General features: G+C 62.8%; 104 protein-coding genes, 2 tRNA genes, 2 rRNA genes and 1 pseudogene (2 of these 109 running past the window's edge). 49 read left to right on the top strand and 60 right to left on the bottom strand.

Features of this window, described 5'->3' with window-relative positions; all coding sequences use genetic code 11:
• The 3 genes from cml to AC1Z3V_RS17980 all read left to right on the top strand — a co-directional run.
• Positions 1-900, top strand: partial view of a CmlA/FloR family chloramphenicol efflux MFS transporter gene (gene cml, locus AC1Z3V_RS17990; RefSeq protein ID WP_483500804.1) — the 3' portion only. Its footprint begins 297 nt before the window's first position; 900 of the gene's 1,197 nt are visible here — the last part of the coding sequence; the start codon falls outside the window, past its left edge; it ends in the stop codon at positions 898-900.
• Between the two features lie 125 nt (positions 901-1,025).
• Entirely contained in the window at positions 1,026-1,832 is an 807-nt protein-coding gene (locus AC1Z3V_RS17985; RefSeq protein WP_483500802.1) for a MerR family transcriptional regulator, read from the top strand.
• Between the two features lie 46 nt (positions 1,833-1,878).
• Positions 1,879-2,808 carry a hypothetical protein gene (locus AC1Z3V_RS17980; RefSeq protein WP_483500800.1) on the top strand — a complete coding sequence of 310 codons (930 nt, stop codon included), beginning with the start codon at positions 1,879-1,881 and terminating at the stop codon, positions 2,806-2,808.
• A gap of 283 nt (positions 2,809-3,091) precedes the next feature.
• On the opposite strand, the gene AC1Z3V_RS17975 is transcribed toward AC1Z3V_RS17980, so the two are convergent.
• From AC1Z3V_RS17975 to AC1Z3V_RS17965, 3 genes are read right to left on the bottom strand one after another with little or no spacing between them, the layout of a single operon-like run.
• Positions 3,092-3,715 carry a dihydrofolate reductase family protein gene (locus AC1Z3V_RS17975; protein WP_483500798.1) on the bottom strand — a complete coding sequence of 208 codons (624 nt, stop codon included), beginning with the start codon at positions 3,713-3,715 and terminating at the stop codon, positions 3,092-3,094.
• Positions 3,716-3,727: 12 nt separating this feature from the next.
• Complete coding sequence (locus AC1Z3V_RS17970) at positions 3,728-4,204, bottom strand: SRPBCC family protein (protein ID WP_483500796.1); 477 nt, start codon at positions 4,202-4,204, stop codon at positions 3,728-3,730.
• Between the two features lies 1 nt (position 4,205).
• Entirely contained in the window at positions 4,206-4,538 is a 333-nt protein-coding gene (locus AC1Z3V_RS17965; RefSeq protein ID WP_483500794.1) for an ArsR/SmtB family transcription factor, read from the bottom strand.
• Between the two features lie 204 nt (positions 4,539-4,742).
• Here AC1Z3V_RS17965 and AC1Z3V_RS17960 point away from each other — a divergent pair, with 204 nt between their 5' ends.
• On the top strand, positions 4,743-5,165 hold the full coding sequence (locus AC1Z3V_RS17960) for a DUF6636 domain-containing protein (RefSeq protein WP_483500792.1): 423 nt from the start codon (positions 4,743-4,745) through the stop codon (positions 5,163-5,165).
• 147 nt (positions 5,166-5,312) lie between these two features.
• On the opposite strand, the gene AC1Z3V_RS17955 is transcribed toward AC1Z3V_RS17960, so the two are convergent.
• Entirely contained in the window at positions 5,313-5,666 is a 354-nt protein-coding gene (locus AC1Z3V_RS17955) for a MerR family transcriptional regulator (RefSeq protein ID WP_483500790.1), read from the bottom strand.
• A 91-nt stretch (positions 5,667-5,757) separates the two neighbouring features.
• Here AC1Z3V_RS17955 and AC1Z3V_RS17950 point away from each other — a divergent pair, with 91 nt between their 5' ends.
• Positions 5,758-6,576 (top strand): aminotransferase class IV family protein, encoded by an 819-nt coding sequence (locus AC1Z3V_RS17950; protein ID WP_483500789.1) that lies wholly within the window; start codon positions 5,758-5,760, stop codon positions 6,574-6,576.
• Positions 6,577-6,599: 23 nt separating this feature from the next.
• Here AC1Z3V_RS17950 and AC1Z3V_RS17945 read toward each other — a convergent pair whose 3' ends face one another.
• The 6 genes from AC1Z3V_RS17945 to AC1Z3V_RS17920 all read right to left on the bottom strand — a co-directional run bounded on the left by AC1Z3V_RS17945 (position 6,600) and on the right by AC1Z3V_RS17920 (position 10,314).
• Positions 6,600-6,809, bottom strand: coding sequence for a hypothetical protein (locus tag AC1Z3V_RS17945; protein ID WP_483500788.1), 210 nt, complete (start codon positions 6,807-6,809; stop codon positions 6,600-6,602).
• Between the two features lie 15 nt (positions 6,810-6,824).
• Positions 6,825-7,688: a glyoxalase III HchA gene (gene hchA, locus AC1Z3V_RS17940; RefSeq protein WP_483500786.1), complete on the bottom strand. Its 864-nt coding sequence runs from the start codon at positions 7,686-7,688 to the stop codon at positions 6,825-6,827.
• 142 nt (positions 7,689-7,830) lie between these two features.
• Positions 7,831-8,469, bottom strand: a complete 639-nt coding sequence (locus tag AC1Z3V_RS17935; RefSeq protein ID WP_483500784.1) for a class I SAM-dependent methyltransferase — start codon at positions 8,467-8,469, stop codon at positions 7,831-7,833.
• Between the two features lie 178 nt (positions 8,470-8,647).
• The gene (locus AC1Z3V_RS17930) at positions 8,648-9,499 is read right to left on the bottom strand and encodes a sigma-70 family RNA polymerase sigma factor (protein ID WP_483500782.1); all 852 of its coding nucleotides are present in this window, start codon (positions 9,497-9,499) and stop codon (positions 8,648-8,650) included.
• A gap of 125 nt (positions 9,500-9,624) precedes the next feature.
• The gene (locus AC1Z3V_RS17925; RefSeq protein WP_429810706.1) at positions 9,625-9,930 is read right to left on the bottom strand and encodes a putative quinol monooxygenase; all 306 of its coding nucleotides are present in this window, start codon (positions 9,928-9,930) and stop codon (positions 9,625-9,627) included.
• Between the two features lie 294 nt (positions 9,931-10,224).
• Positions 10,225-10,314 (bottom strand) — tRNA-Ser (locus AC1Z3V_RS17920).
• Between the two features lie 383 nt (positions 10,315-10,697).
• On the opposite strand from AC1Z3V_RS17920, the gene AC1Z3V_RS17915 reads away from it, so the two are divergent.
• From AC1Z3V_RS17915 to AC1Z3V_RS17905, 3 genes and pseudogenes are all read left to right on the top strand, one after another.
• Complete coding sequence (locus AC1Z3V_RS17915; RefSeq protein ID WP_483500780.1) at positions 10,698-11,015, top strand: hypothetical protein; 318 nt, start codon at positions 10,698-10,700, stop codon at positions 11,013-11,015.
• Between the two features lie 43 nt (positions 11,016-11,058).
• The gene (msrA, locus tag AC1Z3V_RS17910) at positions 11,059-11,712 is read left to right on the top strand and encodes a peptide-methionine (S)-S-oxide reductase MsrA (RefSeq protein ID WP_483500778.1); all 654 of its coding nucleotides are present in this window, start codon (positions 11,059-11,061) and stop codon (positions 11,710-11,712) included.
• 388 nt (positions 11,713-12,100) lie between these two features.
• A pseudogene (locus AC1Z3V_RS17905) lies at positions 12,101-13,094 on the top strand (BMP family lipoprotein).
• Positions 13,095-13,176: 82 nt separating this feature from the next.
• Here the strand turns inward: AC1Z3V_RS17905 and AC1Z3V_RS17900 are convergent.
• Positions 13,177-13,386, bottom strand: coding sequence for a SlyX family protein (locus AC1Z3V_RS17900; protein ID WP_173515137.1), 210 nt, complete (start codon positions 13,384-13,386; stop codon positions 13,177-13,179).
• A 99-nt stretch (positions 13,387-13,485) separates the two neighbouring features.
• The gene (locus tag AC1Z3V_RS17895; RefSeq protein ID WP_429810698.1) at positions 13,486-14,223 is read right to left on the bottom strand and encodes a sulfate transporter family protein; all 738 of its coding nucleotides are present in this window, start codon (positions 14,221-14,223) and stop codon (positions 13,486-13,488) included.
• Between the two features lie 209 nt (positions 14,224-14,432).
• On the opposite strand from AC1Z3V_RS17895, the gene AC1Z3V_RS17890 reads away from it, so the two are divergent.
• The 3 genes from AC1Z3V_RS17890 to AC1Z3V_RS17880 are packed head-to-tail and all read left to right on the top strand — an operon-like array spanning position 14,433 to position 17,424.
• On the top strand, positions 14,433-15,794 hold the full coding sequence (locus tag AC1Z3V_RS17890; protein WP_483500776.1) for an amidase: 1,362 nt from the start codon (positions 14,433-14,435) through the stop codon (positions 15,792-15,794).
• Positions 15,791-16,702: an ROK family protein gene (locus AC1Z3V_RS17885; protein WP_483500774.1), complete on the top strand. Its 912-nt coding sequence runs from the start codon at positions 15,791-15,793 to the stop codon at positions 16,700-16,702. The genes AC1Z3V_RS17890 and AC1Z3V_RS17885 overlap by 4 nt, the downstream gene beginning before the upstream one ends.
• Positions 16,699-17,424, top strand: coding sequence for a copper homeostasis protein CutC (locus AC1Z3V_RS17880; RefSeq protein ID WP_483500772.1), 726 nt, complete (start codon positions 16,699-16,701; stop codon positions 17,422-17,424). Before AC1Z3V_RS17885 ends, AC1Z3V_RS17880 begins: the two co-directional genes overlap by 4 nt.
• Before the next feature lie 74 nt (positions 17,425-17,498).
• On the opposite strand, the gene nagA is transcribed toward AC1Z3V_RS17880, so the two are convergent.
• Genes nagA through AC1Z3V_RS17860 form a run of 4 tightly spaced genes read right to left on the bottom strand, consistent with a single transcriptional unit; the run spans position 17,499 to position 21,352 of the window.
• A complete protein-coding gene (gene nagA, locus AC1Z3V_RS17875) occupies positions 17,499-18,659 on the bottom strand; it encodes an N-acetylglucosamine-6-phosphate deacetylase (RefSeq protein WP_483500770.1) in 1,161 nt (386 codons plus the stop codon).
• A complete protein-coding gene (locus AC1Z3V_RS17870; protein ID WP_483500769.1) occupies positions 18,656-19,678 on the bottom strand; it encodes an SIS domain-containing protein in 1,023 nt (340 codons plus the stop codon). The genes nagA and AC1Z3V_RS17870 overlap by 4 nt, the downstream gene beginning before the upstream one ends.
• A 28-nt stretch (positions 19,679-19,706) precedes the next feature.
• Entirely contained in the window at positions 19,707-20,471 is a 765-nt protein-coding gene (locus tag AC1Z3V_RS17865; RefSeq protein WP_429810686.1) for a GntR family transcriptional regulator, read from the bottom strand.
• On the bottom strand, positions 20,468-21,352 hold the full coding sequence (locus AC1Z3V_RS17860; protein ID WP_483500767.1) for a glucosamine kinase nucleotide-binding domain-containing protein: 885 nt from the start codon (positions 21,350-21,352) through the stop codon (positions 20,468-20,470). The genes AC1Z3V_RS17865 and AC1Z3V_RS17860 overlap by 4 nt, the downstream gene beginning before the upstream one ends.
• Before the next feature lie 199 nt (positions 21,353-21,551).
• Between AC1Z3V_RS17860 and AC1Z3V_RS17855 the strand changes: the two genes are divergently transcribed.
• The 9 genes from AC1Z3V_RS17855 to AC1Z3V_RS17815 all read left to right on the top strand — a co-directional run bounded on the left by AC1Z3V_RS17855 (position 21,552) and on the right by AC1Z3V_RS17815 (position 33,444).
• Entirely contained in the window at positions 21,552-22,448 is an 897-nt protein-coding gene (locus AC1Z3V_RS17855) for an N-acetylmuramic acid 6-phosphate etherase (RefSeq protein ID WP_483500765.1), read from the top strand.
• A 57-nt stretch (positions 22,449-22,505) separates the two neighbouring features.
• Positions 22,506-23,765: an ABC transporter substrate-binding protein gene (locus tag AC1Z3V_RS17850; protein ID WP_483500763.1), complete on the top strand. Its 1,260-nt coding sequence runs from the start codon at positions 22,506-22,508 to the stop codon at positions 23,763-23,765.
• A 361-nt stretch (positions 23,766-24,126) separates the two neighbouring features.
• The gene (locus tag AC1Z3V_RS17845) at positions 24,127-25,077 is read left to right on the top strand and encodes a carbohydrate ABC transporter permease (protein WP_429810678.1); all 951 of its coding nucleotides are present in this window, start codon (positions 24,127-24,129) and stop codon (positions 25,075-25,077) included.
• 11 nt (positions 25,078-25,088) lie between these two features.
• On the top strand, positions 25,089-25,928 hold the full coding sequence (locus tag AC1Z3V_RS17840; protein ID WP_429810676.1) for a carbohydrate ABC transporter permease: 840 nt from the start codon (positions 25,089-25,091) through the stop codon (positions 25,926-25,928).
• Positions 25,925-26,989 carry a Gfo/Idh/MocA family protein gene (locus AC1Z3V_RS17835; RefSeq protein ID WP_483500761.1) on the top strand — a complete coding sequence of 355 codons (1,065 nt, stop codon included), beginning with the start codon at positions 25,925-25,927 and terminating at the stop codon, positions 26,987-26,989. The genes AC1Z3V_RS17840 and AC1Z3V_RS17835 overlap by 4 nt, the downstream gene beginning before the upstream one ends.
• Before the next feature lie 12 nt (positions 26,990-27,001).
• Complete coding sequence (locus AC1Z3V_RS17830) at positions 27,002-28,003, top strand: ABC transporter ATP-binding protein (protein ID WP_429810672.1); 1,002 nt, start codon at positions 27,002-27,004, stop codon at positions 28,001-28,003.
• Positions 28,004-28,273: 270 nt separating this feature from the next.
• Positions 28,274-29,485: an efflux RND transporter periplasmic adaptor subunit gene (locus AC1Z3V_RS17825; RefSeq protein ID WP_483500759.1), complete on the top strand. Its 1,212-nt coding sequence runs from the start codon at positions 28,274-28,276 to the stop codon at positions 29,483-29,485.
• Positions 29,486-29,494: 9 nt separating this feature from the next.
• A complete protein-coding gene (locus AC1Z3V_RS17820) occupies positions 29,495-32,635 on the top strand; it encodes a multidrug efflux RND transporter permease subunit (protein WP_483500757.1) in 3,141 nt (1,046 codons plus the stop codon).
• A gap of 164 nt (positions 32,636-32,799) precedes the next feature.
• Positions 32,800-33,444 carry a TetR family transcriptional regulator gene (locus AC1Z3V_RS17815; protein ID WP_429810666.1) on the top strand — a complete coding sequence of 215 codons (645 nt, stop codon included), beginning with the start codon at positions 32,800-32,802 and terminating at the stop codon, positions 33,442-33,444.
• 57 nt (positions 33,445-33,501) lie between these two features.
• Here the strand turns inward: AC1Z3V_RS17815 and purU are convergent, their stop codons facing one another.
• Positions 33,502-34,356: a formyltetrahydrofolate deformylase gene (purU, locus tag AC1Z3V_RS17810; protein WP_483504108.1), complete on the bottom strand. Its 855-nt coding sequence runs from the start codon at positions 34,354-34,356 to the stop codon at positions 33,502-33,504.
• 487 nt (positions 34,357-34,843) lie between these two features.
• Positions 34,844-37,849, bottom strand: coding sequence for a DNA polymerase I (gene polA / locus AC1Z3V_RS17805; RefSeq protein WP_483500755.1), 3,006 nt, complete (start codon positions 37,847-37,849; stop codon positions 34,844-34,846).
• A gap of 623 nt (positions 37,850-38,472) precedes the next feature.
• Between polA and AC1Z3V_RS17800 the strand changes: the two genes are divergently transcribed.
• From AC1Z3V_RS17800 to AC1Z3V_RS17790, 3 genes are all read left to right on the top strand, one after another.
• Complete coding sequence (locus AC1Z3V_RS17800; RefSeq protein WP_483500753.1) at positions 38,473-38,916, top strand: MarR family winged helix-turn-helix transcriptional regulator; 444 nt, start codon at positions 38,473-38,475, stop codon at positions 38,914-38,916.
• Positions 38,917-39,252: 336 nt separating this feature from the next.
• Positions 39,253-40,644: a M20/M25/M40 family metallo-hydrolase gene (locus AC1Z3V_RS17795; RefSeq protein ID WP_483500751.1), complete on the top strand. Its 1,392-nt coding sequence runs from the start codon at positions 39,253-39,255 to the stop codon at positions 40,642-40,644.
• Between the two features lie 482 nt (positions 40,645-41,126).
• Positions 41,127-42,086, top strand: a complete 960-nt coding sequence (locus tag AC1Z3V_RS17790; RefSeq protein ID WP_429810658.1) for a lysylphosphatidylglycerol synthase transmembrane domain-containing protein — start codon at positions 41,127-41,129, stop codon at positions 42,084-42,086.
• 89 nt (positions 42,087-42,175) lie between these two features.
• On the opposite strand, the gene AC1Z3V_RS17785 is transcribed toward AC1Z3V_RS17790, so the two are convergent.
• On the bottom strand, positions 42,176-42,664 hold the full coding sequence (locus tag AC1Z3V_RS17785; protein WP_483500749.1) for a hypothetical protein: 489 nt from the start codon (positions 42,662-42,664) through the stop codon (positions 42,176-42,178).
• Positions 42,665-43,242: 578 nt separating this feature from the next.
• Here AC1Z3V_RS17785 and AC1Z3V_RS17780 point away from each other — a divergent pair.
• The 4 genes from AC1Z3V_RS17780 to dnaJ all read left to right on the top strand — a co-directional run bounded on the left by AC1Z3V_RS17780 (position 43,243) and on the right by dnaJ (position 49,683).
• Positions 43,243-43,593, top strand: coding sequence for a hypothetical protein (locus tag AC1Z3V_RS17780; RefSeq protein ID WP_483500748.1), 351 nt, complete (start codon positions 43,243-43,245; stop codon positions 43,591-43,593).
• Between the two features lie 259 nt (positions 43,594-43,852).
• Positions 43,853-46,117, top strand: coding sequence for a transglycosylase domain-containing protein (locus tag AC1Z3V_RS17775; protein ID WP_483500746.1), 2,265 nt, complete (start codon positions 43,853-43,855; stop codon positions 46,115-46,117).
• Between the two features lie 262 nt (positions 46,118-46,379).
• On the top strand, positions 46,380-48,302 hold the full coding sequence (dnaK, locus tag AC1Z3V_RS17770; protein ID WP_483500744.1) for a molecular chaperone DnaK: 1,923 nt from the start codon (positions 46,380-46,382) through the stop codon (positions 48,300-48,302).
• A 250-nt stretch (positions 48,303-48,552) separates the two neighbouring features.
• Positions 48,553-49,683, top strand: a complete 1,131-nt coding sequence (gene dnaJ, locus AC1Z3V_RS17765) for a molecular chaperone DnaJ (protein ID WP_429810648.1) — start codon at positions 48,553-48,555, stop codon at positions 49,681-49,683.
• A 36-nt stretch (positions 49,684-49,719) separates the two neighbouring features.
• Here dnaJ and AC1Z3V_RS17760 read toward each other — a convergent pair whose 3' ends face one another.
• From AC1Z3V_RS17760 to AC1Z3V_RS17750, 3 genes are all read right to left on the bottom strand, one after another.
• Positions 49,720-50,607 carry a DUF2182 domain-containing protein gene (locus tag AC1Z3V_RS17760; RefSeq protein WP_483500742.1) on the bottom strand — a complete coding sequence of 296 codons (888 nt, stop codon included), beginning with the start codon at positions 50,605-50,607 and terminating at the stop codon, positions 49,720-49,722.
• Between the two features lie 5 nt (positions 50,608-50,612).
• Positions 50,613-51,248: a DUF1326 domain-containing protein gene (locus AC1Z3V_RS17755; protein WP_483500740.1), complete on the bottom strand. Its 636-nt coding sequence runs from the start codon at positions 51,246-51,248 to the stop codon at positions 50,613-50,615.
• A gap of 194 nt (positions 51,249-51,442) precedes the next feature.
• A complete protein-coding gene (locus tag AC1Z3V_RS17750; protein WP_429810643.1) occupies positions 51,443-52,192 on the bottom strand; it encodes an SDR family oxidoreductase in 750 nt (249 codons plus the stop codon).
• A 143-nt stretch (positions 52,193-52,335) separates the two neighbouring features.
• Here AC1Z3V_RS17750 and AC1Z3V_RS17745 point away from each other — a divergent pair, with 143 nt between their 5' ends.
• Positions 52,336-53,235: a LysR family transcriptional regulator gene (locus AC1Z3V_RS17745; protein ID WP_483500738.1), complete on the top strand. Its 900-nt coding sequence runs from the start codon at positions 52,336-52,338 to the stop codon at positions 53,233-53,235.
• Positions 53,236-53,356: 121 nt separating this feature from the next.
• A complete protein-coding gene (locus AC1Z3V_RS17740) occupies positions 53,357-54,766 on the top strand; it encodes a serine hydrolase (protein WP_483500736.1) in 1,410 nt (469 codons plus the stop codon).
• Between the two features lie 45 nt (positions 54,767-54,811).
• Here AC1Z3V_RS17740 and AC1Z3V_RS17735 read toward each other — a convergent pair whose 3' ends face one another.
• Positions 54,812-55,816, bottom strand: a complete 1,005-nt coding sequence (locus AC1Z3V_RS17735) for an inorganic phosphate transporter (RefSeq protein ID WP_429810637.1) — start codon at positions 55,814-55,816, stop codon at positions 54,812-54,814.
• On the bottom strand, positions 55,816-56,460 hold the full coding sequence (locus AC1Z3V_RS17730; protein ID WP_429810635.1) for a DUF47 domain-containing protein: 645 nt from the start codon (positions 56,458-56,460) through the stop codon (positions 55,816-55,818). The genes AC1Z3V_RS17735 and AC1Z3V_RS17730 overlap by 1 nt, the downstream gene beginning before the upstream one ends.
• 204 nt (positions 56,461-56,664) lie before the next feature.
• Between AC1Z3V_RS17730 and recF the strand changes: the two genes are divergently transcribed.
• From recF to AC1Z3V_RS17715, 3 genes are all read left to right on the top strand, one after another.
• The gene (gene recF / locus AC1Z3V_RS17725) at positions 56,665-57,789 is read left to right on the top strand and encodes a DNA replication/repair protein RecF (protein WP_483500734.1); all 1,125 of its coding nucleotides are present in this window, start codon (positions 56,665-56,667) and stop codon (positions 57,787-57,789) included.
• 135 nt (positions 57,790-57,924) lie between these two features.
• Positions 57,925-58,686 (top strand): molybdopterin-synthase adenylyltransferase MoeB, encoded by a 762-nt coding sequence (locus AC1Z3V_RS17720; RefSeq protein ID WP_483500732.1) that lies wholly within the window; start codon positions 57,925-57,927, stop codon positions 58,684-58,686.
• 7 nt (positions 58,687-58,693) lie between these two features.
• Complete coding sequence (locus tag AC1Z3V_RS17715) at positions 58,694-59,164, top strand: GNAT family N-acetyltransferase (protein WP_483500730.1); 471 nt, start codon at positions 58,694-58,696, stop codon at positions 59,162-59,164.
• Positions 59,165-59,215: 51 nt separating this feature from the next.
• Here AC1Z3V_RS17715 and AC1Z3V_RS17710 read toward each other — a convergent pair whose 3' ends face one another.
• A complete protein-coding gene (locus AC1Z3V_RS17710) occupies positions 59,216-60,220 on the bottom strand; it encodes a 2-hydroxyacid dehydrogenase (RefSeq protein WP_077962855.1) in 1,005 nt (334 codons plus the stop codon).
• A 182-nt stretch (positions 60,221-60,402) separates the two neighbouring features.
• On the opposite strand from AC1Z3V_RS17710, the gene AC1Z3V_RS17705 reads away from it, so the two are divergent.
• Positions 60,403-60,954 (top strand): SH3 domain-containing protein, encoded by a 552-nt coding sequence (locus AC1Z3V_RS17705; RefSeq protein ID WP_483500728.1) that lies wholly within the window; start codon positions 60,403-60,405, stop codon positions 60,952-60,954.
• Positions 60,955-60,993: 39 nt separating this feature from the next.
• On the opposite strand, the gene AC1Z3V_RS17700 is transcribed toward AC1Z3V_RS17705, so the two are convergent.
• Positions 60,994-61,986 (bottom strand): adenosine kinase, encoded by a 993-nt coding sequence (locus AC1Z3V_RS17700; protein ID WP_483500726.1) that lies wholly within the window; start codon positions 61,984-61,986, stop codon positions 60,994-60,996.
• A gap of 86 nt (positions 61,987-62,072) precedes the next feature.
• Positions 62,073-62,501 (bottom strand): VOC family protein, encoded by a 429-nt coding sequence (locus AC1Z3V_RS17695; RefSeq protein ID WP_429810625.1) that lies wholly within the window; start codon positions 62,499-62,501, stop codon positions 62,073-62,075.
• 66 nt (positions 62,502-62,567) lie between these two features.
• On the opposite strand from AC1Z3V_RS17695, the gene AC1Z3V_RS17690 reads away from it, so the two are divergent.
• Positions 62,568-63,161, top strand: coding sequence for a TetR/AcrR family transcriptional regulator (locus AC1Z3V_RS17690; protein ID WP_483500724.1), 594 nt, complete (start codon positions 62,568-62,570; stop codon positions 63,159-63,161).
• A gap of 25 nt (positions 63,162-63,186) precedes the next feature.
• Here AC1Z3V_RS17690 and nth read toward each other — a convergent pair whose 3' ends face one another.
• Positions 63,187-63,963: an endonuclease III gene (nth, locus tag AC1Z3V_RS17685; RefSeq protein ID WP_483500722.1), complete on the bottom strand. Its 777-nt coding sequence runs from the start codon at positions 63,961-63,963 to the stop codon at positions 63,187-63,189.
• A 22-nt stretch (positions 63,964-63,985) separates the two neighbouring features.
• Between nth and AC1Z3V_RS17680 the strand changes: the two genes are divergently transcribed.
• Both AC1Z3V_RS17680 and AC1Z3V_RS17675 read left to right on the top strand, forming a co-directional pair.
• On the top strand, positions 63,986-64,483 hold the full coding sequence (locus AC1Z3V_RS17680) for a DUF2244 domain-containing protein (RefSeq protein ID WP_483500720.1): 498 nt from the start codon (positions 63,986-63,988) through the stop codon (positions 64,481-64,483).
• 105 nt (positions 64,484-64,588) lie between these two features.
• Complete coding sequence (locus tag AC1Z3V_RS17675) at positions 64,589-65,476, top strand: methylated-DNA--[protein]-cysteine S-methyltransferase (RefSeq protein ID WP_483500718.1); 888 nt, start codon at positions 64,589-64,591, stop codon at positions 65,474-65,476.
• A 118-nt stretch (positions 65,477-65,594) separates the two neighbouring features.
• Here AC1Z3V_RS17675 and AC1Z3V_RS17670 read toward each other — a convergent pair whose 3' ends face one another.
• From AC1Z3V_RS17670 to mepA, 6 genes are all read right to left on the bottom strand, one after another.
• Positions 65,595-66,230, bottom strand: coding sequence for a 2,3-bisphosphoglycerate-dependent phosphoglycerate mutase (locus AC1Z3V_RS17670; protein WP_429810615.1), 636 nt, complete (start codon positions 66,228-66,230; stop codon positions 65,595-65,597).
• A 34-nt stretch (positions 66,231-66,264) separates the two neighbouring features.
• The gene (dapB, locus tag AC1Z3V_RS17665; RefSeq protein ID WP_483500717.1) at positions 66,265-67,083 is read right to left on the bottom strand and encodes a 4-hydroxy-tetrahydrodipicolinate reductase; all 819 of its coding nucleotides are present in this window, start codon (positions 67,081-67,083) and stop codon (positions 66,265-66,267) included.
• A gap of 24 nt (positions 67,084-67,107) precedes the next feature.
• Positions 67,108-68,925, bottom strand: coding sequence for an ABC transporter ATP-binding protein (locus tag AC1Z3V_RS17660; protein WP_483500715.1), 1,818 nt, complete (start codon positions 68,923-68,925; stop codon positions 67,108-67,110).
• A 112-nt stretch (positions 68,926-69,037) separates the two neighbouring features.
• Positions 69,038-70,057: a glucokinase gene (locus tag AC1Z3V_RS17655; protein ID WP_483500713.1), complete on the bottom strand. Its 1,020-nt coding sequence runs from the start codon at positions 70,055-70,057 to the stop codon at positions 69,038-69,040.
• A 121-nt stretch (positions 70,058-70,178) separates the two neighbouring features.
• Positions 70,179-70,562: a methylglyoxal synthase gene (locus AC1Z3V_RS17650; RefSeq protein ID WP_429810607.1), complete on the bottom strand. Its 384-nt coding sequence runs from the start codon at positions 70,560-70,562 to the stop codon at positions 70,179-70,181.
• Between the two features lie 104 nt (positions 70,563-70,666).
• On the bottom strand, positions 70,667-71,722 hold the full coding sequence (gene mepA, locus AC1Z3V_RS17645) for a penicillin-insensitive murein endopeptidase (RefSeq protein WP_429810605.1): 1,056 nt from the start codon (positions 71,720-71,722) through the stop codon (positions 70,667-70,669).
• 234 nt (positions 71,723-71,956) lie between these two features.
• Between mepA and AC1Z3V_RS17640 the strand changes: the two genes are divergently transcribed.
• From AC1Z3V_RS17640 to AC1Z3V_RS17620, 5 genes are all read left to right on the top strand, one after another.
• The gene (locus AC1Z3V_RS17640; RefSeq protein WP_483500711.1) at positions 71,957-73,810 is read left to right on the top strand and encodes an extracellular solute-binding protein; all 1,854 of its coding nucleotides are present in this window, start codon (positions 71,957-71,959) and stop codon (positions 73,808-73,810) included.
• Between the two features lie 183 nt (positions 73,811-73,993).
• Positions 73,994-75,076: a microcin C ABC transporter permease YejB gene (locus AC1Z3V_RS17635; RefSeq protein WP_173515089.1), complete on the top strand. Its 1,083-nt coding sequence runs from the start codon at positions 73,994-73,996 to the stop codon at positions 75,074-75,076.
• On the top strand, positions 75,076-76,221 hold the full coding sequence (locus tag AC1Z3V_RS17630) for an ABC transporter permease (RefSeq protein WP_483500709.1): 1,146 nt from the start codon (positions 75,076-75,078) through the stop codon (positions 76,219-76,221). The genes AC1Z3V_RS17635 and AC1Z3V_RS17630 overlap by 1 nt, the downstream gene beginning before the upstream one ends.
• An 8-nt stretch (positions 76,222-76,229) precedes the next feature.
• A complete protein-coding gene (locus AC1Z3V_RS17625; protein WP_483500707.1) occupies positions 76,230-77,858 on the top strand; it encodes an ABC transporter ATP-binding protein in 1,629 nt (542 codons plus the stop codon).
• A 10-nt stretch (positions 77,859-77,868) separates the two neighbouring features.
• Positions 77,869-78,828 (top strand): 2-hydroxyacid dehydrogenase, encoded by a 960-nt coding sequence (locus AC1Z3V_RS17620; RefSeq protein ID WP_483500705.1) that lies wholly within the window; start codon positions 77,869-77,871, stop codon positions 78,826-78,828.
• Between the two features lie 152 nt (positions 78,829-78,980).
• On the opposite strand, the gene AC1Z3V_RS17615 is transcribed toward AC1Z3V_RS17620, so the two are convergent.
• From AC1Z3V_RS17615 to AC1Z3V_RS17605, 3 genes are all read right to left on the bottom strand, one after another.
• Positions 78,981-79,835, bottom strand: a complete 855-nt coding sequence (locus AC1Z3V_RS17615; protein WP_483500703.1) for a C40 family peptidase — start codon at positions 79,833-79,835, stop codon at positions 78,981-78,983.
• Between the two features lie 6 nt (positions 79,836-79,841).
• Positions 79,842-80,192, bottom strand: coding sequence for a MarR family transcriptional regulator (locus tag AC1Z3V_RS17610; protein ID WP_173515084.1), 351 nt, complete (start codon positions 80,190-80,192; stop codon positions 79,842-79,844).
• Between the two features lie 88 nt (positions 80,193-80,280).
• Positions 80,281-81,672, bottom strand: coding sequence for a leucyl aminopeptidase family protein (locus tag AC1Z3V_RS17605; RefSeq protein ID WP_483500701.1), 1,392 nt, complete (start codon positions 81,670-81,672; stop codon positions 80,281-80,283).
• A 131-nt stretch (positions 81,673-81,803) separates the two neighbouring features.
• Here AC1Z3V_RS17605 and AC1Z3V_RS17600 point away from each other — a divergent pair, with 131 nt between their 5' ends.
• Positions 81,804-82,628 (top strand): tetratricopeptide repeat protein, encoded by an 825-nt coding sequence (locus AC1Z3V_RS17600; protein ID WP_483500699.1) that lies wholly within the window; start codon positions 81,804-81,806, stop codon positions 82,626-82,628.
• 109 nt (positions 82,629-82,737) lie between these two features.
• On the opposite strand, the gene AC1Z3V_RS17595 is transcribed toward AC1Z3V_RS17600, so the two are convergent.
• The 10 genes from AC1Z3V_RS17595 to AC1Z3V_RS17550 form a co-directional block, all read right to left on the bottom strand.
• The gene (locus AC1Z3V_RS17595) at positions 82,738-83,670 is read right to left on the bottom strand and encodes a ribose-phosphate pyrophosphokinase (protein WP_483500698.1); all 933 of its coding nucleotides are present in this window, start codon (positions 83,668-83,670) and stop codon (positions 82,738-82,740) included.
• Positions 83,671-83,873: 203 nt separating this feature from the next.
• Entirely contained in the window at positions 83,874-84,857 is a 984-nt protein-coding gene (locus AC1Z3V_RS17590) for a type II secretion system F family protein (protein WP_429810583.1), read from the bottom strand.
• A gap of 9 nt (positions 84,858-84,866) precedes the next feature.
• Complete coding sequence (locus AC1Z3V_RS17585) at positions 84,867-85,877, bottom strand: type II secretion system F family protein (RefSeq protein WP_429810581.1); 1,011 nt, start codon at positions 85,875-85,877, stop codon at positions 84,867-84,869.
• A gap of 8 nt (positions 85,878-85,885) precedes the next feature.
• Positions 85,886-87,355: a TadA family conjugal transfer-associated ATPase gene (locus AC1Z3V_RS17580; RefSeq protein ID WP_483500696.1), complete on the bottom strand. Its 1,470-nt coding sequence runs from the start codon at positions 87,353-87,355 to the stop codon at positions 85,886-85,888.
• A 21-nt stretch (positions 87,356-87,376) separates the two neighbouring features.
• Positions 87,377-88,666 (bottom strand): CpaE/TadZ family protein, encoded by a 1,290-nt coding sequence (locus AC1Z3V_RS17575; protein ID WP_483500694.1) that lies wholly within the window; start codon positions 88,664-88,666, stop codon positions 87,377-87,379.
• An 18-nt stretch (positions 88,667-88,684) separates the two neighbouring features.
• Positions 88,685-89,380, bottom strand: coding sequence for a CpaD family pilus assembly protein (locus AC1Z3V_RS17570; RefSeq protein WP_483500693.1), 696 nt, complete (start codon positions 89,378-89,380; stop codon positions 88,685-88,687).
• A 56-nt stretch (positions 89,381-89,436) separates the two neighbouring features.
• The gene (locus AC1Z3V_RS17565; protein WP_483500691.1) at positions 89,437-90,972 is read right to left on the bottom strand and encodes a type II and III secretion system protein family protein; all 1,536 of its coding nucleotides are present in this window, start codon (positions 90,970-90,972) and stop codon (positions 89,437-89,439) included.
• A 22-nt stretch (positions 90,973-90,994) separates the two neighbouring features.
• Positions 90,995-91,804, bottom strand: coding sequence for a Flp pilus assembly protein CpaB (gene cpaB, locus AC1Z3V_RS17560; protein ID WP_483500689.1), 810 nt, complete (start codon positions 91,802-91,804; stop codon positions 90,995-90,997).
• Between the two features lie 123 nt (positions 91,805-91,927).
• A complete protein-coding gene (locus AC1Z3V_RS17555; protein ID WP_483500687.1) occupies positions 91,928-92,440 on the bottom strand; it encodes an A24 family peptidase in 513 nt (170 codons plus the stop codon).
• Between the two features lie 157 nt (positions 92,441-92,597).
• Positions 92,598-92,780: a Flp family type IVb pilin gene (locus AC1Z3V_RS17550; protein ID WP_065371977.1), complete on the bottom strand. Its 183-nt coding sequence runs from the start codon at positions 92,778-92,780 to the stop codon at positions 92,598-92,600.
• A 257-nt stretch (positions 92,781-93,037) separates the two neighbouring features.
• Between AC1Z3V_RS17550 and AC1Z3V_RS17545 the strand changes: the two genes are divergently transcribed.
• The 7 genes from AC1Z3V_RS17545 (at position 93,038) to AC1Z3V_RS17515 (ending at position 98,658) form a co-directional block, all read left to right on the top strand.
• The gene (locus AC1Z3V_RS17545) at positions 93,038-93,451 is read left to right on the top strand and encodes a pilus assembly protein N-terminal domain-containing protein (protein WP_483500685.1); all 414 of its coding nucleotides are present in this window, start codon (positions 93,038-93,040) and stop codon (positions 93,449-93,451) included.
• Positions 93,452-93,566: 115 nt separating this feature from the next.
• Positions 93,567-94,190, top strand: coding sequence for a TadE/TadG family type IV pilus assembly protein (locus tag AC1Z3V_RS17540; RefSeq protein ID WP_483500683.1), 624 nt, complete (start codon positions 93,567-93,569; stop codon positions 94,188-94,190).
• An 8-nt stretch (positions 94,191-94,198) separates the two neighbouring features.
• Complete coding sequence (locus AC1Z3V_RS17535) at positions 94,199-94,789, top strand: TadE/TadG family type IV pilus assembly protein (RefSeq protein ID WP_429810565.1); 591 nt, start codon at positions 94,199-94,201, stop codon at positions 94,787-94,789.
• Positions 94,790-94,930: 141 nt separating this feature from the next.
• Entirely contained in the window at positions 94,931-96,151 is a 1,221-nt protein-coding gene (locus AC1Z3V_RS17530) for a phosphopentomutase (RefSeq protein ID WP_483500681.1), read from the top strand.
• Positions 96,148-97,116 carry an adenosine deaminase gene (locus tag AC1Z3V_RS17525; protein WP_483500680.1) on the top strand — a complete coding sequence of 323 codons (969 nt, stop codon included), beginning with the start codon at positions 96,148-96,150 and terminating at the stop codon, positions 97,114-97,116. The genes AC1Z3V_RS17530 and AC1Z3V_RS17525 overlap by 4 nt, the downstream gene beginning before the upstream one ends.
• A 215-nt stretch (positions 97,117-97,331) precedes the next feature.
• The gene (upp, locus tag AC1Z3V_RS17520) at positions 97,332-97,961 is read left to right on the top strand and encodes a uracil phosphoribosyltransferase (protein WP_483500678.1); all 630 of its coding nucleotides are present in this window, start codon (positions 97,332-97,334) and stop codon (positions 97,959-97,961) included.
• A 175-nt stretch (positions 97,962-98,136) separates the two neighbouring features.
• Positions 98,137-98,658: a TIGR02281 family clan AA aspartic protease gene (locus AC1Z3V_RS17515; protein WP_429810557.1), complete on the top strand. Its 522-nt coding sequence runs from the start codon at positions 98,137-98,139 to the stop codon at positions 98,656-98,658.
• Here AC1Z3V_RS17515 and deoA read toward each other — a convergent pair.
• The 13 genes from deoA to AC1Z3V_RS17450 form a co-directional block, all read right to left on the bottom strand.
• Entirely contained in the window at positions 98,651-99,967 is a 1,317-nt protein-coding gene (gene deoA / locus AC1Z3V_RS17510) for a thymidine phosphorylase (RefSeq protein ID WP_483500676.1), read from the bottom strand. The genes AC1Z3V_RS17515 and deoA overlap by 8 nt on opposite strands.
• Positions 99,964-100,770, bottom strand: a complete 807-nt coding sequence (locus AC1Z3V_RS17505; protein ID WP_429810553.1) for a purine-nucleoside phosphorylase — start codon at positions 100,768-100,770, stop codon at positions 99,964-99,966. Before AC1Z3V_RS17505 ends, deoA begins: the two co-directional genes overlap by 4 nt.
• On the bottom strand, positions 100,767-101,159 hold the full coding sequence (locus AC1Z3V_RS17500; RefSeq protein WP_429810551.1) for a cytidine deaminase: 393 nt from the start codon (positions 101,157-101,159) through the stop codon (positions 100,767-100,769). The genes AC1Z3V_RS17505 and AC1Z3V_RS17500 overlap by 4 nt, the downstream gene beginning before the upstream one ends.
• A gap of 4 nt (positions 101,160-101,163) precedes the next feature.
• Entirely contained in the window at positions 101,164-102,135 is a 972-nt protein-coding gene (locus AC1Z3V_RS17495) for an ABC transporter permease (RefSeq protein ID WP_057247715.1), read from the bottom strand.
• 4 nt (positions 102,136-102,139) lie between these two features.
• The gene (locus tag AC1Z3V_RS17490) at positions 102,140-103,273 is read right to left on the bottom strand and encodes an ABC transporter permease (RefSeq protein ID WP_429810549.1); all 1,134 of its coding nucleotides are present in this window, start codon (positions 103,271-103,273) and stop codon (positions 102,140-102,142) included.
• Complete coding sequence (locus AC1Z3V_RS17485; protein WP_483500673.1) at positions 103,270-104,805, bottom strand: ABC transporter ATP-binding protein; 1,536 nt, start codon at positions 104,803-104,805, stop codon at positions 103,270-103,272. Before AC1Z3V_RS17485 ends, AC1Z3V_RS17490 begins: the two co-directional genes overlap by 4 nt.
• Positions 104,806-105,106: 301 nt before the next feature.
• Positions 105,107-107,407, bottom strand: coding sequence for a heavy metal translocating P-type ATPase (locus AC1Z3V_RS17480; protein ID WP_483500671.1), 2,301 nt, complete (start codon positions 107,405-107,407; stop codon positions 105,107-105,109).
• Between the two features lie 94 nt (positions 107,408-107,501).
• Complete coding sequence (locus tag AC1Z3V_RS17475) at positions 107,502-108,908, bottom strand: coniferyl aldehyde dehydrogenase (RefSeq protein WP_483504107.1); 1,407 nt, start codon at positions 108,906-108,908, stop codon at positions 107,502-107,504.
• A 2-nt stretch (positions 108,909-108,910) separates the two neighbouring features.
• Positions 108,911-109,612, bottom strand: coding sequence for a lysoplasmalogenase (locus AC1Z3V_RS17470; RefSeq protein ID WP_483500669.1), 702 nt, complete (start codon positions 109,610-109,612; stop codon positions 108,911-108,913).
• 274 nt (positions 109,613-109,886) lie between these two features.
• Complete coding sequence (locus AC1Z3V_RS17465) at positions 109,887-111,212, bottom strand: MFS transporter (RefSeq protein WP_483500667.1); 1,326 nt, start codon at positions 111,210-111,212, stop codon at positions 109,887-109,889.
• A gap of 325 nt (positions 111,213-111,537) precedes the next feature.
• A tRNA-Met gene (locus AC1Z3V_RS17460) sits at positions 111,538-111,614 on the bottom strand.
• Positions 111,615-111,919: 305 nt separating this feature from the next.
• Positions 111,920-112,034: ribosomal RNA gene (gene rrf / locus AC1Z3V_RS17455) — 5S ribosomal RNA — on the bottom strand.
• 230 nt (positions 112,035-112,264) lie between these two features.
• A 23S ribosomal RNA gene (locus tag AC1Z3V_RS17450) occupies positions 112,265-113,221 on the bottom strand (it continues 1,840 nt past the right edge of the window).

Here is a 113,221-nt window from a genome sequence, read left to right as displayed (position 1 = left end):
ACCACCTCGGCGCCGGTCTTCGTGACACTCCGGCTCGTCCAAGCGGCGGGCGCCTCGGCGGCGCTGGTCGCGACTTTCGCGACGGTGCGGGACGTCTACGGCGGCCGTCCGGAAGGCGTCACCATCTACGGCCTCTTCAGCGCCATGCTCTCCTTCGTTCCGGCGCTCGGACCGATTGCCGGCGCGCTGATATCAGGCGCCTTCGGCTGGCAGGCGATCTTCCTGACGCTCGGCGTGCTCGGCCTTGCGGCGCTCGGCCAGGCGCTGCCGCGCTGGTCGGAAACCCGGCCTGTTCCCTCCGGCAACGGGAGGCCCAGCTTCGCGCCTGTTCTCGGGAGCGGCGCATTCTGGACCTATACGCTCGGCTTCAGCACGGCGATGGGCGCGTTCTTCGTGTTCTTCTCGACCGCGCCGCGCCTGCTCATCGATCGCGCCGGCTATTCGCAGTTCGGCTTCAGCCTGGCCTTTGCGAGTGCGGCCGTGGTGATGATCCTGACCACGCGCTTCGCCAAGGGCTTCGTCGCCCGTTACGGGATCGCGGGCTGCCTCATGCGCGGCATGGCCGTGATTATGCTCGGAGCGCTGTTGCTGGCCGCCGGCGAAGCTCTCACCACCCCCTCGTTCGCAAGCTTCGTGCTGCCCATGTGGGTGATCGCCATAGGCATTGTCATGACCGCCTCGGTAACCGCGAACGGTGCGCTGAAGGCCTTCGACGCGATTGCCGGAACGGCGGTGGCGCTCTACTTCTGCGTCCAAAGCCTGATCGTCGCCCTCGTCGGCACCGGCGCCGTGCTGCTTCTCAGGGGCGATACCGCCTGGCCGCTCGTCGGCTATTGCCTGGTCATGCCCACAGTCACGCTGCTGGCGCTGGCGCTCCTGAACCGGCGTGAAAGGCAATAGCTCAACGTGCCTCCCGGAGCGGTTGCCCGCTCCGGGAGGCATTCAGCCGACCGGCCCGGCGGCTGCCGGAGAGACGAGAAGATGCCCCTTGACCTCGCCCCTGGGGCAGGCCCCAGACTTGTCCCATGACCGAATCTTATTTCCTCGCAGGCCGCTTCGGCGCCGCCACAAGACTGTCGCCGAAGGCGCTCCGGCTCTATGCCGAGCAGGGCCTGCTCGTGCCCGCCCATGTCGATCCCTCGACCGGCTATCGCTACTACGCCGCCGAGCAAGCGGGCCGCGCCCGGCTGATCGCAAGACTGCGGCAATTGGGTCTGCCGATCGCCCGGATCGCGCGCCTGATCGAGCTTCAGCCCGAGGTGCGCCTCATTGAACTGCGCGCCTGGCTGGCGGTGCAGGCCAAACGGATCGAGGAACAGAGCGAACTGGTAGAGGCGATCGCCAGGCAACCGAACGGCGGCGACGATCCGCTGTTGAGAGACGTTCGTATCCGCGACGTCGCGCCTTCGAAGGTTGTCTATCGTCAGGGCCACGTGACGGTCGATGTGCTCGAAGCCTTCACGGAAAGTGCCGAAGCGGAGATCCGGAGCTACCTTGCACAATGCGGCATGGACGACGGCGGACCGATGACGCTGCATTTCCACGAACCCGTCAATCATGACGGTAGAGGCCTCGTCGAGGTCGCGATGGGCTATACCGGCAGCCTGGAACCTTCAGGCGATCTGCGCATCCGCCTTCAACCGGCAGCGCGCGAGGCGTACCTTCCCGTATCCGAGCCGTTCGAGACCTTTCCGGCAGTGCTTCGCATCTATGACGCGATCGAGGCCTGGTTCGACCAGAGCGACGATCTGAGCTGCTTCGGCAGCCCTTACGAAATTTATCCGGGCAGTGGCGGCGCCCGTTTCGATGTCGCCTATCCCCTCGTGCCCTAAGACAAACCGCTTCACCCGCTCCTGTATCGATCAAGGGTTCCATCCCATGCAGCACGTTCCCTATGTGGGCTCCGGCCCCTATTGCTACGCCAATTCCTTCGCCATGATGTTCGGCACGGAAGCACCCTCAACCGCGGCCATCGAGTTCGCCACCGGCAGCCCCTTCGGCATGCAGCTCATCGGCGGCGCGCTGCCGTTCTTCGACCCCTATGGCTGGGACCCGGAAGCCGGGTTCGACGGCGCGCTGGCCGCACTCGGCTGGACCTCGCAGGTCAGCAAGGGGGACGATGCCGAGGACGCGCTTTCTCGCCTCCGCTCGGCGTTGAAGGATGGCCCGGTCTGGGTCGGTCCGGTGGAAATGGGACATCTCCGCCATCAGCCCGGCATGACCGGGCCGATCGAGGCCGACCACTATGTCGTGGTTCTCGCGCTCGATGAGAAGCGGGTGCTCATGCACGACCCGCAGGGTTATCCCTATGCCTCGCTGCCGATCGCTGACTTCATGGCGGCCTGGAGCGCGAAGACGCTCAGCTATGGCTGCTCTTTTACGTTGCGGTCAGGCTTCTCTCGCGTGGCGGAGGTTTCGGAAGCAGACGCGATCCGGGCCTCGGTACCGGCCGCGATCCATTGGCTATCGATGGTGACGGACCGGCCGGTGCCGCCTGAAAGCCTCGGCAACGCCGAAGCGGCCGAAGCGCTGGCAGCGCGGATCGAGGACGGCTGCGACCGGGGCCTGCGGGCCCATCTGATCCACTTCGCCGTTCGCGTCGGCGCCCGCCGTGCGGCCGATGCAGCGACCTGCCTCGGGCGGATCGGCTTTGCCCAGTCTGCCGCCATTTTGGGCGAACAGGCGCAACTCATCGGCGCGCTGCAATACCCGCTGGTCTTGCGCAGGGACGCGGAAGCCGCGGAAATCCTGCGCCGGCTGGCGCCGACCTACGATCGGCTGCTCGACGCCCTGCAAGGCGGAGACTGACCCCTCGGACGGCGGCCGGAGACGGAGAACCGCTTCGCACTTTTCCTGGAATTGCATTTGAAGCTACGCAATTCCGGACGGAAAACCGCATCGCACTTTTCCTGGAATTGCTCCATTTGAAGCGACGCAATTCCGGACGGAAAACCGCTTCGCACTTTTCCTGGAATTGCATTTGAAGCGACGCAATTCCGGACGGAAAACCGCTTCGCACTTTTCCTGGAATTGCATTTGAAGCGACGCAATTCCGGACGGAAAACCGCTTCGCACTTTTCCTGGAATTGCTCTAGGCGATAAGCTCGGAGAAGCTCTTCGGCCGCTCGGCCTTGGTACCGCGCACGGCCGCGTAGTGAAGGCCGACGACACCGTTGTCGTAGTGTTCGCTGCCGACGAGCTGCAGTTCGTTCTTTTCCCTGAGCCGGGCGAACCACAGTTCACCCGGCGAAACGACGGGATAGACGAAGAAGTGATAGCGATCGACCAGCCCGAGGCCGATCACCGTCTGTGCCAGGCTGGCGCCGCCGGAGAGATGGATATCGGCGCCAGGCGCAGCCTTCAGGTCCGTCAGGTAGCGGACGAGCGCCGCGTCGTCGGCAGCCACGACCTGCTCGGCATTGTGCCAGGGGCTGATCGCATGCTCGCCGGTGCGGGAGAACACGAGCTTGCGGTAGTCGTGCATGCGTCTGGCCATGGTGCGATTGGTCTCTCCGCTTGCCTCATCCTCAAGCGCGCCCGGCCAATAACCGACCATCTCCTCATAGGTGGTGCGGCCGACGAGCACCGTGTCGTAGCCGGCATAGAGCCGGTCGATCGCCCGGTATTGCGCGTCGACCACCGTGCCCATCCAGGCGAGCGGATCGTCCAGGCGGCCATTAAGCGTCGTCATCATCTGCAGGACGATGTTGCGCATGTCATCGCCTCCTCAATGGGTTTGTTCGACGAGGCGGGCCAGCTGCTCCGCCACCGTTCCCCAGCCGTCGTGGAAGCCCATCTCCTCGTGCATGTCGCGATCGGCCTTGCTCCGGTGCATCACGTGGGCGGTATATTGTGTTCCGGCCGGATGATCGCTGAGCGTGATGATGGCCGTCATGAAGGCATTTTCCGCCGGCCGCCAGCCGGCGACCAACGTGTCCGTGAAGACGATGCGTGAGAGTTCGTCCACGGCGAGGAAGCACGCATTGATATGCGGCACGAAGTCGCCGCCGCCTTCGCTGATCCGGGTCACGAAGCTGCCGCCGGGCTTGAGATCCATGTCGATCACCTTGCATAGTGCCGGTGCCGGGACCCACCATTGCTCAAGCCGGGTCCGATCGGTCCAGGCGCGCCAGACGGTCGCGCGCGGCGCCTTGATGATACGCGCCATCGTCAGGTCGAGTTCGGGGTCTGGGGAGCGGGTCATGTCATTTCTCCTCGTGTTCAGTGACGAATTTTTCCAGCCGATCGGCACGGCCTTCCCACAGTGCGCGCTGCGCCGAGAGCCAGGTCTCGACCACGGCGAACTGCGCCTTCTCGATGGCGCAGGTGCGCACCCGGCCTTGCTTGTGCGTGCGGATCAGGCCGCTGTCTTCCAGGTAATGGATGTGCTTCATGAAGGATGGCAGCGCCATGTCGAAGGGGCGGGCGAGATCACTGATGCTCGCCGGGCCGCCACCAAGCCGCGCCAGCACGGCGCGCCGGGTCGGGTCGGCGAGCGCCTGAAAGATCACGTCCAATCGCTCTGAATACTGTTCCATAAGGCTAAGTATCACGAGCAAACACTTAGCGCAATGGCTAACCATTGAAGTTCGACCCGACAGGCTCCGGGCCAATTTATCACACGCGCCGTACCGTCGACCGCAGGTCGAGAGCCGAGAGCCGAGACCGTTTCCCCATTGCCGCAGATATGTTTTACTTGCTGCACTTTGCGAGATCGACACGGGTCAGGGGCCAAAGCTCGAATGATGCGTTTTCTTATATTCGCGGTCGCCGCGCTCATCGCATTCGACGGGAATGCGGCAGAGCAGAACTTCCCCGCCGATGGCGGTCTGATCTATTTCAACATGCCGACCGGCAACATCGGTTGCCAATACACGCCAGCCGGCGGCTCCGATGTCTATACCCCCGAGGACGGCGGCCCGGAACTTGGCTGCGACCGCATCGAACCGACCTATCAGAGGTTCATTCTGGGAAAGGCGGGCAAGGCCCGACGCTTCCAGAACGCCGGCGATACAGCATGCTGCGACGGCTCACATATCCTGAGCTACGGCAACAGCTGGAAGAAGGGGCCGTTTAGCTGTCGGTCCAGCAAAACGGGGCTTAGCTGCGTGCGCAGTGACGGCCACGGTTTTTATATCAGTCGATCGAAGACCGACGTCTATTAGAGCGACGACGGGAAAGGCACATACGGTTTGCCGCGCGCCGCTGACTTCTGAAGGACGGCCAGGGCGAGGTTTGGTCGCAAGGCGCTCAAGCGTTAATGAGGTCCGCAACGGCCCGCCGCAGCACGCGGGCTCGATCCCGGCAGAAGATCAGCGTTCTCCGATCTCCTGCAGAAAACTCTCCAGCACGCTACGGCTCTGTGCCAGCTTTTCCGCCTTCTCTTCCACGAGGCGAATCTGTTGGCGCAGGGTAACGCGCAGTTCGTCGCAGGGCTCAAAGATCGGACCTTCGCCGCGCACGCAGGGCAGGAACTGCAGTATCGTCGCAAGGGTCATGCCACCGGCACCCAGGAGCTTGATGCGCTCGACGGTTCTCACCTCCGCCAGATCATAGTCGCGATAGCCGCTTTCGGTGCGCTCTGGCTTCAAAAGCCCCTCGGCCTCGTAGTAACGCAGCATCCTTATGCTGACGCCGGTCCGTTTCGACAGCTCGCCTATTTTCATTCCGTTCCCTTCGCTGCGCCTTGACTCTGACAGCGCTGTCAGACCTTAGACCTTTTGGCTCCCTCATGTGAACACACCCAGGAGCAAGAATATGCCCAACGAAACAAGCCTCTATCCCGCAGCGCTCAACGGGCGACCGGCCAGCGCAGCCGACCTGATGCCCCTGGCCTTTGCCGGCTTCGCACACTTCACTGCGATCCAGGTCCGGGACCGAAAGATCAGAGGCCTGGACCTGCATCTGAAGCGCCTTGACAAGGCCTCGTTCGCCTTCTTCGGCCGCGCATTGCCCGACGAGGATCTGCGCGCCCATATCAGGCAGGCGATCGACGCCGGTCCCGCGGACCAGTCGCTGACGGTCACGGTCTTTTCGCCGCACGGCGAATTCACAACCGGCAGCATGGATGTGGAGCCCGCGGTTCTGGTGCGGACCGCAGCCCCTTCGAATGGCCCGACCGGGCCGCTGCGGCTCGCGGTGGTGGAACATGAGCGGCCGCTTGCCAATTTCAAGCATGTCGGCGAATCCGGAAAAACCTACTATCTGCATCAGGCCGTGCGCGACGGCTTCGACGACGCCGCCTTCATCGACCGGCACGGGCGCCTCAGCGAAGCAACGATCTGGAATCTCGTCTTCTGGGACGGCGAAGCGGTCATCTGGCCCAAGGCCGAGATGTTGACCGGCACGATGATGGGTACGGTTCAGCGGCGGCTCGAGCGCCTCGGTGTGCCGCAGCACCACGAGGAGATCACCCTTAGCCGGCTCAAGGGATTTTCCGGTGCGGCGGTCATGAATTCGTGGACACCGGGTATCGCGGTCAGCGCCATTGGTTCTACGGCAATGCCGGAGGCAAAGGCGTTTCTGGATCTGTTGCATCAGGCGCACGCGGCGGAACCGGCGGAATCCGTTTCGTAACCATGCCATAGCCTTGCTACGGGTCAGGCCTCGATATCGCCGTTGCGAATGGCGACTTTGACGGCTTGGGCGGTGGTTGCGGCGATCCAGCCAGCATCGACAGCCTCGCCGTCACCGAACCGATCACCTTCGATCCAGTGGATCCGCTCGACCACGTCGCCGCGCGCCGAGGAGGCGAAGAACAGGACGAAGCGCGCGGCCCTCGATGGCGAAGGCAGCGCGGAATGCGGCATCGACCGAGACCATGCTCACCCTGCCGCCACCTCCTTCAGGAGTGCTGCGGCTGCGAGCTTCCCGAGCGCGTTGCCGGCAAGCGGACTGTCGCCGGTCAGCATCTTGCGATCCTGGTACGTCGCGCCAGAAATGTCCTTGTTCACGATCTCGAAGCCAATCCCCTTCAGCTTCTCGCCGAACTTCCAGGTCAAGTGACCGGGCATATAGCCGATGTCGGGGGTCTTGGCGTCGAGATCGTCGGGGAAAGCGCAGATCTTGTAACCGGCAAAGATCGGACTGTCGCCGACTGCGAGAAGGGCCGCCGGCCCATGACAGAGCGAGATCATGAATTTGTCCCTGGCCACGGCCCATTCGAGCACGGCCTTGACGTCCCTGCTTTCCGGCAGACCGATCAGCGCTCCATGGCCGCCGGGAACGAACACGCCGATATAGTCGGAGTCATCCCCCAGCGCCGTCTCGATCACATCGGAAAGCTTGAGCGGCTTCTTGAATTGATCGCGATACTTCGCAAAGAAACCCTTCACCTCCTTGTCCTCGGACGGCATCGCCCAGAACTCGAACTTGACCGGGTTGCCCGACAGCGTTGCGACGTCGAAGGAAAAGCCGGCCTTGTCGAGGTGGTACATCGGCAGAAGCGTTTCCAGCGGGTGGTTCCCGGTCGAGAACATCGTACCGTTATCGGTCAACAGATACCGCTCATCCGCCCCGATCATCAGAATCTTCCAGCGTCCGCCTTTGTAGGGGTTCGGATAGTCCGCACCGCTCAAGTCGGACTTCGGCGATGTGAACTGGCTCAGCGAATAGGGAGAGGGAAAGTACGCATTGTCCTCGGCGGGGTCCGGGGTCGGGCGCTTGTCGTCGGATTGCGGGTTGGCCATGACATCCTCCGTCGTTCGCACTTGATCACGGTCCAAATTAAGGGACCGGTTTCCGAAAACAATGAGGGATTTCCCGCAATGAAAGAAGTACGCCCGCGGCCGAGGGTCGATCCGGCCGGATGGCAGTGGCGAGGCGTTCTTCTCACCGCTTGCGGGCGACGATATAGGGACGGTTGTCGTTACCCTTCGTCGCGTGGCTTTCAATCTTCAGAATCTCGAAACCAGCGGCCGTCATCTCTTGGCTCAGTTCGATCTGCCTGAAAATTCCGGCATAGGGCGCTTTTCCGAGTGCCCGCATCGCCGGCAACAACGCCAAACGGATCAGCGGGTTCATCTCTCCGACACAGGGTGTCTTGGAGATGAACAGTCCCCTCGAGGCAAGCAGGGCGTGGATGTTGCCAAGCGTGCCCGAGAGGTCGCGCACGAGATGGAGATAGTTGAAGCCCAGAACCGCATCGTATTGCACGCGCTCGGCGGCAAGCGCTTCGGCCGTCGCGATGCGGAAGGCGACGTTCGGCACCAGGTCGACGCCGTACCTCTCGCTCGCAATTGCGATCATCGCGGCGGAAAAATCGGTCGCAAGATAGTCCCGCACATCGCCGGCGAGGCGAAACGCCGTCGTCCCCGTGCCGCAACCGAGCTCCAGCACACGGTCATCGGGCAGAAGCAGGGCGCGGGTGCGGTCGAGCGTGCGCTCATATCCGGCCGGGTCCGCGATCGCGCCCTTGGCGTATCGCCGCGACGTCCGGTCCCAGAAACGTGCGTCGCTCGCGGTGCTCATGTTGCCTGCTCCCCAGATCGCGAACACATCTCCTCGACACCGTGGTCAAAGCCGGGGCCATGCCGGACAAGCAAATCCCGCCGAGCTCCAACGGCCATCCATACCAAAGAAAATGCGCGGTACCGCGCAGTCGTCAACAAATGGCGGAGAATGGATCGTCGATCGGCGGAGAAGCCTCTCAAGCCAGACGAACCCAGTCGACGGTTTCAAGCACATAGGGCGCGAAGAGAAAGTCGCGGATCGCGGCGATCTCGTCTTCTCGCCAGTCGAGAAGGACGAAATGCGCCGGCTTCTCCATGGCGCCGTCGAAAACCAGCATCACCGGGCGGCCCTCGATCGCTCCGAGGGCGAAACGCCACCTCGTCTCCTCGGCATAACGGGTGAAATAGCGGCCAATGCCCTCGCGGCCCTCCAGCCTCAGCCTGTTGACCAGCTCGAGCTTGACGTCTTCGGCCAGCATGGCGCGGATCGTGTCGAAGTCGCCGCCCTGGAACAGGCGCACATAGGTCGCCATCTTCTGCCGGTTGGCATCGGACATCAGCGGCAGCCGCATGTCGTCCGGGCGCTCCGCCAGTTGCCGGAGCGCCGCCCGCCCGCGCTGAAGCGCCGATTTGGCCGCCGCCGGCGTGCAGTCGGCAATATCGGCGATTTCTTCGACAGAGTGCCCGAGCACGTCCTTGAGGATCACCGCGCAGCGCTGAAGTTCGGGCAGTTGCAGAAAGGTTTGAAAACCGACCGCAACGATGTCCGCTTCAGGCACGGGTGCGTCTTCCATGTCATCGAGCAGCGGAACGACCTTGTGCCGGGATCGACGGCGCCGGAAATCAAGGCTGGTATTGTGGGCGATGCGAAGCAGCCAGCCTTCGAGATTGTCCACGACCGCACCGTCCGCCCGCGCCTGCAGGGCCTTGATGAGCGTATCCTGCAGCACATCTTCGCCGTCCACGGCCGAGCCGGTCATACGCGCGCAATAGCGATGCAGCCGCGGCCTGAACTCCCGCAGGCGGTCCTCGAAGTCATCCACGTTCATGTATCGGGCTCCATTGGCGCATCTCCAAGCGTCAGCCCATCGGCGACGGCGGCACGATAGCGCGGGTTCGAGGGAATGTCCGCCGCCTTCCGGCCGCGCCAGCGAGCGCCGGCGGCGGATCGATATCACCTGTTGTCGCTGAACACGGCCTCGCCCAGGATCGACTCGAGGCTTGCCAGCTCGAGGATCTGCGGAAAATACGCCTTCATCCGGGCATCGGCCCGCATCGCCTCGACGGCCGCAGGCGTCTCCCATTCCGAGTAGATGATGACGCTAGTCCCGTCCCTGGCGGCGATCAGCCTGCTCGTCCGCCAGCCGCCAAGCGTGCTGATAACGGTTTCGATGTTGCGCTTCAGAAGCGCGATCAGTTGCGCCTGCTTGCCGGGTTCGACCTTCAGCAGATTGACGAGGGTAACAGGTTCGGTGGCCATCAGCGTATCTCCTTTGCTACGGACACAGCAAAGACGAACTGGAGAAGCCAAACGGATCGCGCGAACGTAATTTTTTCGGGAGCCAAAGCGGGTCGATATTCTCGCAAGACAACTCGTCTTCACACCACCGTTTCCGGTGTACTCCCTTGGCAGGGGAGCGCCTTCGACCACTTGTCCGGCCAGCGATGATCGGTGGAGAAACAGGCGCCGGCGACGTTTGCCGATGTACGCGACGGTGGGACACAAATCGCCGTTGGATCGTGTTGGGTGACATCCGAAAATAATGGGGAGAAATGGCGGACAGAGAGGGATTCGAACCCTCGATACGCTTTCACGTATACACGCGTTCCAGGCGTGCGCCTTCAACCACTCGGCCACCTGTCCATCCGTCAGCAGCCGATGGTCAATCCGGCTGGATGGGAAGGGCGAGGCCCTTCGGTGCCAGCCAGCGTGAACCGGCGGACGCGCGTCTATATACCGATGATTTGCCTGGGATCAACTGCTTTCTGACAGATTGTTGACATCTTATGAAACGAGCGACCCGTCGTCCCCATTGTGCGTGCCGGCCGGCACGCCTATCTCTTGCGCCGGGACGAGCGTCACACTCCCGGGCAGGTCCAGATGCCGCATCGGCCAGTGTTCAGATCACCGCACAATTTTGCCGCCGGGTCTTGTCCGAGACCCATGCGATCGAGGAAGATGCCCGACGGACAGCGCGCCTGACCATAACAACGCGCCGGCCGATGGGACGAAGGGAATTTAGATCGATGCGGTTTCTACTGAGACTGGCGAGCGCCGTCGTGTTGTTTGCCGCCGTGCTTGCAGGCGTTGTCGATGCGATCCAGTCGGTCGCCGCATCGGAACTGGTCATGACCTCGCTCGGCGACGATCTGGAGGCGCTTGGCGCCGATACGGCGAGCTGGATCCAGCTTGCTGAGCGTTCCGATACGGCGCCGACGATCTGGCATTTGATCCTGCATTGGGTGCTGATGCAGCCGGCCTTTGCGGTGCTGGCATTGCTCGCGCTCGTTCTGTGGATGGCCGGATACAAGAAGCGACCAGCGGCTGGCCGCTTCGCCGCCTGATTTTCGCGGGGCTCGCCGCCGCACCGACGAAAGGAGTAGGTTGATGTTCCTGATCGACATGTTCAACAAGAAGACGATCATGCCCGATGCGCAGACGGCGCTGCCGGGTCGCGACGAGGCGATCCCGACGGCCGAGACGCATTTCGTTTCCGGCCGGCCGCTGAAAGGCCCCTACCCCGACGGCACGAAGAAGATCCTGCTCGGCATGGGCTGCTTCTGGGGCGCCGAACGGCTGCTCTGGAACATTCCCGGCGTCTATGTCACGGCTGTCGGTTACGCCGGCGGGCTGACGCGGAACCCGACCTATCAGGAGACGACCACAGGGCTCACCGGCCATGCCGAGGTGGTGCTGGTCGTCTACGATCCCGCGAAGGTCCCGCTTGCGACCCTGCTCAAGACCTTCTTCGAGGAGCACGACCCGACCCAGGGCATGCGCCAGGGCAACGATATCGGCACCACCTACCGCTCGGCGATCTATACCTATGACGACGAGCAGTTGGCGGAGGCCGAAGCTGCGCGCACGGCCTTCCAGTCGGCGCTGAAGCACGCCAACCACGGCGGCAGGATCACCACGGAGATCGGCAAGGCCGGCCCGTTCTACTTCGCCGAAGACTATCATCAGCAATATCTGGCGAAGAACCCGAACGGCTATTGCGGCCTGCGCGGCACCGGGGTGAGCTGCCCCATTGGCCACTAGACGGCAAACATGAGATCGCTTCGTTTCGGCCAGAGTGGGATGCCGGCAAATAGACAAGCACACATTTCCTGATCCCGTTCTGACGCCTCGGTAGCGCTCAGGGCAGCGCAAACGCAAGAGGAACACGCACAACCCTGAGGCCGCGCCGGATGGGCGCGCACACTTGCCCGCGTCCTCAAAAGCGCAACAGAACCGGTGCCTTAAGGGCAGCGGCATCTGTGGCTTCAATTTTTACCATCTGAAAAATTTTGAGTGTTTTTTTGCCGTGACCGTGCAAGGATGCGCCACCCTAGCCCCAAGGAGAAGGGGGTGGGTTCCGCAGACAGGCTTCCGTCAGGCAGCCGGCGGGAGGACCCAATAAGATCAATAGCGACAACAGGGCTGCACGATGAAAAAAACAATTCTCGGTCTCTTTGCCTTTTCGATGATGTCCGCCACGGCACTGGCCGCCGACATCAAGCCGGCGATCATCTACGATCTCGGCGGCAAGTTCGACAAATCCTTCAACGAGGCTGCCTATAACGGCGCCGAGAAGTTCAAGACGGAATCGGGTGTCGAATACCGCGAGTTCGAAATCGCCAACGACGCCCAGCGCGAGCAGGCGCTGCGCCGCTTTGCCAGCGACGGCAACAGCCCGATCGTCATGGCCGGCTTCAACTGGGCAGCTTCGCTCGAAGAAGATCGCCCCTGAATATCCGAACACCAAGTTCGCGATCATCGACATGGTCGTCGAAAAGCCGAACGTCAAATCGGTCGTCTTCAAGGAACAGGAAGGCTCCTACCTCGTCGGCGTTCTCGCCGGCCTCGCTTCCAAGTCGAAGACCGTCAGCTTCGTCGGCGGCATGGACGTTCCGCTGATCCACAAGTTCGCCTGTGGTTACGTCGGCGGCGCCAAGTCGACCGGTGCTGACGTCAAGGTTCTGGAAGCCTACACCGGCACGACGCCGGACGCCTGGAACGACCCGGTCAAGGGTGGCGAAATCGCCAAGTCGCAGATCGACCAGGGTTCGGATGTCGTCTACCACGCTGCCGGCGGCACCGGCGTCGGCGTTCTGCAGGCAGCAGCGGATGCAGGCAAGCTCGGCATCGGCGTCGACTCCAACCAGAACGGCCTGCAGCCGGGCAAGGTTCTGACCTCGATGCTGAAGCGCGTCGACGTCGCCGTCTATGAAGCCTTCAAGGCGGCCAAGGACGACAAGTTCGAATTCGGCATTTCCAACCTCGGCCTCAAGGAAGACGGCGTCGGCTATGCGCTCGACGACAACAACAAGGCGCTGATCACGCCCGAGATGCTCGACGCGGTGGAAAAGGTGAAAGCCGAAATCATCGCCGGCAAGGTCGAAGTTCACGACTACATGAGCGACGAGTCCTGCCCCTACTAAGAACAGCGCTTAGGGAACGAAAAAGGCCGCCGGTTCGTTGCACCGGCGGCCTTTTTGTTTGCTCCGGCTTTTGCGGCTACGCTCAATAGTGCGGCGGCCGGGTGATCGCCGGCGCGTCGAGCGATTGCTCCTCCAGCGTCAGGAAGCGCTCGGTCAGCCGGTCGAGCTTGGCGCGCGTCTGCTCCACCACCTTCCATTGCTCGGCGAGCTGATCGGAAAGTTCCTCGATGGTCTTGGCCTGATGGGCGACCGTTTCTTCGAGGTGGGTGATCCGTTCGTCCGTCTTGTTCATCTGCATCACTCCGTCCTGCCATGCGCCGGCCTGCGCGCAGCACAATGGGATTTTGCCGGCAGATTGGCCACAGCCGGCATGATGTCAAGCAAGAGCATCTCAGGCCTTCGCCGCAGCACTGCCCGACAGCGAAAATCCGGGGTCCTTTGCCGAAAGCCGCTTATGCAGATGCACCATCAGACCGGCAGCAAAGAGCGGCGTCAGCAGGTTGACCACGGGCACCGCCAGAAAGGCCGCAAGCAGAAGGCCGGCGAGGAACACGGTGGAGCGGTGCTTCTCGCGGAAGAGCCGCGCCTGCGCCGGCGCACGATAGCGCATGGCCGCGAACTCGAAGAATTCGCGTCCGAGCAGGTAGCCGTTGACCAGAAAGAAGGCGACCAGATTGACGCCCGGAACGAGCAGCAGGAAGAGTGCCACCAGGTTGCCGAGGATGACGACGCCGAGGAACTTCACCGAGCCGGCGATCGCCTCGCCGAGCGGTAAAGGCCGACCCTTGGGCTCGTTCGGATAGTCCCGCTTCTCGATCACCTCGGCAACGTCGTCGAGGAAGAAGCCGGCAATCAGCGCGGTGACGGGCGCGAGCAGCAGAGCAAGCGCAAGCGCCAACCCGAGGCTTGCAAAGATGCCGAGAACGAATGTCAGCCAGCCGGCCCAGACGGGCGTGCCCGGCATCAGCGTATCGATCCACGGCAGCGCCAGCCAGACGAACAGTTCGCGCAGGGCAAACCAGAGCGCCACGAGCGCCAGGATCGTCAGGCCCAGCACCTTCCAGAAAACCGACCTCGTCTCGGGCGCAAGCAGATTGGCGAGCGCAAGCCGTGCCGCATCCAATATCATCATCGCTCTCCAGTGTCGGCCAACGTTCGATGAGGCATGTAGGCAGAGGCGTTGCGGCCGGCAAGGCGTGCCCGGCCTGCGCATGGTCTTTATGCAAGATTCATGGGTCTCGCCTATGTGGAGCATGGAAAACGCCAAGGGCGACGATATGCTAGGGGATAGGCGCAGTTGCCCGTGGCAGACAATAACGGCGGTACGCGGAGGATGACGTGACAGAACAGAAGACACTTGCCAGCCTTTCCGTGCTCGTTCAGAGCGGCAGGCTGGACCCCGTCGACCTCGCCAAGGAAACCTATGCGGCCATAGACGCGCATGGCGACTATGCCATCTTCGTCGAACTGACGACTGAGCGCGCGACGCACGATGCGGACGCCGCCTCGAAACGCCTCAGGGCGGGACGTTCGCTCGGGCTGCTCGACGGCCTGCCGGTTGCGTGGAAGGACTTGTTCGACATGGCCGGCAGCGTCACGACCGCCGGCTCGACGGTGTTGCAGACAAGCGCGCCGGCAGGGAGCGACGCTCCGGTCGTCGCCGCCATTGCCGCCGCCGGCATGGTCAGTGTCGGCCGCACCAATATGAGCGAGTTCGCCTTTTCGGGCCTTGGTATCAACCCGCATTACGGCACGCCGAGGAACCCAGCGGCCACGGACGTCGAACGCATTCCCGGCGGCTCGTCGTCAGGCTCTGCGGTCGCGGTCGCGGCCGGGCTGGTACCGGTGGCCATCGGCACCGACACCGGTGGCTCCGTCCGTATTCCCGCGGCGATGACCGGCATCGTCGGCTACAAGGCGACACGCGGCCGCTACGCGATGAAGGGCGTCTATCCGCTGGCCGAAAGCCTGGATTCGCTTGGGCCGCTTTGCCATACGGTTCAGGATGCGATCTGGGTCGACGCCGCCATGCATGGGCTGACGGCGCCAACGGTGCGCCGCGCCGACCTCTCGGGTGTCTCGCTGGTGATCCCGGAAACGGTGGTCTTCGACGATGCAGAGACAGAAGTCGTAGAAGCCTTCGAGGATGCCATCCGGCGGCTCGAACGAGCCGGTGTTGCCATCACACGCCGCGCCTTCCCGGCCTTTTCGGCGATCTTCGGGCTGATGGCGCGTCATGGCGCCCTGGTGACGGCGGAGGCCTATGCCCTTCACCGCGAACGACTTGCCGGTCCCGAAGCCAATGCCATGGACCCGCGCGTCGTTGCCCGCACGCGACTCGGCGAGAAGATCACCATGCCCGACTACATTGCCTTGCTCGACGCGCGCGACCAGCTGATCCACGAGACGGTCGACAGCCTGAAGCCGAACGAGCTTATCGCCCATCCGACGCTGCCGCATGTGGCGCCGCCGATCGCGCCGCTGATCGAGGACGACGAGCTGTTCTTCAAGACCAACGCCAAGACGCTCCGCAACACGTCGATCGGCAACTTCCTGGATTTCTGCGGCATCTCCATTCCCTGCGGTACCGGTGCGGCGGAAATGCCCGTCGGCTTCCAGCTTGCAGCCCCGCATCACCAGGACGACAGGCTGCTTTCGGTGGCGCTTTCGGCCGAAGCGATCATCCGGGGTGAGGCATGATCGTCTGCTTCGATATCGGCGGCTCGGCGATCAAGGGCGCGATCGTCCATTCGCGCGATCGGATCTTCCCATTGCCGCGACGGACGACGCCGCTCACCAATTTCCGCCAATTCGTGCAGGTGCTCGAATCGGTGCTCGACGAGGCGGGCGGGCACCCGGACTGCGTCGCGATCTCGATCACCGGCGTCATCGATCCCGAGACGCGGCAGATCAAATGCGCCAATATCCCCTGCATCGACGGGCGTGAATTGGTCGCCGAACTGGAAGCGGCGCTGCATCTGCCGGTGAAGATCGCCAATGACGCCGACTGTTTCGCACTCGCCGAAGCCGGCGCCGGCGCCGGCCGTGGCCATCGTATCGTCTTTGGCGCCATCCTTGGTACCGGGGTCGGCGGCGGCCTGGTGATCGACGGCCGGCTGATCAATGCGGATGGCGGCTTTGCCGGCGAATGGGGACACGGCCCGGCGATCGCGGCGCAGGCCGGTCATCCGCCGATCGCCATTCCCGCCTATGACTGCGGCTGCGGCCAGAAGCGCTGCGTCGATACTGTCGGCGGGGCGCGCGGGTTGGAGCGGCTGCACCAGACCGCGCATGGCAAGACGCTTTCGAGCCATGAGATCATTGAGGCCTGGCGGGCGGGCGACGCCGAGGCGAAGTGCACGGTTGAGCTTCTCGTCGATCTCGTCAGCTCGCCGCTGGCGCTCGTCATCAACATCACCGGCGCGACGATCGTGCCGGTCGGCGGCGGCCTTTCCAATTCCGAGGAATTGCTTGCTGAAATCGACGGAGCGGTCCGTAGCCGGATTCTGAGGCAATTCGATCGGCCGCTGGTGGTGCGGGGCGAGTGTCGGGTCGAGCCCGGCCTGATCGGCGCGGCACTGCTCGGACTGGGAGAGGAAACGGCATGAACGGCATCAAGCTCGAAGTCTGCGTCGATGATGCCGAGGGGTTGAAGGCGGCCATCGAGGGCGGAGCCGACCGCATCGAGCTCTGCGCAGCGCTTTCCGTCGGCGGCCTGACACCCAATCCCGGACTGATGGCGTTGGCCGGTCCGCCGCCAGTGCCCGTTTACGCGATGATCCGCCCCCGCCCCGGCGATTTCGTCTTCTCCGCCGCAGACCTCGACGTCATGCGTCGCGACATCGACGCGGCGCGCGCCGCCGGTCTGGCGGGCGTCGTGCTCGGCGCCTCGCTTGCCGACGGCCGCCTCGATGCCTCAATGCTCATCAAGCTCACCGGCCACGCAGCCGGCCTCGGCATGACGCTGCACCGCGCCTTCGATCTCGTGCCGGATTTTGCCGAGGCGATGGAGGTGGCGGCGGAACTCGGCTTCGAACGCATCCTGACCTCGGGCGGCGCCAAGAGCGCGCCGCAGGCAATCGATCGATTGTCCGAAATCGTCGGTCTCGCCGAGGGTAGGCTGTCGATCATGCCGGGGTCCGGCGTCATGCTCGATACGGTCGATGGCCTTCTCGACCGGCTGACCGTCGGCGAGGTGCATTCCTCCTGCTCCGTTCGTGATCCGGCTCAGGATCGGCGGCTGGTCGAGATGGGTTTCGTCTCGGCCGATCGGCGGCGCACCGATCTAGAAACGGTCCGGGCGATGAAGGCAAGGCTTTCGGCGCGCTGAAATAACATCACCGAAGTGAAAAAACCCCGGACAGGCTTTGCGCTGTCCGGGGCTTTTGTCTGACGGCGTGACGATCAGGCGGCGTAGACCTGAACGCCGCCAATCCAGGTGGAGCCCATGCCGAGCTCCGGCGTCAGCAGCACGAAATCCGCGTCGGCGCCGGCCTTCAGCCGTCCTTTGTGAGTGGCAAGCCCCATGGCATCGGCCGGATAGGCGGAAGCCATGCGCAAGGCTTCTTCCACCGGCAGGCCGAGCTTCTCGTGCACGAAGCGGACGGAGGAGAGCATGTCGATGTCGGCGCCGGCGAGCGTGCCGTTCGCAAGCGTCAGCCGGCCGCCCTCGCGCAGGATCTCGCGGCCGTTCAACTGGAAGCTGGTCATGTCGGTGCCGATCGGCGACATCGCGTCGGTGACAAGGAAGATCTGGCCCGGACCGGTCTTGGCGCGAAGCGCCACGCCCATCGAGGCCGGCTCGACATGGTAACCGTCGGCGATGAGGCCCGCATGCAGCGTGCCGGTGGCAAGCGCCGCGCCGACGACGCCGGGTTCGCGATGACCGAGACCGCTCATGGCGTTGAACAGGTGGGTCACCGTCCTGGCGCCTGCTCTCGCATAGGCAACGGCGGTCTCGTAGCCGACATCGGTGTGGCCGAGGCTGACGACGACGCCGGCATCGGCCAGCGCCCGCACCTGCTCCCTGGTGGCGTTTTCCGGCGCCACCGTCACCATCAAGACGCCGAGCGCTTTCGCGCAATCGAGCATTTCCGCGAGATCGGCATCGTCCATCGGACGGATCAGTTTCGGATCATGGGCGCCCTTGCGCGCGACCGAGAGATGCGGGCCCTCGAGATGCAGCCCGAGGAAACCGGGCACGCGTGCGGCCTTGGCATCAAGGCCCGCCTTGATGGTGGCGCTTCTGACTTCGCGCGTATCGGTGATCAGCGTCGGCAGCAGTGCGGTGGTGCCGAACTTGGCATGCGCCGAACAGATCTGCCGGATGCCCTCGACGCTGGGCTCCTCATTGAGAAGCGCGCCGCCGCCGCCATTGACCTGCAGGTCGATGAAGCCCGGCACGAGCAGCATGCCATGCGCATCGATCCGTTCGGCATCGGCAGGAACATCGGCCGATGCCACGATCGCCTTGACGCGGCCGGCCTCGATCACGAGGGCACAGCCATCGTGCCATTCAACACCGTCGAACAGGCGAGCGCCGGTGATTGCCTTCCTCTCGCTCATCTCGTCTCCGTTACCTTCTTGAGGCTTGCCGGCGCATCGGGGTTGAGACCGCGCGAGCGCGACCAGGCTTCGACGAAGCCGTAGAACGGCAGGATCAAGGTCAGCGCGTCCGTGATCGGATGGCCCGTCTCGACGAACGGCAGACGCCTGGCCTTGGCCGCACGGCTCGACGTAACATGAACCACTGCGCCTTTTTCCGCCATACCGTCGGCGATGCCGGCGACCGAGGTTTCCGCCGCATCGCGAGCTGCGAGCGTCAAGACCGGGAACTTGGCGCCGACGAGCGCCACCGGTCCGTGCAGCACTTCCGCCGCGGAATAGGCTTCCGCGTGCATGCCGGAGGTTTCCTTGAACTTCAGCGCCGCCTCGCTGGCAATCGCCAGCGCCGGGCCGCGGCCGAGCACGTAGAGCGATTCCGCCTCGCCGAGATCGTCGGCAAAGGCCTGCCAGTCGAGCTTCACCGCCTTGGCAAACTGGTTCGGCAGGTCGGCAACCGCCCGCTTAAGCGCGGCGTCACCGGTCCATTCGCCGAGCACGGCAAGGCCGGCAACAATCGAATTGACGTAGGACTTGGTGGCCGCGACCGCGATCTCGGGGCCAGCCAGAATGTCGAGCGGGTGGGTGCAGGCCTCGGAAATTGGCGAGGGCAGCGTGTTGGTGAGCGCAATCGAGACGGCCCCGGCGTCGGTCGCGGCCTTAGCCATGGCGACGATGTCAGGGCTCTTGCCCGATTGCGAAATTGCGATCGCCGCCGCACCGCCGAGCTTCAGCTTGGCGCCGTAGATCGAGGCGAGCGACGGGCCGAGCGAGGCGACCGGCCGGCCGGCCTGCAGTTCGATCGCATATTTCAGGAAGAGCGCCGCGTGGTCGGATGAGCCGCGGGCGATCGTCACCAGGAAGGCCGGATCCTTGGCGCGTAAAGCAGCGCCGGCGGCCTTCAACTGATCGGCGGAACGCTCGAGCAAGCGCTGGGCGGCTTCGGGTATTTCGTCGATTTCTCGGCGCATGTTGGTCTGCATGGTCAATTCCTTTCTGCGGGCGGTCGCTTTAGGATTCCGACAGCGTCAGTTCCGCGACAAAATCATAGGCATCGCCCCGGTAGAGCGAGCGGGTGAATTCGACGACACGTCCCGATGCGAGATAGGAGACGCGTTCGATGGAAAGGCCGGCCGAGCCGACGGCAACGCCGAGCATCGAGGCATCCGGGTCCTTGATGTTGCAGGCGGAGATGCGCTGAACGGCCCGAACCGGACGCGAGCGCGTCTTGTCGAGCGCGGAATAGAGCGACGAGGTGACGGCCTGCGGATCCGGCAGGAACTCGGCCGAGATGCTGGCACGCTCGATTGCGAGCGGCATGTCGTCGGCAATGCGCAGGCGCCCGAGGCGGGCGACCAAGGCATCGGCCGGCAAGCCCAGCGCCATCATCTCGTCCGGCGAAGGATGGAACAGGCCGCGCTCCAGCCAGCGCGCATGGGTATTGAGCCCGCGGCGCGCCATGTCCTCGGTGAACGAGGTCAGCCGTGACAGCGACTGCTGCACCTTGGATACCGGCTTGACGACGAAGGTGCCGGAACCATGGCGGCGCACGAGCAATCCGTCGCGCACCAGATCATCCACCGCCTTGCGCACGGTCACACGGCTGATGTTGGCGTAGTCGGCGAGATCACGCTCCGGCGGCAGGGCATCGCCGTGATTGAGCTTGCCCGATTGGATCGCCTCTTCGAGCGACTGCCGAAGCTTGAGATAGAGCGGCCCCGCGCCTCCGGACTGCAGACCTTCGAGCGGCAGAATGGATGCGAGCTGATGCGTCATGCGCCTGCCCTCGCCTGGGAGCCGAAGCGCTGGGCGGCAAGTGCGACCGCGCCGGTCAATGCGTCCGCTTCCGCCTCGACGAGCAGCGCCTGGTGCCGCTCGGCGAGCCACGGACGATAGAGCGGAGCCAGTCCGCCAAGCAGGCACAGCCGCTCGCATCCCCTGGCGACGACCACGTCGAGCGCCTGATCCACGGTGACCGCCGCGGCCTTCAGCAGTCGCACGGCAACGGGGTCGCCGGCGGCAGCGCCTTCGAAGACGCGCGGCGCATAGCGGCCGAATTCGCCCGGCTTGGCAAGGCGGGCGAAATCGACGACATCACGCGGGTCGTTGTTGAATTCAGCCATGACGCTGTCCGTGACGGCGGAGGCCTCGTGGATATTGTCGAAGGCGAGCAGGCTTTCCTGCAGAAGGGCATGTCCGATGCGCGCGCCGCTGCCGTGATCGCCGATGGTGAAGCCCCAGCCGCCGACATAGCTGACGGTTTCGCCCTGGCGCAGGATATAGATGGTGCCGGTGCCGAGGATGGCGACCGCGCCGTCCTGGTTGCCGAGTGCGCCCTGCAGTGCGATCAAACCGTCCGATTCGATATCCGCGGCAGCGAAGGGCAGACGACGCTTCACATAGTGCACGGCGTCGCCGACATTGTGTCCGGCCACCCCGACGATCGCCTTCGCGGCAGCAATGCCCTCAGGATCGAGGCCGGCCTCTTCGAATGCAGCGCGCGCAGCTTCGCCAATATTGGCGAGCGCGGTCTCCGGGTCGGTCAGGATGTTGGCGGCGCCGGCCTTGCCGCGCCCGAGAATGCGGCCATCTGCCGTTGCGACGGCCGCCCGGCAGCTCGTCCCGCCACCATCGATTCCAATCAGGTAATTTGTCATGAGCACCTCCGCCCACTGAGGATACCAAAAAAATACCAATAACCAAGTGCGAATCGGTCAGCACTTTCGTTTTCGCCGCAATACATTGAAATTTAAGCGCTAATTTAGACAATCAGTTTTTTCAGGCGCCAAAAGTTAAATTCTGCTGGACAATTGGTATTTTTTTGGCATTAATTTCAACCGAGAGGAGACACGACCCATGCCGTCAGCAAAGACCGAAGAGCGTCACGACAACGCCAAAGGCCTGGATCTCATGCATCCCGCGCTGGCGCTGCGGCTGCTCGCATCCGGCCAACAGGCGGCCGCCAAGAGCGTCGATGCGGCAATTGAGTCGATCTCTGCAGCCGCCTCCATCGCCGCCGAAGCACTTTCTTCAGGCCACCGCCTCGCCTATGCCGGCGCCGGCAGTTCCGGCCTGATGGCGATGGCCGATGCGCTCGAACTGCCCGGCACCTACGGTATTGCCCAGGAGCAGATCGTTATCCTGCTTGCCGGGGGCGCTGCGAGCCTCAGTGATCTTGCCGGCGGCTATGAAGACGATATGGACCTTGCCCGCGAGGACGTGCGCAAGGCCGGCATCGGTGCAGGCGACTGTCTCGTTTCCGTTTCCGCCAGCGGCTCCACCCCTTATGCGCTTGCCGCCGCCGACGAGGCCCGCAAGCTCGGCGCGAAGGTGATCGCCGTCGCGAACAATCCGGGTGCCGCGCTCTTTAGAGATGCCGACGTCTCGATCCTCCTGCAAACGCCGCCGGAAGTGGTCTCAGGCTCGACCCGCATGGGCGCCGGCACGGCACAGAAGATCGCCTTCAACATGTTCTCGACGCTGGTCGGCATCCATCTCGGCCACGTGCTCGACGGCCATATGGTCAACCTGCGCGCCGACAATATCAAGCTGCACGGCCGCGCCATCCGCATCGTCACCGATATCACCGGCGTCAGCGCCGCCGAAGCCGGCCGGTTGATCAACATGGCCTCAGGCTCGGTCAAGGTCGCGATCCTTCTCGCCTCGGGCGCGAAGGACGTGGCGGCTGCCGACGCCGCGCTGAAAGAGGCCAAACAGAACCTGCGCCGGGCGATCGATATCGTCTCGGCCTAAATGAACTTTGGGATCTGAACCGCGCCAAAGCGGCGCCTATAAAAAGGGAGAACCTGCATGACCCGTACAACAATCAAAGGCCTGCTGCTCGCTTCGAGCATTCTCGGCACGGCCGGTCTGGCGCACGCCGAGGACGTGACGCTGACGATCGAAAGCTGGCGCAACGACGACCTGGCGATCTGGCAGGAAAAGCTGATCCCGGCCTTCGAAGCGAAGAACCCGGGCATCAAGATCAAGTTCGCCCCGACGGCGCCGACCGAATACAACGCGGCGCTGAACGCCAAGCTCGACGCCGGATCTGCAGGCGACCTCATCACCTGCCGCCCGTTCGACGCCTCGCTCGAGCTCTTCAACAAGAAGCATCTCACCGACCTGACCGCGCTGCCGGGCATGGAGAACTTCTCGCCGGTCGCCAAGTCCGCCTGGACCACCGACGATGGCAAGACGACCTTCTGCGTGCCGATGGCTTCGGTCATCCACGGCTTCATCTACAACAAGGACGCCTTCGACCAGCTCGGCATTCAGGTCCCGACGACCGAAGCCGAATTCTTCGCCGCGCTCGACAAGATCAAGGCCGACGGCAACTACATCCCGATGGCGATGGGCACCAAGGACCTCTGGGAAGCCGCAACTATGGGCTACCAGAACATCGGCCCGACCTATTGGAAGGGTGAAGAGGGCCGCGCTGCCCTGATCAAGGGCGAACAGAAGCTGACCGACGAGCCGTGGGTCGAGCCCTATCGCGTCCTTGCCAAGTGGAAGGACTACCTCGGCGACGGCTTCGAAGCCCAGACCTATCCGGACAGCCAGAACCTCTTCACGCTCGGCCGTGCCGCGATCTATCCGGCCGGCTCCTGGGAGATCGGCCTGTTCAACACCCAGGCACAGTTCAAGATGGGCGCCTTCCCGCCGCCGGTCAAAAACGCCGGCGACACCTGCTACATCTCGGACCACAACGACATCGGCATCGGCCTCAATGCCAAGAGCGCACACGCCGAACAGGCCAAGACCTTCCTGACCTGGGTCGCTTCGCCCGAGTTTGCCGAAATCTACGCCAACGCGCTGCCGGGCTTCTTCAGCCTGAATTCGCAGCCGGTAAAGATGGCCGATCCGCTCGCTCAGGAATTCGTCTCCTGGCGTGAAAAGTGCAAGCCGACGATCCGTTCGACCTACCAGATCCTGTCGCGCGGCACGCCGAACCTGGAAAATGAAACCTGGGTCGAATCGGCCAATGTGATCAACGGCACGGATACGCCGGAGGTTGCTGCCGAGAAGCTGCAGAAGGGCCTCGACGGCTGGTACAAGCCGGCGAAGTAAGACGTAAGCGCAACAGGTTCCCTCCCCTTCGGGGGAGGGTCGGCCCTACGGCATGCCCCTCCGTGTCCTTCCGGACGCAGAATGGTCGCCGTAGCATTTTGAAGGCTGCATGTTTGTCCTTGTGACATTTGCAGCAAGGCCGGGCGGGGCGGCATGCCGCATGAGGCACTCCCCCAGCCGAAGCGTCACAGGCCTCCCTTCTTGGGAGGCCACCGACGCAGTCGTTTGCAAAAGAACGCGATAGACTTAACCTTCGTCATGAAGCCCAAAACGGGCAGATGGCACACGGCGAGACCGGCCGTGTGGCGTCGGTGCGCATCGTGATTGTCTGGGGACCGGTCTTCTAGAAACGGATGGACCAATGAGTGACGCTCTTTCAGTGCAAGACGGACAGCCGACCGCAAGGCGGCCGAAGCGCTGGCACATCCTCGTTTTCCTGCTACCGGCCTTCCTGATCTACTCGGCGGTCATGATCCTGCCGCTGATCGAAACACTCCGGCTGTCGCTGTTCAACACGGTGGACGGCCAGCCGGCCTTCGTCGGGCTCGCCAACTTCCAGACATTGTTCGGCGACGAGCGCTGGGCCCACGACTTCTGGAACGCGCTGAAGAACAACGTCATCTTCTTCATCATCCACATGTGCGTCCAGAACCCGATCGGTGTCGCGCTCGCCGCGATGCTGTCGATCCCGAAACTGCGCTTCGTCACCTTCTACCGCACGGCAATCTTCCTGCCGACGCTCCTGTCCTTCGTGATCGTCGGCTTCATCTGGAAGCTGATCCTGTCGCCGATCTGGGGCGTGTCGCCCTGGATGCTCGATCTCGTCGGCCTGAAGTCGCTGTTTGCGCCCTGGCTCGGCAAACCCGGTTCGGCGCTCATCGCCGTGTCGCTGATCTCGGTCTGGCAGTATGTCGGTATTCCGATGATGCTGATCTACGCGGCCCTGCTCAACATTCCGGATGAGGTGATCGAGGCCGCCGAATGCGACGGCGTCACCGGCTGGAGCCAGTTCTGGAAGATCAAGCTGCCGCTGATCCTGCCGGCCATCGGCATCATCTCGATCCTGACCTTCGTCGGCAACTTCAACGCCTTCGACCTGGTCTACACGGTCCAGGGGGCGCTTGCCGGCCCCGATGGATCGACCGACATCCTCGGCACGCTCCTCTACCGCACCTTCTTCGGTTTCCAGCTCCAGCTCGGTGACCGCTCCATGGGCGCGACGATCGCCACGGTGATGTTCCTGATCATCCTCGCCGGCGTCTCGCTCTACCTCTTCGTCATCCAGCGCCGCATGCGCCGCTACCAGTTCTGAGGAGATCGGAGATGTCGAAAGCACGCAATTCCATCTTCCGCACCGGCTTCGTGCATGTGGCGCTGATCGCCTACACGCTTGTGTCGCTGTTTCCGGTGTTCCTGACGATCATCAACTCGTTCAAGGATCGCAACGCGATCTTCCGGGCGCCGCTGACGATCCCGACGCCGCAGACCTTCAGCCTGATCGGATATGAAACCGTTCTCGGCCAAGGGGATTTCGCCACCTATTTCCAGAACAGCTTCATCGTCACGGTCGTCTCGATCGCGCTGGTGCTGCTCTTCGGCGCGATGGCCGCCTTCGCACTGTCGGAATATCGCTTCCGCGGCAACACGGTGATGGGTCTCTATCTCGCGATCGGCATCATGATCCCGATCCGGCTCGGCACCGTCGCCATTCTCCAGGGCATGGTCGCCGCCAACCTGGTCAACACGCTGACAGCGCTGATCCTGGTCTATACGGCGCAAGGCTTGCCGCTCGCGATCTTCATTCTCTCGGAGTTCATGCGAACGGTTTCGGATGATCTCAAGAACGCCGGGCGCATCGACGGACTGTCGGAGTACTCGATCTTCTTCCGCCTGGTGCTGCCGCTGGTGCGACCGGCCATGGCGACGGTTGCAGTCTTCACGATGATCCCGATCTGGAACGACCTCTGGTTCCCGCTGATCCTGGCGCCGGCGGAAGCGACCAAGACGGTGACGCTCGGCTCGCAGATCTTCATCGGCCAGTTCGTCACCAACTGGAACGCAGTGCTGGCAGCGCTCTCGCTCGCCATCCTTCCGGTCCTCGTTCTCTACGTCATCTTCTCGCGGCAACTGATCCGCGGCATCACGGCAGGAGCAGTCAAGTGAGCGCCAGCAGCAAACCGGTCCGGGTCCTCGTCGCAGGACTCGGCAACATGGGGCGCAGCCATGCGCTCGCCTATCACAACAATCCCGGCTTCGAGATCGTCGGCCTCGTCAACCGCTCGAAGGTGCCGCTGCCGGAGGAGCTCCGCGGCTATGAGATTCATCCGGATTTCAAGACGGCGCTTGCCGAGCTGAAACCGGATCTCTGCTCGATCTGCACCTATTCGGACAGCCATGCCGATTTTGCGGTCATGGCCTTCGAAGCCGGTGCCGACGTTTTCGTCGAGAAGCCGCTTGCAACTACGGTTGCCGATGCCGAGCGCGTCGTCGCGGCTGCGAAGAAACACGGCCGCAAGCTGGTGATTGGCTACATCCTGCGCCATCACCCCTCGTGGATCCGGCTGATTGCCGAAGCGCGCAAGCTCGGCGGTCCGTACGTCTTCCGCATGAACCTGAATCAGCAGTCGAGCGGCCCGACCTGGGAGACGCACAAGGCGCTGATGAAGACGACGTCGCCGATCGTCGATTGCGGCGTGCACTATGTCGACATCATGTGCCAGATCACCGACGCCAAGCCGGTGGAAGTGCGCGGCATGGGGCTTCGCCTCTCCGACGAGATCGCGCCCGACATGTACAATTACGGCCATCTGCAGGTGATCTTCGAGGACGGTTCGGCCGGCTGGTACGAGGCCGCCTGGGGCCCGATGATCTCGGAAACGGCCTTCTTCGTGAAGGACGTGATGTCGCCGAACGGATCGGTGTCGATCGTCATGGACCAGAATGCGAAGTCCGACGACATCGACATGCACACCAAGACCGCGGTGATCCGCCTGCACAGCGCCGAAACCGGCCCGGACGGGCGGTTCCTCAAGACTGACGAGGATCTGAAGATGGACGGCGAGCCCGGCCACCAGGAACTCTGCGACCGCGAGCAGGCCTATGTGCTGAAGGCCATTCGCGAAGACATCAACCTCGACCGTCACATGAACGATGCCGTCCAGTCGCTGCGCATCTGCCTCGCCGCAGATGAAAGCGTACGCACCGGCAGACCAGTCAAACTCTAAGGGGGCAACCAGGTGGGATCGCTTCAACTCAAATCCATCCGCAAGGCCTATGGTAGCCATGAGGTGCTGAAGGGCATCGACCTCGAGGTGAAGGACGGCGAGTTCGTCATCTTCGTCGGCCCGTCCGGCTGTGGCAAGTCGACCTTGCTGCGCACCATTGCCGGTCTCGAAGACGCGACCTCCGGCAGCGTCCAGATCGACGGCACCGAAGTCGGACACGTGGCACCGGCCAAACGCGGCATCGCCATGGTGTTCCAGTCCTATGCGCTCTATCCGCACCTGACGGTGAAGGACAATATGGGGCTCGGCCTGAAGCAGGCCGGCGCTCCGAAGGCCGAGATCGACAACAAGGTCGGCAAAGCGGCGAGCATGCTGTCTCTGGACCCCTATCTTGCCCGGCGCCCGGCCGAGCTTTCAGGCGGCCAGCGCCAGCGCGTCGCGATCGGCCGCGCGATCGTGCGCGAACCGAAGCTCTTCCTGTTCGACGAGCCGCTTTCCAACCTCGATGCGGCACTGCGCGTCAACACCCGGCTCGAGATCGCAAGGCTGCATCGCAGCCTCAAGGCAACGATGATCTACGTGACCCACGACCAGGTGGAGGCGATGACGCTCGCCGACAAGATCGTCGTGCTGAACGCCGGCAAGATCGAGCAGATCGGCTCGCCGATGGATCTCTACAACCGCCCCGCCAACGTCTTCGTCGCCGGCTTCATCGGCTCGCCGCAGATGAACTTCATCGAGGGCGCGCGGCTCGGCGACGCCGGCGCCAAGACGATCGGCATCCGGCCCGAGCACATGGCGCTTTCGCGCGAGAGCGGCGACTGGAAGGGCAAGGTGATCCACGTCGAGCACCTCGGCGCCGACACGATCGTCTACATCGATTCCGAACAGGCCGGCACCATCACCGTCCGCCTCTTCGGCGAGCATCGCTACGCACCTGACGACATCGTCTATGCGACGCCGATGGTCGGCAGCATGCATCGTTTCGGCGACGACGACCGCGTTCTCGCCTGATCCATTTTGGGGCCGGCGCCCCATCACAGCTACGTGAAAATCAGCCGCCACAGGAGCTAAATCCCTGTGGCGGCTGAATTATTTTTTTGACTCCATGCCCCGCCTCGCGCTGTTGCACTGCATCGCGAATTAACATACATTTGTGTTTGTATATTAGCTTTCCGGTATTTGCCGAACCTGATACCGGTTCCGCTCCCCTTCACTTCCGGACCGCACGGGCACCTTGCGAGATGCACCTGTTGCCTGCGGTCACCGAATATGGACATCGCTATGCGCATGAACCGACCGACACTGGCCGCCGCCTTGGCAACTGTGATTCTTCTTTCCGGCTGCCAGAAAGAGGAAGCACAACAGGGCGCTGCCGCATTCCCACCGTCCGCCGTCGCGGTCTTCACGACCAAGGCCGAAACACTGCCGATCACCAACGAGCTGCCCGGCCGCATCGCCGCGACCCGGGTCGCCGAGGTCCGCCCGCGCGTCTCCGGCATCGTCGTCGAGCGCGTCTTCCAGCAGGGCTCCAAGGTCAATGCAGGCGACGTGCTCTACCGCATCGATCCGGCTCCCTTCCGCGTGCAGGTCGAAAAGGCAGAGGCAACGCTGCGGCGCGCCCAATCCATCCGCGTCCAGGCTCAGCAGAAGGCCGACCGCCAGGAGCAGCTGAAGAAGGCGAATGTCGTCGCCGCGCAGCAGTTCGACGATGCGGCCGCCCTGCTCGCCACCGCCGACGCCGATGTTGCGATCGCCGAAGCTGGCCTCGCCGCAGCCAAGCTCGACCTGCAATATGCCGACGTGACGGCACCGATCAGCGGCCGCATCGGCCGTGCGCTGATCACCGAAGGCGCCCTCGTCAGCACCAACAGCTCGGAAAATCTCGCGACGATCCAGCAGCTCGATCCGCTCTATGCCGACTTCACCCAGTCGGCGACCGACCTCATTCGCCTGCGCAAGGCGCTCGAGGACGGCAAGATGATGAGCGGCGACGACGAGGAAGCCGAAGTGCAGCTCGTGCTCGACGACGGCACGGCCTACGAGCACAAGGGCAAGCTCCTGTTCTCCGAAGCGGCCGTCGATGCGACGACCGGCCAGGTGACGCTGCGCGGTGAGTTCCCGAACCCCGACAACGACCTGCTTCCAGGCATGTATGTCCGCGTGCTCGTGCAGCAGGGCGTCGAGAAGGACGCGATCACCGTTCCGCAGCAGGCCGTCCAGCGCAACAATGCCGGCCAGTCGCAGGTCTATGTCGTAGGCGCCGACAACAAGGTCGAGTTCCGCAACGTGACGCTCGGCCGCACGATCGGCACCCGCTGGCAGGTGACCGCCGGCCTCAAGGCCGGCGAGAAGGTCATCGTCGAAGGCTTCCAGAAAATCGGCCCCGGCGCACCGGTCGAGCCGACGGACTGGAACCCGGAGGCCAAGCCGACCGCCGAAGCGGCGCAGACGACGGCATCTGCCGACGAGAAGCCTGCCGAAGTTACAAAGTGAGTTTGATTGATGCCTAGCTTTTTCATCGACAGGCCTATTTTTGCCTGGGTGGTGGCGATCTTCATCATGGTCGCCGGCGTCATTGCGATCCCGCTTCTGCCGGTATCGCAATATCCCGACGTCGCGCCGCCGCAGATCTCCATCAACACGAGTTACCCTGGCGCCTCGTCGCAGGACACCTATCAGAGCGTCACCCGACTGATCGAAGACGAGCTCAACGGCGTCGAAGGCCTGCTCTACTTCGAATCGACCTCGAGCGCCTCCGGCTCCGTCGAAATCAGCGCCACCTTCGCGCCCGGCACCGATCCGGGACAGGCGGCGGTCGACATCCAGAACCGCGTTCGCCGCGTCGAGCCGCGCCTGCCCGATTCGGTCAAGCGCCAGGGCGTCCAGGTCGATGAGGCCGGCTCCGGCTTCCTGATGATCGTGGCCCTGACCTCGACCGACGGCTCGATGGACGCCATCGGCCTCGGCGATTACCTGAGCCGCAACGTTCTGAGCGAAATCCAGCGTGTGCCCGGCGTCGGCCGTGCGCAGCTTTTCGCCACCGAGCGCTCGATGCGAGTCTGGCTCGATCCGGACAAGATGCTGGGTCTCAACCTGACGGCTGCCGATGTGACGGCTGCGATCACGGCGCAGAACGCCCAGATCGCCTCCGGCTCGATCGGCGCACAGCCGAATCCGATCACCCAGCAGATCAGCGCGCCCGTCGTCGTCAAGGGCCAGCTGGAAAGCGCGGAAGAGTTCGGCGCGATCGTGCTTCGCGCCAATCCGGACGGTTCGTCCGTCCGCCTGCGCGACGTCGCCCGCATCGAGATCGGCGGCGAAAGCTACGCCTTCTCGACGCGGCTGAACGGCAAGCCCTCTGCGGCGATCGCCGTCCAGCTCTCGCCGAGCGGCAACGCCATGTCGACCTCGGCGGCCATCAAGGCACGCATGGACGAACTGGCGAGGTTCTTCCCGCAGGGCCTCGAATATTCGGTTCCCTATGACACCTCGCCCTTCGTCGCCGTTTCGATCGAGAAGGTGCTTTCAACGCTCGTCGAAGCGGTCGCGCTGGTGTTCATCGTGATGTTCCTGTTCCTGCAGAACATCCGCTACACCATCATCCCGACGCTCGTCGTGCCGGTCGCCCTGCTCGGCACCTGCGCCGTGATGCTGGCGATGGGCTTCTCGATCAACGTTCTGACCATGTTCGGCATGGTGCTGGCGATCGGCATCCTCGTCGACGATGCGATCATCGTCGTCGAAAACGTCGAGCGCATCATGTCCGAGGAAGGGCTGACGCCGAAGGAAGCGACCCGCAAGGCGATGAGGCAGATCACCGGCGCCGTCATCGGCATCACGCTGGTGCTGGCCTCGGTGTTCATTCCGATGGCCTTCTTCCCGGGCGCCGTCGGCGTGATCTATCGCCAGTTCTCGCTGACGATGGTCGTCTCGATCCTGTTCTCGGCGCTTCTCGCGCTATCGCTGACGCCGGCGCTCTGCGCTAGCTTCCTGAAGCAGGTGCCGAAGGGCCATCACCACGCCAAGCGCGGCTTCTTCGGCTGGTTCAACCGCAGCTTCGACAAGACCTCGCACGGCTATAGCGGCATCGTGAAGCGCCTGGTGCACCGGACCGGCCGCTACATGATCGTCTATGTCGCGGTGCTCGCCGGCCTCGGCTGGCTGTTCATGAAGCTGCCGTCGTCGTTCCTGCCGGACGAAGACCAGGGCTTCGTGATCGTCATGATGCAGCTGCCGTCGGAAGCGACCGGCAACCGCACGACCGAGGTGGTGGAGCAGGCGGAGAAGATCTTCGGCCAGGAACCGTCTGTCGAACGCATCATCGCGATCAACGGCTTCTCCTTCTTCGGCACCGGCCAGAACGCGGCGCTCGCCTTCGTAACGCTCAAGGACTGGAAGGAACGTGACGCCAACAACGCCGCGCAGTCGATCGCCATGCGGGCGACGATGGCGATGAGCCAGATCAAGGACGCGATCAGCTTCGCGCTATCGCCGCCGGCGATCCAGGGCCTCGGCACCACGGGCGGCTTCTCGTTCCGCCTGCAGGACCGCGGCGGTCTCGGCCAGACGGCGCTGTCGCAGGCGCGCGACCAGCTGCTCGGCATGGCAGCCGAAAGCAAGGTGCTCGCGGGCGTCCGCTTCGAGGGCATGCCGGATGCAGCTCAGGTCAGCGTCACCATCGACCGCGAGAAGGCCAACACCTTCGGCGTGACCTTCGCCGACATCAACTCGACGATCTCAACCAACCTCGGCTCGTCCTACGTCAACGACTTCCCCAATGCCGGGCGCATGCAGCGGGTGACGGTGCAGGCGGACGAAGGTCAGCGCATGCAGACCGCCGACCTCCTGAACCTCAACGTCCGCAATGCCAATGGCGGCATGGTGCCGCTATCGGCCTTCGCGACGGTGGAATGGGTCAAGGCGTCGACGCAGACGATCGGCTATAACGGCTATCCCTCGGTCCGCATCAGCGGCGAGGCGGCACCCGGCTATTCGTCCGGTGACGCGATCGCCGAGATGCAGCGTCTCGCAGGACAGCTTCCGGCCGGCTTCGGCTACGAATGGACGGGGCAGTCGCTGCAGGAAATCCAGTCCGGCACCCAGGCGCCTCTCTTGATCGCGCTCTCGTGCCTCCTGGTGTTCCTGTGCCTCGCGGCGCTCTACGAGAGCTGGTCGATCCCGGTTGCTGTGATCATGGTCGTTCCGCTTGGCGTCATCGGCGCCGTGCTGGCGGTCACCATGCGCGACATGCCGAACGACGTGTACTTCAAGGTGGGTCTGATCGCGATCATCGGCCTTTCGGCGAAGAACGCGATCCTGATCATCGAGTTCGCGAAGGAACTGCGCGAGCAGGGCAAGTCGCTGATCGACGCGACGCTGGAGGCGGCACATCTTCGCTTCCGGCCGATCCTGATGACGTCGCTGGCCTTCACGCTCGGCGTTCTGCCGCTCGCGATCGCCACGGGCGCCAGCTCCGGCAGCCAGCGCGCCATCGGCACGGGCGTCATGGGCGGGATGATCTCGGCAACGGTGCTCGCCATCTTCTTCGTTCCGGTCTTCTTCGTGTTCGTCACGAAGATCTTCGGACGAAAGAAGGTGGAAAACACACCGACAGCCGCAGAAAACCCGACGCCCGCCGAGTAAGATGACACTACAGCGCCGCGCGTCTTACTCAGACGCGCAAAGGTCGCTGTAGCACTTGGAAATGCTGCATGTTTTTGTCCTTAAATCGGAGACGATTAAGGAAACATGCAGTAGACGGCCCGCCGAACATCACTGTCGGCGGGCCGTCTGATGAGGAGGAATGAATGCGCCGAACAAAAGCCGACGCAGAAGTAACCCGGCAGAAGATCCTCTGCGCCGCCGAGCGCGTCTTCTACGAAAAGGGCGTCTCGAACACGACGCTCGAAGAAATCGCCAGGGCTGCGGGCGTGACGCGGGGTGCCATCTACTGGCACTTTGCCAACAAGACGGACCTGTTCCTCGCGCTGCACGATGCCGTGCCCCTGCCGCAGGAAGACATGATCGCCCGCGAAATCGAAGCGGAGGCGGCCGATACGCTTTCCATCCTCGAAGGCGCCATGGGCGACTGGCTGGATGCTCTCGCCGCCGACGAACAGCGTCAGCGCATTCTCACGATCATGCTGCGCACCAATTACGATGGCGACATGAGCGAGGTCCTGACCCGCCAGAAAGAGCTCGACGAGCGCCACAATGTCCTCTTGGAACTCGCTTTCTCCCGCGCGCTCGCCAAGGGGCAGATGCACGAGACCTGGACGCCGGCCTCGGCGACCAGAACGCTGCACTGGATGATGCTCGGGCTCTGTACCGAGTGGCTGCTTTTCGGCCGCCGCTTCGATCTGACCGCCGAGGGACGCGAAGGCTTGAGCCGGCTCTTTGCCAGCTTCCGCGCGCCGGCCGTCACCGCCACCGCGGTTGCCGCGCGCCCATAACAGACTTGACCGGCACCCATGCGGGTACCGGTCAATCGGGTGCCTTTCGAAGCCCCTCTAGCTGAACACCACGGTCTTGTGACCGTTGAGCATGACGCGCCGCTCCAGGTGCAGTTTGACGGCACGTGCGAGTACGCGGCTTTCGATATCGCGGCCGGTGGCGACGAAGTCCTCGGCCGTCAGCGCATGACTGACACGTTCGGTTTCCTGCTCGATGATCGGACCTTCGTCGAGGTCGGGCGTGACGTAATGCGCCGTCGCACCGATCAGCTTCACCCCGCGCTCATGCGCCTGATGATAGGGCTTGGCGCCCTTGAAGCTCGGCAGGAAGGAATGGTGGATGTTGATCGCCTTGCCGTAGAGGCGCTTCGACAGATTGTCGGAGAAGACCTGCATGTAGCGGGCGAGGATGACGAGATCGGCGCCAGTCTCCTGCACGAGGCGCAAGAGCCTCTCCTCCTGCTCGGCCTTGTTGTCTTTCGATACCGGCCAATAGTGATAGGGCAAACCTTCGGCCTCCGCCGTGCGCCGGCTGTCCTCATGATTGGAGACGATGGCGACGACTTCCGCGTTCAGCCAGCCGACACGGATCTGGTAGAGCAGGTGCAGGAGCGCATGGTCGAACCTGGAGACGAGCATGAGGATCTTCGGCTTTACCGTGGCGTCCGCCAGGACCGTCCGCATCTGGAAACGCTCGACGGCCGGGGCCAACACCCGCTCGACATCGCTTGCCTGAACGCTCGCCGCAACCTGAAAAGCGATGCGCATGAAGAAGCTGTTGGTCCTGGTATCCCAGAACTGGTTGCTCTCGGCGATATTGGCGCCAAGGCCGGCGAGCTCGGTGGTGACGGCCGCGACAATGCCGGGTTTGTCGTCGCAGGACAGGACAAGAATGAAGGTCTTCGGCGCCATGATCTCCTCCGATTGCAGCCGTTCCGGATGGGGCTTCAAGCCCCTTCCCAACCGCTGCCTATGAGGAGTTGAACGCGCCGGCAATCGTTCCGGCTGCGACAGCCGGCGCTTTCTATCATCCTGATGGAAAGGCGCCCGAAAGCATTAAATGCCCTCGGGCGCTGCAAGAATCATCGCAGGCGATTTTGAGGCTTCCCGAGGGAATTCCCTCAGGAAATGCACTGGAATGGCGAATGGAGAGCCGCTTCAGCATTTCCTGGAGTTGGTTTTCCTTCTCGCAACTCCGGACGGAAAACCGCTGCGCACTTTTCCTGGAGTTGGTTTTCCTTCTCGCAACTCCGGACGGAAAACCGCTGCGCACTTTTCCTGGAGTTGCTTTTCCTTATCGCAACTCCGGACGGAAAACCGCTGCGCACTTTTCCTGGAGTTGCTTTTCCTTCTCACAACTCCGGACGGAAAACCGCTGCGCACTTTTCCTGGAGTTGCTTTAGTGCGCCTCGTCCCAGTTAGTCGCGGCCCGTGCGTCGACCTTGAGCGGCACCCTCATGTCGAGCGCCGGCATGGCGGCATTTTCCATTACCGAGACGACGATCGGAATGGTCTTTTCGACCTCGGCGTCCTCGACCTCGAAGATCAGTTCGTCGTGCACCTGCAGCAGCATGCGGGCCGAGAGCTTTGCCTCGGTCAGCGCCGGCTCCATCTTCACCATGGCGCGGCGGATGATGTCGGCGGCCGAGCCCTGGATCGGCGCGTTGATCGCGGCGCGTTCGTTGAAGGCACGATGCGACGGGATCGACGAGCGGATGTCCGGATAATGCGCGCGGCGGCCGAAGATGGTCTCGACGTAACCGTGTTCGCGAGCAAAGGCCTTGGTGCCCTCCATGTAGTCGCGAATGCCGGGGAAACGCTCGAAGTAGCGCTTGATGTAATCGCTCGCCTCTGAGCGTTCGATCGACAGCTGGTTGGCGAGGCCGAAGGCCGAGATGCCGTAGATGATGCCGAAGTTGATCGCCTTGGCGCGCCGGCGGATTTCGCCCGGCATGCCCTCGACCGGCACGCCGAACATTTCCGAGGCCGTCATCGCGTGGATGTCGACGCCGTCGGCGAAGGCCTGGCGGAGCTGCGGAATGTCGGCGACATGGGCGAGCACGCGCAGTTCGATCTGGCTATAGTCGGCGGAGACGAGCTTATGGCCCGGCGTCGCGATAAAAGCCGTGCGGATCTTGCGGCCTTCGGTGGTGCGCACCGGAATGTTCTGCAGGTTCGGATCCGAAGACGACAGGCGCCCGGTCGTCGTGGCGGCAAGCGCATAGGACGTGTGCACGCGCTTCGTCTCGGGATGAACAAAGCCCGGCAGCGCGTCGGTGTAGGTGGACTTGAGCTTGGTCAGCTGCCGCCAGTCGACGATCTTTCGCGGCAATTCATGCCCTTCGGCGGCCAAGTCTTCCAGCACCTGGGCCGAGGTCGACCATTGGCCGGTCTTCGTCTTCGACCCGCCGGCAAAGCCCATCTTGCCGAACAGGATATCGCCCAACTGCTTCGGCGAACCGATGGTGAAGGTTTCGCCGGCGAGCTTGTAGATCTCGTCCTCCAGCGCTGCCGCCCCTTGCGCCAGTTCGCCCGAAAGCCGTGACAGGATCTGGCGATCGATCGTGATGCCGCGATCTTCCATGCGCGCGAGCACCGCGACCAGCGGTCGCTCCAGGCGCTCATAGACGCGCGTCAGCCCCTTGGCGGCCAGCCGCGCCTTCAAGACGTGCCAGAGCCTCAGCGTGACGTCCGCATCCTCGGCCGCGTAGGCCGTTGCCTTGTCGATATCGACGAAGTCGAAGGTCAGCGACGACTTGCCGGTACCGGTAATGTCCTTGTAGGCGATCGGCTTATGGTTCAGCCAGCGCTCTGAGAGCGAGTCCATGCCATGGGTGCCGTTGCCGGCATCGGCGACATAGGACATCAGCATCGTGTCGTCGAAGCTCTCGACGGTGATGCCGTGCCGCTTCATCACCAGATAATCGTATTTCAGGTTCTGCGCGACCTTAAGGACGGACGGATCCTCGAGCAGGCGCTTCAAGCGGCTCAGCGCCTCCCCAACCGGGATCTGATTTTCGGCAAGCCCGCCGTCCAGGAGGTCGCCGATACCGGTCTTGTGGATCAGCGGGACATAGGCCGCCCGGATGGCGGTGCCCGTCGGGTTCGCCCGATGGTCGGCGATCGCCAGCGAGAAGCCGACGAGATCCGCCTGCATGGCATCAAGGGAGTTCGTTTCCGTGTCAAAACCGACGACGCCCGCTTCCCGCGCGGCTGATATCCACTGGTCGAGTACCGCGACATCGCGGATCGTCACATAGGCACTGTGATCGAACGGCGCCTTGGCAAAGATTTCCGCCCGTGCCGCGGCCAGCGCCTGCGGTGTCGCATCGGTCGCGATCGGTTCGCCGGCGCGCGACAGCACAGCCGCCGCTTCGGCCGCCTCGCCCCGCGCTGCTGCCTTGGCGGCGGACGCCTCGCTGCCGGCCACCGCTTCGCCCTTGTCAAGGTCGGGCCCCCGTGCCTCGGCACCCCATTCGACCGGGACGTCGGCGGCTTCGACGGCGTCCGCATCCGTGCCCGTCGCCGCGGCGACGCGGCGCGTCAGCGTGTTGAATTCCATCGCCTTGAGGAAGGCGATCAATTTCGGCCCGTTTTGCGGCTCCAGGCTCAGCTCTTCCAGCGGAACATCGAGCGGCGTGTCGGTCTTGAGCTCCACGAGCTGGCGCGACAGGCGTGCGAGATCGGCATTGGCGATGATGTTTTCGCGGCGCTTGGCCTGCTTGATTTCGCCGGCGCGGGCAAGCAGCGTATCGAGGTCGCCGAATTCTTCCAGCAGCTGCGCCGCCGTCTTTGGACCGATCCCGGGTATGCCGGGAACGTTGTCGGTGGAATCACCGGTCATCGCCTGGAGATCGATCATCTTCTCCGGCGGTACGCCCCACTTTTCGATGACCTCGGGGATCGAGATCTGCTTGTCCTTCATGCTGTCGTACATCGACACGTTCGGGGTCACGAGCTGCATCAGATCCTTGTCGGAGGAGACGATGGTGACACCGGCACCGGCCTGCTCGGCGAGCCTTGCATAGGTGGCGATCAGGTCGTCCGCCTCATAACCTTCCTTTTCGATGCAAGGCAGGTTGAAGGCGCGGGTCGCATGACGGATCAAACCGAACTGCGGAATGAGATCTTCCGGCGGCGCAGTCCGATTGGCCTTGTACTGATCGTAAAGCGCGTTGCGGAACGTCTTCGAGGAATAGTCGAAGATGACGGCGAAATGGGTTGGCGTGACGCCGACGGACGTATCGCGCGCGTCGGTGAGCAGCTTCCACAACATGTTGCAGAAACCCGATACCGCGTTGACCGGGAGGCCATCGGATTTGCGGTTGAGCGGCGGGATGGCGTGGAACGCCCGGAAGATGAATCCGGAGCCGTCGACGAGGAAGAGATGATCACCGTTTTTCATGGGCAAATGGATAGCGCGGGGTGAGGCAAAGGTCCATTGCGGTTTTCCCGCCGAACACTACATTCTCGTCTCGGAGACAAGGCGTCGAACCGCTACCGCCAATTGTACCGGCGAAGCGGATTTCGCCATTCGCAAGGGGTGGCGAGAGAGCGTCGCACTTTCACGGAAACGTTACGTATTTGTAATGTCCGATTCGTGCCGCCTATCCTTGAAAAGCCACATTTGACTCCTCAAATCTTACCCAACGGCACCGAGTGATGCCGTCTTCTGGTGATTGGCCTGTCCCCCGCCCGCACCAGATGAGGACAAAGGCCTTATCCCCCTCTCCGGGCCTTTGTCCCGTTTTCAGGAAACCGTCACGGCGCCGCCTCCGCGCCGTGACGGTTTTTTGCTTTCCGGCCACAGCCTGCGTCTTTCCTGCGATCAAGTCCGCTCAATTCAAGGTGAGTGCCGGCTTTCCCTACAGCGGCAGGCGCCGTACCAGACGCGCAAAGGTCGCTGTAGCACTTTGATTTGCTGCATGTCTTTGTCCTTAAATCGAAGTCGATTAACGGAGACATGCGGTGGGGTTCATCGCCTGCATTGTAACTTGTCTTCATGGCGCTTCGAGCGTACCGATAGGCATGGCCTTCAATCGGATGGAATCTGCGACCTATCTGGCCAGCCTGCTGGCGAAGAGCTTTTCGCGCGCCCTGCACGAGCGCGGCCAGAAGCTCGGGTTCGCGCCGGGACAGTTTCCCATTCTGCTGGAGCTTTGGGCCGAAGAAGGCCTGACGCAGAAGCAACTGCTTGATCGCCTCGACATCGAACAGGCGACGATGGCCAACACGCTCTCCCGCATGGAGCGCGACGGGCTCATCGTCCGCCGCAAGCATCCGCAGGACAAGCGCTCGCAGCAGATCTTCCTGACCGAGCGGGCGAAGGAGATGGAGGCCGCAGCCAAGGAAGCAGCCCTTGCCGCCGACCAGTCGCTGCTCTCCGGCCTCAGGAATTTCGAGCGCGAGCTGATGCTCGAATATATGCGCATGGCGCTTGCCAACGTGGCGCGTGGCGATGGCCGCGCCTAACGCCTCGCGCCGTTCCCTGATCGATCCATCAAAATATTTGGCTTAAAGAGGATGGCCTTAGGCTCTAAACCAGAGCGCGTACCTCCGGTGGCTTTGCGCGCCTGAAGGCGCAGCGTCGAATGCCCGCCGGTCGCTGCGGCTCTACAGCGCCGCACATCTTATCAGACGCGCAAAGGTCGCTGTAGAACTTTGATTTGCTGCATGTCTTTGTCCTTAAATCGAAGTCGATTAATGGAGACCATGCAGGAGAATGTCGCTCGCGTGATTTCGTGCGCAAATCGATTTCGATTTGGCGATTCATGCAGTAGGTTCCGGCCAAACGAAGCAAGGATATGCATGATGGCAGATATCACCCCCGTTCTCGAACGCGCAGACGCCAACCTGCCGAAGAGCCTCGACCGGCTTTTCGATCTCGTTCGGATCAAGTCGATCTCGACCGACCCGGCCTTCAAGGCGGAATGCCGCAAGGCGGCCGAATGGCTGGTGGCGGAACTCAACAGCCTCGGCTTCACCGCCTCGGTGCGCGACACCCCCGGCCATCCCATGGTCGTCGCCCATCACGACGGCGCAAAGCCGGATGCGCCGCACGTGCTGTTCTACGGCCACTACGACGTCCAGCCGGTCGACCCGCTCAATCTCTGGGACACGGATCCTTTCGAGCCAGGCATCAAGGAAATCGAACCCGGCCGCAAGGTGATCACCGGCCGGGGCACGGCTGACGACAAGGGCCAGCTCTTGACCTTCGTCGAGGCGGTGCGCGCCTATAAGGACGTGCATGGCGGCCTGCCCTGCCGCGTCACCATTCTGTTCGAGGGCGAAGAGGAGTCCGGCTCGCCGTCGCTGAAGCCCTTCCTCGAGGCCAATGCCGCCGAACTCAAGGCCGACTATGCGCTCGTCTGCGACACCAGCATGTGGGATCGTGATACGCCGGCCATTTCCGCGGGCCTGCGCGGCCTCGTCGGCGAAGAGGTCATCGTCAAGGCGGCCGACCGTGACCTGCATTCCGGTTACTTCGGCGGTGCCGCCGCCAACCCGATCCGCATCCTCACGACCATTCTCGCCGGCCTACACGACGAGAACAGCCGCGTGACACTCCCCGGCTTCTACGAAGGCGTCGAAGAGACCCCGGCCCAAATCAAGGCTGCCTGGGAAACACTCGGCCAGACGGCGGAGAAATTCCTCGGCGAAATCGGCCTCTCGATCCCGTCGGGCGAAAAGAACCGCTCGGTGTTGGAACTGACCTGGGCCCGCCCGACGGCGGAAGTCAACGGCATCACCGGCGGCTATACCGGCGAAGGCTTCAAGACGGTGATTGCGGCAGAGGCTTCGGCGAAGGTTTCCTTCCGCCTCGTCGGCAACCAGAACCCGGAAAAGATCCGCGAAGCGTTCCGCGCCTATGTCCGCTCCAAGGTTCCGGCCGATTGCTCGGTCGAGTTCCACGCCCACGGCGGTTCGCCGGCCATCCACCTGCCTTATGAATCGCCGCTGCTCAACACGGCGAAGGTGGCACTTTCCGACGAATGGCCGAAGCCGGCCGTCATTATCGGCATGGGTGGCTCGATCCCGATCGTCGGCGACTTCCAGAAGATGCTCGGCATGGAATCGCTGCTGGTCGGCTTCGGCCTTTCCGACGACCGCATCCATTCGCCGAACGAGAAGTACGAGCTGCAGTCCTACCACAAGGGCATTCGTTCCTGGATCCGCATCCTGGATGCGCTGGCAGCCTGAGACGGTCAGGGCGGGATCGCTAAATGTGCGCGGATTTCCGTCCGCATCCCCGCTCAACCGACTTGATCCAGAGCCGCGGCGGAACGATCCGCCGCGGCCTCATCGATAGGGTTGCGCACTCGCGATGATGCAGCCCCAACGGGCAATCCGCCTGCCGACGCGCACGCGCTGCTGTTCGTTCGCCGTCCCGCCGGCGTTTTACCGTTTCCCCTCTACCGTTTCCCGGCGGTTTCTCCGTTTTCGGCAGGCCCTCAATCCTTGACCTCCGGGGTCTCAGGTGCTTCCTTTTTGTGAAACAAATCACAAAGGGAAATCGGATCGTTGGCAAGGGTAAGGACCGAAGCGTCGCGCTGCGGGCGTGACGCTATGACAAAGCGGCTCATAAAACAGAACGTCTCCGCTTGGAGAACCACTCCGGCAGCCGCAACAGAAATGTCCTCAGAGCGCCTTGCCCACATCCCCACACCAATCGCGGCAGCGGTATGAAGAGGCTGCAAACCTATTTCTGGCCCGTTGTCGGCCTTCTGGCGATCCTCTTTTCGGTGAATGCGCTTTATCACGAGCTTCGCGGCCTTTCGCTCGACGAGTTCATCGCGAGCTTCAATGCCATTTCGTTCAGGAGCTGGCTGTTGGCGATCGGCTCGACGCTGGTCGCCTATGCGGCGCTTGCGGCCTACGACCGACTGGCGCTCGACCATCTCGGTCACCGTATTTCGATCTGGTTCATCACGCTCTGCTCGTTCACGACCTACGCGCTGTCGCACAATCTCGGTGCATCGGTCTTTTCCGGCGCCGTCGTGCGCTACCGGGCCTATCGCTCCAAGGGGCTTTCTCCGGGTGAAGTCGGCGTGCTCGTCGCCTTCTGCTCCTTCACCTTCACGCTCGGCACGTTGGTGCTTTCCGCCATCGTCCTCCTGGTGCGGCCCGACATCATCGAACGCTTCGCCGAATTCCTGCCGGTGGAAATGTCGCTGACGACCGGCGTGCTCATTCTCGTCGTCATCGGCCTCTATGTCATCGGCAGCCTCGTCGGGCTTCCGTCGTTCCGGACGCGCTGGTTCCAGCTTCACTACCCCAAGCCGAAGATCGTCTTCCGGCAATTGGTGATCGCGCCGGTGGAACTGATCGGCGCTGCCGGGATCATCTATTTCGCGCTGCCGGAAACCGGAAACCCGGGCTATGTCGTCATCCTCGGCATCTTCCTCGCCTCGTTCTCGGCGGCACTGCTCTCGCATGCGCCGGGCGGGATCGGCGTGCTCGAGCTGATCTTCATCGCCGCGCTGCCGGAGATGGATCCGGCCGACGTCCTCGCCGCCCTTGCGATCTTCCGCCTGCTCTACCTGGTCATCCCCTTCGTCCTGGCGTTGGTGGTGATCCTCGTCTTCGAGCGGGCACGCTTCGTGGCACAACGCCATCCCCCTGGAGGGACCGACCTTCCGTAAAGCATGTCGCGCAAGGAGACATGCGGTAAGCTTCAGATTGCAGGAATTGCAGCGAAATGCGGAAGGCGGACGCCTTTGCGCGGCTTGGCTCAGGGCGCGTTGCAGACGGCCGGCAGCGCCTGCTCGAGCGGCCCCTTCACTTCCTCAAGCCGCGCCGCCTCGATCTGGTAGGGCGTGAAGGGCGGCACCTGCAGCGAGGGGTTGATGATGCGCGTAACGTAGCAGCCGGCGAAGAACCGGACCCGTGCGCGCCTCTCGATGGATTTCACCGCAACCGGGACCGCGGAATAGATGCTGCCGGCACCGGCTTCCGTCTTCACCTTGCCGATCCTTACCTCGACCGACACCGTCCGATCATAGCCGCGGGTGAAGGACTTGAAGCCGCCGACGGGGTTCGGTTCGCCGAAATAGCCGTAGGCGCGGGCATATTCCTTGCGGTTGATGGCGTTGTAGAGAGAGCGGACGAGGGTTGCCCCATCGGAGCGATCGTCGACATAGGCGACGCCTTCTTGCGCCAGGGTCTCGCCGTTCAAGGCTGCGAATGCGCCGAGAGCGAGGACGGTGGATCGAAACTGCATGGCAACCCTCCTTTGTCGTGCGATAGCCAAGCACAACAATAAGGCGAAGCCGTAGCAGGGTTCGCCGCCTGCCGGTTTCCTTAAATCGTCTCCATGCCGACACTTGCGAGAACCCACCGCGGCGCCAATGGCGCACGACAGATGCAACATGCAGGGAAACACGACTGCCTTCGAGACATGAAAAGAGCCCCGTGTGGGAGGAGGTACACGGGGCTCTCGAACTTGATCGGCGACTGGGAGGAGGAGTGCCACCGATCCGCATCGGGCGCCGCGGGAGGAGGTGCAGCGCTTCGATAAGTCATATAATAATCATGCAACGCAGCAAATTCAAGTCATTATTTTTGCATTGCACAAAATCGTGAAGGCGAGCGCGCTTGGCGCGATCTTGAGCTTCTCACCCGCGCCCGGGTCGCGGATTCCCTCGCTAGAAACCGACGCTCGAAAGCCAAGCATGGCGCGGTAACCGGCCGGAAATCATCAACCTTTGATGGCATTTTACTTTCCTTCAGCTTTTCGGATATATACGACTACCAATAAGCAAAAGATATATTTTACTCTCTTTAATTGCAGGATTTCAGATGAAATTGTTGCTCCAGATCCCCACCGCAATCATCGTCGTCCTGATCCTCGCGACCTGGGTTGCCAGCCTGCGCCTCGTGGTGCTGCCGCCTGGTTCCCTCAAGCTGAGGGCGATGACGGCGCTGGTTCATCAGGGGCACGGCTACCGCCTGGTCGATAGCCCACGCGCCATGTGCGGCCGGCAGGCCTATCCCGCGAAGGATTGCGAGGACGTGACGACAAACCATCTGGGCAAACGGGTCCTGCTTCGGCTTCCCTATAGCCAATGGCTCTACGACTTTACCGCGTCCGATGCTGCGGGATCGAGCGTGGCGGTCGAAGATACGCCGCTGCGTACCTCGATCCAGTAACCGCGACCTTACTTGGCTCGTCAACACAATGGGGCGCGCGTCACCACTACGACCCGACACCGCCTGAACGCAAGCTGTTGAAGACCATGCGTCTTTCACGATCGGCTTCTTAACTCCCCCTTAAATTGCCGTATTTAAAGTTCACCCGGTCGCCGGGGCGGATGGGCGCAGAGTGCCGGTACCGCCGTCGAGATCGAAGTCGCCGTCGCGGTTGAGCCAAGCAGCCCCCGCAGACGGCAGAGGGACAAATCCAAACGGCATGGCAACAAACGGCAGGTCAGGACAGCGGATCGAGCCATCGTTCGGCGGAGACGAGGACGACGATGACGATTTTCGCGTCGAGGCCAGCGATCGTGTGACCAGCAGCCGCAAGGCGTCCCGCGGCAAATCTTCGAGCAGCAGCAAGAAGGGCAACGGCAAAAAGAAGGCAGCCGGCAAGCGCGGCAGCGCACGGCGCAGTTCCGGCGGCGGCGGCTTCATCGGCCTTGTCCGCACGCTCTTCTACTGGTGCATCGTGCTCGGCATCTGGGGCGCCATGGGCGTCGGCGGCCTCGTGCTCTACTACGGCGCGCGCATGCCGAGTGCCGATAGCTGGTCGATCCCCGAACGGCCACCGAACGTCAAGATCCTTGCGGTCGGTGGCGACGTCATCGCCAATCGCGGCACCACCGGTGGCGAAGCGCTGTCACTCGAAAACATGTCGCCTTACATTCCTCAGGCGGTGATCGCCATCGAGGACCGCCGCTTCTATTCGCATTTCGGCATCGACCCGCTGGGTCTCGCCCGCGCCATGCTGACGAACCTCACCACCGGGCGCATGGTGCAGGGCGGCTCGACCCTGACGCAGCAGCTGGCCAAGAACCTGTTTCTTTCGCCGGAGCGCACGCTTGAGCGCAAGGTGCAGGAGGTGCTGCTCGCCTTCTGGCTCGAGCAGAAATATTCCAAGGACCAGATCCTGGCGATGTATCTCAACCGGGTGTTCTTCGGCTCAAACGCCTATGGCGTGGAGGCGGCATCGCGGCGCTATTTCAACAAGTCGGCGCGCGACGTGAACCTCGGCGAGGCCGCATTGCTGGCCGGCCTGCTCAAGGCTCCCTCCCGCCTGTCGCCGGCCCGCGACCCGCAGGCGGCGGAAGAGCGCGCCCAGGTCGTTCTCGGCGCCATGCGCGAGGAAGGCTACGTCACCGACAGCGAGATCAAGACGGCGATGTCGCAGACACCGACCAAGGCGAAGAGCTACTGGTCGGGCGCCGAACACTATGTCGCCGACATGGTGATGGACCAGCTTCCCGGCATGATCGGTGAGATCAAGGAAGATCTCGTCATCGACACGACGATCGACCTCGATCTCGAAAGGAAGGCCGAGGAGGTGATCGGCGCCACGCTTGATGCCGACGGCAAGAAGCTCGACGCTTCGCAGGCGGCGCTCGTCTCGATCGACGGCACCGGCGCCATCCGGGCGCTCGTCGGCGGCAAGGACTATGCCGAGAGCCAGTTCGACCGCGCCTCCAGGGCGAAGCGGCAGCCGGGCTCGGCCTTCAAGCCGTTCGTCTATGCCGCCGCGATGGAAATCGGCCGCACGCCGATGTCGATCCGCAACGACGGTCCGGTCCGTATCGGCAACTGGACGCCTGAGAATTACGACCAGAAATATCGCGGCGAGGTGACCCTCGCCGATGCGCTCGCCAACTCGCTGAACACCATCGCCGCACAATTGGTGATGGAGGTCGGGCCGCAGAACGTCGTCAAGGTCGCCCACCGCCTCGGCATCGATTCCGAGATGCAGGCCAATGCCTCGATCGCGCTCGGCACATCCGAAGTCAGCCTCGTCGAGCTGACCTCGGCCTATGCGCCCTTCATGAATGGCGGCTTCAAGGCGACGCCGCATGTCATCCGCCGCATCTCCAAAGCGGACGGCACGGTGCTTTACGAGAACACCTACGACAACCCGCCGCGCGTGCTCGACCCGGCAATTGTCAGCGAAATGAACCAGATGATGGTCAGGGTACTGACCAAGGGCACCGGCAAGAAGGCGCAGCTCAAGGGTTGGGAGGCGGCCGGCAAGACCGGCACGACGCAATCCTTCCGTGACGCGCTGTTCGTCGGCTACACCTCGAACCTGACCACGGGCGTCTGGTTCGGCAACGACGACGGCAAGTCGATGAAGAAGGTCACCGGCGGCGGCCTGCCGGCCAAGGCCTGGCACGATTTCATGATGGCGGCCCACGAGGGCCTCTCGCCCTCACCGCTCTTCGGCACGACCGGCGTGCAGCCGGTCTTCGATGAAGGCGTGGGCGCACCGGCCGGCGACTTGGTCTCGGGCGATCCGGAAGCGTTCCCGGACGCACCTGTCGGGGTCGATGGCGCCGTCGCGGTCGGCCAGCGTCCTGTGGACCAGGGCGGCGCATGGGGCGGCCAGAGCGCGGACGAGAGCAATGGCGGCCTCGTCCCACCGGCCGATGTCGGCCAGGCGACGGGTGCCACGCGCCGCACGACCCTCTTCGACATTTTGACCGGCGGTTGAGCCGGCGCGCGACCGGCGCCACAAGCGTGCGACTGGCAGCTTTCTCACCGGCGGCGGATGGCCCATTTCCAGCTAGGCAAATCCCGCACTTGCATTTGCCCACAAACGCCCCGCAGAATGCCTTGCAGTCCGAAACGCCGGTCCTTATATACGCCGCATCGGCGCAGTCTCGGCTGCGAAGAAATCCTGAGACCATCCCGTTAGGGGCTGTCTTACGAATGCCTGACCGGGTTCCGACAGTCCGCTGCAAGGAGAGAACGACATGGCTAAAGTTATTGGTATTGACCTGGGAACGACCAACTCCTGCGTCGCCGTCATGGACGGAAAAGATGCGAAGGTGATCGAAAATGCCGAGGGTGCGCGCACGACCCCCTCGATGGTGGCATTCAGCGACGACGGCGAACGTCTCGTCGGCCAGCCGGCCAAGCGCCAGGCCGTCACCAATCCGGAAAACACGCTTTTTGCGATCAAGCGCCTGATCGGCCGGACCTTCCAGGACCCGACCACGCAAAAAGACAAGGGCATGGTTCCTTACAAGATCATCAAGGCTGACAATGGCGATGCCTGGGTCGAAGCGCACGGCAAGGATTATTCGCCGTCGCAGATCTCCGCCATGATCCTCCAGAAGATGAAGGAAACGGCCGAATCCTATCTCGGTGAAAAGGTCGAAAAGGCCGTCATCACCGTTCCGGCCTACTTCAACGACGCTCAGCGCCAGGCAACCAAGGATGCCGGCAAGATCGCCGGTCTCGAAGTTCTGCGCATCATCAATGAGCCGACCGCGGCAGCGCTGGCCTATGGCCTCGACAAGAAGGACGGCAAGACGATCGCCGTTTACGACCTTGGCGGTGGTACTTTCGATATCTCGGTCCTGGAAATCGGCGACGGCGTCTTCGAAGTGAAGTCGACGAACGGCGACACCTTCCTCGGCGGTGAAGACTTCGACATGCGTCTTGTCGAGTATCTTGCCGGCGAGTTCAAGAAGGAACAGGGCATCGACCTGAAGAACGACAAGCTCGCCCTTCAGCGCCTCAAGGAAGCCGCCGAAAAGGCCAAGATCGAACTGTCCTCGTCGCAGCAGACCGAAATCAACCTGCCGTTCATCACGGCTGACGCTTCCGGTCCGAAGCACCTGACGATGAAGCTGTCGCGCGCCAAGTTCGAAAGCCTCGTCGACGACCTGATCCAGCGCACCGTCGCGCCGTGCAAGGCAGCCCTCAAGGATGCCGGCGTCTCGGCTGCCGAGATCGACGAAGTCGTTCTCGTCGGCGGCATGAGCCGCATGCCGAAGGTTCAGGAAACCGTGAAGCAGCTGTTCGGCAAGGAGCCGCACAAGGGCGTGAACCCGGATGAAGTGGTCGCCATGGGTGCTGCCATCCAGGCCGGCGTTCTGCAGGGTGACGTCAAGGACGTCCTGCTGCTCGACGTCACCCCGCTGTCGCTCGGCATCGAAACGCTCGGTGGCGTCTTTACCCGCCTGATCGAGCGCAACACGACGATCCCGACCAAGAAGTCGCAGACCTTCTCGACCGCCGACGACAACCAGTCGGCCGTGACGATCCGCGTCTCCCAGGGTGAACGCGAAATGGCCGCCGACAACAAGCTGCTCGGCCAGTTCGACCTCGTCGGCATTCCGCCGGCACCGCGCGGCATGCCGCAGATCGAAGTCACCTTCGACATCGACGCCAACGGCATCGTGCAGGTTTCGGCCAAGGACAAGGGTACCGGCAAGGAACACCAGATCCGCATCCAGGCATCCGGCGGTCTTTCCGACGCCGACATCGAGAAGATGGTCAAGGACGCCGAGGCCAATGCCGAGTCCGACAAGAAGCGCCGCGAAGGTGTCGAAGCCAAGAACCAGGCCGAAAGCCTGATCCACTCCAGCGAGAAGTCGCTGAAGGACTACGGCGACAAGGTTTCGGAAGCCGACCGCAAGGCGATCTCCGACGCGATTGCTGCGCTGAAGACCGCCGTCGAAGCCTCCGAGCCGGACGCCGAAGACATCAAGGCCAAGACCAATACGCTCATGGAAGTTTCCATGAAGCTCGGCCAGGCGATCTACGAAGCACAGCAGGCTGAAGCGGCTCACGCGGATGCCGCAGCAGACGCCGCCCGCGATGGCGACGTCGTCGATGCCGACTACGAAGAAGTCAACGACGAGGACGACCGGAAGCGTTCGGCCTAAGTCTTCAAACAGACGAAAAGCCCGGGTTCGCCCGGGTTTTTTGTTGCCTGCACAGCCCGGTGCGATGGACAAACATGGCGACAGGCGCCGCCACCTACTGCAAACGTTACTTTTCCGACAAAAAACCGCGTCTACCGCCGTTCGGGCTATGGTATCGCGCTTCAAGGTTTACTAAATCGGTGGCAAGGTAAACGGGCAGCCGCCGAGCCTTCGCGCTGGTACGCCTTGTCAATAGGACAGTCTTCGACGAATGAAACGTGATCTGTACGAAACGCTTGGGGTTGCCAAGAATGCCGATGAGAAGGAGCTGAAGAGCGCCTTCCGCAAACTCGCGATGAAGTATCACCCGGACAAGAACCCCGGCGACGCGGCAGCAGAGAAGACCTTCAAGGAAATCAACGAAGCCTACGAGACGCTCAAGGACCCGCAGAAGCGCGCGGCGTACGACCGTTACGGTCACGCGGCCTTCGAGCAGGGCGGCATGGGCAACGGCTTCGGCGGCGGCGGTGCCGGCGGCTTCTCCGACATCTTCGAGGACATTTTCGGCGAGATGATGGGCGGCGGACGCCAGCGGCGCTCATCGGGCGGCCGCGAGCGCGGCGCGGATCTTCGCTACAACATGGAGATCTCGCTCGAAGAAGCCTTTAGCGGCAAGACCGCGCAGATCCGCGTCCCGACATCGATCACCTGCGACGTCTGCAGCGGCTCCGGCGCCAAGCCCGGCACGAGCCCGAAGACCTGCGGCACCTGTCACGGTTCCGGCCGTGTGCGCGCCGCCCAGGGCTTCTTCTCGATCGAGCGCACCTGCCCCACCTGCGGCGGACGCGGCCAGACGATCACCGATCCCTGCGGCAAGTGCCATGGCCAGGGCCGCGTCACCGAAGAGCGCACGCTCTCGGTCAACATTCCAGCCGGCATCGAGGACGGAACACGCATCCGTCTCTCCGGCGAGGGCGAGGCGGGGCTTCGCGGCGGACCGGCGGGCGACCTCTACATCTTCCTCTCGGTCAGACCGCACGAATTCTACCAGCGTGATGGCGCCGATCTCTATTGCAGCGTACCGATCTCGATGACGACGGCCGCCCTTGGCGGCAAGTTCGACGTGACGACGCTCGACGGCACCAAGTCGCGCGTGACGGTTCCCGAGGGCACCCAGGCCGGCAAGCAGTTCCGCCTCAAGGGCAAGGGCATGCCGGTGCTGCGCTCGGCCCAGTCCGGCGACCTCTACATCCAGATCCAGATCGAGACGCCGCAGAAGCTGACCAAGCGCCAGCGCGAACTGCTGCAGGAATTCGAGCAGATCTCGTCCAAGGACAACAATCCGGAATCGACGGGCTTCTTCGCCCGGATGAAGGATTTCTTCGACACGCTGAGCGAATAAGGCGCTCCGAGCGTTCCCAAAGCGACGTTGTGCGCTTTACGTCATGGCCGCAAGCTGCCACAGCCCGGCCATGACGAGCGCCACCCCAGCGACACGGGACAACAGCCGGCCGCCGGGAACGACCTTTTCGGCGAGCACGAAAATGGCGATCGCCGCGATCCACAACACGTTCATCACCCCGCCGACGAACAGGAGCGCCATCAGCGCCCAGCAGCAGCCAACGCAATAGAGGCCATGCTGCAGCCCGAGGCCGAAGGCAGCGCCTGCCTCGCGGCGGAAACCGCCGTGGCTCTGAATGAAAAGCAGCGGCGCCTGGCATTGCCGGAGGCACCGCTCCTTGAGCGGCGTCCATTGGAGCAGGCCGACGGCAATCAGAACAACGCCGCTCATCGCCTGGCTGGCGCTCGAAAGCATCGGGGTGAGCAGCAGAGCGTGGTCTAGCAGCCATTGCCCGAGAACGGCAATCAGCGCGAACAGGGCCCAGGCCAGCAGATAGCCGCCAGCGAAGTAGCTGGTCGCGGCGAAGGGCTTTCCCTGCTCGGCCGCCTGGCGGCCGACGCGGGCATAGAGCAGGATCATCGGCGTTGCCGACGGCACCATCATGCCCACCATCATCACGGCCCACATGACAAAGGCGTAAGCGAAGGTCGCCGTGGTCCAGGGACCGGCGGCCACTGTCGCCATTGACGTCATGGATTTATCTTGCGCCTCCGGGGGCATATTCATCGGCATGTCCATGGGCATATCCATGTCCATGCCAGACCCCATATCCATGCTGCCGGAAGACGCGGGTGCCGTGGCCGTGTCCATGGCCGACGCCAGCCACAGGATGTAGAGCCAACTGACTGCCGTCAACGTGACCAGGGCCACCACGACGATGGCGCGATCGCGTCTCAGCAGAGTTTCGAGCGTCGTATCCCTCATGGGCGTCAGTGGATCACGCCACTTTCAGTCAGGTGTGTTCTGGCGAAATGGGCGTGCGAGTCCGCAAGCGCCAAAGTCAGCGGGCCCTTCGTGTCGGCCCATCCGCGTCCGACTTCGCAGAGATCATATTCAAAACCCTGCGGGAGATTGATTCGAGCCTGGTGGGCGATACCGGTCACCGGGTTGAGGATCGGCTCGCCGCGCGCGGTGATCCAGCCGGGCACATTCAGCCGTGCCGTGCGCCCGCTCACATCGATGTCGAAGTCGATCTCGGCAAAGACCGGATCGTACATGGTCTCGAAGGTGGTCGCGAAGACCTGGAAGAAGGTCGCGCCTGGCTCGGTATCCTCACCGCTCATGATGCGCAGCAGCGCGTTGCGCTGCGGCTCCGAGGCGCGGATGTCGATGATCGGCACCACCTGTCCCCGGCCCTCATGGATCGCGCCCGGCCAGGCGGCGATCAGGCCGCAGCGAAGCCCGTCGAGCCGCGTCTCGCCGTGATAGCCTTCCTCGATCTCGAAGGCGCCGATGGCACTGCAATGACCTTGCGTCGGTCGCGCGTTGAACTGGCAGGGGCAGCCATAGGCACAGTTGCAATGAATGAACTCGCGCCCCTTCATCATCCATCTGACACTCGTCATCGTCTCCTCCCGGGATCTGATCGGTGTTCGTCTCGCGGCTCCCCCGCGAACGGATGCATTTTATTAGATCGCAGAAATATACTCTCCTCCCATCCCATTGCCAACGGAGGCAGGCACGACAGCGCCGCGGATCCGGGGACACGCGGCGCTTGAAGAGAGTGCTCAGGCCGTTCAGATCGCTGGCACCAGCATGATCACAGCGTCGCCATGCCGCCGTCGACGATCAACTCGGCGCCGACGGTGAAGGTGGCTTCGTCGGAGGCGAGGAAGACGACCGCCTTGGCGATCTCGCTCGGGTCGCCAAAGCGGCCAAGCGGGATCTGCGCGGCGATGGCATCGACAACCTGCCTGTTTTCCTCGGGCGTCGGGGCGTGACCGTCATGGAGCGGCGTGCGGATCGGACCGGGGCTGACGGCATTCACCCGGATGCCGCGGCCGATGAGCTCGCCGGACAGCGTGCGCGCCAGCGAGAGAAGTCCCGCCTTGGTCAGCGCATAGACGCTCGACGTCGGCATGCCGATATGGGCGTTGATCGAAGTGTTGAGCACGACCGAAGCCCGCTTCGAGAAAACAGGCAGCAGCGCCTGGATCAGGAAGTACGGTCCCTTGAGGTTGATGGCGAGCGAACGGTCAAAACTTTCTTCGTCCCACTGTTCGATCGGCTGCAGCTTGGCGATGCCGGCATTGACGAAAAGGATATCGAGCGTGCCGAAGGCGGCGCGGATCTTTTCGGCGACTGCCGCTTGACCGGCGACATTGCCGGCATCCGCCTCGATGATGAGGGCCGCCTCGCCAAGGATCGCACGAGCTTCGGCGATGTTCTTCGGATTGGTGCCGGTCACCGCAACCCTTGCGCCTTCGGCGATGAACTGGCGCGCGGTTTCGAGGCCGATGCCGCTGGTGCCGCCGGTGATCAGTGCCGTCTTGTTCTCTAAACGTGACATGATGAAAGTCCTCTTGCTGGGTTGAAGAAGAGGTCGGTTCGATTGGCTGGAACCGTCGTCCTCGGATGCTGAGAAATATGGCGGAATACGATCGTTCGGATTAGTCTTCCAATTCTGGAACTCGAATTCGGAAAAGCCGAACGATGATGAAAATCGAAGGAATAGCGGCCTTTGTCGCGGTCGCCGAAGCCGGCTCGATCAGCGAAGCGGCGCGGCGCCTGCGTCTGTCGAAATCCGTCGTCAGCGAAAGGGTTGCAGAGCTGGAGCGGACGCTCAACGCCACGCTGCTCCATCGCACGACGCGTAAGCTGACGCTCACCGAGGATGGCATCGCCTTCCGCGAGCGTGCCGTCCGGATCGTCAGCGAGGTGCAAGCCGCTGCCAGCGATCTTGCCGAACGCCGCGGGCTCCTGACGGGGCCGCTCAGGATCGCTGCGCCTGTCAGTTTCGGCCGCCGGCATCTCGGTCCAGCACTCTACCCGTTCCTGGCGCGCCATCCGGAAATCGAACTGACGCTCGATCTCGACGACCGCCGGGTGGACGCGGCGTCGGAAGGCTATGACGCGATCGTCCGCCACGGCGTGATCGCCGATTCTCGCCTGGTCGTCTGGAAGCTTGCGAGAAGCCGGCGTCTGCTCGTCGCCGCGCCGGATTATCTCGGACGCCACGGCACCCCGGCGTCGCTTGCCGAGCTCGGAGGCCATCGCGGCATCTTCTACACCAATCGCGGCGCGGCCGACTGGCGGTTCGAGGGACCTTCAGGGGCAACGGTCGTCCGGGCGCGCCTGGCGCTCGGCATGAACAATGGCGACATGATGCACGATGCCGCCGTCGCCGGGCTTGGCATCGCGCTGCTGCCCGCCTTCATCGCCGGTCCCGCGGTGCGCGAAGGGCAACTGCGCGAGATCGATGTCGGGCTGCGCCCGGAGCCCGAATTCATCTACATGGCTCATCCGGAAGGCCGACGCGTCTCGGCCAAGCTCCGGGCCATCGCCCAACATCTGAAGGAATCATTCGGCGATCCGCCCTATTGGGATCCGTGACGCATTTCTGCAACCTCGGCGCAATCGTTGCCGGCGATAGTTCCTCACCGATTGCCGATCAAGTCTCGACAGAAGCTTGATCGAAGTCGGCTAGCATCCTTTTCACCTTTGCAACCAAAGATTGTCTTCCTATCTTTTCATCATGCGGACCTTCTTGCTGAACTGGATCGTCGTCATGACGCTTTGCACCACCGCCCATGCGGGTTCCCCTTCCACGGCCCCGACCGATGCCGAAATCCTAGATATTCTGACCGAGCGCATCGACAAGCAGCAGCAGTCGATCGGCATCGTCGTCGGCATCACCGACGCCAATGGCCGGCGCATCGTCGCGCACGGCCATCCCGCCAAAGGCGACCCGCGTCTCGTCGATGGACGCACCGTGTTCGAGATCGGCTCGGTCACCAAGGTATTCACCGCACTGCTGCTCGCCGACGCGGTCGAGAGAGGTACGCTCGGCCTCGATACGCCTGTCGCGACATTGCTACCGTCCGGAGTGACGATGCCGGAGGACAAGCAGGTTCCGATCACGCTGGCAGACCTGGCGACGCACATGTCGGGCTTGCCGCGGCTACCGAGCAACCTGGCGCCGGCCGACATCACCAATCCCTATGCGGACTACGACACCACCAGGCTCTACAGCTTTCTCTCCGGCCACAAACCGCTGCGCCGCCCGGGTGTCGAGCACGAATACTCCAATCTCGGCGCGGGGCTTCTCGGCCACGTGCTGGCGCTGAAGGCCGGGCTTTCCTATGAGGATCTTGTCGGAAGACGCATCGCCAAGCCGCTCGGCCTCAAGGATACGGCCATCACGCCGCAGCCAGACTGGTCCGAACGCCAGGCAACGGGCCACGATGCGGCACTGGAGCCGGTGAGAGACTGGGATCTCAACGCGCTGCAGGGGGCCGGTGCCCTGCGCTCCACCGCGGAAGACCTGCTGATCTTCCTCGAGGCCGCCATGGGGAAAACGCCATCACCATTGGCGTCCGCCTTCGCCACCCTGCTGGCGACACGGCAGCCGCTCGGCGAGGGCGCGGGCGAGCAGGCGCTGGGCTGGGTGATTTCCGGTAAGGGCGACGAGCAGGTGATCTGGCACAATGGCGGCACTGGCGGCTATCGATCCTTCGTCGGCTACCGTTCGTCGACCGGGATCGGCGTCGTCGCCCTGTCGAACACGTCGACCGAAGTGGGCGTCGACGATATCGGCCAACATCTGCTCAACCGCAACGTCCCGCTTGCGCCCGCCATCGTCCGGCGCACTGCCATAACGGTCGATCCGGCGACCTACGATGCCTATCTCGGCACCTACAGGCTGGCGCCGGGTTTCGACCTGACGATCTTTCGTGACGGCAATCGGCTGTTTGCCCAGGCAACCGGCCAGGACCGGCTTGAAATCCTTCCGGAGGCCGAGCATCGGTTCTTTGCGAAGCTCGTCGATGCGCAGATCAGCTTCACGCTCAACGGCACCCGCGCCGAAAGCCTGACCTTGCATCAGGGCGGGCGGGACAGCCCTGCGCCGCGCGTAGAGAAATGATGCCTATCTCCCGCCCCAAAAGGCGGGAGATAGTCCCTGTATCGATCAGAACAGCAGATCGATCGTGAAGTAGGCGAGGGCCGAGATCGCCGCCGCTGCCGGCATGGTGATGAACCAGGCAATCACGATATTACCTGCAAGCCCCCAACGCACGGCCGAGACGCGCCGCGCCGCGCCGACGCCGATGATCGCGCCGGTGATGGTGTGCGTCGTCGAAACCGGAATGCCGAGCCAGGTGGCGGCAAAGAGCGTGATCGCTCCGCCCGTTTCGGCACAGAAGCCCTGCATCGGATTGAGCCTGGTGATCTTCGAGCCCATGGTGTGAACGATGCGCCAGCCGCCGAACAGCGTGCCGAGCGCGATCGCCGCCTGGCAGGTGATCACGACCCAGAAGGGAACGTAGAACTCCGAACCGAGATACCCTTGCGAGAAGAGCAGAACGGCGATGATGCCCATGGTCTTCTGCGCGTCATTGCCACCGTGACCGAGAGAATAGAGCGACGCCGAGACGAACTGCATCACGCGGAAGGTGCGATCGACGGCAAAGGGCGTCTGCCGCACGAACAACCAGGAGACGATCAGCACCAGCATCAGCGCCAGGAAAAAGCCGATCGCCGGCGACATGAAGATGGCGCCGACGGTCTTGAGAAGACCGGTCCAGACGATGGAATTAAAGCCCGTGCTGGCAAGGCCGGCGCCGACAAGGCCGCCGATCAGCGCGTGCGACGAGCTCGACGGAATGCCGAACAGCCAGGTGACGATGTTCCAGACGATCGCCCCCATCAGGGCCGAGAAAATCACCAGCGGTGTCACGATACCGGGATCGATGATGCCCTTGCCGAGCGTCTCGGCCACGTGCAGACCGAAGAACAGGAAGGCGATGAAGTTGAAAAAGGCCGCCCATAGGACCGCATATTGCGGCCTGAGCACCCGCGTCGAGACGATCGTCGCGATGGAGTTGGCGGCATCGTGCAAGCCGTTCAGGAAGTCGAAGAACAGCGCGATGGCGATCAATCCCGCGAGCAACGGAAAGGCGAGCGTCGCATCCATCAGACGTTCTCGATCACGATGCCGCTGATTTCATTGGCAACGTCCTCGAACCGGTCGATGACTTTTTCCAGCTGGCCATAGATCTCGCTGCCGACGATATAGGCCATCGCGTTGCCCGTGCCGTAGCGGTGGAACAATTCCTTGAGGCCTTGCTCGTGCAGTTCGTCGGAATGTCCCTCGATGCGGGTGACCTCCTCGGCGATGGCGATAAGGCGGTCGTGATTGGCGCCGATGCGGTCCAGCAGCGGGACAGCCTCGGCAATCAGGTGCGCAGCCCGGCCGACGATCGCGCCCATTTCGCGCATGCCGGGTTCGAAGCTCTTCTGTTCGTAGAGCCTGATCGTCTTGACCGTCTTGTGCATCATGTCGATGGCATCGTCCATCGACTGGATCAGGTCCTTGATGTCGCCGCGGTCGAAGGGCGTGATGAAGGAGCGACGGACTGCCAGCAGCACTTCGGCAGTGATGTGGTCCGCTTCATCTTCGAGCGCGACGATGCGGTCGCACTGTTTCTCCATGTCATCGCCGCCGGCAAGCAGCTTGTCGAGCGCCTCGGCGGCGCCGACGACGGTGAGCGAGTGTTTCGCGAAAAGCTCGAAAAAGCGATCCTCGCGGGGAAGTAGTTTGCGGAACCAAGCCAGCATCACAAATATGTCCATTCGTGGATTGTCATGAAACTGTCATATTGGACCGGAGCGCCCAAGAAAAGCACCTGATCCAAGGGGTTTGTCGCCTTTCCCCCGCCGAAATCGGCCAAGTTGCACCGATATGGACAGGTATGCCGTTTCACCTTGCCTTGGCGCCTGCTTTCGTCCTAGCTGGCGCCCAACCTCGAATCCGGACTGCCGATGCCACACAAGGTCTTTCTCAACCGCCTGAAGCTCACGGAGTTCCGCAACTATGCGGCCCTCTCGCTGGAGCTCGACCAGCGCCACGTGGTGCTGACGGGAGAGAACGGCGCCGGCAAGACCAACCTGATGGAGGCGGTCTCGTTCCTCTCTCCCGGTCGGGGCTTGAGACGTGCGGCCTATGCCGATGTCACCCGTGTCGGCGCCAGTGACGGCTTCTCCGTCTTTGCCGCTGTCGAGGGCATGGACGGGCCGGTCGAAATCGGCACCGGCACCGCCGGCGTGACCGAGGGGCAGTCCCGACGATTGCGGCTCAACGGAACGCCCGCGGCGAGCGTCGACGAGCTGACCGATCACCTGCGCGTTCTCTGGCTGACCCCGTCGATGGACGGCCTCTTCACCGGGCCCTCTTCCGATCGGCGGCGCTTTCTCGATCGGCTGGTGCTTTCGCTTGATCCGGAACATGGCCGCCGCGCCAGCGAGTTCGACCGCGCGATGCGCAGCCGCAACCGCCTGCTGACCGAGTTTCGCCCGGACCCGGCCTGGCTGACCGCGATCGAACGCGAGATGGCTGGCCTCGGCGTTTCCATGGCGCTGGCGCGGCAGGAAATGCTCGGCCTGCTCACCGCGCTCGTCGAACGGAACGTGGACGGCGATGTTTTTCCGTCGGCGCGGCTGGCGCTATCCGGATTTCTCGACGACGAAGGTCATCGCCCGGCCTATGATCTCGAAGAGCAATATCTGACGATGCTGCGGGATGGACGGCCGCGCGACGCAGCGGCAGGCCGCACGCTCGACGGGCCGCATCGGAGCGACCTGCTCGTTCGCCACCGAGAGAAGGATATGGAGGCGGCACGCTGCTCGACCGGTGAGCAGAAGGCGCTGCTCGTCGGCCTGGTGCTGGCGCATGCACGTCTCGTCGGCGACATGACCGGCCACGCGCCGATACTTCTGCTCGACGAGATCGCAGCGCATCTCGACATCAACCGGCGCGCGGCCCTGTTCGACCTCGTCGACGGCCTCGGCGGCCAGGCCTTCATGACCGGCACGGACCAGGCGATGTTCGAGGCACTTGGCGATCGCGGCCGCTTCCTGACCGTTTCGCACGGCAGCGTTACGGGATAAGCAGGAGCCGGATGAGGAAAGTGTTTGCGGTTTTCGCACGGAACCCGCTCTCCCTCATGGGCGTCGATCACGTTTATGATTTGGTCGAGCCGATCCAAGATCTAGAGATCGGCCGCCGCCGAGGAGGATGTTGCCATGACCGGTGAGAACAAGCTCGACCAATCGGAGATCTCGCGCTACGCCCGCCATATCGTGCTTCCGGAAATCGGCGGCGCTGGCCAGCAGAAGCTGAAGGCGGCGAACGTGTTGGTCATCGGCGCCGGTGGTCTCGGCGCGCCGGTGCTGCACTACCTCGCGGCCGCCGGCATCGGTCGCATCGGTATCGTCGACGACGACACCGTTTCGCTCTCCAACCTGCAACGGCAGATCATCCATCGCACCGAGGACATCGGCCGCGCCAAGGTCGAGCGGGCGGCGGAAGCAATTGCCTCGCTCAATCCGCATGTCGTCGTCGAAGGCCACCAGATCAGGCTTAACCCCGACAATGCCGAGGCGCTGTTCCGGCAATATCACCTGGTGGTCGACGGCTCGGACAATTTCGACACGCGCTACCTCGCAGCCGATACCGCGGCCAAGGTGGGCATTCCGCTGGTGACCGGCGCCGTCGGCCGCTTCGACGGATCGCTGACGGTGCTGATGCCGTACAAGGCCGGCGCGGACGGCCGGCCGAACCCCTCCTATCGCGATCTCTTTCCCGAAGCACCGCCGGCGGGCGTCGTGCCCTCCTGCGCCGAAGCGGGCATCGTCGGCGCCTTGACCGGCGTCATCGGCACGCTCCAGGCGATGGAAGCGATCAAGGTGATTGCCGGTTTCGGCGAGCCGCTCGTCGGGCGGCTGTTGATGTATGACGCGCTGACGGCGCAGTTCAACACCATCCGCTATCGTCGCAGAGCATAGGCCGACCATGGTACAGATCTTTCGCATCGACGAAACATTCGACCGGCACGAGGAGCTGCTGGCGCTTATCCTCGGTGCCTTCTCCTACATGGACGGGCAGATCGACCCGCCCTCGTCGGCGCATGCATTGAACATCGAATCGCTCCGGCAAAAGATCGCTGACGAGATCGCCTTCGGCGTCAGCGACGGCGAAAGGCTCGTCGGCTGCATCTTCTGCAAACCCGAGGCCGATTGTCTCTATATCGGCAAGCTCGCGGTTGCTCCGCAGACACAGGGCAAGGGCATCGGCCGACTGCTGCTCGCGGAAGCGGAAATGACGGCGCGATCGCTCGGCCTTCCCGCACTGCGGCTGCTGACCCGCATTGAACTCGTCGACAACCACCGCGCCTTTGCCGCCTGGGGATTCGTCCAGAGCGGCACGATGTGCCATCCCGGCTTTACCCGGCCGACGGCAATCGAGATGCGCAAGACGCTCTAGCTTTCAATCGGGACGGACAGCGGCACGTCGGGGCCGTGCGGCGTTTCGCGATCAATCGCGGCCCGGAAGCACGCGGTCCGGCGGGCGGTGACCGTCGAAGAAGGTGCGGATGTTGATCACCACCTTGTCGCCCATGTCGATCCGGCCCTCGAGCGTCGCCGAGCTCATGTGCGGCAGCAGCACGACCTTGCCTTCGCCGGCGAGCTTGATCAGCTTCGGATTGACGGCCGGCTCATTCTCGAAGACGTCGAGACCGGCGCCGGCGATCTTGCCTTCGCGCAGGCACTTGATCAGCGCCGTCTCGTCGATGATGCCGCCACGGGCGGTGTTGACGATGTAGCTGTCAGGTCGCATCAGCGCCAGGCGGCGGGCCGAGAGCAAATGATAGGTCGCCGGCGTCGACGGGCAGTTGACCGAAACGATATCGACGCGGGCAAGCATCTGGTCGAGGCTGTCCCAGTAGGTCGCCTCCAGCATCTCTTCGGTCTCCGCCTTCACCCGGTGGCGGTTGTGGTAGTGGATCGAGAGGCCGAAGGCCTTGGCACGGCGGGCAACGGCGGTGCCGATCCGGCCCATGCCGACGATGCCGATGCGCTTCCCCGCGATACGACGGCCGAGCATCCAGGTCGGCGACCAGCCGGCCCATTCGCCCTTGCGGTCGGTCAGGATCTGCGCACCCTCGGCAAGCCGTCGCGGAACCGCGAGAATGAGAGCCATCGCCATGTCGGCCGTGTCTTCGGTCAGCACGTTCGGCGTGTTGGTGACGGTGATGCCCTTGCGCGCGGCGGCATCGACATCGATGTTGTCGACGCCGTTCGAGAAGCTGGCGATCAGCTTCAGTTGCGGGCCGGCCTGCTCGATCAGCGCCGCATCGATGCGATCGGTCACCGTCGGCACCAGCACGTCGGCGCGTTTCACCGCCGCGACAAGCTCCGGCTGGCTGCGCGGCGTGTCGTCGATGTTCAACTCCGCGTCGAAGAGTTCGCGCATGCGCGTCTCGACGATATCCGGCAATTTGCGGGTGATGTAGACCGTGGGCTTCTTCTTGCTTGTCATTGCTGCGACGGGCCTTGTTGACGGGTCTTTAACCAAGTTGGGCGATACTTTCTCCCTGTAGCCGCATTTTCTACCAGACCCCACCGGGAAGACAAACAAAACTCGCGTCGTCGTCCCCGCGATTTCAGCCCGCGGACTGGGCCTCGAATAAACTGCGCCTGCATGAGCTATTGCCACGGATAATGAGCTTCGTCATGCGTCATGTCATTTCCAGATTCTCGTTCTCGTTGATCGCCGCCTGCCTTGGCGCCGGGATCATGACGTCGGCGGCTTACGCTCAAGCCGCCAAGGGCGCCAGCGGACTGCCGCTGCCGCGATTCGTCAGCCTCAAGTCCAAGAGCGTCAATCTCAGGATCGGCCCGAGCGTCGATTACGCGGTCGCGTTCCGCTACATGAAGCCCGGCGTGCCGGTGGAGATCATCCAGGAATACGATAACTGGCGCCGTATCCGCGATGCCGACGGCACCGAAGGCTGGGTGAACCAGGCGCTGCTTTCCGGCGACCGCACGGCGGTGGCAGCGCCCTGGATGCGCGGCAAGGGCGAAGGCGTCTTCGTCAACATGCGCCGCGACCCGCAGGGAACGGCCCCGATCACCGCCCGCATGGAACCTGGCGTCATCGTGCGTGTCGGCGAGTGCAATGGCGACTGGTGCCATGTCGAGACGCAGGGCGTCGAAGGCTGGATCGCCCAGAGCGAGATCTGGGGTGCCTATCCGGGCGAGGCCTTCAAGTAAGGCCGCGCCCGCTTTTCGCAAGATTCAAATCAGGGCGAATCAGGCGAGACCGGCCTGCTTGGCGGCGGTTGCCAGCGACACCATCGGCCGCGGTCCGATCTGACCGATGACGATTCCGGCGGCGAGGTTGCCAAGCTTGCTGCAATCTTCGAGCGAGCGTCCGGTCGTGTAGCCGTACAGGAAGCCCGCAGCATAGAGATCGCCGGCGCCGGTGGTATCGACGACCTGGGCGATCGGCTTTGCGCCGACGCGGACCCGCTCTTCTCCACGCACGACCACGGACCCTTCCTCGCTGAGCGTCACGGCGGCGAGCTTGCAGTCCTTCGAGAGTTTTTCCAGCGCCAGATCGAAATCCTCGGTCTCGTAGAGCGCCAGCGCTTCCTGCTTGTTGGCGAAGACGATATCGACCGTGCCGGAACGCATGAGCTCGAGGAACTCGTCGCGGTAGCGGTGGACGCAAAAGCTGTCCGAGAGCGTGATCGCGGTTTCGCGGCCGTTTTCGTGGGCGATCCGGGCGGTTTCGCGGATCGCGTCCTTGGCCCGCGGCGGATCCCACAGATAACCTTCGAAATAGGTGACCTTGGACTGCGCGACGACGTCAGCCTCAACGTCCTCGGGGCCAAGCTCGACGCAGGCGCCGAGGTAGGTGTTCATCGAACGCTCGCCGTCTTCGGTGACGAAGATCATCGAGCGCGCGGTCGGTGGCACGCTTTCAAGCGGCTTCGTCTCGAAGTAAACGCCCTGGGCGCGGATGTCGTGCGCGAAGATCTCGCCGAGCTGGTCGCTCGCGGTCTTGCCGAAATAGGCGGCACGGCCGCCGAGGCTGGCGACACCGGCTGCCGTATTGCCGGCGCTGCCGCCGGACGCTTCGACCGCCGGGCCCATGCGCGAGTACAACAACTCGGCGCGTTCGGCATCGATGAGGTTCATGGCGCCCTTAATGATGCCGTTTTCATTGAGAAAGGCGTCGTCGCAGCGCGCGATGATATCCACGATGGCATTGCCGATCGTCAGCACGTCGTATTTTGTCATGAACCTCGTCCGGTCTCCGTGATGGCCGGTGTTCGTTAATACCGGTTTTCCGGCCATTTGGAAGACAAAAGACGCGTGCCGGCTCCTCACGCCGTAGGAAGCGCGCTTTCATCATATGCGGCGGCGAAATCGGCGCTCGGCGGAATGGGCTTGATGACATCGATCAGCACGCCGTTCGGGTCGGCGGTGATGAAATGACGCTGGCCGAAGTCCTCGTCGCGCAACGTCTTGAGGATCGGCAGGCCGGCGGCAAGCGCCTCGGCATAGATGCGGTCCGGATCCTCGACCTCGAAATTCAAGAGAAGACCGCGGGTCGGAGCGCGCGCCTCCTCCGGGATTGTCTCGTGACGGTAGTCGAGCACGGCCAGCGCCACGTGGTCGTCTTCGACCGACTGCAGATGCACATACCAGTCGCTGGTGAAGAGCGCCTGGAAGCGAAAATGCTCGATGTAGAAGGCGGCGGTTCCCGCAACATCTGATGTCATGATGACAGGATAGTAGCTCGTCGATTTCATGGCTTTCCCTCGCTCGCGCAATATCATACAATCTGTATGTATCCAATTAACATACAGGCTGCATGTATGCAACAGGGGAACTCCCGCCGCTCCAACCGTGAGCGATCCGACACGACGCGCGCCGCGATCGTTGATGCCGCCCGCGGCCTCTTCGTCACCAGGGGTTATGCCGATACCTCCACGCCCGATATCGTCGCCGCCGCCGGATTGACCCGCGGCGCGCTCTATCACCACTTCGAAGACAAGAAGGCGCTGTTCCGCGCCGTGGCGGAGCGGGAAGCAGGCGCCGTGGCGGCATCGATCGAGCAGGCGACGGCCGACGACCTGACGCCGCGCGAGGCCCTGAAGGTCGGTGCCCGCGCCTATTTCGACGCGATGCGGAAGCCGGGCCGGATCCGCCTGCTGCTGCTCGACGGGCCGGCGGTGCTCGGCAGGCAGGAGATGGTGGCGATCGACGCGGCCAATGCGCAGAGAACCTTGGCGGAAGGCCTTGCCGAAGCGATGGCGCCGGCAGCTCCCAAACGCGAGAAACTATCCGCCATGGCTTCGCTGCTCTCGGCGGCGTTCGATCGCGCAGCCCTCGACATCGCCGACGGCGCGTCGCGCGAGGTCTATGCGGAGACGATCGGCACGCTGATCGATCGGATGGTGTCGGCCTGACGTCAATCCCGCCGAGGTCGTGGTCTCAGCTTGCGGCGGAGATGGTCTGCGGCGGCAGTTCGACGAGCGGTGCCGGGATATCGCAGGTCTTTTCCGGCGACTTGCAGAGATCGGCGATGACGCAGCGTTCGCATTCGGGCTTGCGCGCCTTGCAGCAATAGCGCCCGTGCAGGATCAGCCAGTGGTGCGCATGGTAGAGATACTCGTCCGGGATGATCTTGATCAGCTTGTCTTCCACCTCGTCCGGCGTCTTGCCCGGTGCCAGACAGAGCCGGTTGGCGATGCGGAAGATGTGGGTGTCGACGGCGATCGTCGACTGGCCGAAAGCCATGGAGAGCACCACATTGGCGGTCTTGCGGCCGACGCCGGGCAAGGTCACCAGCTCCTCGCGCGTGCGGGGCACCTCGCCGCCGAAATCGCGGATCAGCTTTTCGCTGAGCGCGATGACGTTCTTCGCCTTGTTGCGGTAGAGACCGATGGTCTTGATGTAGTCCCGGAGCTTCTCCTCCCCGAGCGCCAGCATCTTCTCCGGCGTATCGGCGACGGCGAAGAGCGCCCGCGTCGCCTTGTTGACGCCGGCATCGGTCGCCTGCGCCGAAAGCGCCACGGCGACGACCAGCGTGAACGGATTGACGTGCTCCAACTCTCCCTTCGGCTCCGGCCGCTGGATCGAGAAGCGGCGGAAGATCTCCTTGAGCTCGTCCCGGCTATAGAGGCTCTTCACGCGCGGAGTGGCGCGGCGGGCGGTCGCCGACTTCGGTTTTGCGGCGCCAACGGGCAATTTCGGCTTCACGTTTTTCATGATGCATCTATAGTCAAAGGTCATGACCAATGGCAACGTCACCACCCCGCCCGAAGATGCGCCGGTCTTCACCGCCGAGCTCACGCCCTACCGCTCGCTCGGGCGCCGCGGCTTCAAGATCTTCTTTCTGCTCGCCGGGCTTTTGAGCCTCGTGCACGCCTTCGTCTTCTTCGTCATCGGCGCCTGGCCGGTCGTGTTCTTCTTCGGCCTCGACTATCTGCTGCTCTTCGGCGCCTTCTGGCTGAACAATCGCTCGTCACTCAGCCGCGAGGAGGTCAGCGTTTCCAGGACCGATGTTTCCGTGCGCAAGTTCACCCCCTGCGGAAAGATCACCGAACACCGGTTCAATCCTTTCTGGGCGCGCTTCAACGTCGCCCGGCACCAGGAGATCGGCATCGTCTCGATGACGATCAGTGGCGGTGGCCGGCGGACCGATATCGGTTCGTTTCTCAATCGCGACGACCGCGAGACCTTCGCGGTCGCGCTTTCGGGCGCGCTTGCGACCGTTCGCCGCCGCTGACGCCCGCCGACCGACAAAAGGGACCCAAATCCGCGCATTCGCTCAAGTTTCGGGTGGTTGCCGGGGCCGCCAAATGGTTACCTGTGGCATGACAGGAGAAGAGCCATGAACATTGCGACATCCGTACCCACAGACATCACGCCGAAAGGCACCGACTACGATACGGTCAGCCGCGTGATCGAAATGCTGACCGAGGACTATCGCGACCAGCCGTCGCTCGAAACCGTGGCGCAGCGCCTGAAACAATCGCCGACGCAGCTTCAGAAGGTCTTCACCCGCTGGGCGGGGCTTTCGCCAAAGGCCTTCCTCCAGGCCGTGACGCTCGACCATGCCAAACGTCTGCTGCGCAAGGAAGACATGCCGCTGCTCGAAACCAGCATCGAGGTGGGGCTATCGGGACCGAGCCGCCTGCACGACCTGTTCGTGACCCACGAGGCGATGTCGCCCGGCGAATGGAAGGCGCGCGGCGAGGGTCTGACGATCCGCTACGGCTACCACCCCTCCCCCTTCGGCACCGCGCTCGTGATGATCACCGAGCGGGGGCTTGCCGGCCTTGCCTTCAACGATGCCGGCGGCGAACAGGCGAGCTTCGAGGACATGGCGCAGCGCTGGCCGAACGCTAGCTACATCGAGGACAGCGCCGCGACCGCCTACTATGCTGCGCGCATCTTCGATCCGTCGCGCTGGCGCCCGGACGAGCCGCTGCGCATCTTCCTGATCGGCTCCGATTTCCAGATCCGGGTGTGGCAGGCGCTGTTGAGGATCCCGCTCGGCTGCGCCACCACCTATTCGAACATCGCCGGAAACATCGGCCAGCCGACGGCGTCGCGCGCGGTCGGTGCTGCCGTCGGCCGCAACCCGATCTCCTTCGTGGTCCCCTGCCACCGCGCGCTCGGCAAGAGCGGGGACCTCACCGGCTACCACTGGGGCCTGACGCGCAAGCGCGCGATCCTCGGATGGGAGGCCGGAAAGGCGGCGGACGGCACGATCTGAAGTTTCCGGGTCAGTAGTTCCGGACGGAAAACCGTTTCACATGATTCCTGCGACTGCTTGGCAAAACAAAAAGGGCGCCCGCGCGGCGCCCCTTCTTCATTCTGCATTCCGGGAGCACTCAGTGGGCGCCGGACATGTCGCCCAGCACTTCCTTGGAAGCGACGGTCGAGTCGGCATTGAGCTTGTAGACCATCGGCACGCCGGTCGCGAGGTTGAGCTTCAGGATCTGCTCCTTGGTCAGGCGGTCGAGCACCATGACCAGAGAGCGCAGCGAGTTGCCGTGGGCGGCAACCAGGACCTTCTGGCCGGACAGGACGCGCGGCAGGATCTCGGTCAGGTAATAGGGCCAGACGCGGGCGCCGGTGTCGCGCAGGCTTTCGCCGCCCGGAGGCGGAACGTCGTAGGAGCGGCGCCAGACATGCACCTGCTCCTCGCCCCACTTCTCACGTGCATCGTCCTTGTTGAGGCCCGCGAGGTCGCCGTAGTCGCGCTCGTTCAGCGCCTGGTCGCGGATTGTTTCGAGCGAGGACTGGCCCACGGCGTCGAGCACGAACTGGCAGGTGCGCTGGGCGCGGACGAGGGCCGAGGTGAAGGCGATGTCGAATTTGATGCCGTAGTCGGCAAGCGCCTTGCCGCCGGCCTTGGCTTCCTCGACGCCGAGTTCCGTCAGGTCCGGATCGCGCCAGCCGGTGAACAGGTTCTTGAGGTTCCAGTCGCTCTGGCCATGCCGGACGAGGACGAGAGTACCGCTCATGTCGAATTCCCCTTGAGACTTGAGAGTGAAAAGGTCAGTTGAGCCCGAGAACATCGAGCATGGAGTAAAAGCCGGGCTTCTGGCCGCGGGCCCAGAGTGCGGCGGTGACGGCGCCGCGCGCGAAGATGGAGCGATCCGTAGCGCTGTGCGACAGCGTCACCTGCTCGCCTTCGCCGGCGAGAATGACCGAATGCTCGCCAACCACCGAGCCGCCCCGCAGCGTCGCAAAGCCGATCGTGCCGGCCGGACGCGGGCCGGTATGGCCGTCACGCACGCGCACCGAATTGTCGGCAAGGCTGATGCCGCGGCCCCTTGCCGCCGCTTCGCCGAGAAGCAGCGCCGTTCCCGAGGGCGCATCCACCTTGTGCTTGTGATGCATTTCGAGGACTTCGATGTCCCAGTTGGCGGGGTCGAGGGCCCGCGCCGCCTTCTCCGTGAGCACGCCGAGCAGGTTCACGCCGAGGCTCATGTTGCCCGACTTGACGATGCGGGCGTGGCGCGCGGCGGCGCGAATCTTCGCCTCGTCGTCGGCCGAGCAGCCGGTGGTCCCGATAACATGAACGATACGGGCCTGAGCCGCGAGGCCAGCGAACTCGACTGTGCCCGCCGGCGCCGTGAAATCAAGCACGCCTTCGGCCTCGACGAAAGCCTCGAGCGGCTGGTCGGTGACCGGCACGCCGATCGGTCCGAGACCGGCCAGTTCGCCGGCGTCACGGCCGATGAAGGGGGAGCCCGGGCGTTCGATGGCGGCGTGCAGGCTGGCGCCACCCATCGCATGGACCGTGCGAATCAGCGTCTGGCCCATGCGGCCAGCGGCACCCACCACCACGAGCTTCATATCGGTTTCGCCCATCGGTGATTTCCTTCTCGTCCGTTTTTAGATTTCGGCGCCGGCCGGCGCTTCGGGAGCCTTGGCCTCAGGCGACTGACCCTGAAGATTGTGAAGCCGAGCGTAGAGACCGTCCGGTCGCCGTGCAAGGTCGGCATGCGTCCCCTCCTCGACAACGGAACCATCCTTCATGACGATGATCTTGTCGGCATTGACGACGGTCGAGAGGCGATGCGCGATGACGATCACCGTGCGGCCGTTCATGGCGTGATCGAGTGCCTTCTGCACGGCAGCTTCCGATTCGGTATCGAGCGCCGAGGTGGCCTCGTCGAGCAGCAGGATCGGGGCGTTGCGTACGAGCGCGCGAGCGATCGACAGGCGCTGACGCTGACCGCCGGAAAGCGTCATGCCGTTCTCGCCGACGGGAGTGTCGTAACCCTGCGGCTGCGCCAGAATGAAATCATGCGCATAGGCAAGCCGTGCGGCTTCCTCGATCTCCGCGTCGGTCGCGTCGATGCGGCCGTAGCGGATGTTGTCGCGGATCGATCCTTCGAAGAGATAGGGTTGCTGCGACACATAGGCGATGCCCTTGCGCAGCGACTGCTTGGTGACGTCGGCGATGTCCTGTCCATCGATCAGGATCTGGCCGGAAGCCGGATCATAGAACCGCGGGATGAGGCTGATGACCGTCGATTTGCCGGCGCCGGAGGGACCGACGAGGGCCGTCGTCTTGCCGCCTTCGGCGACGAAGCTGACGCCCTTCAGAACCTCGTCGCCATTGGCGTATTGGAAGCGGACATCGCGTAGCTCCACGGCGGCGCCGGTGAAGGCCAGCTCCTTGGCATCGGGCTTGTCGCGCTGGTGCGGCACGGTGTCGAGGATTTCATAGACCATGCGGGCATTGACGGCGGCCCGTTCCAGCGAGACCTGCAGCCGTGCGAGCCGGCGGGCCGGATCGTAAGCCATCAGTAGGGCCACCACGAAGGCGAAGAAGGCGCCGGGCGGCACGTCGGCATAGATCGAGCGGAAGGCGGAATAGGCGAGAACGGCGGAAATCGCGAGGCCGGCGAAGGTCTCGGTCATCGGTGCCGTGCGCTCGCTTAAGCGCGCGATGCGGTTCGCCCGGTTCTCGGCCCGATCGATGATGGCCTCGACCTTGCCGCGCAGTTCGCCTTCCATGGTGAAGGCCTTGACGATGGTGATGCCCTGGATCGTTTCCTGCATCGCGCCGAGAACGCGGCTGTTGACTTCGATCGATTCGCGCGTCGCCGAACGCAGGCGCCTGGAAACGTAGCGCAGGCCGAGCAGCAATGGCGGCGCTGCCACGAAGACGATGATCGACAGCAGCCAGTCCTTGGCGAACATGACGCCGACGAGACCGATCAGGGTCAGAAGATCGCGGGCGATCGACGTGACCGTCAGATTGAGAACGTCGCGAATACCGCTGACGTTCTGGCTGATCTGGGCCGCAAGCTGTGCCGATCGTGTCTCGTTGAAATAGCCGACGCTCAGCGCCATCAGATGGGCGTAGAGCCGGCGCTGGTAACGCGCAACGATGTTGTTGCCGATCTTCGACAGGGCAACGGCCTGGCCGTAGGTGGCGAAGCCGCGCAACACGAAGGCCGCAAGGATCGCGCCGCAGACGAGCAGGACGATGTCGGCCCGCTTGTTGGCGAAGGCCTCGTTGATCACGGTTTCCATGATCGAAGCCGTGAATCCGGTTGTTGCGGCAACGACAGCCAGACAGGCGATAGCAAAGACATAGCCGCGAATGTGTTCGCGACCGTTTTCCGCAATGACCCGTTTCAGAATTCCGCTGATCGTATCGGAATCGACCGCGTGCTGTTTTCTATTGCTGGCGCTCAAAAAGCCCGTCTTCCCTGGACCCAGTGTGGCGAGCCAGTTTCCGGCCCGACCTTTCCCGGGGCTCTATAGTGCTTTGGTGTCGTTTTGGCGAGTCTTTGCGCGCGCCGACTGCTTAGCTTCTCCAGCGGCGTCCCTCCGTTGCAACACCGAAATCCCACGGTGTGCGAGCAAAGGCGGCAAGGCCCGAGAGGGCTGCCATGGGATGAATGACGGCAAAAGTCGGGATCGCCTTCATCAGCGCCGAGTGTGGGGCCTTGTCTTCAAAGGCGGCACGGAACGGTGATTTCATGAGCGCCGGCAGGATCTTCTGCGAAATGCCACCGGCCAGAAACACGCCGCCGCGGGCCATGAAAATCAAAGCCATGTCGCCGGCAACGCGACCGAGATAGGTGCAGAACAACGAAATCGTCTCGATGGCCGCCCTGTCGCTCTCGGCAAGCGCATGCGTCGTCACTTCCGCCGGTTCGGCGAGCACCGGATCGACACCATCGGCGGCGCAGACGGCGCGATAGAGATTCATGATGCCGCGGCCGCAAAGGATCTGCTCGCCGGCCATGCGCCCTTCGATCGGCTCGAGGAAGGGCCAGATCTGAAAGTCACGTTCGCTGCGCGGGCCGATGTCGACATGGCCGCCTTCGCCCGGTACCGGGATCCAGGTGTGCTGGGCAAAGACCAGTCCGCCGACGCCGAGGCCCGTGCCCGGGCCGAGAACGACGCGCGACGTCAGCGGGCGGACGCTGCCGCCGCCGATCTGTACGAGATCCTCGTCCGCCGGCGCGGCGACCGCGAGCGCCTGTGCCTCGAAATCGTTGATGATCAGCACGTCCTCGAGGCCAAGGCTCGAAAGCATGTCCTTCGGCCTGATCACCCAGCCGGCATTGGTGAGCGGAATTTCGTCGCCCCGGATGGGACCGGCCACGGCCAAAATAGCCGAACGCGGCTGGACCGAGGTCTTGTCGAGGATGCTCTTCTGCATCGCCTCCTCGATCGTTTCGAAATCACCGGTCTTGATCGGCGGCAGTTGTTTCGGCTCGGCAAAGGCATCGACGAGCAAGGCAAAGCGGGCATTGGTGCCACCGATATCGCCGATCAGGATCGGAAAGGGGAAGATATTTTCACTGGTGCCGGGCATCGCAAGATCCATCCTGATCGGTCGTGGCAGGTATATAGCGTTGTCTATCAGTTAGGGCGGCACAAGGGAAAGTGTGCGATTTTCCGCCCGCATCCGCCCAACTCATGAGAAGCGATCATGTTTATGGCCTTGGGTTGAAGTCGAGCAACTGTTCGGCCGTCGCCCGGTTTAGAGCCATCGGAATGTCATAGACGATCGCAAGGCGCATCAGCGCCTTGACGTCCACGTCATGCGGCATCGCTGTCAGGGGATCGACGAAGAAGATCAGTAATTGCACCTCGCCGGTGGCAATCATCGCGCCGATCTGCTGGTCACCGCCAAGCGGACCGCTTTTCAGTCGCGTGATATCGAGCCCCGGACAGACATCGAGGACACGGCCGCCTGTCGTGCCTGTCGCAACGATGCGCCATTGGGACAAAACCGCCTCATGCGCCTTGGCGAAGGCAGCTAGATCGTCCTTCTTCTGATCGTGAGCGATCAGGGCAATGCATTTCCGATCCGCCATGTCGGGCCTCGCATCAATCTTTAAATCGATTTGATTGCCCTATACATGAACGTTGCGGCAATGGAAAGGTTGAAGCCTTCCCACTCCGCTTGTGCGTCCATGATCTATTGCAAGGTCGGACGGGCCAGCGGCACCGGAACATCGGCGGGCGGCACGTCGCCTGCGGCAGCGCCGATCACATGCTCGATGCCCTCAACAGCCGGGGCCGGCGCAGCCGCGCGATAGGCCGTGCCAAAGGTGGCGGCCTCTTCCGAGGCCGGCGCAGGACCGTTCAGCACCAGCGCACAGGCCTTCGGCAGGTCGGCAAGCGTCGTTACCTTAGGCTTCACGGGTTTTTCGCCCGGCTTCTTCGCAGGCTTCGCCCAGGGCTCGTCGGTAAACCACCAGGCCAGCGACTTGTCGCAGCCATCGCCAGCCGGCACCGCCGCCTGATCCTTGCAGCTCGTTGCCCCCGCCGGGCATTTGATGCGGATGTGGAAGTGATAGTCGTGACCATAGATCGGCCGGACCTTGCCGAGTGCCGAACGGTCGCCGGTCCAGGTGTCGCAGAGCTTCTTCTTGATCGCCGGGTTGACGAAGACGCGCTCCACCTGCGGATAGCTCGCGGCCAGCATGATGAGCTGCGCGTGTTTCGGCGTCCAGATGGAACGGTCGATGGTCAGGAACTTGTTCTTCTGCAGCATCGAGGTGGCGGAGATATCCTCGCGCTCGCGATAGGTAAGCGTGCGCTGCGGCATCGGCGTCAGCCAGATATCGGCATCGAGGCCGATCTGGTGGGAGGCATGTCCCGACAGCATCGGGCCGCCGCGCGGCTGCGAGATATCACCGAGCAAAAGGCCCGGCCAGCCGATCTTTTCGGCAGCGTCACGCGAAAACTGCTCGATCAGCGAGATCATCTGCGGGTGCCCCCAGCGGCGGTTGCGCGACAGCCGCATCGCCTGCCAGGTGGGCCCGTCGGTCGGGATCGCGACCCCGCCGGCAAGACAACCTTTCGCGTAGAAACCATAGGGGTTGGCAGCCATTTCGGTCGGCAGGGCCTTGGCGCCGAACAGCGCCTTGGCCGGCGTTTCGTCCGCAACCGCATTGTCGGCAATCAGGAGGCTTGTGCCCAGCAGCAGCGCCAGAAGCGCCGAACCGCAGCGTCGAAATGGAGCAATCATCAAAATTCGTCCCGTTTGTCCCGCGGACATCCACGCCGACGCGCAGCATGCGATGTCCTACGAACCCCTATCCTAGAGCCCGGTCTTTGCCTGAGCCTTGCGACTCATGCGGTTGTGAATCACCGGGATGTGACTCAAAAATTTCGCCTGATTTGCGGCAGTGCCTGTCAATTGCCGGGATTTCGCCTATGCTCTCAAAAAAAGAAGATTGAAATATAAAGGGGTACCGGCTGGATGCCAAACTTCTGCAGGACCATGAAACCTGGCCTCGCAACGTCACTTCTGGCTGCGGCGCTTCTTCTCCTTCCTCCTGCAGCCAATGCCGAACACTCCGACTGGCATCATGGGCTGTCGCTCGTCGGCGAGCTCAAATACAAGCCCAACTTCCCGCATTACGACTATGTCAATCCGAACGCACCGAAGGGCGGCGACGTCAGGCTCTCGAATACCGGCACCTTCGACACCTTCAATCCGATCCTCGACAGGGGGGAGGCCGCCGTCGGTTTGGCACTGGTCTTCGACACCTTGATGAAGTCCGCAGACGACGAAATCTCGACGGCCTACGGCCTGCTTGCCGAGGGCGTCTCCTTCCCCGCCGACATCTCGTCCGCCACCTTCCGCCTGCGGCAGGAAGCGAAATGGGCGGACGGAAAGCCGGTGACGCCGGAAGACGTCATCTTCAGCTTCGACAAGACCAAGGAACTCAATCCGCTCTACTCGAACTACTACAAGCACGTGAAGTCGGCCGAAAAGACCGGAGAACGCGACGTCACCTTCCATTTCGACCAGAAGAACAACCACGAACTGCCGAATATTCTCGGGCAATTCCTGATCTTGCCGAAGCACTGGTGGGAGGGGCAAGGGCCGGACGGCAAGCCGCGCGACATCAACAAGACGACGCTGGAACCGGTGATGGGCTCCGGCCCCTATAAGATCGCATCCTTTTCGGCCGGAGCGACGATCCGCTACGAGCTCAGAGACGACTATTGGGGCAAGTCGCTGAACGTCAATGTCGGGCACAACAATTTCGGCTCGATCAGCTATACGTTCTTCGGCGACCGCGATGTCGAGTTCGAGTCGTTTCGTTCGGGCAACAGCGACTATTGGCAGGAAAACCAGGCGAGCCGCTGGGCCACCGGCTATGATTTCCCGGCGGTCAAGGACGGCCGCATCAAGCGCGAGAGCCTGCCCAATCCGCTGAGAGCCACCGGCATCATGCAGGCCCTGGTGCCCAACATGCGCCGGGCGCCCTTCAACGACGAAAGGGTGCGCCAGGCGCTGAACTATGCCTTCGACTTCGAAGAGATGAACCGGACCGTCTTCTACAACCAGTATACACGGGTCGACAGCTACTTCTGGAACACGGAGCTCGCCTCTTCGGGCCTGCCGGAAGGGGACGAGCTCTCCATCCTCAACGAGGTGAAGGACAAGGTGCCGCCGGAAGTCTTCACGACGCCCTACAAGAACCCCGTGGGAGGCACGCCGCAGGCCGGGCGCGACAACCTGCGCCAGGCGATCGCCCTGCTCAAGGAAGCCGGCTACGAGCTGAAGGGCAACCGGATGGTCGAGGCGAAATCGGGAAGGCCGTTCGCGTTCGAGATCCTCTTGAGCAGCGCCACGCTCGAGCGCGTCGCACTGCCCTATGCGCAGAACCTCAAGAAGATCGGCATCGACGCGCGCGTGCGCACCGTCGATCCGTCGCAATACACCAACCGCACGCGCGCCTTCGACTATGACATGACCTGGATCGTGTGGGGCGAGACCCTCAGCCCCGGAAACGAGCAACTCGACCAATGGGGATCGAGGGCCGCCAAGGAGCCCGGCTCGCGAAATTATGCCGGGATCACCGATCCCGGTGTCGATGCGCTGATCGAGAAGGTGATCTTCGCCAAGGACCGCAAGGCGCTCGTGGCAGCGACAAAGGCACTCGACCGCGTCCTGCTCGCGCACAATTTCGTCGTGCCGCTCTACTACGGCAGGGACATGCACATCGCCTACTGGGACAAGTTCGCGCGGCCTGCGGAGCTACCGACTTATGCGATCGGCTTTCCCGATATCTGGTGGTCGAAAACCGCCGCTGCCAAATGAAGTCCTTGCACTCCAGCGGCGTCTCGATTCCAAATGCAAAAAAACGAATCACTGAAACAAGCACCAGCCCCGATCCGGGCCTGACAGCCGCAAGGAGACGCAAGGATTGAGACATCATAGACGGCATGCCGACGCTTCGCGGGTCCGGGCCACCGCCCACACGTCGATCGAAAGGCTGGCCTGATGGGTGCCTATATCCTGCGCCGCCTGCTCCTGATGATCCCGACGCTGTTCGGGATCATGGCGATCTCCTTCATCGTCGTTCAGTTCGCACCGGGCGGCCCGGTCGAGCAGGTGATCTCTGAACTTACCAATGCCAGCGGCTCGGATCGACTGAGCGGCAATGGCGGCGACCTGCTGCAGCGCGGCGGCGAGGAAAGCGGCCGCTATCGCGGCGCCCAGGGTCTTGATCCGGAATTCATCGCCAAACTTGAAAAGCAGTTCGGCTTCGACAAGCCGCCGCTCGAACGCTTCGTCACGATGATGTGGAACTATATCCGCTTCGATTTCGGCGAGAGCTTCTTCCGCAACACCTCGGTCATCGATCTCATCAAGGAGAAGATGCCGGTCTCGATCTCGCTCGGTCTCTGGATTCTCCTGTTTTCCTACGCGATCTCCATTCCGCTCGGCATCAAGAAGGCGGTCACCGACGGCTCCACCTTCGATGTCTGGACCTCCGGCGTCATCATCATCGGCTATGCCGTGCCGAGCTTCCTGTTCGGCATCCTGCTGATCGTCGTGTTCGCCGGCGGGTCGTTCTTCGACTGGTTCCCGCTGCGCGGCATCGTCTCGGACAATTTCTGGCAATTGCCCTGGTGGCAGAAGCCGCTCGACTATATCTGGCACATGACGCTGCCACTGATCACGCTGCTGCTTTCGGCGTTCGCGACCACGACGCTGCTCACCAAGAATTCCTTCATCGACGAGATCAAGAAGCAGTATGTGACGACGGCGCGCGCCAAGGGGCTCAACGATCGCCAGGTGCTCTACGGCCACGTGTTCCGCAACGCCATGCTGATCATCATCGCCGGCTTTCCCGGTGCCTTCATCTCGGCCTTTTTCACCGGCTCGCTGCTGATCGAATACATCTTCTCGCTCGATGGTCTCGGCCGTCTCGGCTATGATTCGGTCGTCAAGCGTGACTATCCGATCGTCTTCGCGACGCTCTTCATCTTCTCGCTGATGGGCCTGCTCGTCAGCCTGCTCTCGGACCTCATCTACACCTGGGTCGATCCGCGCATCGACTTCGAGCGGAGGGATGTCTGATGGCAAGCGTGACGACCTCTCCGACTGCCCCCGCGGCCGTGCCGCCGCGCGGCTGGCTATCCCCGGTCAACCAGCGGCGTTGGCAGAATTTCAAGGCGAACCGGCGCGGCTACTGGTCGCTCTGGATCTTTCTCTTGCTCTTCGGGCTCAGCCTCTGCGCCGAGCTCATCGCCAACGACAGGCCGATCGTTGCCTCCTACAAGGGCGAACTGCTGTTTCCGGTGGTCATCAACTACCCTGAAGAAAAATTCGGCGGCTTCCTGGCGGAAACCGACTACCGCTCCGATTTCATTCGCGACGAGATCGAGGCCAACGGCTGGATGATCTGGCCACCGATCCGCTATTCCTACCAGACGGTCAATTCCAACATCCCGCATTCGGCACCGACAGCGCCCTTCTGGCTGATGAGCAAGGAGGAGCGCTGCTCCGCCTATCCGGAAGGTGTGAACGACCGCAACTGCGTCGTCGGCAATCTCAACTGGCTCGGCACCGACGACCAGGCGCGCGACGTCATGGCGCGGATGATCTATGGCTTCCGCATCTCGGTGCTCTTCGGCCTGACGCTGACCATCGCTTCGGCGGTGATCGGCGTCACGGCGGGCGCCGTCCAGGGTTATTTCGGTGGCTGGACGGATCTCCTGATGCAACGCTTCATCGAGATCTGGTCCTCGATGCCGGTGCTCTACATCCTGCTGATCATCGCCGCGATCCTGCCACCCGGCTTCTTCATTCTGCTCGGCATCATGCTCTTGTTTTCCTGGGTCGGCTTCGTCGGCGTCGTCCGCGCCGAGTTCCTCCGGGCACGCAACTTCGAATATGTGAACGCAGCCCGCGCCCTCGGCGTCGGCAACGGCACGATCATGTATCGCCACCTGCTGCCGAACGCGATGGTCGCAACGCTGACCTTCCTGCCCTTCATTCTCTCCGGATCGATCACGACGCTGACCTCGCTGGACTTTCTCGGCTTCGGCATGCCGCCGGGCTCGCCTTCGCTCGGCGAGATGATCGCCCAGGGCAAATCCAACCTGCAGGCGCCCTGGTTGGGACTGACAGCCTTCTGCGTCATGTCGGTGATGCTGTCGTTGCTGATCTTCGTCGGCGAAGCAACGCGCGACGCCTTCGACCCGAGAAAGACATTCCGGTGAGCGCGACGATGACCGATCCCCTTCTTTCCGTCCGCGACCTCTCGGTCGCCTTCCATCAGGGCGGCAACACATCGCTTGCCGTCGACCACATTTCCTTCGACATCCAGCGCGGCGAAACCGTTGCGCTCGTCGGCGAATCCGGTTCCGGCAAGTCGGTCTCGGCCAATTCGATCCTGAAGCTGCTGCCCTACCCTTCCGCCAGCCATCCGAGCGGCGAGATCCTCTTCAACGGCAAGGACCTCCTGAAGGCCAATGACGCGGAACTGCGCAACGTGCGCGGCAACGACATCACCATGATCTTCCAGGAACCGATGACCTCGCTCAATCCGCTGCATTCGATCGAGCGGCAGATCGGCGAGATTCTCGAACTGCACCAGGGGCTCGAGGGGGCCGCTGCGCGCACCCGCATTCTCGAGCTCCTGAACCAGGTCGGCATCCGCGAGCCGGAGAAACGCCTCAGCGCCTATCCGCATGAGCTCTCCGGCGGCCAGCGCCAGCGCGTCATGATCGCCATGGCGCTCGCCAACCGGCCGGAACTGCTGATCGCCGACGAACCGACGACGGCGCTCGACGTGACGGTACAGGCGCAGATCCTCGAGCTTCTGAAGAAGCTCAAGGACGAGCACGGCATGTCGATGCTGTTCATCACCCACGACCTCGGCATCGTGCGCAAGATCGCCGACCGGGTCTGCGTGATGACCAAGGGCAAGATTGTCGAGACCGGGCCGACCGCCGAGATCTTCGCCAACCCGCAACACGCCTATACCCGCCATCTGCTGGCGTCCGAACCGAAGGGAAGCCCGCCACCCTCGGATGCGTCGAAGCCGATCGTGATGGAAGCCTCCGACATGAAGGTCTGGTTCCCGATCAAGGCCGGCTTCCTGCGTAAGGTGGTCGACCATGTGAAGGCGGTCGACGGTATCGACCTCAGGCTGCGCGCCGGTCAGACACTGGGCGTCGTCGGGGAATCCGGCTCCGGCAAGACGACCCTCGGGCTCGCCTTGACGCGGCTGATCTCGTCCAAGGGACGCATTGCATTCGTCGGCAAGGACATCGACCGTTACAGCTTCAACGAGATGCGGCCGCTGCGAAACCGGATGCAGATCGTCTTCCAGGACCCCTATGGCTCGCTCAGCCCGCGCATGTCGGTGGCCGATATCATTGCCGAGGGCCTGAAGATCCACGAGCGGTCCCTCTCCGAAAACGAGCGCGATGCGCGCGTCGCTGCCGCACTCGAAGAGGTCGGGCTCGATCCTTCGACCCGCTGGCGCTACCCGCACGAATTTTCCGGCGGACAACGCCAGCGCATCGCCATCGCCCGTGCCATGGTGCTCAAGCCGCAATTCGTCATGCTCGACGAACCGACCTCGGCGCTCGACATGAGCGTGCAGGCGCAGGTGGTCGATCTTCTGCGCGACCTGCAGAGCAAACACGACCTCGCCTATCTGTTCATCAGCCACGACCTGAAAGTCGTGCGGGCACTTGCGAACGAGATGATCGTGATGCGCATGGGCAAGGTGGTGGAACAGGGGCCGGCCGAACGCATCTTCAAGGCGCCGACCGAGGACTATACCAAGGCGCTGATGGCGGCCGCGTTCAACATCGAAGCCGTCAATCTCACCGCGATCCGTCAGTAGAGTGCCCGCAATGTCTGCAAAGAGCCCCGTCATCGTCGATCTGAAGTTCATTCCGGAAGAGGTGGAGGAGGCCCTTCGCGGCGCCTTTCCCGATCGCGAGGTGATCAATCGCGCCGATGTCGTGCATCACAATCGCGACCTCTCGGGTATCGACTATGCGGTGGTGTGGAAATCGGCACCGGATCTCTTCGAACGGGCGCCAGACCTCAAGGTGGTCTTCTCCGGTGGCGCCGGCGTCGATCACGTGCTGACGCTTCCCGGGCTTCCCGAGGTGCCGCTCGTGCGCTTCGTCGATCAGACACTGACGACGCGCATGAGCGAATGGGTGGTCATGCAGTGCCTCATGCATCTGCGTCAGCACCGCATCTACGAGGCGCTGGCGGCGAAGCGCGAATGGCGCGATCTGACCCAGCCGGAAGCCGCCGACGTTACAGTCGGCATCATGGGCATGGGCGTCCTCGGCCAGGACGCCGCCCGCAAGCTCTCCCTCATGGGCTTCAAGGTGGTGGGGTGGTCGCGAACCAAGAGGTCTGTCCCGGGCATCGAGACCTTTGGCGGCAGCGAGCTCGACACCTTCCTGGCGCGCACGGACTTCCTCGTCGGCCTGCTGCCGCTGACCCCGGACACGCGGGGTATCTTCAATCTGCGCCTGTTTGCCAAACTCAGCCGCAACGGCCCGTTCGGTGCGCCTGTCTTCATCAATGCCGGCCGCGGCGGCAGTCAGGTCGAAGCGGATATCCTTGAGGCACTCGACAGTGGCGTGCTCGGCGGCGCCTCGCTCGATGTCTTCGAAGAGGAACCGCTTGTCCGCGACAGCCGCTTCTGGACCATGCCGAACGTCTACGTGACGCCGCATGTGGCGGCATCCTCCGACGTCAAGGCGCTGTTCCGCCATGTCGAGCATCAGATCGCCCGCTTCGAAAGCGGGCAGCCGCTCGAACATGTGGTCGACAAGGTAGCCGGCTATTGATTGAGCGCAGGCGCGGTGTGCAGCTTACAGCGCCGCGCGTGCTTTCGGACACACAACCGTCGCTATAGCACTTTGCATGGGTGTTTTGTCCCTGGATCGGCGACGACGAAGCAAGCAGCAGCCTCCTCGCTCACCTCCCGCATAACGGGCGATCAGGGACGGCGATAGCCCGTCGGCTGGTCATAGAGCCAACCAATACGTTCGATCGAGGCTTCCAACCCCTCGCGCGCAACGGTCATGGTGTGGCCGTTGGCATGAATCAGGGTTTGGTCGTCCTCCATCAGCGCGACGTGCCCTTTCCAGAAGACGAGGTCGCCGCGCTTGAGCTCCTCGCGCGCAATCGGCGTTCCCAGGCCCGCTGCCTGCATGTCCGAATCGCGCGGCGCGAGCCTGCCGACCATCATCATCGACAGTTGCACGAGGCCGGAGCAATCGATGCCGAAGCCTGAGCGACCGCCCCAGAGATACGGCGTTTCGACGAAACGGGCAGCGACCGAGACATAGTCTCCCGGCACGACACTGCCGACCTCGATGCAGTGATTGGCGATGACCGCCTGACCGCCATCGAGCAGGAAGTAGCGCGTCCCCCGGGTTTCACGCTCATCGACAACCGTCAACCGGCTACCCATCGACAGCGGATAAACGGTCGGAAGGCGCAGATCATGGCCGGTATAGACGAAGGTGCGCGGCACTGAGACGATATGTGTCGGGCTTTTGATCACCGGCGCGAGGCAATACTCCGGCAGGTAGCCGACATAGCCGTCGAGATCGGCCTTCACCCAGCACCAGCTCGCGTTGGTGTCGAGCACCCGAACCGATTCGCCTAGCAGCAGCTCTGTGTCGGTGCCGCAGGTGAGTTCGGGCGTCGCCCGCAGGGGCGCCACCGGAACCGAGACGCGGGCAACGCTTCCCTCGACGTAGCGTTCGGCTTGCACGACACCGCGAAGACGGCTCTCTGCGAGGTCGGGTCGATAGGCATTCAAGCGGCGATCGGGGAGTGTCGACATATCTACTCACTTGGGCTGTTTGCGGCCCTGATCAATGATCAGGTCACCGAATTTTTCAAGATAGATGGCACCCTCGACTGTCCTTTTGATGACGACGTTGCGGCGATCACGGTCATCGCGGACGCGATCGACGAGACCAAGCGCCCCCATCGTATCGAGCGCCCGGGTGATAACCGGCTTGGTGACGCCCAGCGTCGCCGCCAGACCGCGCACGGTGTGCGGCGGCGGCACGAGGTAGATGTGCAAGAGGATCGCCAACTGCCGCAAGGTCAGATCGCGGCTGTCGACCCGGACCTGGGCGAGCGACACCGCATGCCAAAGCCCGAGGGCCTGGGAAGGCGTAAGCTCGATCGGCAATGGCGGCTCCTGCGCATGGGACTGACCCGCCACGATAGCGGCGGATCGTTACGCAAGCGTTTCTTTTTACAGACCGAATAGGGCCAGCCTATTTCGCCATCTTCCGGATGTGATGATAGAGCGCCCGGATGGCCTGTGCCTCGCCGCCGATCGGCGAATGCGGCCGCTCGGACTGCGCCCATCCGAAAATGTCGAAATGCACCCAGCTCTTGGTGTTGGTGACGAAACGCCTGAGGAAGAGCGCCGCGGTGATCGAACCGGCCATGCCGCCCGCCGGCGCATTGGTCAGATCTGCGATCCGCGCCGAGACGTCCTTGTCGTAGCCGTTGTAGAGCGGCATGCGCCACATCGGATCGTCGACCTCGAGGCTCGCTTCGGAGAGATCGTGGGCGAGATCGGTATCGTCGGTGAAGAAGGGCGGCAGGTCCGGGCCGAGCGCGACGCGGGCGGCGCCGGTCAGCGTTGCCATGTCGACGAGCAGGTCGGTTTTTTCCTCGTCGGCATAGGCGAGCGCATCGGCCAGGATCAGCCGGCCCTCGGCATCGGTGTTGTCGATCTGCACCGTCAGCCCCTTGCGGCTGCGGTAGATGTCACCCGGGCGGAAGGCATTGGCGGAGATCGAGTTTTCGACCACCGGAACGATGACGCGCAGATCGACCTTGAGCTTGGCGTCCATGATCATCAGCGCGAGGCCAAGAACGTTGGCGGCACCGCCCATGTCCTTCTTCATCAGGAGCATGGAGGCCGATGGCTTGATGTCGAGGCCGCCGGTATCGAAGCAGACGCCCTTGCCGACCAGCGTAACCTTCTTGTGACCCTTCTTGCCCCAGCGCAACTCGAGAAGGCGCGGCGCCTCGGCGCTGGCGCGACCGACGGTATGGACCAGCGGGAAGTTCTGCGTCAGCAGCGCTTCGCCTGATATGACGGAAACATCAGCCTTGTAATGGGCGGCCAGCGCCCGGAATGCCGCCTCGAGCGCTTCCGGTCCCATGTCGTTGGTCGGCGTGTTGATGAGGTCGCGCGCCAGGAATACGCCGGCAAGCTGCCGCTTGATGTCGGTCGCGTCGGCGTCGGCGGGGATGAGCAGCGTCGGCGGCTCGCCCTTGGCGGATTTGTAGCGCTCAAAGCGATAGGAGCCGAGGCCGTAGCCGAGCGCCAGGCGGTTGGCGGTCAGCGGCGCGGTTTCGATGTGCCACTTGCCGGCCGGTAGCGCACGCGCGAGCTTACCGGCCAGAAACGGCGCCTCCGACGGGTTGCTGCCGAGACCGAAGAGCGCGCCGCCGAGATGGCCGTCGGACGACGGGATCAACAGCACCGCGCCGGATTCGGCGGTAAAGCCAGCCTTGCGCGCCCAGTCCAAAGCGATCGGATCGATCGTCCCCGTCTCGATGTGCGCCGGCGTGACCGCGAAGATCGGCAGGGTCTTGCCGGCGTTGGTGTTGAACGGCGACGGCCGCTCGACGAACTGATAGGGAGCCATGAAAGTCCTCGGCTGACAGAGATGGAATCGCGCCATTAACGCTCTGTTAGGGTTAACAGATTATTGCTGGAGTGAAAGTTGCGCCGATGTTGTCTGCAGTTCAGGTGCGCGAATGCATGCTGGGGACACTCATGGCCAAACGCACGACTTCACGCTTGAAAGCCGCTCATCTTTTCCAGGGCGCGGCGATTGCGCTGGTGGCGCTCACGCTCGCGGGCTGCGCCAACCAGCCGAAGAAGGAACTGACCACAGGCTCGATTTCGCGCACGTCGAAGCCGGTGCAGTCGATGACGGCGACGGAGCTTTCGGCGGCGGCCGAAAGCATCGGCCAGGCCTATGAAAAGAACCCGAGGGATCGCGAAGCCGGGCTCAACTACGCCAACCTTCTGCGCATGACCGGCCGCAACGAGCAGGCTCTCGCCGTCATGCAGCAGGTCGCGATCAACAATCCATCGGACCGGGAAGTCCTCGGCGCCTATGGCAAGGCGCAGGCCGCGGCCGGCCAGCTCGACCAGGCGCTGGCGACGATCAGCCGGGCCCAAACCCCAGACCGTCCGGACTGGAAACTGAAATCGGCCGAGGGCGCGATCCTCGACCAGCTCGGACGCCCGCAGGAGGCGCGCGCGCGCTATCGCGAAGCGCTCGACCTCAAGCCGAATGAGCCGTCCGTTCTCTCCAACCTTGGCATGTCCTATCTCCTGACCAAGGATCTTCGCACCGCAGAAACCTATCTCAAGTCGGCGGCGGGCCAGCCCGGTTCCGATAGCAGCGTGCGGCAGAACCTGGCGCTGGCGGTCGGGCTTCAGGGCCGTTTTCAAGAGGCCGAGACCATCGCCCGGCAAGAGCTTTCCAGCGAACAGGCGGAAGCGAACGTCGCCTATCTGCGCTCGATGCTCTCCCAGCAGGGAGCGTGGAAACAGCTCGCCAAGGTCGACGAGGCGAAGGCCACCAACTAGCAGCGTGCCGCCGGTCCGCACCGACGACATGGATGGGATCATCGGCTTTGTGCCCTCATCTTCGCCGACACCAGCCGTCATAGCAGTTGGTATCGCGCCGTGAGTCGAACTAGCTGAAAAGGCTTGAAACGCTTTGATCTCTGGCCGTGCGGGCCAAGGCTTCGCCTATCAGCGGCGCGATGATGAGGCGTCTGATGTTGGCGGTCTGGCGTTGAGCTTCGGTTTCCTGAATGGAGTCGGTCACGACCAGTTCCTTGAGGAGGCTGGCACCAATGCGTTCGCAAGCGCCCCCGGAAAGAACGCCATGGGTAATATAGGCCGAAACGTCCTTAGCACCAGCTTTCAGCAAAGCTTCAGCCGCGTTAATCAACGTCCCGCCGCTATCGACGATATCGTCGATCAGAAGACAGCTTTTCCCGGACACATCGCCGATGATGTTCATCACTTCCGACACGCCTGCGCGGGGTCGCCGTTTGTCGACGATTGCAAGATCGGTGCCAATGCGCTTGGCAATGGCGCGAGCGCGCGCCACGCCACCGACATCGGGCGAAATGACCATTAAATTCGTGATGTCGTAGCGCTCCTCGATGTCGCGGGTCATCGCGGGCGCTGAATAGAGATTATCAGTCGGAATGTCGAAAAAGCCCTGAATCTGATCTGTGTGGAGATCGACCGTTATGACACGATGGACACCTGCACCAGCGATCATGTTGGCCACCAGTTTCGCCGAGATCGGTGTGCGGCCGGTGGCGCGGCGATCCTGGCGGGCATAGCCGAAGTAAGGGATTACGGCGGTGATCCGGCGTGCTGATGAGCGGCGCAGCGTATCGGTCAGGATAAGCAACTCCATGAGATTGCCGTCGGCCGGGGCGCTTGTCGACTGGAGAATGTATACGTCCTCGCCGCGTACATTCTCATGAAGTTGAACGTGGATTTCCTGGTCGGCGAAGCGCTTGACCGTACAGTCTGCCAGGGGAAGATCTAGGTGGTTGGCAATGGCTTCGGCAAGGGCGCGGTTGGAGTTACCGGTCACCAGCTTCATGAGCGCGATCCTGTTTCAAGGAGCCTTTGGGAGCAGCCGTTCGAGTTTGCCGTACCTTTAGAGAGTGGCGCGTGAAATCACAACTAAGCGCTTCGCATTATTTGCGAGATGATCGCCTGGGTTGATGCGCCCCGGGCCGGAGCGCCGCGCTTTTGTTCCTCATCTTTCCGCCTCCTGCGATCCTCGCCTGAAAGCGGGCCGTTTTAGAACTTGTCGGCGACCTGGATGCCGGCAGGTCCGAGGATGACGGCGACCAGCACCGGCAAGAAAAAGAGGATCATCGGTACCGTCAGCTTCGGCGGCAACGCCGCCGCTTTCTTTTCGGCCGCCGTCATGCGTTGGTCGCGGCTTTCCTGCGCAAGAACGCGCAGGGCCTGGGCGATCGGCGTACCGTAACGGTCCGCCTGGATGAGGGCCTGGACCACCGACTTGACCTCCTCGAGGCCGGTGCGAAGGCCGAGGTTTTCGAGCGCCGCACGACGGTCAGGCAGGAAGGAAAGTTCCGCGGTCGTGAGCACCATTTCTTCTGCCAAAGGCTGCGACTGGGCCGCGATCTCGTCTGCGACACGACGCATGGCCAGTTCCATCGACACGCCCGATTCCACGCAGATCAGGAGAAGGTCCAGCGCGTCCGGCCAGGCGCGACGAATGGACGCCTGGCGTTTGGAGACGGCGTTGGCGACGACAATGTTCGGTGCGTAGAAGCCCAGATAGGCGAAACCGATCGCGAAGAAGAGACGCACCATCAGCGGCTTCTCGACGAAATTTCCGAGCACGAAAATGTAGACGAGGGCGATGAGCAGGAACAGGAAAGGCAGGCAGAAGCGCGCGAACAGAAAAGTATTGAGGGCATTCTGCGAGCGGAAGCCGGCCATTTTCAAACGGTTGACCGTGTTGTCATCCACGAGCGCCGTGCGCAGATTGAGTCTTTCGACGATCTGGCGAATGGAGGCGTTGTTCTGGCCACGCAGGCTCGCCCTGCCGCTCTGTGCTTCGGCAAGCCGCGCCCGTTCGCGTGCGCGGATTTGCTCCCGCTCGCTCGCAACCGACTTCATCCGCTTTCCGAGATCGCCCCGTTCGAAGAACGGCACGATCAGCGAGTAAAAAGTCGCGAGCACGGCAAGTGAAACCAGAACCGCCATGACGACGTTCGGATCGGTCAGCGTCTTGATCAGGTCCATGCTCATCGATGCGCCTCAGATATCGAAATTGATCATGTTGCGCATCACCAAGATGCCGATGCTCATCCAGACGAGGCCAGCGCCGATGATGAGGTGGCCGCGCGGGTCGGTGAACAGCACCATCATGTATGCGGGCGAGGTCACGTAGACCAGGAATGAGACGATGAATGGTAGGGCACCGATGATGCAGGCCGACGCCTTGGCCTCCATCGACAGCGCGCCGACCTTCGCCTTCATCTTCCTGCGGTCGCGCAGGACCCTCGACAGGTTGCCGAGGGCTTCGGAAAGGTTGCCGCCCGCCTGCGCCTGGATGGCGATGACGATCGCGAAGAAGTTCACCTCGGGAAGCGGAATGCTGTTGATCATGCGGGCACAGGCCTCGGCAACGCTCAGGCCGACCTGCTGGGATTCGACCACACGGCGGAACTCTGTCTTGACCGGCTCCTGCCCATCGGCGGCGATGAGGCGGAGCGCGTCATTGAGCGGAAGGCCGGATTTGATCGAGCGGACCATGATCTCGAGCGCGTTGGGAAACTCCTCCAGGAACTTCTTGCAGCGTCGCTTGACGAGGAAGCCGACAAACCAGCGAGGCAGGCCAAGGCCGGCGATCAAGGCGATCCCGAGGCCGATGGCGGGTCCGGTCCCCATGATCAGGGCGACGAGAAAGGCGAAGACGCCGAAAAGCGCGCTGAACAGATAGAAGCGTCCCAAGGACATCGAGAGGTTCGCCTGGGTCAGTCGCACCTTCATCGAAGGCGAAGACTTGGCCGAGCGCTCCTGCTGTTTCTTCTCCAGCTCCTTCAGCGAATCCTGGACGGATTTGCGCCGCTTCGACAGTTCGCTGACACGGTCTCGCGCCGCCTTGACCTTCGCGCGATCCGTTTCCGCCGCGCTGACCTTGCGCACACGGCTTTCCGCCTTCTTTTCGCTTTCGATACGCGAGAACAGCAGGCCATAGGCAAGCGCCGCCGCCGATATCGCGACAAGAGCAGCCAGTGCCAGAACGGTGATGTCTATGCCGAACATCGCGGCTCCTAGTTCTTGTCCATCGCGTCAAGGGTGGCGGCGAGGCGCTTGTCCTCGTTGAAGTAGCGGGCGCGGTCCCAGAAATGCGGCCGGCCGATGCCTGTCGACGTGTGGCGGCCAATGATGCGTCCGTTGGCATCCTCACCTTCGATCTCGTAGCGCATCAGGTCCTGCGTGATGATCACGTCGCCTTCCATGCCCACCACTTCGGTTATGTGGGTAATGCGGCGGGAGCCGTCGCGCAAACGCGACGCCTGGATGATCACGTCCACCGATCCGGCAATGATCTCACGTACGGTCTTGGCCGGCAGACTGTAACCACCCAGGGCGATCATCGATTCCATACGGCTCAAGCATTCACGTGGCGTGTTGGCGTGGATCGTTCCCATCGAGCCGTCATGGCCGGTATTCATCGCCTGAAGCAGATCGAAGACCTCGGGACCACGCACTTCGCCGACGATGATGCGTTCCGGCCGCATGCGCAGGCAGTTCTTGATGAGATCGCGCATGGTGATCTCGCCTTCGCCTTCGATGTTCGGCGGGCGTGTTTCCAGGCGCACGACATGCGGCTGTTGCAGTTGCAGTTCCGCCGTATCCTCGCAGGTGATCACCCGTTCGTCGGCGTCGATGTAGCGCGTGAGGCAGTTGAGGAGCGTCGTCTTGCCCGAGCCCGTACCGCCAGAGATGACAATGTTGCAGCGGACGCGACCGATGATCTGCAGCAGGGTGGCGCCTTCCGGTGTCACCGACCCGAAGCGGACGAGCTGTTCCAGCGTCAGCTTGTCCTTCTTGAACTTTCGGATCGTCAGCGCCGTACCGTCGATCGCAAGCGGCGGGGCGATGACGTTGACGCGCGATCCGTCCGGCAGGCGGGCGTCGCAGATGGGGCTCGATTCATCGACGCGGCGGCCGACCTGGCCGACGATACGCTGGCAGATCGACAGGAGCTGGGCATTGTCGCGGAAGCGGATTTCCGATTCCTGTACCTTGCCGCCGACCTCGATGAAGGTCTGCCCCGCACCGTTGACCATGATGTCGGCTATGTCGTCGCGGGCAAGCAACGGTTCGAGCGGACCATATCCCAGCACGTCGTTGCAGATATCGTCGAGCAGCTCTTCCTGCTCGGAGATCGACATCGCGAAGTTCTTGATCGTGATGATGTCGTTGACGATGTCGCGAATTTCCTCGCGCGCACTTTCGGTATCCAACTTGGCGAGCTGCGACAGATCGATTGTGTCGATCAGCGCCGAAAATACCTGCGACTTCGTATCGTAATAATCTTCCGTTCGCGCGGTGCGACGACGGGTCGGCGACGCGGCGGCAGGCTGGATCTTCGGGATCGCGGAAGTCGACTCACCGAGCACCGGGACGGCGGGCCGTTCGGTCGCCGCCGGTTGCGCAACAGCCACGGGCGCAGGAACGGCGGGACCCGGGGTACCGCTTTTGCCGAAGCCTTCGTTTCCGCGTTTGCCAAACATTTGCGTGATCCTACGTCCTGTCTATTTCCTACCGAGCGCGGCAAGCACCTTGCCAAGTCCGCCGCGCCGGGCCTTCTTCATCGTTACCCGGCCGGTCAAGAGATGTGCGAGCTGTGAGAACGTTTCGGCTGCCGGCGCCTTCTTGTCGATTTCCGCGATCATCCTTCCGCTGTTCGAAGCGTTGCCGAAGAGCGCCGCGTCAAAGGGAATGATGGCCACTGCTTCGGTTTCCAGCGATTCGCAGAACTCGCTCGCCGTGATCTCCGGACGCTTCGGCATCCCGACCTGGTTCAGAACCAGGTGGGGCGGCTTGTCGTTTGGACGCAATTTCTTCATGGCATCGAGCAGGTTCTTGGTATTGCGCAGGCTGGCGAGATCGGGGGTCGCCGTAATCACCACTTCGTCGGCTTCCGCGAGCACGGCGCGAGTCCAGTCCGTCCACAGATGCGGAACATCAAGAACCGAAACGGGCGCGCTGCGCTGCAGGATCTCCAGGATCGGGTGGAAGGCACCGGTCTCGAAATCATAGGCGCGGTCGAGCATGGAGGGGGCAGCCAGCAGCGACAGATGATCGGAGCATTTGGTCAGCAACCGATCAAGGAACACCTCGTCCAGGCGCTCCGGCGCAAACACCGCTTCGGCAATGCCCTGCGGCGGATCCTGGTCGAAATCGATATTGGCCGTGCCATAGGGAAGGTCGAGATCGGCGAGAATGGTCTCGGTCGAGAAGAGGCTTGAGATGCCCCAGGCGCAATTGTGCGCGATCACCGACGAGCCGCAGCCGCCCTTTGCACCGATGAAGGCGATGCTCCGGCCGAGTGGCTCGGCATCCGGGTCGACGAAGATCGCTGAAACGGCGGTGAGAATATCCGGCATGGACACCGGTGCGACCATGTATTCGGAAATGCCGTTGCGGATGAGTTCGCGATAGAGCCCGATGTCGTTGTGCTTGCCGACGAGGATCACCTTGGTGCTCGGGTCGCAGACCTCCGCAAGCGGCGCGAGTTCCGCCAAAAGCGACCGCGGTTCGGTCGATGTCTCGAGGATGATGAGATTGGGAGTGGATACGGTCGCGAACATGTTTGCGGCCGCATCGATGCCGCCGCTGTTGATGCGCAAGCTGACCTTCGTCATGCGCCGGTCCTGCCCGCAACGCTCCATCAGCCGCTGCATTGCATTGGTTTCGCAGAAGGCATGGATCGAAATCCGCGGCAGCGGGCGGACCTGTTCCAGATCGCCTGTACGCACCTGGTCGAAGAAGGGATCGTCCCCCTCGCCACCGGTCTCGATCTTATAGTCGATCGTGCTCATTTCCTCATCCCGCCGCTATCAGTTGAAGATGACGACCGGGCCGTCGCTCTTGTCGGTTCCACGCCAGTCCTTGATGATCTGACCGCGCTGTTCCGCATCGATCGGCGACGTCTGGCGCGGACCGAGCAAGTCTGTCGGGTTGGCGATCTGGGCGGCCAGGTTCGATTGCGAGGCGCAACCGAAATTGTAATAGTTCTTGTTTTCCATCGTGTTGAGGTTCAGATCCTCCGGCCAGGTGCCGCAAGGCGCTGTCTGGGCGGTAATCGCGACATAGCTCAAGCGGATCGGTGCCGCGTCGCCATAGGGTCCGGCGTCATAGCTCGTCTCGAGGAGGCGTTTGGCCGGGACGCCCGCGGCAACCAGAACGCTGCGGATCTCCCTGCGCATCGCTTGCGCAGCATGGCTGTTGGCCGCGCCGCGCGGCATCATGATCTGCACGACGCCGCTTGCCGAATAGTGATAGTCGGAAGCAAAACCGGCAATGACATCGCGCGTTCCCTGGGTCAGGCGACGGTCGCCCGATGCAATCGGGATATCGATGGCGCGTTCGCCTTCGGCGAGCACGATCGGATGCCGCGTGCGATAGTCGTCCGGAATCGAGCCGGTGGCGAGATTGTCCTTCGTCCCGCAGCTCGCAAGGAAAATGCCGGCAATGGCCAGCATGGCCACGCGGCCCATGCATCGCATGACGGCGCTGGATGTGCTCAGGGGCATGGCATTCGGCCTTTCAGAAGTCTTGTGGGAACCGGTTCGAAGCGTCATGACCCGACCTATTTGTAGATGAAGCCGACGTTGCCGTGGTAGCGCCCCGCCGGGGCCGCGGCCTCGGGCCGCCCGTAGATGCGGTTCACGCGGCCAAGGAAGTAGCTGTCGAGATCATTGGCCGGATTGAAATTGTCGTCAGGCCGGGAGATCGCGCTCCTGGCGACCGGACGGACCAGATAGGGCGTCGCGATGATGACGAGCTCGGTCTCGTTGCGCACGAAATCCTTGCTGCGGAACAGCGTTCCAAGAATCGGGATCTTCGCTGCCCCCGGCAGGCCCGACATCGCCTGGCGAATATTGTCCTGAACCAGGCCGGCAATCACGATCGAACCGCCGGAAGGCAGTTCGACGCTCGTTGAAGCCTCGCGCCTGCGGATCCCGAGGAAGGTATTGCCGGCAATGCTCGTCTTGCCGTTGCCGGTGACAACAGACCCCTCGTAGGTCGGCTCAGAGACGTTCGTCTCGATCTGAAGGCTGATGCGTCCGGGCCCAAGAACGACAGGCTTGAAGTTCAAACGGATTCCATATTCGACATCGTTGACTTCGCGCGTAACCTTGTCTTCGCCGGTATCCTTGTCAGTCGAGACTTCCTGAGTTCCGGGCAGGCGGAACTCACCGCCAACATAGAACTTTGCTTCTTGGCCGGAAATCGCCGTCAGACTTGGCTCGGCCAGCGTTCGCATCACGCCTGCTTGCTCCATCGCATTGATGTAGCTGGCGATCGTCGTTCCGCCGATGGTCCCCCTGATCAACGCATTGGCGCCGACGCCAATTGCGTCGCCGAGGTTGGACGGGTTGCGGAAACCGATGCCGCTCTCGCCATCGCCGATGCGACCGTTGAAACCGAGCTGTTTCAACACTTGACGGCTGACTTCGGCAACGGTGACCTTGAGGTTGACCTGATCGTCGCCATCGATCGTCAGGAGGTTGACGATCTGGGAAACCTGCCGGTCTTCGGCGAAGATATCGGCATCGCCATTGTTGCCCTGGGCGGTGATGTTGCGCGTGGTCGCCTCACCGCCCTGGAGGAAGGCCTTGGCGAGATCGACGGCACGGGTGGAATCGAGCGGTGTTCGCACCGTGCCGGTCAGCACGATGTTGTCCGAGATGATCTCGACATTGATATCGGCGTCCGGAATGAAGCGACGCAAATTCGACTGCAGGTTGGCGATATCGCGCTCGACTTCGATATCGAGGCTGACGATCTCCTCGCCATTGGGACCGAAGACAAAGATATTGGTCTGGCCAACGGACTTGCCGAAAAGATAAAGACGCCGCGACGTACGGGTCACGGCATCGGCCAGCGAAGGATCTGCCACGAGAATATCGTGCGCGTCGGCGGGGAGGTCGACGACGACGGCCTTGTTCAGGCCGAGGCTGACCTTCTTCTTGACGCCGGGACCACTTTCAACGATCCGTACGACCGAGGAAGCGGCGGCGAGAGCCACCGACGGCGTCGGCAGGTACATGCCGGAAAACGCCAGGCAGAACGATAAACCGGCTGCGACAGACGCCCGAAATTTGTTTCCGCTCGGTTTCACCTTATGCCCCGTTCTAACCTGGTTACTGCTGTGTATGGCCGGCGGCGCCATCGCTCTTGACGATGGATCCGGACTTGATGACCTGGATGCTCGGCTGCCCGTCACCGCTCAACAGGTAGTCTGCGGCGTCGGTGTCGGATTCCTGTGCGTCGGCGACGCTTCGGAGTGCCAATGAAATGCGCTCGGCCATTTGCTGCGCGACCGTCATGACCTTCGATTGGTCGGGCGTCAGCTCCAGGGTAGCCGTGGTACCGACGACGGCTTTCGTGCCGTCGTCCTTCTCCTCGACCTGCTGGTCGATTGCCAGGACACGTACATTGCTGAGCACGGTTTCGGTCAGGTAGAGTTCGCCGTCGCCCTTGCGGACCATGATGACGTCGACACGGTCATTCGGCAGGATGAAGCCGCCGGCACCGGTGGCGACGGTGATTTCCGTCGCGACGGCGCGTTTGCCCGCCGGCAACAGCGACGACATGATGCGGCTGGAGGAGTCTGCGACCTTCTCGTGGCGGACCGGCTCGCCGTTGAAGATCGGTAAGCGGACGACGGCCCCCGTGAGGTCGTCGATTGCCGACGGTTGATTTTCGTCGGTGATCAGACCGTCAACCACACCGTCCTTGGGCCAGGCCATCCACTGGATGGAATCGCCGCCAAGGCGCGATCCGACGGGCAGGCTCTTGCTGGCAACCAGAACGTTGACGGTCGGCGCCCTCTCGATCAAGGGTTCGGCGGCCATCGGCGCAGGTGCGCGCGTCAGTTTCATCGCCAATAGACCAGCCGTCGCGGCCGACAGAACGGCCACCGCCAGTATGATGATGCGAACCGGTTTCATGATCGTTTCCGAGCCCCAAAGAATTGCCAGGGTCAGATTGATCAGGAATTGGTGTAATTATAGTTAACGGACCACTTATAGCTATGGTTAACGAAGCGTAACACGCCCGGTCGCAGGCCCCGCTCATTGCAGATGCGGGAATGCCAACGACATCAGCGGCGACAGAGGATAGGCGACAAATCCGCCGCAGGCGATGGCGACCGCGTAGGGGACCTTCTTCGCGGTCAGCAACAGGCGCGGCACCGGAATGCCGGCCGCCAGGATCCTCGCCTCCTGCGTCCTGAGCAGCAGGACCGCGATGGTCAGCGCCCCGCCGAAGAGGGAAACATAGATGAGGAACGAGACCAGCGATGCGTTAAGGCCAAACCAGGCCGCGCAGGCAGTCAGCAGCTTGGCATCGCCTCCGCCCATGACGTTGAGTGCGAAAAGGACAAAGCAGACGGCAAAGACAATGGCGGCGGCGAGGAGATGAAGTCCTATCTGCTGCAGCTCGAAGCCCGAGACGGCAGCGGTCGCGACGAAGGCACAAAGGAGAATGGCGGACACCCGGTTCGGGATTGTCATCGTCAACAGATCGGAGACGGCTGCAAAAGCCAGACATAGCGGAAACACAAGCAGGATCGCCATATTTTCCATCACACGCCCCTCGCAAAATACAAACTGGTGTCACTCACAAATGTCTAAACCATCTGTTTCGCGCCGCATGCACGGTGAGATGCCCGATCAACGCAAAGAGGGCCACCCATCCGAGCGACCCTCATTATCGTAAGCAATATGGAGCGCTCGCCTGCGCTTACATGTTCGTGACGGCGGTCGACATGCGGGTGCCGAGGCCGTTGAACAGCAGGTCGAGCTGGTTGCCAAGGGTCGTTGCACCAGCGATCAGGGCAACGGAAATGAGAGCGGCGATCAAGCCGTATTCAATGGCGGTCGCGCCGGACTCGTCCTTCATCAGACGGGCAAAAATCTTCTTCATGATGATTCTCCTACTTCACATTTGTTGTTCAGCACTTCCGCCAACTGTTGCCGTTGATCGGATGGCCTCAAACTAGTCCTGGCCCATTGCCATCGGCTTAAGGAAGGCGGTTACCTGAAGGTTAACGAAGCGTCCCTGATTTTTGGGTAAACGAACAGAAAACGACGCAGCATCCGCAAAGCCTCGAAAAGGCGGACTTAACGGTTCATTCACCAAGATGGGTAAGTGTAGGGTGAGCACCATCCCAAGGACCCGCCATGACCCTGCCTTTCGCGACCAGCCGAGCTGCCATCTTAGCATTCGCGATCGCCGCGCTTGCCCCAGCGGTTGCCGTCGCGACCGAAGGCGACATGATGCGCGTCTACATGGATCACGCGCGCGTGCTCAAGCTCGATCGCCCGGTCAGCAAGGTCATCATCGGCAATGCCGAAGTGGCGGACGCCACGGTTGCCGACGCCCGAACCATCGTCATCACCGGCCGCAATTTTGGCACCACCAATCTGGTCATCCTCGACCAGGACGGAAACGCCATTGTCGATGAGCGGATTCTGGTGTCGATCGACGAAGGAAACACCGTGCGCGTCTACAAGCAGACGTCGCGTACCGTGCTCTCCTGTACGCCAAATTGTGAACGACATGCCGAACGTAAAACCACAGGTAGCACCAACTGAATTTTATGGGTTTTGACCTGCGATTCGTTAAAATGCACATGATCCGCAGGAACGAAATATCAACGGTTGCTCCATAATCTGCCGCCCGACTGGCGTAACATGATGGGACGGCACAATGAGCATCGAGCAGGCAATCGAACGTCCGCGCGGGCCTGATTTCAGGCGAAAAGGCATTCTGCGCCGCTTCTTCCGCAACCGCAAAGGCGCGACGAGTATCGAGTTCGCCATCCTCGCCTTGCCCTTCTTTCTCGTGATTTTCGCCTCGCTCGAAACCTTTGCCGCCTTCTACGGTGACCAGCTCCTGGCGAACGCAACGGAGACGATGGCGCGCAAGGTCCGCACCGGCCAGATCACCTTCGAGCGGGGCAAGGTCACGGATATGACGCAGGCGCAGTTCCGCCAGGCCTTCTGCGATGAAATCGCGATCCTGATGAAATGCTCCGCCACCGAAGCAACCCAGCCCTCCCAGTTCTACCTGGACGTCCGGGCGGTTTCAGACCTCACCAAATTTCCCGTGAACATCCCGCGCAAGGCGGGCTCGACAGATATTGATACGGCCGACTTCAAGTTTGCCCCCGGCGGCCCGGGCACCTTCAACGTGGTGCGTGCCTACTACCGATGGAGCGTGATCACCGACCTCGTCAGGCCGTTCGTCACCAACTTGCGGCCCGCCGGCGCGAGCATGCCGAAGGATTATCTCATGGTGGCAACGGCCACGTTCCGAAACGAGAGCGAGTGAGGTTCGCCATGAAGCAGATTGCGGGGCAAACGATCCGGCGCCTCCAGGCGGTTTACGGCATGTTTCACGCGCTGCGGCGGGATAAGCGCGGCGTGGGGGCCGTCGAATTCGCGATTGTCGCGCCGTTGCTGATCATGACCTATCTGGGCGCGTTCGAGCTTTCGGTCGGCTTTACGGTCGCCGGCAAGACTGCACGCGCCGCAAGCGCCGTCGCCGACGTCGTGGCACAACAGTCGGAAGTCAACAAAGCCTTCCTCACCAACGTGTCGAATGTCGCAAAGAGCATTCTCGAGCCCTACGGGAACGCAAACTACACGCTGAAGATCACCGGCATCGAGGTCTCGGGTACCAACGAGGGAACCGTCATTTGGTCGCGCGATCAGGCCGGCGGGGTTCCCTACGCCGCGAATTCGAAAGTCTCCCTGCCCGGCCAATTCACGGCCAACAAGTCGTTTGTCATTCGGACGGAGCTCACCGTTCCGCATGAGTTGATGCTCTACGCTCCGAGCCTTCAGGCCACGTCCAAAACGATAGACCTCTCGAAGACGGCCTACTTCCACTCACGCCTGCCTCAGTCGATAAAATGCACTGATTGCTGATTAGGCACTGATCCGGCGCAATTGCATTGCGTCGTGTGCAGCGTTATCCCTTCGGGATTGCGCGGCGGGCCTTTAGGTATCGTCGCGCCTTTCCAGAAGCTATCGGAGCGCGATGCCAGCGCTTCCGCTGTCAGGTGCATCATGGCGCGTGCGTTTCTTTTCGTTCTCGATTCCTTCGGTATAGGCGGCGCGCCGGATGCCGAAGCCTATGGTGACCTCGGCGCCAACACGCTTGGACATATCGCTGAGTTCTGTGCTACCGGCGCTGCCGACCGGGCGGGTCTGCGCGAAGGCCCGCTCAGCCTGCCGAACATGTCCGCCCTTGGCCTTGTACATGCGGCAAAGCTTGCCAATGGTACCATTCCTCAGGGCATGCCCGTGCCCAACCGCGTCTACGGCGCCTTTGGTGCCGCGAGCGAGGTTTCACGCGGCAAGGACACGCCTTCCGGGCACTGGGAAATCGCCGGCACGCCGGTCATGTTCGACTGGGGCTACTTTTCGGCCGAAGGCGACGCCTTTCCGGCGGAACTCGTCGAAGCCATCTGCCGCGAAGGCAACATTCCCGGCATCCTCGGCAATTGCCATGCGTCCGGCACCGACATCATCGCCCGCCACGGCGAGGAGCATATGCGCAGCGGCAAGCCGATCTGCTACACATCTTCGGACTCGGTCTTCCAGATCGCGGCGCATGAGCAGAGCTTCGGGCTCGACCGTCTGCTCGAGCTTTGCCAGACTGTCCGGCGTCTGCTCGACGACTACAATATCGGCCGGGTGATTGCGCGCCCCTTCGTCGGCACGAGCCCGCAGACCTTTACCCGCACCGGCAACCGACGCGACTATTCGGTGCTGCCGCCGGAGCCCACGGTCCTCGACCGGTTGACGGAAGCCGGACGCACGGTTCACGCGATCGGCAAGATCGGCGACATCTTCGCGCATCAGGGCGTGACCAAGCTGACAAAGGCCGACGGCAACATGGCGCTCTTCGACGCGAGCCTTGCGGCCATCGACGAGGCCGAGGACGGCAGCCTGGTGTTCACCAATTTCGTCGACTTCGACATGCTCTACGGCCATCGCCGCGACGTCGCCGGCTATGCAGCCGCGCTCGAGGCGTTCGATGCGCGCCTGCCGGATCTCGACCGCCGCTTGCAACCGACCGATATCGTCATCCTGACCGCCGATCACGGCTGCGACCCGACCTGGCGCGGCACCGACCACACGCGCGAGCGGGTGCCGGTGCTGATGTTCGGACCGTCGCTGCGCAGCCGCTCGCTCGGCGTTGCCAGCACCTTCGCGCATATCGGCGAGAGCGTCGCCAAACATCTCGGCATCGCGCCGGGCCACCATGGGAGAAGCCTCATTTGACCGCACATCTGAAGAAGGCGGAACTGCATTGCCACATCGAAGGCGCAACACCGCCCGAGCTCGCGCTCGCCCAGGCCGAAAAATACGGCATCGATACCAGCGCGATCATCCGCGACAAGGCCTATGTCTGGGAAGACTTCACCAGCTTCGTGAAGTGCTACGACGCCATCGCCTCGCTGTTTCGGACCGAGGAAGACTATGCGCTGCTTGCCGAAGCCTATCTGACCGAGCTTGCCGAAGCGGGCACGATCTATAGCGAGATCATCGTTTCGCCCGACCACGGCAACACGATCGGCCTCGGCGCCCATGCCTATCTCGAGGGCCTCGCTGCCGGCATGGAAGCCGCCCGGCAGAAGACCGGGATCGAATCGCGCATGCTGATAACAGGCATTCGCCACCTCGGCCCCGAATCGGTCATCAGGACAGCCGAATTCGCGGCCAGGCGCGAACATGCGCTCGTCACCGGCTTCAACCTGGCCGGAGAAGAACGCATGCACAAGGTTGGCGATTTCGCCCGAGCCTTCGATATCGTGCGTGACGCCGGTCTGGGGCTGACGATCCATGCCGGCGAGCTCTCCGGCGCCTTCAGCGTTCGCGACGCACTCGACCACGTGCGCCCATCGCGCATCAGCCACGGTGTCCGGGCTATCGAAGACATGGAGCTCGTGCGGCGCCTTGCCGACGCCGGCGTGGTGCTCGAAGTCTGTCCCGGCTCCAACATCTCGCTGCGGGTCTTCCCGGACTTCGCCTCGCATCCGCTGCGGGCGCTTCACGAAGCCGGCGTGCGCGTGACGCTCAACTCGGACGATCCGCCATTTTTCCATACGTCGCTCGCGCAGGAATACGACATTGCCTCTGCGGTCATGGGCTTTTCCGACGAGGAGATTAACGGCATGACCCGCACGGCAATCGAAGCTGCCTTCGTCGACGAGCCGACACGTCGGCGGCTGCTCGCGCGGATCTAGAAGGGCCGTGCGTTCAGACGAACGCACCAAGCTCGCTCTAGAATTTTGATTATGCCTCCTCAAATCGAGGTCGATTTAAGGAGTCATGCCGTACGGGCGCACAACGGCAGGAATTCGTCGACTGGGGATGACGTTTTCCGGCCGGCCAATACCCTTGCGGCGACGACGCTTTCCATGGAAAAAGGACGGATACAAAAAATCCGGAAAGGTGAGCCATGAACGGCGTTACAGTGATCGATCATCCGCTTGTGCAACACAAGCTGACCATCATGCGCAAGAAGGAGACCTCGACCGCGGGTTTCCGCCGGCTTCTCCGGGAGATTTCAACGCTGCTCTGCTACGAGGTCACGCGCGACCTCGAGTTGACGATGGAGCGCATCGAAACGCCGCTGCAGGTAATGGACTCGCCGGTCCTCGAGGGCAAGAAGCTTGTCTTCGCCTCGATCCTGCGCGCCGGCAACGGGCTCTTGGAAGGCATGCTCGAACTCGTGCCTTCGGCCCGCGTCTCCCACATCGGCGTCTACCGCGACCACGAGACCCTGGAAGCGGTGGAGTATTTCTTCAAGGCGCCGGAAAGCCTGTCCGAACGCCTCATCATCGTTGTCGACCCGATGCTTGCCACCGGCAATTCCTCGATCGCGGCGATCGACAAACTGAAGGAGCGCGGCGCCAAGAACATCCGTTTCCTGTGCCTGCTCGCGGCTCCCGAAGGCATCCGCAATTTCCAGGGAGCGCATCCCGATGTGCCGATCTTTACGGCGTCGATCGACAGCCATTTGAACGAACTCGGCTACATCATGCCGGGTCTCGGCGATGCGGGCGACCGCATGTACGGCACCAAGTGATTTCCTGATCCTTAACCAGGATTGCAATTGCACGCGAAAGCCGCCGGTCTCCGGCGGCTTTTTTATGTCGCCTTAGGCGTCATCCAGTCTACTGCCCTGTAGCGCGCGCGGGCGCGTCAAAGGTTGCCGCAGCATCTTGCGATTGCTGCATCTGCTGCCACGGGGAGTAATGTCCATGCTCGTTCGCCTGCTCACATTGGCCGGTGTGGCCGCACTTGCAGCAATGGTGGTACCACACCTCGCGACGACCGCCCTGACACAAGGCAGTGACAGGACGGCTGCCGAAGAACCGGCCCCGCCGGCGACCACGGCAAAGCACGCGGCGGGGCGAAGCGTAGTGCTCGATGCCGATGGCACCGGCCATTTCTTCGGCACATTCCGTATCAATGGCCGGAGCGAGCGCGGGCTGGTCGACACCGGCGCCAGTGCGATCGCCATCAACCTTTCGACCGCGCGCCGCCTCGGCATTTCGCCAGGCACGCTCTCCTTCACCGCCCGCGTCAACACCGCCAATGGCGTCGTCGAAGCGGCCCCGGCGGTGCTGAGCCGGATCGAAATCGGCGGCATATCCGTACGCGACGTCCAGGCGCTGGTGCTGCCGGACAAGGCACTTTCCGGCACGCTTATCGGCATGACGTTCCTGAGCCGGCTGTCATCCTTCCGCGTCGAGGACGGCGCCTTGCATCTCGTCAGGTAATCTTCGCCAGGATCGGCGAATGTTTCACCGGCTCGATATCGTCGATCGTGTAGAGCTCGTGCAGGCGACGACGGGCCGCCTCTGCCGCATGCTGGTCTGCCGCATGCACGAATGCGATCAGCTCGCCCTTCTCGATCCGCGTTCCGAGCGGCTTCAGCGCGTCGAAGCCGACCCGATGATCTATCCTGTCATCCGGATGCGACCGCCCGCCGCCAAGCGCGATGACGGCCACGCCCAGTTCGCGCGTCTCGCAGGCCGCAAGGTAACCGGACCGCTTCGCTTCGACCGGCAAGATGACCGGCGCCCGCCCCAGATAGTCCACCGGGCGCTCGACAAAGTCCGCCGGCCCGCCAAGGGCGTGCACCATTTTCCCGAAGCGTTCGAGCGCCGCTCCGCTGCCAAGCACTTTGCGTGCCAGCGCCTCGCCCTGCTCCGGATTGCCGGCGAGGCCGCCTGCCACCAGCATTTCGGCGGCGAAAGCCAGGACGACCGTTTCGAGCCGCGTGCCGGTCTTCTCGCCACGCAGGAAGGCCAGGCAATTGTCGATCTCGAGCGCATTTCCGGCGGCATCGGCCAGCGGCTCGTTCATGTCGGTCAGGAGCGCAGACGTGCGGACACCGGCGCCATTGGCAACGTCCACCAGCGAGCGCGCCAGAACTTCGGCCTCTTGCGCATCGCTCATGAAGGAGCCGTTGCCGAGTTTGACGTCGAGCACCAGCGACTGGAGGCCGGCAGCGAGCTTCTTGGAAAGGATCGAGGCCGTGATCAGCGGCACGGAGTCGACGGTCGCAGTGACGTCGCGGATCGCATAGAGGCGTTTGTCGGCCGGAGCGAGGTTCGCCGTTTGGCCGATGATCGCACAGCCGATCTCGTCGACCGTCTTGCGGAACAATGCAGCCGACGGCTGGATGTTGTAGCCGGGTATCGATTCGAGCTTGTCGAGCGTGCCGCCGGTGTGCCCCAGGCCGCGTCCCGAGATCATCGGCACGGCAAGACCGCAGGCCGCGACGATGGGCGCCAGCATCAGCGAAACATTGTCGCCGACACCACCGGTCGAATGCTTGTCCGCGATCGGGCGGCCAATCGCACTCCAGTCGAGCGTTTCGCCGGAGTCGCGCATCGCGAGCGTCAAGGCCACGGTCTCTTCGCGGCCCATGCCGGAGAACCAGACAGCCATGGCGAAGGCAGCCACCTGCCCTTCGGAGATCGAGCCATCGGAGAGGCCGCGGACAAAGTCGGCAATCTCGGCCGGAGCGAGGCGTTCACCGTTACGCTTGCGCCTGATGATTTCCTGCGGAAGCATCGTCACCCGCGCACCGTATCGGCGGCGATCATGTCAGCGAGGATCGCGGCAAGCCGCTTGCCGCCGACCGGCGCCATGTCCTTGGTCTCGTGGTGGCTGATCTCGCCGCCGGTCATGCCGGCGCCGAAATTGGTGATCACCGAGGCGGCGACGACCCTCAAGCCGAAGAAGCGGGCGAGAATGACTTCCGGAACGGTGGACATGCCAACGGCATCGGCACCAAGGATGCGTGCCATGCGGATCTCGGCCGGCGTCTCGAAGCTCGGACCCGAGAACCACATATAGACGCCGCCGATGAGCGGGATGCCGAGGCGCTCGGCGCTCTTCTGCATTCTCGCGGCAAGCTCGGCATCATAGGCATTGGTCATGCCGACGAAGCGATCGTCGCTCTCGACGCCGATCAGCGGATTGAAGCCCGAATAGTTGATGTGATCGGAAATCCGCATCACCGAGCCCGGCGGCAGATCTTCGCGCAGCGACCCGGCGGAATTGGTGAGAACCAGGCATTCGATGCCGAGTTCCTTCAGTGTCTCCAGCGGCTGGCGCATCGCATTGGCGTCGCCCTGCTCGTAATAGTGAACCCGGCCGGAAAGCATGATGACCGGCACGCCCGAGAGCGTTCCGGCGACGAGTTCGCCGGCATGGCCGGAGACGCTGCTGACCGGGAAGCCGGGGATCTCGGCATAGGAGAGCCGCAACGTTTCCTCCACGGCATCGACCAGGGAGCCGAGCCCGGACCCGAGCACGATGCCATAGCGCGGAGAAAAGCCCGCGAGCCGGGCTTTCAGCAATTCAGCGGCCGCGGTCATCCGAGAATCTCGGTCTCGAAGCTGTGCGGCAGCAGGTCCGACAGCGCCAGAGTCTTTTTCACGCCGGTCTCGTCGCACAGGAAGATGCGCGTGCTGGCACCGGAGAATTCGGCGAGCCGCTGGCGGCAGCCGCCGCAGGGCGGGCAGAGCGCCAGTTTCTCGGCAATGACGGCCACTTCCAGGATCTTGCGCTGGCCGGCCATGACCATATGGCTGATGGCGGTGGTCTCAGCGCACCATCCCTCGGGAAACGACAGGTTCTCGATGTTGGCGCCGGTATAGATCTTGCCGTCCTCGGCGCGAATCGCCGCGCCGACAGGAAACTTCGAATAGGGCGCATGCGCCTTCGCCATCGCGTCGCGGGCGGCCTCGAACAGTTCGTTTTCCATGGTTCTAGCGCTCCTTGACATAGGGGACCCCGCCAGCCTTCGGCGGGATTGCCTTGCCGATAAACCCGGCCAGCAGGATCACGGTGAGGATATAGGGCAGCGCCTGCATCAGTTGCACCGGCACCTGGCCGATCAACGGCAGCGGATTACCCTGGAGACGGATCGCCAGCGCATCGAGGAAGCCGAAGAGCAGGCAGGCCAGCATGATGTTGAACGGCCGCCATTTGGCGAAGATGAGTGCTGCAAGCGCGATGTAACCCTTGCCGGCGGTCATGCCCTTGACGAAGCCGGCGGTCATCGCCAGCGACAGATAGGCGCCGGCAAAACCGCAAAGGATGCCGCAGCAGATGACGGCGCGATAACGCAGCCAGAGAACCGAGATGCCGGCCGTATCGACCGCGCCCGGGTTTTCGCCGACTGCGCGCAAGCGGAGGCCGAAGCGGGTGCGGTAGAGGATCCACCAGCTGATCGGCACCATGGCGAAGGCGACATAGGTCAGAAGGAAATGCCCGGAAAGCAGGTCCGAATAGATCGGGCCCAGGATCGGGATCTCCCTGACGCTGTCGGCATAGGGGAAGGTGATCGTCTGGAAGCGGGAGCCTTCGCCAAGCGCCGGGGTGCGGCCACCCTGGCGGAACCAGGCTTCACCGAGGATGACGGTCGAACCGGCCACGATGAAGTTGATCGCGACACCGGAGACGATCTGGTTGCCGCGCTGGGTGATCGAGGCGTAGCCATGCACCAGCGACAAGGCAATCGAGATCAGAATGGCCGCCAGCAAGCCCATCCACACGGACTGGGTGACGGCGGCGACAGCGCCGGCCGCAAAGGCCGCGCCGAGCATCTTGCCTTCGAGGCCGATGTCGAAGACGCCGGCACGTTCGGTGAAGAGTCCGGCAAGCGCTGCAAAGATCAGGGGAACGGAAACGCGGATGGTGGACTCAAGGAGCACCACGATGACGTGGAAGAAATCCATGGCTTCAAGCTCCCTTTGTCTGTGCCACGACGGCCGTACGGCGGCTCTGCATCGCGAACAACCGGGTGATCGCCGGCCGGAACATGTTTTCGAGTGCGCCGGCAAAGAGAATGACCAGGCCCTGGATGATGACGATCATGTCACGGGAAATCGACGGCATTTCGAAAGAAATCTCGGCTCCGCCCTGATAGAGCATGCCGAAGAGGATGGCGGCCGGGATGATGCCTGCCGGATGCGAGCGGCCCATCAACGCCACGGCGATGCCGACGAAGCCTGCCCCTTGCACGAAATCGAGCTGCATGCGCGCCTGTTCGCCCATGATCGGGTTCAGCGCCATCATGCCCGCGAGACCGCCCGAGATCATCATGGTGATCACGGTGATGCGGCTTTCGCTCATGCCGGCGTAGCGCGCTGCCGAGGGGCTGTGGCCCATGGTGCGCATTTCATAGCCGAGCTTGGTGCGCCAGATCAGGAGCCAGACGCAGAAGGCCGCGACCAGCGCCAGCAGGAACGAGACGTTGAACGGCGCCGTACCGACATCCAGCCCGAAGATTGCGAGCAGCCAGTCCAGCTTCGGCAATTGCCCGCCCTCGGCGAAGGTCCGCGTCTGCGGCGCCATCGAACCGAGCGGCTTCAGGACACGCGTCAGCAGATAGACCATCAGGCTCGAGGCGATGAAGTTGAACATAATGGTGGTGATGACGATATGGCTGCCGCGCTTGGCCTGCAGCCAACCGGGAAGGAATGCCCAGGCCGCGCCGAAGAAAGCCGAACCGAGGATCGCCAGCGGGAAGACGACGTACCAGGGCATCGTCTGGTCAAGCCAGAGGCAGGCGAGTGCGACACCGATGCCGCCGACATAGGCCTGGCCCTCGCCGCCGATGTTGAAGAGGCCGGCATGGAAGGCAACAGCGACCGCAAGGCCGGTGAAGATGAAGGTCGTCGCATAATAGAGCGTAAAGCCGAGATATTCGCCGCGGCCGAAGGCGCCGTTGATCAGGTGATAGGCGGCTTCCAGCGGATTTTCGCCGACGAGCAGCACGACGAGGCCGGCAACGAGGAAGGCGACCGCGAGATTGATCAGCGGGATGAGGCCATATTCGACCCAGCCCGGGAGCTTTGCATAAGGGGTGCTCATTCTGCGGCCTCCTTGCGGCCTTCAACACCGGCCATCAGCAGGCCGAGTTCGCCCTCGGTGGCATCCGGATCGCGCTCGCCAACGACGCGGCCGGCGAACATGACCAGGATACGGTCCGAAAGCGCGCGGATTTCATCGAGTTCGACAGAGACCAACAGGACAGCCTTGCCCTGGTCGCGCATCTCGATGATCCGCCTATGGATGAATTCGATGGCTCCGACGTCGACGCCGCGGGTTGGTTGGCCGATGATCAGCACATCGGGCCCGCGCTCCATTTCGCGCGCCAGCACGATCTTCTGCTGGTTGCCACCGGAGAAATTCGCGGTCTTCAGCCGCGGATTCGGCGGGCGTATATCGTATTCGGCAATGCGCTTCTCGGCATCCTTGCGGATCGCATCGATGTTCAGGAAGACGCCGTTGAGGTAGCGCTTGTCATGATGGTAGCCGAGGATGGCGTTTTCGCACTCCTCGAACTTCAGGACGAGGCCGACATGGTGGCGGTCTTCCGGCACGTGGGCGAGACCACGATCGCGCAATTCCGCGGGATCAGCCCGGCCGGTGACGTCGATCGGCTTGCCATTCAGGTGCACGGAGCCGGAAACAGCACGGCGGATACCGGAGATCGCTTCCAGCAATTCCGACTGGCCGTTGCCGGCGACGCCGGCGATGCCGACAATCTCGCCAGCCCGGAGGTTGAACGAAACGTTGTCGACCATGGTGACGCCGCGGCCATCCTTGACGGTCAGCCCCTCGACTGCGAGCTTGACCTCGCCGGGCTTCGCCTCGCCCTTCTCGACGCGCAGCAATACGCGCCGCCCGACCATGAGCTCGGCGAGTTCTTCCACCGAGGTCTCAGCCGTGGTTCGCGTCGCCACCATCTCGCCGCGGCGCATGACCGACACTTCGTCGGTGATCGCCATGATCTCGCGCAGCTTGTGGGTGATGAGGATGATGGTCTTTCCCTGGCTCTTCAACTGTTCGAGAACGCGGAAAAGGTGGTCGGCCTCGGCCGGCGTCAGCACACCGGTCGGCTCGTCGAGGATCAGGATATCGGCACGGCGATAGAGCGCTTTCAGGATTTCGACACGCTGCTGCAAACCAACCGGCAATTCTTCGATGAGCGCATCCGGATTGACCTCGAGCGCGTATTCGCGCTCCAGCCGCTTCAGTTCAACGCGCGCCTTGGCGATGCCCTTGTTGAGGATCTGGCTGTCCTCGGCGCCGAGCATGACGTTTTCCAGCACCGTGAAGTTCTCGACCAGCATGAAGTGCTGGTGGACCATGCCGATGCCGGCGGCGATCGCCGCATTCGGATCACGGATGGCGACGGGCTTGCCGTCGACCAGGATTTCACCGCTATCGGCCTGGTAGAAGCCGTAGAGGATCGACATCAGGGTCGATTTTCCCGCACCGTTTTCGCCAATGATGCCGTGGATCGTCCCTTTGCGGACCTTTAGATTGATGTTCTTGTTGGCGTGGACCGGGCCGAAACTCTTGTCGATTCCACGCAGTTCGATGGCAATATTGTCCATATTGGCCTTGCGATCCCCAAACTGGCCCGCTTCGGCATTCTTCCCAGAAACCGTGCCGGCGATTTTTTTACCATTTGGTCTAAGTTTATCATCGATTTTTCGGGGCGAAAGCCCTCAACCGTGATCTCCTTATACTCTCATCAGATCGCTGGTCAGAGTCCAGCATGAATATACACAGGCACTTGGACGCGAAAAACCGGCGACAATGGGTGCCGCCGGTCCTTCTTTTGATACTTCCATGTCGTTATCGCAAAACCGCCGCACACTTTTGCGCGACATGCTTTTGGGAACTTTTAGGTGTTCAAGCGGCTCGCACGGGCCGAAGCAGCCGCAGCGCATTCATGGTGACGAGCACCGTGGCGCCGGTGTCGGCCAGGATGGCGGGCCAGAGACCGGTGACGCCAATGATCGTCGTCACCAGGAAGACGGCCTTCAGGCCCAGCGCGATCGTGATGTTCTCCACGATGTTGCGCATCGTCGAGCGGGAAAGCCGGATCATCGCCGCCACGTCGCCGACCCGGCCATGCAATACCGCTGCATCCGCCGTTTCCAGCGCGACGTCCGTGCCGCCCCCCATGGCAATGCCGATATCGGCGGCAGCCAGCGCCGGCGCGTCGTTGATGCCGTCGCCGATCTTGGCGACGTTGAAGCCTTCGGCCTTCAACTCGCGAACGATGCGCTGCTTGTCCTCCGGCAACAGTTCGGCCCGAACGTCCATGCCAAACTGGCGGCCGATCGCCTCCGCCGTGCGCCGGTTGTCGCCGGTCAGCATGACGACGCGGAGGCCGGCATCGGTCAGAGCTTTCACGCCGGCGGCCGCATCCGGCCGCGGCTCGTCGCGCATGGCGATGGCGCCGGCAATCACGCCACCGGCGACGAGCACCGAAACCGTCTTGCCTTCATCGTTGAGGGCTGCGACGCGCGCCTTCTCTTCAGCGGTCATCGGCGCCCACTCTGCGGCGGCCTTGGGCGAGCCGAAGAACAGCGCGATGCCGTCAACAGTCCCTTCAAGCCCCTTGCCGCCGACCGCATTCACGGTCGCGATGTTGGGGACAACAAGGCCGTCGGCCGTGCTTCGCTCCAGGATGGCGCGGGCGAGCGGATGGCTCGATCCCTGCTCCAGCGCAGCCGCCAGACGCAGAACGTCTTTCTCCAACCAGCCGAAGCCGATGATGTCCGTCACTTTCGGCTTACCCTCGGTGAGGGTCCCGGTCTTGTCGAAGGCGGCGGCGGTTATCTTGCCGACATTTTCCAGCACCGCGCCGCCCTTCATCAGCAACCCGCGCCGGGCGCCCGCCGATAGGCTGGCAGCGATTGCGGCCGGCGTCGAGATCACCAGCGCACAGGGGCAACCGATCAGCAAGATGGCGAGGCCCTTGTAGATCCACTCATCCCACGAGCCACCCCAGAGAAGCGGCGGCAGCACGGCGACGAGCGCCGCGACCAAGACGACACCTGGCGTATAATAACGCGAGAAACGGTCAATGAAGCGCTCGGTCGGCGCCTTGCTTTCCTGCGCTTCCTCCACCAGGCGGACGATGCGTGCAATGGTGTTGTCGGCGGCGGCGGCCGTCACCCGGACGCGCAGCGCGCCGGAACCGTTGACGGTGCCCGCAACGACGGTGTCATTCACGTCCTTGCGCACCGGCGTGCTCTCGCCGGTCACGGGCGCCTCGTCGACGGCGCTTTCACCGGAAAGCACCACGCCATCGGCCGGAATGCGATCGCCGGGGCGCACGAGAATAACGGCGCCGACGGCGAGCGTCTCGGCAGGAACTTCGTCAAGCCGGCCATCGCGCTCGACGAAGGCAGATTTCGGAACGAGCGCCGTCAGCGACTGGATGCTGGCGCGCGCCTTTCCCGCCGCCACGCCCTCCAGAAGCTCACCGATCAGGAACAGCAGCACGACCATGGCGGCTTCCTCGGTCGCGCCGATGAAAACCGCGCCGATGGCAGCGATCGTCATCAGCATCTCGATCGAGAACGGCGTGCCCATGGTGGCAGCCGCAAGGGCGCGGCGCGTGATCGGCAGCAGGCCGACGAGCATGGCCAGCGTGAAAATCCAGGGTTCGGTGACCGGGGCCAACTTGCCGACAGCATAGGCGGCGATCAGCGCCAGGCCGCTGGCGATCGTCAGCTTACCCTTGCCTGATTTCCACCAGGGACCAGTGGTTGGGCCATGGTCGTGGCCATGAAGCCCCATGGCCGTCACCGCCGCGTTTTCACCCTTCGGCCCGGCGTGACCCTCATGATGATCGTGTTGGTGGTGGTGATGATGCTCATGATCACCGTGGTCATGATGGTGACCGTGATCGCCGTGGTCATGGTCATGGCCGGAGCACGCATGCGCCGCTTTCCGTTCCAGCGTCTGGCCGGCGTTGATCGGGTGCAAGCGATAACCGAGCTTTCCGACCTTGCTCACGATCGACGTTGCAAGATCGTTCTCGTCGGCGAATTTTACCGACATCGTGCCCGCCGACACGGAAACCGAGACCTCCTCGACGCCCGACAGCCTGCGCACCGCCGTGTCGATCTTGGTCGCGCAGGACGCGCAATCCATGCCTTCGACGCGATAACGGGCTTCCCGAATAGTGCTCGCCATAACCTGCTCCTTGCAAATCCTGAAGCAAGGTTACGACCTCTAGCGACTAGAGCTACAAGTCGAAATTGCAGCGTGGTGCAGATTTTTTGAGCGGCTATCGCGACAGGAAACGGATGACCCAGTCGGCGATGCCCCGATAGGGCGGCTTCACCAGGTCGCTCGGCGCCGGATCATATTTTCTCAAGATCGGCATCGCCTTGGAGAAGGTCAGGAATCCGTCGCGGCCATGGTAGTGGCCCATGCCACTGGCACCGACGCCGCCGAAGGGCAGGTCGTTGCAGCCGAACTGGTAGAGCGTGTCGTTGACGCAGACGCCGCCTGCAACGACCCGCGAGAGAATGGCTTCGATTTCGGCCTCGCTGCGGCTGAAGCAATAGAGCGCCAGCGGGCGATCATGACCAAGCACATAGCCGATCGCGTCCTCGATCGAAGTGTAGCTGACCACCGGCAGGATCGGCCCAAAAATCTCCTCGGCCATGACAGGGCTGTCGCGATCCGGGTCAATGACGAGCGTCGGCGGGAGAAGGCGCGGCCGGGTCTGTTGCGTCCCATCGAGAAGCGGAACCACCGCATGGCCGCGCACCGCAGCATCGGCAATCAGGCGCTGCAGGCGCTCGTACTGGGCGGCATTGATGATCGTCGTATAATCTTCGAGCTTTCGCTTTGCAGGATAACGCGCCGCAACTTCCTGCTTCAGCAGACCCACGAAGGCATCGCGCCTGCTTTCATGAATGAGGACGTAGTCGGGCGCGATACAGGTCTGGCCGGCATTGAAGAACTTGCCGGTTACAACGCGCGCGGCGGCTTTCGCGAGGTCGGCGGTTTCTCCGATGATCGCCGGCGACTTGCCGCCGAGCTCCAGCGTTACGGGGGTCAGGTTCTGCGCGGCCGCCGCCATCACCTTGCGCCCGACGGCGGTCGAGCCGGTGAAGAACAGATGATCGAACGGCAGGGCCGAGAAGGCGGCGGAGAGCTCGGGGCCGCCCATCGCGACCGCCACCCGCTCTTCCGGAAACACGTCGGCAAGCAGCGATCGCAGAAACTCGGCCGTGTGCGGCGTATGCTCCGAGGGCTTCAGGTAGATGTGATTGCCGGCGGCGATTGCGGCCACGAGAGGGGCAAGCGCCAGGTTGACCGGGTAGTTCCACGGCGAGATGATGCCGACGACACCGAGCGGCACGAAGCGCACTTCCGCCTTGGCCGGCCAGAGTTTCCATCCCGCCTTCCGCCTCTCCGGCTGGACCCAGTGCTTGAGCTTCGCCAGCGTGTGGTCAATCTCGGAAAGCACGACGCCGCCTTCGCCAAGCAACGTCTCATGCCGGGCGCGATGGCCGAAATCCGCGTCGATCGCATTGCACATCTCATCGATACGGGTGCGCAGGCGGTTCCTGAGCCGGCTCAGATCCTCGCGGCGCTGCTCGATCGGCGGGCGCTCCTCCCGCCATGCGCGCCGCAAGCGGTCGAAGGTGGCGGCGAGATCTGACGGGGTATCGGGTGTGATTGTCATCGGATTTCTGTCGAGCGCGCGAAGAACCACTGCGCAGCATAATAGGTGCCGAGCACCCAGAGGGCATTGAAGGGAATGTCCCAGCGGAAGCGGCCATAGGCGAGTATCGTGTCGCTAACCAGGAACAACAGGCCAGCGATAGCGGCCTGATAGGCACCACGTTCCTGCGGCGTTGCCGAAAGCTGCCGGGCGCGGGAGACGGCCTGGGCAGCCATTGCGCCGAGCGCCAGGGCGTAGATGATGACTGGGACGCGCATCTCCGCTGGCAGCGACGTCCACAAACCGTCGACGACGAGAAGCGCGATCAAGGCGAAGAAGCCAAACACCCCAGGATGGGCGGCTAAGCTGGCGTCGCGGCTGAGCGCAAAGATGTAGGCGCAATGAGTCAGCAGAAAGCAGACGAGGCCGGCGAGAAAATAATCGCCCGGCAACATGAGGAAGACGTCGCCGGTGGCAGCAAAGGCGAGACCGATCACGATCGCCATGGCATAGGCGCTGGACGAGCGGCGAGCGTTGCGCAGGACAGCGACGAGCAGCAACAGCGTTGCCGTCGGTTTCGTCAGGTAGTGCAACCAGCGCCAGGCGGAACCATCCGTGCCGGCGAACAGGCTGCCGAGGATCGCCAAGACGGCACATACGAAAAACAGCATATGCAAAGAGCGGTTGCGCTCTGCGCTTGAAGTCTCCCGGTAGTTCATCCTCATTCCCCCGCCGTCAGCTGCATCCGGCCTTGCCGCCGGTCGCTGATTTGTCATTGCAGCGATAGTTTCGATTTTTTCGGGATTGTCCAGTTGGGGCGCTGCTCGAGTCTTCTAACTTGAGGTTGGCTCGACGTGACGCCCGATCCCCTTTGCAGCTTCAGCTATTGGCGGAGCACAAAGCCCGCGGACTTTTGTCGCGCGGGCTTTGTGGCTTGCTGCGGGGCAGCGACATTCGGACCGGACCCAGCAGTTCCGGGCGCGCGTGCATTGCTTATCCGGCCTTGGGCTCGATCGGCTGCCATATACTGACCTGGCGAGTCTCCGGCATCAGCATGAGCGCGAGCACGAAGCATACGGCAGGGACGATGATCGGATAGAGCAATGCGTAGCCGACGCTGCCGGTCGCCGCGAAGGCGGCCGACGTCACGAAGGGCACCAATCCGCCGCCCCAGCCGTTGCCGATGTGATAGGGCACCGAGACCGATGTGTAACGTATCCTGCCGGGGAAGTATTCTGCCAGGAACGCGCCGACCGGCCCATAAACCATTCCGACATAGCAGACGAGGATGAAGATGATGAAGATCGCCGCCGGATAGTTGATGTTGTCGGGCTGCGTGACCGTTCCGAGCCACAAATAGAGCGGATAATAGGTCAGCGCGGCGAGCAACATGCCGCCCAGGATCACCGGCTTGCGACCGATGACATCGGACAGCCAGCCGAAGAAGATCAGGCTCGGCGCCGCGAGGAGCAAGGCCGCGCCGACGATGTAGGACGAGTTCAGCGCGTCGACCTTGGATACCTGCTGCAGGAAATACAGTGCCCAGAATTGGCCGCTGTACCAGACCACACCCTGGCCGATCAAAACGATGGTCGCGATCCCCACGTATTTCACGTTGGAGCTCAGGAACGCTTCCCGCCAAGGATTGCGCGTCATCTGCCCCTTGGCCTTGATCTCCGCGAAGATCGGCGTCTCCTGGAGCTGCAGCCGGATGTAGATTGCGATGGCCACCAGCAGGAACGACACCAGGAACGGCACGCGCCAGGCCCAGGCGTCGAAGGTCTCATTGCCGAAGTAGGTACGGGTCGCGATGATCACGGCCAGCGACACGACGATCCCGAGGGTGGGGGAGGTCTGTAGCCAGCCGGTGTAGTAGCCACGGTGTTCGTCCGGCACATGCTCGGCGACATAGGTGATTGCGCCGCCATACTCGCCGCCAAGGCAAAGACCCTGGATCATCCGCAAGCCGAAGAGGAGGAAGGCTGCGGTGAGACCGATCGCCTCATAGGTCGGGATCAGGCCGATCGCGCCTGTGCCCAAACCCATGCCGCTCAAGGTAATGAGGAAGGTATATTTGCGCCCAACGCGGTCACCCATCCAGCCAAACAAAAACGCCCCCAAGGGGCGAATCAGGAAACCGGCGGTGAAGAGGGCAATGGTGCTGAGCAATGCTGCGACTGGGTGCGATTCCTCGAAAAACTTGACCGAGAGAACTGCGGCCAAGCTACCGAAAATATAGAAGTCGTACCATTCGATGATGTTTCCCACCGACGCAGCAACGATCACGCGGCGGAAATCGGCCGGGACCTGGATAGCCATGTCTTTTCCTTCCGTTTCAACACATGGCCTGTCCGCAAATATTTTAGCACGAAAATAATATGAATGAAAAAACTTTGCGCGAGCGACGGGAGATCTCGAAAGCCACGGTTTGCCCTGAAACCCGACTTTGCAGCACACGGAACCCATCGCCGCAAAGCCCGGCGCGCATCGACGACAGGCCCTGTTTCCGCTGTGCGCTGTGCGCGCGGACGTGAACGCACTTGTTGGCGCCAGGCGGGCGTTGTCCTCTGGCGTTTCGGGGCGTCTTGTTTGTCTTCGGCTGGTTTAGAAACGCAAAAGCCGCCCTTGCGGGCGGCCTGAATTTTGGTTGCGGGGGCAGGATTTGAACCTGCGGCCTTCAGGTTATGAGCCTGACGAGCTACCGGGCTGCTCCACCCCGCGTCATCCAGGTAAACCGCTTTGCGGTTTATCCGATCAGCGTAAATCCCTTCGGGATTTATCGCGGTAACGCAAATCCTTTGGATTTGCGGTCTGTGCCGAGCAAATCCGTGAGGATTTGTCTCGTGTAAGGGACGCACTGCTTATTCAGTGTATCGAATCAAAAAGGCCGCTTGTTGGCGGCCCTTGGTTTCGGCGGGGCCGAAGTGAGTGTCGAGAAGGAGATCTTTGTTTTGCCGCTGCCTTGTCCTTCTCGGCTTTGCCTCGAAGGGGAGCGGCGTTTCCGGTTTTTATCTTGCGTTTTGCAGACCTGGCAGCGACCTACTCTCCCGCGTCTTAAGACGAAGTACCATCGGCGCTGGGGCGTTTCACGGCCGTGTTCGGAATGGGAACGGGTGCAGCCACCCCGCCAGAACCACCAGGTCGGCAAAGCGCAAGATTTGCCTTGCGGGCAAACCGGAATGAGAAGCTGGTTGAAGTTTTCACTTCATTTGTTTTGAACACGTCTTTGCGTCTTATCCGGACAACTCCAGCAGCCGGCAAAGCCGAGCCGCCAGTCGTCTGGCGCGCCGTCCGCAGCGAAGGCCGAAGGCCGACAGCGTGAGGACGTCTATAGCATCATCAAACTTGTTTGATGAACACAAGCAATGGGAACGATCAAGCCGATCGAACGATTAGTACTGGTAAGCTTCATGCGTTGCCGCACTTCCACACCCAGCCTATCAACGTGGTCGTCTTCCACGGTTCTCAAGGGAATACTCGTTTTCAGGTTGGTTTCCCGCTTAGATGCCTTCAGCGGTTATCCATTCCATATATAGCTACCCTGCTATGCCCTTGGCAGGACAACAGGTCCACCAGAGATATGTCCATCCCGGTCCTCTCGTACTAGGGACAGATCCTGTCAATATTCCTACACCCACGGCAGATAGGGACCGAACTGTCTCACGACGTTCTGAACCCAGCTCACGTACCGCTTTAATTGGCGAACAGCCAAACCCTTGGGACCTGCTCCAGCCCCAGGATGCGATGAGCCGACATCGAGGTGCCAAACAACCCCGTCGATATGGACTCTTGGGGGTCATCAGCCTGTTATCCCCGGCGTACCTTTTATCCGTTGAGCGATGGCCCTTCCACGCGGGACCACCGGATCACTATGACCGACTTTCGTCTCTGCTCGACTTGTCAGTCTCGCAGTCAGGCGGGCTTATGCCATTGCACTCGACGACCGATTTCCGACCGGTCTGAGCCCACCATCGCGCGCCTCCGTTACTCTTTCGGAGGCGACCGCCCCAGTCAAACTACCCACCATACACTGTCCCGGATCCGGATGACGGACCGCGGTTAGACATCCATGACGATAAGGGTGGTATTTCAAGGATGGCTCCACAAGAACTGGCGTCCCTGCTTCAAAGCCTACCACCTATCCTACACATGCCGACACGAATGCCAGTGTAAAGCTATAGTAAAGGTGCACGGGGTCTTTCCGTCTGACCGCAGGAACCCCGCATCTTCACGGGGAATTCAATTTCACTGAGTCTATGCTGGAGACAGCGGGGAAGTCGTTACGCCATTCGTGCAGGTCGGAACTTACCCGACAAGGAATTTCGCTA

This window comes from Ensifer sp. 38_S197 (genome assembly GCF_056924495.1).
The sequence above is the reverse complement of the archived record's forward strand: the minus strand, read 5'-3'. Positions and strand labels throughout refer to the sequence as shown.

Coding starts and splice junctions, on each gene's coding strand:
- AC1Z3V_RS17985 (WP_483500802.1), top strand. CDS start 1,026: ATGACCGAATCTTATTTCCTCGCAGGCCGCTTCGGCGCCGCCACAAGA.
- AC1Z3V_RS17980 (WP_483500800.1), top strand. CDS start 1,879: ATGCAGCACGTTCCCTATGTGGGCTCCGGCCCCTATTGCTACGCCAAT.
- AC1Z3V_RS17975 (WP_483500798.1), bottom strand. CDS start 3,715: ATGCGCAACATCGTCCTGCAGATGATGACGACGCTTAATGGCCGCCTG.
- AC1Z3V_RS17970 (WP_483500796.1), bottom strand. CDS start 4,204: ATGACCCGCTCCCCAGACCCCGAACTCGACCTGACGATGGCGCGTATC.
- AC1Z3V_RS17965 (WP_483500794.1), bottom strand. CDS start 4,538: ATGGAACAGTATTCAGAGCGATTGGACGTGATCTTTCAGGCGCTCGCC.
- AC1Z3V_RS17960 (WP_483500792.1), top strand. CDS start 4,743: ATGATGCGTTTTCTTATATTCGCGGTCGCCGCGCTCATCGCATTCGAC.
- AC1Z3V_RS17955 (WP_483500790.1), bottom strand. CDS start 5,666: ATGAAAATAGGCGAGCTGTCGAAACGGACCGGCGTCAGCATAAGGATG.
- AC1Z3V_RS17950 (WP_483500789.1), top strand. CDS start 5,758: ATGCCCAACGAAACAAGCCTCTATCCCGCAGCGCTCAACGGGCGACCG.
- AC1Z3V_RS17945 (WP_483500788.1), bottom strand. CDS start 6,809: ATGCCGCATTCCGCGCTGCCTTCGCCATCGAGGGCCGCGCGCTTCGTC.
- hchA (WP_483500786.1), bottom strand. CDS start 7,688: ATGGCCAACCCGCAATCCGACGACAAGCGCCCGACCCCGGACCCCGCC.
- AC1Z3V_RS17935 (WP_483500784.1), bottom strand. CDS start 8,469: ATGAGCACCGCGAGCGACGCACGTTTCTGGGACCGGACGTCGCGGCGA.
- AC1Z3V_RS17930 (WP_483500782.1), bottom strand. CDS start 9,499: ATGAACGTGGATGACTTCGAGGACCGCCTGCGGGAGTTCAGGCCGCGG.
- AC1Z3V_RS17925 (WP_429810706.1), bottom strand. CDS start 9,930: ATGGCCACCGAACCTGTTACCCTCGTCAATCTGCTGAAGGTCGAACCC.
- AC1Z3V_RS17915 (WP_483500780.1), top strand. CDS start 10,698: ATGCGGTTTCTACTGAGACTGGCGAGCGCCGTCGTGTTGTTTGCCGCC.
- msrA (WP_483500778.1), top strand. CDS start 11,059: ATGTTCCTGATCGACATGTTCAACAAGAAGACGATCATGCCCGATGCG.
- AC1Z3V_RS17900 (WP_173515137.1), bottom strand. CDS start 13,386: ATGAACAAGACGGACGAACGGATCACCCACCTCGAAGAAACGGTCGCC.
- AC1Z3V_RS17895 (WP_429810698.1), bottom strand. CDS start 14,223: ATGATATTGGATGCGGCACGGCTTGCGCTCGCCAATCTGCTTGCGCCC.
- AC1Z3V_RS17885 (WP_483500774.1), top strand. CDS start 15,791: ATGATCGTCTGCTTCGATATCGGCGGCTCGGCGATCAAGGGCGCGATC.
- AC1Z3V_RS17880 (WP_483500772.1), top strand. CDS start 16,699: ATGAACGGCATCAAGCTCGAAGTCTGCGTCGATGATGCCGAGGGGTTG.
- nagA (WP_483500770.1), bottom strand. CDS start 18,659: ATGAGCGAGAGGAAGGCAATCACCGGCGCTCGCCTGTTCGACGGTGTT.
- AC1Z3V_RS17870 (WP_483500769.1), bottom strand. CDS start 19,678: ATGCAGACCAACATGCGCCGAGAAATCGACGAAATACCCGAAGCCGCC.
- AC1Z3V_RS17865 (WP_429810686.1), bottom strand. CDS start 20,471: ATGACGCATCAGCTCGCATCCATTCTGCCGCTCGAAGGTCTGCAGTCC.
- AC1Z3V_RS17860 (WP_483500767.1), bottom strand. CDS start 21,352: ATGACAAATTACCTGATTGGAATCGATGGTGGCGGGACGAGCTGCCGG.
- AC1Z3V_RS17855 (WP_483500765.1), top strand. CDS start 21,552: ATGCCGTCAGCAAAGACCGAAGAGCGTCACGACAACGCCAAAGGCCTG.
- AC1Z3V_RS17850 (WP_483500763.1), top strand. CDS start 22,506: ATGACCCGTACAACAATCAAAGGCCTGCTGCTCGCTTCGAGCATTCTC.
- AC1Z3V_RS17845 (WP_429810678.1), top strand. CDS start 24,127: ATGAGTGACGCTCTTTCAGTGCAAGACGGACAGCCGACCGCAAGGCGG.
- AC1Z3V_RS17840 (WP_429810676.1), top strand. CDS start 25,089: ATGTCGAAAGCACGCAATTCCATCTTCCGCACCGGCTTCGTGCATGTG.
- AC1Z3V_RS17825 (WP_483500759.1), top strand. CDS start 28,274: ATGCGCATGAACCGACCGACACTGGCCGCCGCCTTGGCAACTGTGATT.
- AC1Z3V_RS17820 (WP_483500757.1), top strand. CDS start 29,495: ATGCCTAGCTTTTTCATCGACAGGCCTATTTTTGCCTGGGTGGTGGCG.
- AC1Z3V_RS17815 (WP_429810666.1), top strand. CDS start 32,800: ATGCGCCGAACAAAAGCCGACGCAGAAGTAACCCGGCAGAAGATCCTC.
- purU (WP_483504108.1), bottom strand. CDS start 34,356: ATGGCGCCGAAGACCTTCATTCTTGTCCTGTCCTGCGACGACAAACCC.
- polA (WP_483500755.1), bottom strand. CDS start 37,849: ATGAAAAACGGTGATCATCTCTTCCTCGTCGACGGCTCCGGATTCATC.
- AC1Z3V_RS17800 (WP_483500753.1), top strand. CDS start 38,473: ATGGCCTTCAATCGGATGGAATCTGCGACCTATCTGGCCAGCCTGCTG.
- AC1Z3V_RS17795 (WP_483500751.1), top strand. CDS start 39,253: ATGATGGCAGATATCACCCCCGTTCTCGAACGCGCAGACGCCAACCTG.
- AC1Z3V_RS17790 (WP_429810658.1), top strand. CDS start 41,127: ATGAAGAGGCTGCAAACCTATTTCTGGCCCGTTGTCGGCCTTCTGGCG.
- AC1Z3V_RS17785 (WP_483500749.1), bottom strand. CDS start 42,664: ATGCAGTTTCGATCCACCGTCCTCGCTCTCGGCGCATTCGCAGCCTTG.
- AC1Z3V_RS17780 (WP_483500748.1), top strand. CDS start 43,243: ATGAAATTGTTGCTCCAGATCCCCACCGCAATCATCGTCGTCCTGATC.
- AC1Z3V_RS17775 (WP_483500746.1), top strand. CDS start 43,853: ATGGCAACAAACGGCAGGTCAGGACAGCGGATCGAGCCATCGTTCGGC.
- dnaK (WP_483500744.1), top strand. CDS start 46,380: ATGGCTAAAGTTATTGGTATTGACCTGGGAACGACCAACTCCTGCGTC.
- dnaJ (WP_429810648.1), top strand. CDS start 48,553: ATGAAACGTGATCTGTACGAAACGCTTGGGGTTGCCAAGAATGCCGAT.
- AC1Z3V_RS17760 (WP_483500742.1), bottom strand. CDS start 50,607: ATGAGGGATACGACGCTCGAAACTCTGCTGAGACGCGATCGCGCCATC.
- AC1Z3V_RS17755 (WP_483500740.1), bottom strand. CDS start 51,248: ATGACGAGTGTCAGATGGATGATGAAGGGGCGCGAGTTCATTCATTGC.
- AC1Z3V_RS17750 (WP_429810643.1), bottom strand. CDS start 52,192: ATGTCACGTTTAGAGAACAAGACGGCACTGATCACCGGCGGCACCAGC.
- AC1Z3V_RS17745 (WP_483500738.1), top strand. CDS start 52,336: ATGATGAAAATCGAAGGAATAGCGGCCTTTGTCGCGGTCGCCGAAGCC.
- AC1Z3V_RS17735 (WP_429810637.1), bottom strand. CDS start 55,816: ATGGATGCGACGCTCGCCTTTCCGTTGCTCGCGGGATTGATCGCCATC.
- AC1Z3V_RS17730 (WP_429810635.1), bottom strand. CDS start 56,460: ATGCTGGCTTGGTTCCGCAAACTACTTCCCCGCGAGGATCGCTTTTTC.
- recF (WP_483500734.1), top strand. CDS start 56,665: ATGCCACACAAGGTCTTTCTCAACCGCCTGAAGCTCACGGAGTTCCGC.
- AC1Z3V_RS17720 (WP_483500732.1), top strand. CDS start 57,925: ATGACCGGTGAGAACAAGCTCGACCAATCGGAGATCTCGCGCTACGCC.
- AC1Z3V_RS17715 (WP_483500730.1), top strand. CDS start 58,694: ATGGTACAGATCTTTCGCATCGACGAAACATTCGACCGGCACGAGGAG.
- AC1Z3V_RS17710 (WP_077962855.1), bottom strand. CDS start 60,220: ATGACAAGCAAGAAGAAGCCCACGGTCTACATCACCCGCAAATTGCCG.
- AC1Z3V_RS17705 (WP_483500728.1), top strand. CDS start 60,403: ATGAGCTTCGTCATGCGTCATGTCATTTCCAGATTCTCGTTCTCGTTG.
- AC1Z3V_RS17700 (WP_483500726.1), bottom strand. CDS start 61,986: ATGACAAAATACGACGTGCTGACGATCGGCAATGCCATCGTGGATATC.
- AC1Z3V_RS17695 (WP_429810625.1), bottom strand. CDS start 62,501: ATGAAATCGACGAGCTACTATCCTGTCATCATGACATCAGATGTTGCG.
- AC1Z3V_RS17690 (WP_483500724.1), top strand. CDS start 62,568: ATGCAACAGGGGAACTCCCGCCGCTCCAACCGTGAGCGATCCGACACG.
- nth (WP_483500722.1), bottom strand. CDS start 63,963: ATGAAAAACGTGAAGCCGAAATTGCCCGTTGGCGCCGCAAAACCGAAG.
- AC1Z3V_RS17680 (WP_483500720.1), top strand. CDS start 63,986: ATGACCAATGGCAACGTCACCACCCCGCCCGAAGATGCGCCGGTCTTC.
- AC1Z3V_RS17675 (WP_483500718.1), top strand. CDS start 64,589: ATGAACATTGCGACATCCGTACCCACAGACATCACGCCGAAAGGCACC.
- AC1Z3V_RS17670 (WP_429810615.1), bottom strand. CDS start 66,230: ATGAGCGGTACTCTCGTCCTCGTCCGGCATGGCCAGAGCGACTGGAAC.
- dapB (WP_483500717.1), bottom strand. CDS start 67,083: ATGGGCGAAACCGATATGAAGCTCGTGGTGGTGGGTGCCGCTGGCCGC.
- AC1Z3V_RS17655 (WP_483500713.1), bottom strand. CDS start 70,057: ATGCCCGGCACCAGTGAAAATATCTTCCCCTTTCCGATCCTGATCGGC.
- AC1Z3V_RS17650 (WP_429810607.1), bottom strand. CDS start 70,562: ATGGCGGATCGGAAATGCATTGCCCTGATCGCTCACGATCAGAAGAAG.
- mepA (WP_429810605.1), bottom strand. CDS start 71,722: ATGATTGCTCCATTTCGACGCTGCGGTTCGGCGCTTCTGGCGCTGCTG.
- AC1Z3V_RS17640 (WP_483500711.1), top strand. CDS start 71,957: ATGCCAAACTTCTGCAGGACCATGAAACCTGGCCTCGCAACGTCACTT.
- AC1Z3V_RS17635 (WP_173515089.1), top strand. CDS start 73,994: ATGGGTGCCTATATCCTGCGCCGCCTGCTCCTGATGATCCCGACGCTG.
- AC1Z3V_RS17630 (WP_483500709.1), top strand. CDS start 75,076: ATGGCAAGCGTGACGACCTCTCCGACTGCCCCCGCGGCCGTGCCGCCG.
- AC1Z3V_RS17625 (WP_483500707.1), top strand. CDS start 76,230: ATGACCGATCCCCTTCTTTCCGTCCGCGACCTCTCGGTCGCCTTCCAT.
- AC1Z3V_RS17620 (WP_483500705.1), top strand. CDS start 77,869: ATGTCTGCAAAGAGCCCCGTCATCGTCGATCTGAAGTTCATTCCGGAA.
- AC1Z3V_RS17615 (WP_483500703.1), bottom strand. CDS start 79,835: ATGTCGACACTCCCCGATCGCCGCTTGAATGCCTATCGACCCGACCTC.
- AC1Z3V_RS17605 (WP_483500701.1), bottom strand. CDS start 81,672: ATGGCTCCCTATCAGTTCGTCGAGCGGCCGTCGCCGTTCAACACCAAC.
- AC1Z3V_RS17600 (WP_483500699.1), top strand. CDS start 81,804: ATGGCCAAACGCACGACTTCACGCTTGAAAGCCGCTCATCTTTTCCAG.
- AC1Z3V_RS17595 (WP_483500698.1), bottom strand. CDS start 83,670: ATGAAGCTGGTGACCGGTAACTCCAACCGCGCCCTTGCCGAAGCCATT.
- AC1Z3V_RS17590 (WP_429810583.1), bottom strand. CDS start 84,857: ATGAGCATGGACCTGATCAAGACGCTGACCGATCCGAACGTCGTCATG.
- AC1Z3V_RS17585 (WP_429810581.1), bottom strand. CDS start 85,877: ATGTTCGGCATAGACATCACCGTTCTGGCACTGGCTGCTCTTGTCGCG.
- AC1Z3V_RS17580 (WP_483500696.1), bottom strand. CDS start 87,355: ATGTTTGGCAAACGCGGAAACGAAGGCTTCGGCAAAAGCGGTACCCCG.
- AC1Z3V_RS17575 (WP_483500694.1), bottom strand. CDS start 88,666: ATGAGCACGATCGACTATAAGATCGAGACCGGTGGCGAGGGGGACGAT.
- AC1Z3V_RS17570 (WP_483500693.1), bottom strand. CDS start 89,380: ATGCCCCTGAGCACATCCAGCGCCGTCATGCGATGCATGGGCCGCGTG.
- cpaB (WP_483500689.1), bottom strand. CDS start 91,804: ATGAAACCGGTTCGCATCATCATACTGGCGGTGGCCGTTCTGTCGGCC.
- AC1Z3V_RS17555 (WP_483500687.1), bottom strand. CDS start 92,440: ATGGAAAATATGGCGATCCTGCTTGTGTTTCCGCTATGTCTGGCTTTT.
- AC1Z3V_RS17550 (WP_065371977.1), bottom strand. CDS start 92,780: ATGAAGAAGATTTTTGCCCGTCTGATGAAGGACGAGTCCGGCGCGACC.
- AC1Z3V_RS17545 (WP_483500685.1), top strand. CDS start 93,038: ATGACCCTGCCTTTCGCGACCAGCCGAGCTGCCATCTTAGCATTCGCG.
- AC1Z3V_RS17540 (WP_483500683.1), top strand. CDS start 93,567: ATGAGCATCGAGCAGGCAATCGAACGTCCGCGCGGGCCTGATTTCAGG.
- AC1Z3V_RS17535 (WP_429810565.1), top strand. CDS start 94,199: ATGAAGCAGATTGCGGGGCAAACGATCCGGCGCCTCCAGGCGGTTTAC.
- AC1Z3V_RS17530 (WP_483500681.1), top strand. CDS start 94,931: ATGGCGCGTGCGTTTCTTTTCGTTCTCGATTCCTTCGGTATAGGCGGC.
- upp (WP_483500678.1), top strand. CDS start 97,332: ATGAACGGCGTTACAGTGATCGATCATCCGCTTGTGCAACACAAGCTG.
- AC1Z3V_RS17515 (WP_429810557.1), top strand. CDS start 98,137: ATGCTCGTTCGCCTGCTCACATTGGCCGGTGTGGCCGCACTTGCAGCA.
- AC1Z3V_RS17505 (WP_429810553.1), bottom strand. CDS start 100,770: ATGACCGCGGCCGCTGAATTGCTGAAAGCCCGGCTCGCGGGCTTTTCT.
- AC1Z3V_RS17500 (WP_429810551.1), bottom strand. CDS start 101,159: ATGGAAAACGAACTGTTCGAGGCCGCCCGCGACGCGATGGCGAAGGCG.
- AC1Z3V_RS17495 (WP_057247715.1), bottom strand. CDS start 102,135: ATGGATTTCTTCCACGTCATCGTGGTGCTCCTTGAGTCCACCATCCGC.
- AC1Z3V_RS17490 (WP_429810549.1), bottom strand. CDS start 103,273: ATGAGCACCCCTTATGCAAAGCTCCCGGGCTGGGTCGAATATGGCCTC.
- AC1Z3V_RS17485 (WP_483500673.1), bottom strand. CDS start 104,805: ATGGACAATATTGCCATCGAACTGCGTGGAATCGACAAGAGTTTCGGC.
- AC1Z3V_RS17480 (WP_483500671.1), bottom strand. CDS start 107,407: ATGGCGAGCACTATTCGGGAAGCCCGTTATCGCGTCGAAGGCATGGAT.
- AC1Z3V_RS17470 (WP_483500669.1), bottom strand. CDS start 109,612: ATGAACTACCGGGAGACTTCAAGCGCAGAGCGCAACCGCTCTTTGCAT.
- AC1Z3V_RS17465 (WP_483500667.1), bottom strand. CDS start 111,212: ATGGCTATCCAGGTCCCGGCCGATTTCCGCCGCGTGATCGTTGCTGCG.